The following is a 115343-nucleotide window of genomic DNA, read 5'->3' as shown; positions in this document are numbered from 1 at the left end:
TTCGATTTGGGCGAAGGGAATGTCGGGGCGACTGCGGACTCGATGGCAACTTATCTCCAATTCCTGATTGGCGTCGGGCGAGGCCGGGGCGCTCCCGTCTTCTCCGACGCGGCCGCGAAACGCTTCAGCACGCCGTTGGAAGCCGCCGCAATGTTCGGGAAAGGCGAGGCCTACGCGAGCGGTCTTAACGTAATTGACCTCGATGGCCGCACGGCCTTTCATCACTCCGGAGCAATGCTGGGGTTCAGGTCGGCTATGACGGTGGACCCCGGCTCGGGCGTTGGCTGCTTTGTGAGCGTAAATGCGCGACTTGCGGGGTGGAGCCCTTCCAACATCAGCAAGTACGCGTGTAGACTGCTGCGGCACGTTAGAGAAGCCGAAAGCTTCCCCGAACCTACCAAGCCGACCGCGTTGGACCCTATTGAGAATGCGGAGGACTACGCCGGCACCTACGTCTCAGCCGGTGAAGAAGGCTTTCAGGTCGTCGTTCGCTCAGGTCGCATGTTTATCGCCGCAGACGGTCACGAGGGGCGGGTACGGCGTATCGGAGGATACTTTCAGGCCGATCACCCGCGATTGGGTAGCAACCTTTTCGACTTCGTGCACAGCGGCAATGCCGTCAAGAGTGCCTGGCATGGGGGTACTCTCTTCGGGCGCGGTAGTGTAGTCCCACAGCCACCGGTCCCGCCGGAGTTAGCCGCCTTGCAAGGCGTTTACGTCAGTATGGATCCATTCATGACCCCTGTGTCGGTAGTCGCGGAGGGCGAGCGCCTCGTGTTCGAGCAAATGGGGATTTACCGGCAGAAAGATACCTTGCACCCTCATGGCGAATATTGGCGTCCGGAAAATTCGCCGTGTGAACGCTTTCGTTTCGCAGACATGCTGAACGGGGTGCCGCAACGCCTGAACTTCTCCGGGTCTGATTTGTGGCGATTCAGTCGTGAGCGCGACGAACAGCCCACCTTTTCTTTGCTGATTGAGACCGCGAGATAAGCTCCTTCATCTGCAGGAGTGGAATGGGATGGTTGGAGATCGCGCTGGTGCCATGCTTGGAGTGCTGGGGCGTCAATCGTGGTTTGCTGAATGTCTGGCGCCGCGAAGCCGGGCTGACCGCTCGACGATCCGAGCAAGCCTGCGCGCAGCAGGCCATGTTCGTGCCGGTGACCGTCGTTGGAGAACGAACGCCTCCCCAGAGCGCGTCGTCAGATATCGCTTCCGTTGCTTCCGGTCGAATTGAGACCGAGATTGTCAGAGCATGACCGTGATCGGCTCGGTGGCGCCCGAGTTGGCGCAGACCATCGTCGCGGCATTGCGAGGACGCCGGTGATCAGACTTTCGCCGAATGGCGTGAAGATCATGGTAGCAACGCAGTCTGAAGGGCCAAGACAGGAGCGGCGATCGCCGCCGCGCAACATCGGCCGTTTGCCCAAGCACTGTGAGCGTCCGGCGAAGGCATTTTTGCTTGGTCGAGAGGCCGATATTATGGGCCGCGTTTCATCTCGTCTGCCATAACGCGTTCGACCACATCCGGATCGCATTGTTCATCGACGAGAAACTGGCGGATTCCACCATCCCATGTCCGTATGTCGGCGAGGAGATTTTGGAGCTCGTCCACGCCGTTCTCAGTCAGGCCCTTTGTGCCGTATTCGCTGCCGTCGCGGACATAAAGCAATTCGCCCTCGCTGATATTATCCGAGTTGGCGGTCACCTCTTCGATCAACTCGAGGTTCTCGCCGATCATCTCAGCGACCTCTTTGAGGGTATAGATGATCCTTGAGCGTGCCATCACGCAGCCTCGTACCGGTTAGCAACCTCATGCAGATAGTTGCCGTACAGCTCCGCAGCTTTCCAGTCGGTGACGATGCCTTTGCGCCGCAAGGTGACAACCAGGTCGGCCACCGGATCGGGCGGAACCTCGGCGTCCGAAAGCCGCGCCACCTGATCGGCCCAATCATCGAGCGGAAGCCGCTCGGCAACAATGCTATGTTGCGCGGCCAGTGCGTAAATGCGCCGCTCGGCTGATCCTGCCCCGGTCTTTGCTTCTTCTCGGCGCCGGCACGCTGACGTGCATTTCTGTGCAATACCGGCGGCGGGGAGATTTCGGATGCCTGGAGAAGGCGCGGCAATCTGGATCCTTGCAGAAATGCGAGCAGAGATAAACATGTGTGCACACGTACGAGTTTGCTCCGGATACCCGTTATATCGAAACCAAACGAATCAACCCAGTCTTATCCCCCCTCAAAGCGTAATGCCGCCCAGATTCAACCGGCATAGCTTCTTGCAAAGGGTGGAAAGCCGCTAACCAATGACTCCTCCGACCCCTAGAAGTTACAAGGAACTTCCCAAAATGAGCATTAAAGTATGACGTCATTCCGTGGCAGAGGCCCGAACTATGGGCTATGATATGATGCTTTACTGGATTCAAAGAGCTTGGATTCAGGTAGTCATAATTCCTGAAAACAAAAGTTGGCGAGAGATATACCGGATCGTGCTGCGCCTGACTTACCGGGAAATATGACTGTTCGGCAAACAAATTGAAACCAGAAAGATCAAACCCACATTGGTTAAACACGGAATTCTTCTCAAAAGCCTGTACGTCAGTGCAGAGAAAGCCGAATTGCTGAACCCGATCCGGCATAACAACCGTAGTTGGACCAGCGATTTGACGGATGTCCTCCGCAATCGTTTCATATCCCTCACCAACGACTCCAGCGTCCAACGTTTCCGTGAAAATGATGTCGGGTGTTGAAGGAAGGTCACCATCCCGAATTGCCTGCCTGGAGGATTTTGAAATCACAGTGATGCGGTCCTGCAATTCGTTGGCCCGGATAATGTCCCGCGCTGCGTCAGCAATTCGCTCGTCCATCTCGCATGAAAATACCCTTCGAGCCCCGTATCTGGCGAAGAGCATCGCCGCAAGGCCAGCCCCAGTTCCGATTTCAACAACGATCTTCCCTTTGACATTACAAGAAGCAATCGCCCCCTCTATTGCTGCATTTCGTGCGGAGTCGCGCATCATTGTGAAATGCCACCTGGGAACTTTAGAATCCGCATGAGCGGGCAAATGGATTTCTTTCATTTTGATACTCCCAAAACGTCGTGCGTCAACGATTTCAGCGATCGAAGGGCCCACAAGAAATTCAAGCTTCAGTGCGGCCGCGGTTGCTCAACCACTGTGAATGCTTTGTGCAGCTCCCTCCGCAGCAGCAAAAAGCGCGCCAACCGCTCCGACGCCCATATTCAAGCGCACATATGAGAGTGCACTGCATACAAAATACTGCTGCCAAGTTTGGGAATGGCCGGAAGGTGGGAGGTGTCAAACACCGTTATCTCCGATCCGTCATGCTGCACCGCTCGCCTCTCTCCGCGAGCACGACGGACACATCCAATGCTCGTACGATGTCCTTGCAGAGCGCCTCTGGACGAAGAATGAAGCCCCTGGAATTTGCCCGAAGAGGCGGGCAAATCCCTGCCTTAACACTCCAGTATCACACTGGCATTGCTTTTGCTGCTTCACCTCGCCGGCCGCGCTGGCGTCATTCATCGGAACGAGCGCGAGGAGATCGTACGGAAACCCGCGATCTTCAATGGCCTCACCTAGTCCGTTTGATGTTCGTTGAGCAAACTAAGGAAGACAAGATGACCGAGAAGATAACCTCCACCACCATGGCACCGATTGTGAGCGCGGAGGTGCTCGAGATAGAGAGCAAGCTTTGCACCCCTTACAAGCTGACCGAGGGTATCTTGGTCGCCGCTCAGGCAGTTCTCGTGAAGCTCACCGATGCTGACGGTGTCATGGGGTGGGGCGAAGCCAATCCTGCCGAGACAGTGGATGGGGAGACGCCAGCCGGCGTCATGCGTGTCCTGCAGGACAAGCTTCTACCAGCAGTACTCGCTGAACCGGAACCCGCGCCTGGGAAAATCGACGCGTTAGTCGACTCCTTGGTCGCCGCCAAGCTCTGCGCCAAGGGCGCCGTAACGATGGCGTTGCTGGACATTCTTGGCAAACGGTTGAATGTCTCGGTCGCAACACTGCTCGGCGGGGCAATCCGTCGCTCATTGCCGGTATTGTGGCCTTTGAGCAATGGCACCGCCGAAGACGATATCCCCATCATCGAAGAGCGGGCCGCGCAAGGCTTCACCAGTTTCATGCTAAAAATGGGCACTTCGCCCATCACGAGCGAGATCAAGCGCGTCGCTGCATTGGAAGCACGCTATGGCGAGCGCATCAGCCTCATCGGAGATGCAAATCAGGGGTGGAGCCTCGATCAGGCGCGTGAGTTCTTGGCTGGAATCGCCAGCTCGAAAGTCGCTTTCGTTGAAGAGCCTTTGGCAACTGACGTAATTGAAGGCATGGCGGAACTATCGGATGCGGGCCAGCTTCCACTGTCGGCAGATGAATCGATCATTGAACTCGCCGACGCTGCTCACCTCGCTGCCGCCGGTGCAGCAAAGGTTTTCAGCATCAAGAGCAGCAAGAATGGTGGCCCATTACGAGCTCAGCGCATTGCCGCAGCTGCGGAGGCGTTCGGCATCAGTTGCTACATGAATTCGATGATCGAGTTTGGCATTACGCAGGCCGCCTCGCTCCAACATGCCGTCACCGTCAGAAACCTTCTCGACGTCGGCCACGCTTTCATGTCGACCATGAGGTTGGTCGAAGACCCGACGGATTTCTCGTCTCTCCTGCGCAACGGCATCGTGTATTTGCCGGAACGCGCAGGATTGGGCGTTGCGATCGATGAGGACCATGTCCGGCGACTGACTACCTCCAGCTTCGTGCTCGGGGCACAATGATGCCCCACGTACTTTTGAGACCAGGTTCGGCCGCGGAGCAAAAACCGGCTTTAGCCCCAGCCGCGTTGGTTGCAGTGTTCTCGTCACCGACTTATGACGCAGGCTCTTCATCCCAGCGGACACTATTCACCATCCAGCGCCCTGGGCATGTTCGGCACGTAAGCACGCCTTTTCGCGCTTCGGGGTTCGCAGACGCAGCAAGGCGCCGCGATAAGCCCCTCTCCATCAGTTCGTCTCGGGTTGAGCCGGAACCGGCGTGCAAGTTGATGCGCACTTATTGCCGATACCTGCGGCCTGCAGAGTATTGTGATCGGCTTCATTGACTGGATGTCGCAGCTCGCAAGAAAGCGACACTACTGTCGGTTTTGTCGAGTTCGCGACAGGATGATTTCATCGACCCCTCTGCTGTAACGCTATTTATCTCCTTGCGGAAATTGATCACGACCCTTCTCTGCGCAGCTGGCACGATTTTTGTATCTCTTTAGGTTGTTTGTCACCGCACAGGAATATTTCCGCCACTCCGGCGCGATCACCACGGAAGAGAGAGTGACAGTGTCTTCTGAAATGCGAGTTTCAATCATCGGTGCCGGAAACTGTGGATGCGCTTTTGCGGCTGACTTGGCCAACAGGGGGTTTAGCGTCCTTCTTTACGGTCATCCGAATCACCGCCGTAACATTGATGCGATCCGGCGAGAGGGTCACCTGTCGGCTCGCATGGAGATTGAGGGTAAGTTCGATCCCATTTTGACCATTAAGATGGCCACGGCCGTAGAATTCTCGCGTTTTCTTGTAGTCACTATTCCATCGTACGGGCACGACGGGATCATTGGCGAACTGGAAGATTTCGACCTCAGTAATCACATCATCGTGGCCATCAACGCCAATTTCTTCGCCTTAGCCTGTTCAAAAAAGCTGAACGCATTTGCCATCTTGGAAACCAACGCGTCCCCGTATGCGTCTTGGATCCAGAACGGCGAAGTTTTGATCGCGGGTGTCAAGACCAGTCTACCGATCGCCGCCTTCCCAAACTCTCTAGACGAGAAGCGGCGATCGCAAATCGCGGAAATATTTCCCAAGCCCCTCCAGTGGTGCGATAGCGTTTTCGAGATCGGGATGCAGTCCAACAATGGGGTGATCCATCCGGCTGCCACGCTCCTCAACACCGGCCGGATCGAAAGCACAAAAGGAGACTTCTTCTTCTATCGCGACGGGGTTTCACCCGCAGTCGGGAACGTCATCGAAGCGGTAGATAAAGAACGCCTGAAGATTGCCAGTGCTTTGGGTTTCCGGCTCCCGACGGTCTTGCAAGAGATGGTCGGCTTTTACGGTGGGGACTTCGACAAATTCTCAGATTTCGCTTTTCACACGAGCGTTCACAATACGACTAAGGCAACGCCCGCACACATGCAACATAGATATTTAGCCGAGGACGTACCCTACATTTTGGTCCCTTGGTACGAGCTCGGCGCGAAGCTCGGTATAGAGGCTCGAACGATGCAGGCTCTGGTGGAGATCGCATCAGCCGTGAATGGCGTTAAATACTTCGAGAGCGGCCGTAATCTGAGGCGCCTCGGATTGGACCACCTGTCGAGAGCCGAACTCTTGCAGTTTGTCCACGACGCGGCACGCAATAAACTAAGGTCTTCGGCCCCCAAAAATGCATCGAGTCGGTAGGATGCAAAGTACAACATCAAGACCTCGTTGTAATACGTCACTAGGAAATGATGCTGAAAACACGGTGTTTGCTTTATCGAATCGGATTGTGTTCTCAATCGCCGTGTGCTGATGACGCTGGCCTAACTAACGACGCCGCTCCTTGGCTTTGTGGATACTGCAGTTGTCGGCCAACTCGGCGACGTGGTGCTTGTGGGCGGACTTGCCGCAGGATCAAATTGCCAGGGTTGAAGAGGTCCACGTTTGCGAACGTCGGGAACAGTGGGAACTGAGATCATGAGGGAAGAGGCGACCATGGAGAACACCAAGCGTGGACAAGAGAATGTTAGCACTTGCCTCGAGCTACTTCGAGGAGTTTCGATCTCGGAACTCGTCTACGAGCAAGTCCGTCAAAGGATCCTGTCAGGAGAACTGCAGGTCGGTCAACATATAAACGAGAAACGGTTGGCTGCCTCGCTCGGAGTTAGCAGAGCGTCGGTTCGCGAGGCACTCCGGCAGCTCGAAAAGGATGGACTGATCGAAATCACCAAGAACAAGGGGCCATTTGTCCGCGACATGCCGCCTGAAGAGGCGTGGGAGCTCTATGACGTACGGGCCTCTTTGGAGGCGCTCGCCGCAGAACTGGCCGCGAAAAACCGGAGCGATAGTGATCTAAGACTCTTGGCACAATGCCTACAGGGTTCAGAGCACTCGATAAGTGTCACCGACGAGGCATTGGTGTTCGAATCCCCGTTAAATTTTCACCGGCTTATTGCGGTTATGTCCGGTAGCCAGAACGTTCTTGAGATGCTGAAAGGAGTCTGGGGGCAGATTGCCCTGTTCCGCAGAAAGTTCCCGCGACTTGGTCCGGGGGTGTCGGGCGACAGCGTAGAAAAACGGATCGTCTCAGCAATTCAGAATCGAAACGCGGAACAAGCGTCAGCTCTGATGAGGTCATTCGTCTTGGACGGCAAGGATGAGATGATCAAGATCGCCCAGAATTATCCAGAAAAATACCGCACCAAAAATCATTAATGTAGTAGGAGCAAGGAGCCTAAAGGCGTCAGCCCAGTTTCCGCGCGGCAGGCTGCAGGTTATGCGAGGCGCGTCGAGGGACGGAGTATTTGAGGATGAGGTGGAAATGAGTGGTCGTAGGCCGACTAATCTCATGTTCGTTATTGCACTACACAGGTCTTGGCCGCGACTAATCCCTGACAACGATACGCTCACGACAAATCTGAGATAAGCACGTACGGAGGTCCCACGCCAATGACAAGAAGAGCGCTCATCATGGTTGAAGGCCATAGGGATTATGGTCAGCTATGCGTCCAAGCGGCCCAGCGCCTTGGTCTGCATCTAATTACCCTGTCGGCCGATCCAACTTGCTACGACTATCTTGCGGCGGAAGGGATTGAGGCAATCCGTGTCGATACAGGCAATTTCGATGCGCTGATTCACGAATGTTCTCGGCTGCGCGCGACCTATGACATTGCTGGCATTACGGGTGTTAAGGATGCGGTCTATGGGACAGTTGGCAAGCTCTGCCGCTACTTCGATTTACCGGGGCCGAGTCCCATAGCGATTGAACGATGCTGCGACAAATTCACTCAACGTCAGCTCCTCGCGGACGCCGGCGCTCCAATACCTGCTTATCGCGTGGCAGCGGATGCGACGGAGGTAGAAAGCTGTGCGACGGAGATCTGCCTGCCGGTGATTCTGAAGCCCGCCCTAGGCAGCGGTAGCATTGGTGTCCGATTGTGCCGCAATCTCGACGAGGTAGCCGAACATACGACCTATCTGTTGGGCGAGAAGCACATATGGCGGTCTTCGCCGAGAATCCTGGTCGAAGAATTCGCGCAAGGCCCGCACTATATCGCTTATACAATGGGAACTGAGGTCGTTGGGATTGCCGCCTCTGAGTTCGGCCCCCCACCACATTTCGTCTATCGTGAATCCACCTTTCCGGCCCCGCTGACTGATGACGAGCAAGAGCGTATCGCCGATATTTCGCTGAGCTGTTTGCGAGCTCTCGGGCTTGGCTGGGGGCCAGCGTGCATTGAATTCCGGTGGACGAAACGGGGCCCAATCGTCATTGAAGTCAATCCGCGTCTTCCCGGCGGGTGTCAAATGGTTCAGCTTGCTTACGGTGTCGATCTCATCACCGAGCACATTAAGCTTGTCATCGGCGACAGATGCGACTTGCGCAGAAGCCATTCGGATTTTGTGGCCTGGCGGTCTCTACTTCCTGATCGCGATGGCATTCTAAATTGGATCGATGGCGATAATCGCGCGGCTTCCGAATCAGGTGTCGCCATGGTCAAATTGCACGTTAAGCCCAAGACGCGGATCGTCAGGAAAGGCGATTTTCAAGACTCTATGGGAGAGGTCATCGCGGTTTCACCCAGCCGTGCTCGGACCGAGGCAATCCTTCAGCGTGCCGTCGACCTAATCGCTTGGTCAATCACGCCATTTTCGACACTTGGCGAACAGGAACAATCTACGGACAGTTACCTCTCGGACCGATGAAGAAAAGCGGGTTACGGAAGAGCAGATCATCGGAATGCCTCCGGTGAGGGCCGCACTTAACAAAGTGCCTCTGATTTACGAGCGCCGGCCACCTGACTGCTTCCGTCGTGCAGATCCGCGCCAAGGCTGCATTGAGACTATGAATGCAGCCGATCATTCCGGCCGCATCAAAATGGGAAAGCGCCTGTCGCCGCCGGCCAATGACCGTGGCATCGTTGATGAAATCCGTGCGCTTGCCCGCTTGCGGCCGCGCGGCGTGTAGCCATTCTTCTCGCTGTTGGTCCTGACCTTCGGCGACGGCAGGTTGATCCTGCCATACCCCGACGCGCATGTGTCGCTTGGCACTTAATTGTAAGAATGCGCCGGTATGGTTCAGGCTTGGCAGTTAATTGTGAGAATCTTGGGCGTCAGATTCTCAAATTAACTGCATTTGAGAAGAGGCTCTCGATCTGCGCGCTCGGGCTATCATGTTCTCGGCGGCGTCAGTGAATCTCACCCTGTTGTCACCCATCATGTGACCACGCAGCATTCGGAGCATCTCTGGTCCGACACGCTCGACGATGGCTACCCCTGCCAGCAGAGCCGGCCGCAGGTGAAGCGGTAGGATCGGCTTTGCAGGTGTGGGCAGGTTCTCCTGTTGCTCGGCAATGACATGGTCGAGATCGGGGATGATTGCGCCGAGCACCCGGAAGCGCCAGAGATCCTGCTCGCGGGGTATAGGTATTGGAATGCGTCGCATCAGGAGAAGCCGAGCAATGTCTGCTGGCGATGCCCAGGTCCCGATACCACGTTCGGCTTCATCGTCGAGCAGCTTTTCGCCACGCAGAGCTGCAGCGCAATACTGCCGGAAAGGGGAGGGGAGTTCGCGCCCGCCGGGATCCCGGAGTTGACTTCCACACAGAGGGCACGTCATGCGCCATCCCAGCAGCTGGCTTCGCAGGATTGGCGCCGGTTCCGTATGTCCCGGGCTGCAGTTCGTGCAGACCTGCGTCGGCTGGGCGGAGATGAGCCGAAGCGATGATTGCGCGACATTTGCGAAGGTCATTCGACGCATCACGGTCGGCTCGGTGGCAAACATGACAGCCAGGCGGATTTCCTGATCACTGCTCAGTTGAAGATCGGCCGCTCGCAATGAGGAGGCCTCCGGCAGGCAATGCCGAAGCATGACGAGTGGTGGAACCGCGTAAAAGGCGGCATGCCGGCTGATCCAGGAGGACAGGAGTTCATCACAATGGGGCGGCAACCGCACCGGCAATTGCCGTGGCGGCGTGTTCTCCATCATGCGAATGCCGCCTCGGCATCGAATTCCGATTCCCAGTTCTCGACCACTTCGTCGGTGATGTGTTCGCGTCCGCTCTCGATGGCGTCGACCGCGAGGCTGTTGATCATGTGGAAAATGCTGGCGGTGATACCCTCGGTGATCTGCAGCGTACGCCGCAGCGATTTCGGGGTGAGCACCGAAGGCCGACGCAGCGGCGTATTGCGCAGGATTGACGCTACCAGGGTCTCGAACTGTTCGTTCGCTGCCCACCGGCTCAATGTGAACTGTTCGAACCGGCGCGCAAGCTGAACGTCGCCGCTGATCGCCTCCCGCGCCTCGTTGACGCCGAAGCAGACCAGCGATATCTGCAGACGATTGCTGAGAAAGCGAAGAGTGTTCAGAACGATGCGCTGCTCGCGATAGGTTCCGGCGAGGATGTTGTGCACTTCGTCGATCACCAGCACCTGCACGCCGATCGCTTCCATGATCCGCAATGCTGCCTGCTCCATCTGGGCGATGTCGGCGCGTGGACGCTGTGGCGCGCCGAGAAGGGTGAGGAGTTCGGCGTAGAAGCGCCGCTCGCCGGGCCGGCTGGTCATTTCCATGGCCAGGACCGGCGTCGTCAACGTCCCCGTCAGCGGATTGAAGCTCGGCGGGTGCTGGTCCCGGAACCGCCTCATGATCATGGTCTTGCCCATGCCGCTGTCGCCGTAGATCGCGACCGAGGGCATGCGCGTGCCTCGCGGATGGTCGAGGAGCGCGCCCAGCCGGTCGAGCGCCTGCTTGGCGCGTGGATAAAGGACCCAGCGGCGTGATCGTATCGCGCGAATGCGTCGCTCGTCCGTTTCGGCAAGCAGCGCCGCGGCGCCGGCGGTCAGGTGGGAGATTTCATCGTTCATATTCACTCCAGCTCAATCTGTATCCTCAACAAAGGGTACAGGTTTGCTGGAATCGACACCGCGGAGCGAGCCCCATCCCCGATCATCCACCTTCGATTTCGAAGAAGCCTTCCCGCGTCGTGCCGCTGCCGTCTTCTTGGTTGCCGTCTCGAGCAATTCCCGCTGTGTGATGGCGGTGCGGACGATCGCGCGGGTGTCGACTTCACGGCGGCCTTTCGCCAGCAGTGTGCGTCGCGCGGTCACCGCCTCGTGCAGGGTGATCGAAGGCAACGTCACGTCGGCATAGCGGGCGTCCACGAAGTTTCCTGAAGGCCGTCGAACGAAGATGCGGGCCATGTCGCGTGGATCGTATTTGACAAGCAGGCGCCGGTCAGAACGCCCGACGTCGGCGCTGAGCGCCGCCGACCAATAGCGCAGGCCGAACAGATGAATGCCGGTCGGCCGCAAGGTGCGCTCCTGCTCGGGAAGGAACGTCAGCCAGAAGCGCATTCGATCTTGTGGCAGTCGAAGTGGAATCTCACCTTCATGGTCTCGCCAGACAGCAATCGGCGGGCGTCCCAGTCCACCGTGGATCGATTGGTGATAGGAGCCGACGATGTCGAGTGCGATATACCGCTCAAGCTCACGCAGTGTCAGTGCCGCGTGCCGCTTCGAGTCGTAGTCTCCCAGATCCTGTTCGTTGCTGAATGTGGTGCCGGGGAGCAGGTGCAGCCTTCCCATCTGTGTGCCGATCAGGCGCTCGATGTGACCGCCGAAGCGGGGCTCACCCGGTGGCCGCCACTCAATGGCGATGCCGGCGTCTTGGCATCCGCGCTTGAACGCCCGGCTGCGGAAGTCGGCACCGTTGTCGACATGCACCGTCTCCGGCAGCCCGGCAACGGGCCAAGGCTCCGTGATCTCGCGTTCTCGCAGCCAGGCCGACTTGTCGAACACGGAGTGCAACAGACACAGGCTGGTCGACAGCCGGGACGGCGCGTCCATGGTGAGATAGAAACCGGTGACCATCCGGCTGCACACGTCCATCGCCAGGGTCAGCCACGGTCGACCGACCGGCTGCCGGGTCTCCTCGTCAACAACGAAGACGTCGGCCTTCGTATGGTCGATCTGGACCACCTCCAGGGGGCGGGAGGCACCGAACGTCCCGGGAACGGGCGTCGTCGCCTTGACGATCTTCTGTTCGCCGCGTCGCTTGGCACGCTTCTGGAGGTCAATCTCCTTAAGGCGAGCCACTATCGTCCGGCGATGCGGTGGCTTGAGCCCCGCCGATATGCAGTTCGTCTGCACGTCGCGGACCAGCTGCGAAACCGTCGGCCGGGTCCGCTTCAGGTAGTATGCGTTGATCGTGGCGCGGATGATCTCTTCTCGCTTATCGTCCAGTACGCGGTGCCCCTGCGGTCGCCCACGTTTACGATCGACCAGCGACAGGATGGTCCCGCCGGCGCGGAACAGCTTTATCAGCCGGTATGCTGTCGCTTGGCTCAGGCCGAGCCTGACCGCGAGTTCCGCAACGTCTGCGGCCGTCGCGCTGGCAGGATTGCGATTCAGGAAGCTGCGGATCGCATCTGCCCGTCTGCAGGCTTCGTCCCAAAGCGCCTCATCAATCTCGTCGGGGAAGAGGTCGGTCATGGCAGGCTCGCGAGAAAAAACATCGCGAGCGTCATTCTCACATAAAGTGACAAAAGCCAATGTGCATTATCAAATTAACTGCTCATTCTCAAATTAAGTGCCCCGGCAACATACTGAAATCGTTGAGGTCGGATTCGCAGAATTAAATGGAAAACGACAACATTGATAGCGCGCCTGGAATTGGTGATGTGGCGAATGCCGTTGTCCCACCAATCGAGGGTCACGATGCCGACGGCGTCGAACTTGGCCGACAGTTCCTCGCCGACGGGTCCGTTGAGCACCTTGAGCGCCGCTTTCGGATCATCGAACAGGAAGGGCAGGCCGAGTGCAGCGAGCTCCGGCACGAGGCCGGAAGCCGCACCCTGGCTGATGAAATCCAGACTTCCGGTACGCAAGCTGGTGAGCATCGCGACGTCGTTGCCGAGCTGCTCGGCGCCGGCGATGTGGATCGACACGGCGCCGTCCGTTTTGTCGGCGACGAGTTGGGCGAACTTCTCGGCCGCGACCGAGCGCGGATTTCCGGGTGCGGCGCCGTGGCCGAGGGTCAGCACCGTTTGCCCAAATGCAAGGCGTGGCAGTGCGCCGGAGCCGGCGAGTGCCAGAGCGCCGACGAAATGTCTGCGTGTGAATCTGACCATTGATTCCTCCCTGCTTGATTGTAGAATTTCAGCGACCCCGCTCAGCCGAGCCATTGGCGCACCGAAGCCACCACCGCTTGTGACGAGATCCCGTAGCGGTCGTGCAGCGTGGGCAGCGCGCCGGCGTCCAGGAATTCGTCGGGCAGCGCGATCTGGCGGAATGGCGGCGCGACGCCTTCACGCAGCAGCAACGCCGCCACGCCTTCGCCCAGGCCGCCGATGATCGTATGGTTCTCCGCCACCACGACGAGACGGCCCGGCACGCGCGCCGCCGTCAGGATCGCCTGCGTGTCGAGCGGCTTGATCGTGGGCACGTGCAGGACCGCACAGCCGATCCGGTCGGCCTCCAGCGCCTTCGCCGCCTCCAGCGCGCGCATGGTCATCAGGCCGCTGGAGATAAAGAGCACGTCGGCGCCTTCGCGCAGCATGCGGGCCTTGCCAATCTCGAAACGGTAATGGTAGTCGTCGAGCAGGGCCGGAACCTTGCCGCGCAGGAGCCGCATGTAGACGGGGCCCTTGTGCTCGGCGATCGCGGCGGTGGCGAGCTCGGTGTCGAGCGCGTCGCACGGATCGATGATCGTGAGGTTGGGCATGCCCCGGAAGATCGCGATGTCCTCGGTCGCCTGGTGGCTCGGCCCATAGCCGGTCGTCAGCCCCGGCAAAGCGCAGACGATCTTGACGTTGAGGTTCTCCTCGGCGATCGCCATGCAGATGAAGTCGTAGGCGCGGCGCGAGGCGAAGACGGCATAGGTGGTGGCGAACGGCGTGAAGCCTTCGCGCGCGAGGCCGGCCGCCGCACTCATCAAAAGCTGCTCGGCCATGCCCATCTGGTAGAAGCGGTCTGGATGTTGCTGCGCGAAGACGTGCAGGTCGGTGTACTTCGCGAGGTCGGCGGTCAGGCCGACAATGTCCGTGCGGTTCCGTGCGATGTTGGCCAGCGTATTCCCGAAGGGCGCGCTGCGCGTCGCCATGCCCTCGGGCGCGAGCGAGGCGATCATCGCCGAGGTCGTCTTGCGCTCCTCGGCGGTGACGGCGCGGCGCGCCTCGTACTTCGATTTCCTCATTGCGGGCGCCCCTCTTCCAGAGCCTCGAGGGCAAGCGCCCATTCGTGCGGCTCGACGCGAATGAAGTGGGTGATCTCGCGCTCTTCGAGGAAGGGCACGCCCTTGGCCATGCGCGTGTCGCAGACGATCACGCGCGGCCGCGTGTCCTCCAGATGACGCGCGCGGTCGAAGGCATCCCTGACCGCGTCGATGTCGTTCCCGTCGATGCGCTGGGCATGCCAGCCGAAGGCCTCGAACTTGTCGGTGACTGGCTCGGAGGAGAGCGTCCTGGTCGAGGGGCCGTCCGCCTGCTGGTCATTGAAGTCGACCACGGCTATCAGATTGTCGAGCTTGTGATGAGCAGCCGACATCGCCGCTTCCCAGGTCGAACCTTCGCCAAGCTCGCCGTCGGAAAGGAGATTATAGACGACGCTGTCGCTCTTCTTGCGCTTGAGTCCCAGGCACATGCCCACGGCGATGCCAAGGCCATGCCCGAGTGAGCCGCCAGTGATCTCCATGCCGGGCGTATAGGCCGCCATGCCGGACATCGGCATGCGGCTGTCGTCGGTGCCGTAGGTCTCGAATTCCTCCTCGGGCAGCACGCCGGCCTCGATGAGGGCTGCATAAAGCGCGATCGCGTAATGGCCGATGGAGAGCAGGAAGCGGTCGCGCCCATCCCACAGCGTGTCCTCCGGCCGGTAGCGCATCGCGTGGAAATAGGCGACGGCCAGCACGTCAGCGACGCCGAGCGCCTGCCCGACGTAGCCCTGCCCCTGCACCTTGCCCATGCGCACCGCATGGCGGCGAATGCGCCAGGCGCGCTCGGCGAGGCTGACATTGCTGCCGAAGCGAGGCATTTCTCTTGCGACCTCAGCCATGGATCAGCATCCCGCCATTGACGTCGATGACCGCGCCGGTGATGTAGGCCGACAGGTCAGAAGCAAGGAACAGATAGGCCCCTGCGACGTCCCTCGCCTCGCCCAGCCTGCCGAGCGGGATTCCCCCGGTGATCTCGGCGCGCATCTCGTCGGTCAGCTTGCCGCCGGTGATGTCGGTCTGGATGAGGCCGGGCGTTACGCAGTTGACGCGGATGCCGTCGGGACCGAACTCGCGCGCCATCGCCTTAGCAAGGCCGAGCACGCCCGCCTTCGCCGCGGAATAATGCGGGCCGCCGAAGATGCCGCCGCCGCGCTGGGCGGAGACGGAGGACATGCATATGATCGAGCCGCCGCGCTCGCGCATGTGCGGGATAAAGGCCTGGCTGAGATAGAGGACACCGCGCAGATTGACGTCGAGTATGCGGTCCCAGTCCGTCGGGCCGATCTCCAGAGTCTTCACGGGCTGCGTGATGCCGGCGTTGTTGCAGAGGATATCTACCTTCCCGAACGCCTCGACCACTTGGGCGGCAGCGCTGCGGCAGGCATCGATATCCGTGACGTCGCATGCGATGCCGACGTGGTCCGGCCCGAGCGACGCGGCCGCTTCCGCCGCCTGACCGGCATCGAGATCCACGATGGCGACGCGCGCGCCGTGCCGGGCCATCAGTGCGGCCGTCGAGCGGCCGATACCGCGCGGGCTGGCGCCTCCAGAGATGACCGCCGTCCTTCCTTCAAGCAACATAACGTTTCCTCGTATCTTCGTTCTCTGTGTTGGATTTCCTACAGTCGGTAGAAGCGCGCGGCGTTGTCGTGGAACAGCGCCAGCCTCTCGCTGTGCGGATAGTTCCTGGTTATTTCCTTGAATGCGTTCAGGACCGCTTCGAAGCTGGAAAAGAGCTTGTCGACCGGGAAATTGGTCGCGAACATGCAGCGATCGACGCCGAAGGCAACGATTGCCTTCTCGACATAGGGGCGGATGGATTCGGTCGTCCATGTCCAGTTGCCCATACCGAGGCCCGAGATCTTGCAGGCGACGTTCGGCGCCTGCGCGAGCAGGTGCATGTTGCGCTTCCAGGCCTCGAAATGCTCAGGTCTGTCGACCTGCATGCCGGTGTCGTTGAGGATGATCTGGACGTCAGGAAAGTCGCGGGCGAGGTCGAGGAATTCCGGCATCTGCGGGTAATAGAGCTGCAGGTCGAAGCTGAGGTCGCGCTTCGCCAGTTCCTCGAACCCCCGCCTCCATTCGGGCGTGCGGCTCACCTCCGGCCGCGGCAGATAGGTCTTCGCCGGATCGGCGTGGAAATTCATCGACTGGCGGATGCCGCGAAAATTCGGGTACTGCATATGGCGGTCGAGAATCTCCCCGACATCGGGTCTCGAAAGGTCGGCATAGCCGACGATGCCGTGCGGAAAGCCGCGCTTATCCGCGATGCTCTGCAGCCATTTTGTCTCGCCAACCGGGTCCTTGGGATCGAACCCGACGTCGAGATGCACCGATTTCACGAGGTTCTGATTTTTGGCGTCCTCAAGATAGTCCTCGAACAGATAGCTCTTGCGGATGGCGCTGTAGTCGCCGAACGCCGCGGGCTTCACGCCGTCCGTCAGCCACGGATAGTAGTTGGTCTCCAGGTCCCAGAGATGGTGGTGCGGGTCGATGAAAGGCAGCTCGGCCACGGTAGGCTCCTCGTTGCTTGCCGCGCCCGCCGGACTGGCTCGGCGGGCGCATCTTGCGAGCGGTCAGTTGCTCGGGGGGAAGACTCGGGCGATGACTTCTGCGCCTCGGGGCTGTCGACCTTATCGGCAGTGACGAGCGGCATTACGAGGGCGAGATTCTGGGTTACGGGAGCGCCGGTAAGCGCATTGTAGACCTGCTGTGTGCCGTCGATCCCCTGGCCCACCGCCTCCTGGAAGAAGATGCCCTGGATCGCACCCTGCTTGAGCAGCGCGATAGTTGTCGGGGAGCCGTCGGCGACGGTGATGCCGACCTTGCCGGTGAAGCCGCGGGTTTCGAGCACCTTGGCCGCGCCGGTGCCGGCCTCGTCATACATGCCGTAGATGGCCTTGATGTCAGGATTGGCGGTCAGAAGGTCGTTAGCCTGCGTGACGGCTTCGTTGATGGTGAGGCCGCGCGTCTCCAGCATCTGGACGAGCTCGCAGCCTTCCGCCGCGAACGCCTCCTTGGCGCCTGTCAGATATTTCTGCGCATTCTCCCGATCTTGCGGCAAGGACAGCATGCCGACCTTGTTGCCACCGCGCTCCTTGGCCAGCTCGCAGGTGAACTTGCCCTGTGCCTTGCCGGTCTCGTAATTGTTGGCGGTTACCGATGAGGTATAGTTCGTGAGGCCCGGCTGCGGACCGATGCCGGCAAACGCGATCGGCACCTTCTGCTTCTCTAGATGGTCGAGCAGCGGCGGTGTCGACGTCGAGCTGACGGGGCCGATCACAATGGCCGAGACACCTTTGGTGACGGCTGTCCTGGCATTGTCCATCTGCTTGGCCGGCGAATTCTCCGACGTATACTCGACATAGTCCATGCCCAGTTCCTTGGCCTTTTCCTTCACGCCGTAGCCCACCCATTGCCAGTAGGAGATGTCCAGCGATGGGGCGATGTAGGCGACGGTCTTCTTGTCCTCAGCGTATGAGGCGCTGGACAGGATGGCGGCTGCCAATGTTGCAAGCAGGATTGTCTTCACTTTCATCTTGGTTCCTCCCGTTGATGATCTAGATGCGGTTCTTATTGCTGAAGCGGTCGATCAGAACCGCGAGCAGGATTGCGGCGCCTGTGACGGAGCCTTGCCAGAAGCTGTTCACGCCTATGAGGTTCACGCCGTTCTGAATGCAGGTGATCATCAGTGCGCCCAGCACGGCGCCGATCGGGCTGCCGGTCCCGCCGAACAGGCTGGCTCCGCCGATGACGACAGCGGCAATCGCTTGCAGCATCAGGCTGGAACCTGCCGTGGCTTCGGCGTTGAGAATGTAGCTGACGGTCAGGAGCCCGGCGAAGGAGGCGAGCAGGCTGGAGGCCACATGGGCGGCGAACTTGATGCGCTGGACCGGGATGCCGAGGAGCCGCGCGGCCGTGGCGGACGAGCCTACCGCATAGAACCAGCGCCCGACGACCACCTTGCGCAGCACATATTCCAGCATGACCATCAGCACGACGCAGAAGAGCAGATGGTTCGGCACCCCGGGGACGATCTCGCCCGAATTCAGCAGCCAGAAGTTCGGCGCGCCGATGGGCATCGAGCGGCCGTTGGTGACGATAAAGGCCAAGCTGCCGGCCACGGCATAGATGATCAGCGTGACGACGAAGGGAGCGAGACCCACTACCGTCACCAGAAACCCGTTGACGGCGCCTAAGACGAGGCCGACCGAAAGCCCGGCGAGGCTCGCCGTGAAGGCATCCGCGCCGCTTGCCATGGCGAGCGCCGTCACCATGCCGGTCAGCGAGAACACGGAGCCGACCGAAAGGTCGATGCCGCCTGTGACGACGACAAGAAAGACGCCGAGCGACATGATGATGAGCGGTGCCGCGGCCTGGAGGATGTTGCGCATATTGCCGGTGCTGAGGGCGGCGGGCACGAACATGCCGACCGCCAGCATCAGCACAATGATCGCACATGCGATCGCCAGTTCCGTCCGGTAGGATTTGAGGATGCCCGGCGCGCGCATCCCGGTGCCGCCCCCCTCCTGAGTGGTCGCAATGTGATTGGTCGCGTCCGTCATGCTGCCATCCCCGTCAGTTCGGCGAGGCCTTCCTCGGTGAAACGGTCATCGGGCAGGAATCCCCGGGGCTGCCCTTCGGTGTCGAAAGCGAAGATCGCGTCGCAGAGCTCGATGAGTTCGACGTTCTCTGTCGACCACCAGACGATGATCGTGCCGGCGTCAGCCATCTGGCGAATGAGAGCGTAGATGTCGCGCTTGGTGCCAACGTCCACACCGCGCGTCGGCTCCTCGAGCACTACCATGCGCAGCGGAAGCCCCAGCCACCGTGCGACGAGTACCTTCTGCTGATTGCCCCCTGAGAGCGAGGACGGCATGTCCCAGATCGACCCGGCCTTCAGCTTGAGCGCCGACACCAGGTCCAGGCACTGCTGACGTTCGGCCGCGCACACCAGTTGGGTCCGGTCGCGGACGCGGCGCGCGGCGACGACATTGTCGACGATCGGCAGCTGTGAGAGGACGCCCTTGGCGGCGCGATCGCCGGACACGAAGCCCACCCCGGCCCTGACCGCCTCGGCTGGGGAAGCAAAGCAACCCCCAAAACCCTCGCCGGAGATGCGCCAGCCGGCGCCGCTTCCCGCCCCAACGAGCGGCGCGATCAGACCGGTTGGCCCCGCGGGCGCGCCCGCAAGCCCCAGGACGATGCCTGGCCTGACCTCGATGCGGGTGTCTTCCGGCCCCTCCAGCGTCATGGCGCCGCCCATGGCTTCTGCCGCGGACCGCCTGCGGTCGTTTGCTGCGCGATGCGCCGGCTGTCCCATGTGCTGCACGATCTCGGCATCGCTCAGGCCGGCAAGCGGTGCGGCGTCCACCACGCTGAGCCCGTCCCTCAGGATGGTGCAGACGTCGCAGAGCTCACGGATCTCCCTCATCCGGTGGGAGACGAAGACAATGCCGATGCCTTCCTCATGCGCCAGCCGTTTCAAGACGGCGAACAGCTTGGCAGTATCCGCCGCCGTAAGGTTGGCGGTCGGCTCGTCGAGCAGCAGCACTTCGGCGCCGGTCGAGAGCGCGCGCGCAATTTCCACGACCTGCCCCTCGTGCAGCGACAGCCGGCCGGCCGGCTCATCGACGATCTTTTCTGCCAGGGCGGGATCGATGAGGCGCAGCGCCTTCAGCGCGAGCTGCCGCATAGCGTGCATGCTGCTGCGCGAAAAGCCCGACTTTGCATGCACGATCCCGATATTTTCCGCGACCGAGAGCTCGGGGAGCAACGCCAATTCCTGGTGAACCACGGCTATGATCGGGTCAATGCGATCGGTCTTTGCCGATGCAAATCGGATATCTCCGGCGTCGCGAGACGTAAGACCGGTGATTATGCGAATGAGAGTGCTCTTGCCCGCGCCGTTACCGCCCAGCAGCGCGTGGATTTCGCCGACGCGGACCTGAAAGCTGACACCACGCAGAACGCGGGTCGCACCGTAGCTCTTCTCGACATTGGAAGCCTCGATCAAAGACTTCCTGGTGAATGCCACTCCGGTCGCTGGCACATTGCCGGCACCGCCCAGGCTCCGGGCCAATTCCATCCTGCATCTCCTCCCGAGACAGCAAGATGATGAGGCCGATTGACATCCGGCTCAATTCTCGTTTCTTAACATTCTGTGTAGCTGAACTTAACTGTCGGGAGCAATGTCAGACCTCAATTTCAAGTCCATGGCGCATTTCGAGGCCGTTGCGCGCCTCGGCGGCGTGGCGAAAGCCGCACAAGAATTGCAGGTGACACCTTCGGCTGTCAGCCAGCAACTGCGCTTGCTTGAGCATCAGTTCGGCGTGCGCCTCTTCCAGCGTGAAAAGCGTCATCTGTCACTGACCATCGACGGCGAGCGGCTCTATCAGACTGCCAGCCAGGCCTTCGAGTCGCTGCGCGAGGTGCGCAACGCGATCGTCAGGCAGCGGGAGAGCTTCCAGCTCAGCATCCGCGTCAGCCCCTCATTCGGCGAGAAGTGGCTGGCGCCGCGGCTGGCGGAATTCAGCAGCGAGTATCCAACATGGGAACTCCGAGTCGACGCCACGCCGAATTTTTCCGACTTCGAGACCGAGGTCATCGACCTCGATCTCCGCTACGGCGACGGCGGGTGGGCCGGTCTCTATTCTGCCTGCGTGGTGAACGACCTCATCCTTCCGATGTGCTCGCCATCCTACTTGGCCGAACTGCAGGCGATCTCCTCGGATCCCCGCGAGCAGCTTCGCCACGCGCGGCTGATCGACAGCGTGAAGGCATATTTCCGGTGGGATTACTGGCTGCCACGCAACGGCATCCAGGGCGCGAACATGACCTATCCCTACCGCCTCGACCGATCATCAATGTCGATCCAGCTGGCCAAAGACGGAGCGGGCGTTGCGCTGGATAGCACGTCGATCGCATTCGTTGATCTGGCGAGCGGAGCATTGGTTCCGCTTTCGACCAAGTTCGACGTCATCGAGTTCCCGGGTTATTGGCTGGTATGCCCCTCCAGGCACATGAATAGAAGGGCGGTGCGGCTGTTTTCCGAGTGGGTCTCCAAGATCGGAAATCGGGACACCACGCGTGCGCGGGAGTTCCTGACAGCCAAAGGATTTCAGATCACCTTCGAACACCGGCCCCATTTCCTGACGCGGGACTGATTGGGTGCAGCAGCCTGGATGTTTCACGCCAATGGTGATGACGCTCTCCGCGTCTCGTACACGAGGAGCATCTCGACGAAAGCGGGGACCTCGGCCGGCCTGTGGCGGGCCGCGGGATAGACGGTGCAGATGCCACCTGAATCCAGCACCAATACGCTCGGGAAGGTCCGGAATGGGTCGAGATCGGCCGAAGAAGCTGCGAATCTGTTTGCCCTGAATGCTTCAGGTTTCGCGCTTGCGACGGGCGAGCAGTTTTTCACCATCGGCCCTCAATTCGCCTTTCGGCCCGACGAACCGGTAAAGCGTCTGCCGGGTAAAGCCAGAGGTGAAGCCTCGTTGTCTTCGACCATAGCGGCAGGCTCGGGCTTCATCCGAAGCAGCCGAGGCCAGCCAACTTCACGATCGAGCGCCTCGATCGCATCGTCGCCATTGGCTTGCGAGAACAGCCGCCCATCAGCTTGATGAACATCGTTATGGCATCGTCGGTGAGTTTCTGACCGAGTTTGATGTTGCGCTACAATCGTCGCGCGCCGGCGATTTGCGCCGAAATCTGTGGCGAGCCACGCAGGAGTGGCGTCACCTTCCCTAATGATCTGATCCCAGCGCCCAGATGAAATACGGGCTTGCAATTGAGGATCGATTTCGAGCGTGTGCAAGAAGACAATCCGTTCGGTCAGCCCAATCAAGTTCGAAGCGCTGGGCGCGCCTGGCGCCGATCGCAGCCAATGGAGCCGCGTTTGACCAATAGACGGATCGACGTGGAGCAGATTGTCGAGCGCCTCAAGCTTTTCGTCGGCGATATCTTCGAGGAGTGTGATTTCTGCGCGGCGGCGCGCAATGGCGCGACCGGCCAATCCGATCGTCTCGATCGCCGCCTGTGAGGGCAGTAACGCGCTGCATTGCCGAAATGCAGATATGACCGCCGTCACGATCGGATGCCCCTTGTCACCAGGAGCCGCTGCGTCGATTGCAGCCAGGAGTGCGACACGCCGGTCGTTCCTGTAGGCTATGTGGAAGCCGAGATGTTCGGTCAGGAAACGGCTGTGCTCGAACCGTGTCTGCACCCGACGCGCGTAGATGGCGTAATCACGCGGATCTGCGCCGAGTTGGTCTGCCAAGTAGCGGATGATGGTCGCTGGCGGCTGCTCGCCTTCCGCCAAGAGACGCCCGGTATGCCGCATGACGCAAAGTTGGATGGCAAAGCCCAACTTGTTATGCGGGCGGCGGCGCACCTCGCATTCCAACCTGTCGGTTGGATCAAGAGTGTAGTGTAGGAGCAGACTATCCTCGTCAGCTTGGAGGCCAAAAAGAACATTTGCCTCTGCCGCATTGACCAACCTTCTTCGGCCCATTCGTTCGCTCCTCGTTATGAAAGGGCCGAGCCTATGGTCGTCGCGAGATCGATCGCAATCAAGCGGTAGCCTTATCCAGGGGACAATCAGATGTTCATGCTTCGTTCGACCTTAGCGTGCCTTGGAAAGCAAATCTTGTCCGGCCCCTACAGCCGCCTTCGCTGCAGCAGCAATGCCGTTATCGCTGGGCGCGGCGACGATCTACGGAACTCAGAGCTCGATGAGTTTGCGGCTTCGGATTCCTTAGAGAGCACCGAGATGCAAAGGTGACGACGGCCTTGCACTCACCCTCTTGACGGTCGAGCGATTAGACGACCCGCTGCGCGGGAGGGCGCCTGTGGTTGAGTTAGGGGTTATGGGTCGATCGTCGCGCTCGCGTTGAGCGTCGTTCGGCTGGAGCAGACCATTGCTGGCTTCTTCAACAAGGAGCCTGACCATGCCCCATCCTGTTCTCGATGCACCAATCAGCCCGCTGCGCCAGCGACTGATCGATGACATGTCCCTGCGCCGGTTCAGCCAAGAGACGCAGCGCAACTACCTCCGCGATGTCGGACGATTCGCGACCTTCCTCGGCCGAGGACCGGATACGGCGACCGCCGATGACCTGCGTCGGTTCCAGGTGTGGCAGCAGGAGGATGGCGTTCCGGTGCCGACGATGAACAGCATCGGGTCGGCGCTGCGCTTCTTCTTCACCCACACGCTCGACCGCCCGGACCTGGCACGGAGACTTGTCCGCTTGGCCCATGCGCGCAAGCTGCCCGTCGTGCTGAGCCGCGACGAGGTCGCCCGGCTGCTCAACGCCACCGCCTGCCTCAAGCACCAGGCCGAGCTGTCGTCGCCTATGGTGCGGGCCTGCGCGTCGCGGAAGTGTCGATGCTGAAGGTCGCCGACGTCGACAGCGAGCGCATGCTGCTGCGCGTCGAGCGCGGCAAAGGCGGGCGGTACCGCAACGCCATGCTCTCGGAGGACCTGCTCACCCTGCTGCGTCAGTGGTGGAAGGTCGGGCGGCAGCAGGGTGTGATGCACCGCGACGGCTGGCTGTTCCCCGGACAGCACGCGATGAAGCCGATCAGCACGCGGCAGCTCTATCGCATCGTCGTCGAGGCAGCGCAGGCCGCCGACATCGCCAAGCGGATCGGGCCGCACACACTGCGCCACAGCTTCGCCACCCACCTGCTGGAGGACGGCACCGACATCCGGATCATCCAGGTCCTGCTCGGGCACGCCAAGCTCAACAACACGGCTCTCTATGCGAAGGTCGCGACCAGGACGGTGAGAACGGTCACGAGCCCGCTCGACAAGCTCGGGCTGTTCAATCCGGGGGAGAGTTCGCCCGACGGCTGAACCGTGCGCGCCTCGGTCGAGGTCGCCGACATCTTCCGCGCAGCAGGGCCCGCCTACCGGGCCGCCTATGCAGGGCACCTGAGCCTGACCGAGCTCAAGGTCATGTCGGCGGTCGAGCACTGCCGGACCGCGGCGCTCGGCGGTCATGTCGAAGCCTGCGAGGACTGCGGCCAGTGGCGCATCGCCTACAACTCCTGCCGCAACCGGCACTGCCCGAAGTGTCAGGGCGCGGCCGCGCGGACATGGCTCGCCGAGCGCGAGGCCGACCTGCTGCCGGTCGGCTACTTCCATGTCGTGTTCACGCCGCCAGCCGAGGTCGCCGACGTCGCCTTCCACAACAAGACCTTGGTCTACGACCTGCTGTTCAAGGCGGCATCGGAGACGATGCTGACGATCGCGGCGGATCCGAAGCACCTCGGCGCGCGCATGATATACTGGTTCAGGATCAAAATTGCGGGTGGCGGAAATGCCGCCCGTTTTCGTTTCGGTGCGCCCAATTTCGTGGCGACCGACCCCGCGCGAGCGATTAGCGCGGGGAAACAAAACGCCCGTCGGCGCTGGCATCGTCCAGCGACGCTGGCGTTTCTGCTTAGACGTAAAGAAGCGGCACTTATGCCAAAACGTCCGGCGCGGTGCAAGGCCGCGAACAAATGTAAATCCGGGCAATCAGTGGTCGGGTGGCGCTATCCACGGATACAAGGATGCGAAGCGCCAACTGCCTACTCCGACAGCAATTCTTGCAATATAAACTGCGTCCGATCCTTCTCAAGATTCTCGAGGTCCGCCGGCGAGACTCTTCTGGAGATTCTCGGCGGAGCCTTGGCACGGCTCGGCCTCTTGGCAGCGCTCGGCTTTTGGACCGGTGGACTCATAGTGATTGTGATTTCATGACTTTTCGACCACTCCTCCGATGCTTTGGCGGAGCCGCTAGCAATGCTATCCCCTATTGGTACGAGAGAGAATGTCGGCCCGGCATTTCCGGCATACTGAATCAAAAATTTGGTCGTAGTGCTTAGCGATTTTGGTGGTGCAAAGTCGGTTGCTATCTCGGCTCCGTCCTGCTGCGTCGCCGAGAATGACGTGATCACATCCCTCAGCCACAATCCAGCGCCAACCGTGCCTTTTAATTCTCTACCACTGATGTCGCATTTGGTATTAGGAAGAGATCTAAATGGCAGCGCATAGTCCACAAATCGTTTGCTCGTGGCTTTCTGCAGCGCGGACGCGTTGGCGCCAAGGCTCAATAGGCCTGTCCCAGTCGGCGGTACGACGGCTAACACTAGTTCTCCCTTATCCTGCACGTCAGCTTGCAAGGTGAATGAGATGATAGCATTCCATTGATTGATCTGGTCGTACCCGTCCGCGCGGACGTGGTTTACTCCGCTTGTTAAGTCGCACTCGACGTTACTTATTAGGTCAGTAAGCGTAGGAGAGACGGAGGTACGGTATTCTCGAAAATTGGCGCACCCAGTGGCAACTGAAATAGTGCCAGCCGTTGTGATTGCAAAAATCCCCCTGCGCATGGTGTTTTCGCCCCCTCAGTCCTAACGCGAGGCCTATCGTATGCCCTTTTTTTGGGAATGCAATTAGTGGAGCGCCAAGTAAATACTATCTCGTGGAACGACGGGCGCAGCCCGAGGCCAGTAATACCGCAAGCTCTATCAAGACCACCGCTGGCGTGGCCCGCATGGGATCAGGCAGCAAGCGCTGCTCCGTGACCTCTACATGTGCCAGCGATGCGATGATGGTTGTCAGGGGACGACGCAGCCATCCGCGCGTGGCCAATGTGAACCACAAGATTCCGCACAAGGGCGACAAACGGTTGTTCTTCGATCTGAACAACACTGAGAGCGTTTGCCAAACGTGCCACTCAAACCTTGTCCAAAAGGAAGAGGCCAGAGGCTATACGATCGGCAGCGATATCAATGGGCGGCCGATCGACACCAGCCGCCCATGGAACTCGAAATGACTGCCAACTCTCTTTAAACTTTCAAAGGTTATTATGGCCAAAACCGCCAGTTAGGTAATATTCGGTTGCGCTCTTATAATCGACAGCTAGCCGATCGTTTATGACAGTGAACTCCAGAATACCAAGGTCTTTGAACTCAATAGTGATCTTCCCTGTTGCAGAGCCCGAGATAGAAGCTTCCATAGCAAGAGGCGGTCCGACGAACAGAGCGGCGGCGATTTGCTGCGCATCCGCGCCAGAAAAGGCGCTTTATCAGCAGAAGCTTGCCCATCAATCGGCTTGGCGCTGATTTTGACAGACTTGATTGCCGACGCATCTACCACTTGGCCCTGCACTAGCTAACCAGCCCGCCACAGATCCTGTCCTGCCTTTGCAGCGAAAGGCCTAAGACGGAGAGGTTTATGATACGCCTGTTTGCTGGGGTGATCGTTTGTTGGCCATTGCCGCGACAGACGAATTCTGGACTGCTGCGAGGGCGCTTTGAACCAGCCCCTCAGCTCCATTGGCTGGATTAGCGGTGTTTACCTCATTCATTGTAAGCCCTTTAAACGTCGTTATTGCTTTCAAGTGGATTCGGCTAACTGAAAGGCTTGCTTAACAAGTCCCCTATCCCTTAACGACTTCCAAGCTCTCAAGCGGCAGTCGCGCAGTAAAGCGCGGTCCACTCTCGGTGAAGTAGTCGTCGCTGCGCGTTTCGTAGCGCGGTTCGTCGGCATAGGATGCCGGGCGCAAACGATCGACCTCTTCGACATATACCGTCCAGCGCTGCTCCTGCCGACCGTAGTCCGTGAGCGGAACGGCGAAAGTCGCACTCCAGGCCATGCACCCGCGGGCGCAGGTGGGTTCCGGGGCTTGCATTTCCCCATATTTTCCCTCCGATCCGAGCAACTCACCGTCTAGAGGGGCTTCACGGCGCAACAGTGTAAACCGCATCTGCGGTGCCCGCTCCGTCGATTGGGTGATATTCGGGCCCTTCGGATCCGGCTGCGAGAAAGCGCCCTCGACAGTCGCCGTGATGAACACGTTTTCCGGCTGGTACGGCGCGTGGGATCAGCAATCCTATAAATGGCAAGCTGAAACAGGCTGCGCTGGCACCGGGCAAACCGGCTGACACGTGGGAAAACACATCCTGCGATGGCCTGTCAAAACCAGCTATCAGACTTCGCCCGATGCCACGACATGGGCTCGCCAAGGTCAACAGGGGTGGCAGGAACATTATGGATGTTCCTGCGCGCCTCGTCAGTTTAATTCGAACTAGCGACGCCTCCCAACTCAATTGCGAATTCAACCGACAACTTGGCGAAGCGGGCCTGGTGCTCCCCTTCCGAGTCGAGGTTCACTATCAAGTCTTCTGGGGTGTGAATTTTGGGATTGAGGACGGAGAACTCGGCTTCAAAAGGAAAAGCGGCCGGATACCCTTTCCTGGTCCACGAGGCATGATCGGAGCAGGCATATCCACAGGCCGTCTCACCGAAGGTAATCGTGTGACTCCCGGTTGTGTTGTACTCCGATATCAGTGCCTTGAGAAAAGCGGTCGCGTGCGGATTGACGTAGTCCGTCACAAGATACATGTCGCGTTCGGAACCCCGGAAACCGGTCATGTCCAGTTGCAGCACACCGACGACCTTCTTTCCCGACCCGGCATATTCGCCCGCTATGGCGCCAGAGCCCAATAGACCCTCTTCTTCGCCGGCGTACGCCATGAATTGAAGAGTCCGCTCCGGCCGTACGCCGAGCTGCATCAGAACCCTGAGTGTTTCGGACACAACCCCGATTCCCGACGCATTGTCGTCGGCACCGGGCGCATTGCTGTTGTCCGGACTGTGGATGGAGTCGAGGTGACCTCCGACGATCACGATCTCATTCGGGAGCGTCTCACCGCGGATCGTTGCAACTACGGAGTCCTGCGGCCAATCGTGATCGATCCGCTCGACAGTTACGTCGTCGCGCCCGAGGGCGTAGCCTCCCCAGAGTTCCGCGACGAGTTCGGCCGCCCGCTCGCCCCCGACGGACTGAAAATGCCGAGACCCTAGCGCTTCCAAATCGCTGATCGTTTGGATGATTTGAGAGGGCTTGATCTCCTCAAGAGCGAGACCAACCGTTAACTGCTCATCGATAGGGGTGGAGGCAAAGACACCCTCCGAATGGACGAACCCTGGCTGGTAGATGGGATTGTTAAGTTCCATTAGCGCGGATTCGCGCGTCGGATGGACAGTGTAGCCGCCGCAGCGGTGGAAGTTGGAATGGACTACACCCTGAACGAGGCCTGTAGCCTCAGGCCCGATTCGTGCAATGCTGAGGCCATTTCGGGATTCCATCACCCTGAACTCAGGCGAGCTCGACTGTCCTGCGAAGCGCGCTAAAACTCCCGCTGCGATGCCTCTGCGACATCCGACCCGAAGACAATCCAGTGTTCTGGCTCCTGCGCTATAGCCGTCGCGCCCGTCGCGAAGACCGCGCAAGCGCCGATGAAGGCGCGGCCCACAGGCTTTAAGCTTATCCATCGATGGTGTTGCCCGCGAAAGCCGGGGCTCTTGCTGCTCGCAGACTGCGAAAAAGCTGTGCGGTTCAGCATGCTTCTCTCTCTCTCTCTCTCTCTCTCTCTCTCTCTCTCCTCTCTCCTCTCTCCTCTCTCCTCTCTCCTCTCTCCTCTCTCCTCTCTCCTCTCTCTCTCTCCTCTCTCTCTCTCCTCTCCTCTCTCTCTCCTCTCTCTCCCGCGTGAGGTCGAGGAGGATGAGGCTGTCCTATGGACCATCGCCGGAGTGCGATTTTAGCCACTCTCGAATGCGGGTGAACCGAACCCCTCGATTCTCGTCCCATTCTTCGATGTGTCCCTCGGCGAAGCCATAGTGATGGAGCCCGATCAAGCGGCCTTGCGCATTGAAGACGGGCGATCCGGACGATCCGCCCGCCGTGTCACAGGTGTGGGTGAAATCGGTCTCTGGCCCGCGCCCGTCGACCTGACTTGCCATGACCGAGCATTCGATGAATGAGACCTGCTTGGGCTCGCCACCTGGATGCTGGATAATCGTGAGTGGCCCTGTGATGCTGGCGTCTGGATCGGGTACCTCCACCCGGCCATAAGTGGCGCTTGGCGTTCCACTTAGCTGAAGGATGGTCGCATCTAGCTCGAAACTCGACTGTTGAGGGTCGAAGGCCGCGCATTTGAATTGTTGCCCAATTCGGACTTGACCGCTGGCGTCGCGCTCGTAGCCGAATACTACGGTCAGCGACTTACAGGTGTCGGCACTGTTGATGCAGTGCTCGTTAGTCAGCAGCGTATTCTCCCCAATCAAGAAGCCGGTGCATGTCCTCGGCAGCCCATCGCGCTGGAAGAAGAGGCTCGCCACGGGTGATATCAGCGTCCGCACGAAGTCCGGCACATCCGGATCATGCACGTGCATGAGCTGAAGTTCGCCCCACGTGGAGAACGGTGTGCCCGTCGGTGCCTCGAAAGTCATTTCGTCGATCTCGATGACTAGGTCTTCAGGGCGGGTGTCGGCCACTAGTGAAATGACGGCTTGCCCGCCTGGGACCAACCCCGTCCACAGGCCGTCATTCCCAATGTCCTCCACCGGGTACGAAAGCTCTTGCCCGTCACCCTCCACCAAGATGACTGCGTCGTCGTTTCCGTCCGCACCGAACGCCCGAATATGGAAGCGCAGATAGTTCGTGCTGCTCCTGCTGAACGTCTCAAGCCACCATACGGGTCCGGCAGGGTTGAAGTCTTCCTCTGCAAGTCGAACGTTCATGGTCAGCGTGCGGCCATCGGGTTGGGGTTCGATGGAATATTCCGGCACTTGAGCCAATGCTTGCCCAGTCAGGATGAAAATCAGAACAGCGAAGCGCATCCCTGTCACTCCAGTAGCGGAGACGTGTAGTCACGAATCTCGCTCAACAAGAATTCGAACTCTACGTTATCGTCTTTCACAAGTTTTCCGACATGACTTCGAGAAGTAAGATTGCATCCGTCAATTCGCTCGAGTGTACTAAATCGATCGTTGACATTTTCATGCTTAAAGATGACGTAGCGCTTCCTGACCGGCTCGTAATACAAACGGCGGATCGAATCCCAGTTGTGGGCTACGTCTTCAGGAGATCCAAGTCTGTTGCAAAGAATAACGTCGTTGGGGATTTGCACAACTCGCCCTTTGACCGTGATGACGACCCCATCTCGTTCCAATTCAAGCTGGGTGTCCACAATTTCTATAGCTCGATCGATGTTAAGCCGCCCCGACTGGACCTTATTCCCAAGGCCCAAGAAGAGATCAGCGGTGTAGATCAGGCGATCCTTCACATATCTCGGGGCGAGCCGTTCACCGTTCTCCGCGATAGCGTCGGCGTATATCAGCTCCGCAGCCGAATAGATCATTGAAGCGGCGGCGGTCACCTGCGGCGCTGCCTGCGATGTGCCGGACAGATGGCCGAGCTTGCCGGCTCGGATCGTGCTCAGCACGTTATCCGCAATTGCGGCGATATGGAAAGAGGGGCTCCAATTGGAGCCTTGGGCGTCATTCCGACGCCAAAGGGCCGGCTCGGCTTCGTTGCGGTCCAAACCGATTACGGTGATGACGTTGTCGAACTCGTGCATGCATGCGGGAAATATTCCGCAGTTGTTGTCTCCGAGGCTCCTGTTGTGGTTGCCCGCCGCAGCGACAATCAACATGGACTCATCCAATCCGAGTATACTCTGCTCAAGATAGTCAGCCCCGCCGAGGGAGCGGTCGAAACCCCAGCTTAGATTGGCGATCCGCACCTTCCTCACAGCCGCGCTTACCAGGTGATTGCTCGCTTCAATGAGATCTTGTTCAGCTTCGATCTGTGTGTTCACTGCCCCGAAGGTGACCTGCGCCGAAGGGTTGAGTCCGACTATGCCGCGGCCGTTCATCGGCGCGGCGAGCATGCCGTAGATGTGAGCGGAATGATCGTGCAATGGATGAGCCGCATTGACCTCCGTGCACGACGCGCCGTCCGGGGCGGCGGTTCCGTTGGTTTCGCCCGGCGGAAAGTCGCAATGGGAAGGATCGAGTTCTTCGTCAAGCACAAGCACTTTGACCGGATGCTTGTAGATATCGTGGACATCGCCGCCCCTACGGAACGGATGCACGATCAACTTGAACAAGTCGACCTGCTCGCCAAACAGAGGTTCGTCCTCAACACTGAACGTGCTGCCGCTGCCGATAGCGAGGATGTTGTCTTCGATCGCGTTTAGCATGACGTCGGTCGCGGATTTCTTCGAGAGAGTCTGCGACCAGGTGGCGCTGAAATCAATGACGTCGGGCGCAGTGACTGAGGTGCCTTGGTTCTCCTGCTGCGAGCCTAGCCTCTCCATTGTTTCCGAGTACTTCGTCAGCGCATCGGGCTTCAGTTGGATGCGCGTCTCAAGTCCAGAAACCGGCAGCACGGCGGTTGCTTCGCCTTTCTCCGGCGCCTTGAGAAGCTGAGTGTTAAGGCTGCGCACGAGTTCGGCGCATTCTATCTCCCAAGTCGTACAGCTCACGTCAGCATCGGGCCGGTAGTCGTCCGGCGACCAGCCGCTTGGTACGGCCATCCTCTTGATGGTCGTAAACCTTTCAAATTTGTAGTCCGGCAAGGTGAACTTCGAGCCGGGCATAAAGGCCCAGCGGGGCTCGGAGAAACTATAGCCGCCGACGTGCGTGGCAACGTCTGAAAGTCCTTCCACCACCGGCGTGCGGTCGCGGGAGCATACATGCGGGTTGAGATCGCATAGAAGATTGTCCAGGGACCGCGGAAAGTGCGCGCCGCTAAACACACCTTCCTTGCGCATCAGCTGCTCGACGAATATCCCGTCAGGATTCTCTACGCTGCGGACGGCAAGATTATCCGTGTTGTAGAGAGCTAGAAAGAGCTCGGCAATGTCGCTCGCGAGTGCTTCTTCGCTGCCGGCAGTAGACCGCCAACCAAGTTGGACAGCTACGTCTTCGCGTCGGCTCTGAGCCGTCGCTTGGTTAAGGCCGACCGCCCAGACCAACGTGAGAAGTGCAGCTCTTAACATTGGCATGATCCTCAACCTGATCAAATTGGTGATCGTCCTTTGCTTGCGCACGATCGGAGTCTATTTGCCTATTGAAGGCCCACAGAAGCGGCGTCCCAACAGAGTTATCGGCCGGAGCGCCACGTCATTTAAGTGGAACCGCAGGTTCACGCCTCCTCGGGCTCAGTTCGCGGCAGTGTAGGTCACGTTCAGGTTGAACGTTCCCGGCTTATAGCCATGCACCATGATGAAAGCCTGACCCTTATCTGCCGGAACATCGACCGAACAGACCTCGTCCGCACCGTCAGAGTAGGGCCGGCAATCGTAGTTGCTTTGGAGGGCCGGTGCGTCGAACTTCAGATAAAGGTCGGGGTCTCCCACCGGATCGCCAGTTCCTTTGATCTCCGCCACAAACGGATTCTCCGATGCGACATTGAACGGGCCGAACTGGAGCTCCTCGCCCTCGGCCACTTTCTGATTCTCGAACGTTTCGTACTTACCCGACCCTCCTTCGGGCTTGCATATCGTAGTGTCGATGGTGAAGCCCTGCGCAGCTGCGTAAACGCACGCTGCGCCGTTCATGTCGAAATCGGTCAGGCGCAGCGACCAGTCACCCATCCCGTTACATTGCGGGTAGTGCATGGTCGAGAAAGCGTCGTAATGTGTAACTCCGCGCCAGTCAGTGTCTTCGAAGCAGGTGCCCGACTCAGGCCGCGTATGCTCGTGACGAAATCCGAGCACGTGGCCGAGTTCGTGACGCAATATCCCCGTCAGCGTCAGCGGCTCGTTCGGGTCGAGCTCGAAGCTCGACTCATCGATCAGCACGTTGCGGTCGGGCCGCACGTCGGGCGGGAAGAACGCGCGCGCTAGATATTGTCCGAAGTTGACGGGCCGAACATCGAATACCACTGCGGCATTGGAGGCGTCGCACCTAGCATCCTCGCCCGTCAGATGCCTCAAGTCGACGTTGGCAACCGCCTCCCAAGCCCCGGCGGCATCCGCCATGGCGGCGACTACAGCCGTATGGCGTTGACCGAAGCTGTCGCTGACGCAATAGGTCAAGTTCTTCTTCTCACTCTCGGTCCACAACGCGTCTAGGCCTCCGACTGTAATGACGCTGAGCTCCTGGTCCGGGGATTCTGGCGGTTTTTTCTTGACGTTCTGCTCGAAGAACTCGCGAAGTTGCTTCTCGTTGGCGATTGGGATGTCGCCACTGACGATAAACTTCCCATCTGGACCAGGCTCGCGATAGACCGTCGCCATGAATTCCTCGAACGTCATGGTGGCGAATTTCTGGCGTGCTTCCTCTGCAAGCTTGTCGAGTTGCAGTTCCGCCTCTTCCGGCGTTTGTAATTGCTCCTGAGCCCCCGCCGGGGTGAACCCGTAGATTGAAGCCGCAAGGATTGCGGCGTACTTGGAACGTGAGATCATGACGTTTCCTCCTCTTAGAAGTTGGATGCAAAATACGTCAGCGTTGGCAGGGCTCCGCTTTCAAGTTGGCCAGATCCACGCCGGCAACAATATTCGTTGCCTGAAGCCAAGCTTCATGGGCTGTCTGCTGATCCTTGAATTCCGCACAGAGCCGCCGTTCGCCTTCGAGGCCGATGCGGGTCTCGGTCAGCTCCACCGCCACGCCCTTTTCTTTGTAGGCCTTGAGCATGGCACGAAAATCGTCCAGCACCTTAAGGCTGGTCGCCGGAACGCCACCGCCTCTGGAAAGCACGTAAAGGGCAAAGCTCAGGTGAGGCTCAGGAGGCGGAGCACGCACTTTACCATGATCGGCTTGCGACAATGATGCCATCCCCGGACAGAGCACTTGAAAAAAGGCAAGGCTCGCAATTGCCGCGAATTTCCGCAACTCTCGCCGCTTCAGTGCGTTGCAAGCTAGGCGGGAATCGCGGCACGTGCAAAGATGCGAATGCCCCCGCATGAAGCCCCCGCTCACCAATTTCCAGATGACTTTCGGGCCTGGATCATGAAGCACGTTTCCTGGGCACCGCCCACGGCACCGAGGGCCTTCATCGAGGACGTTAGTCCATGATCGCGCAGCACACCTCTGTGAGCGTGCCTCGGCGCCTAATTGTGCGTTTGTCGGTATAACGAAGGTGCGTGTCCATTCGGCCCAGTCCGGCCGCCTCGGGACACCCGATTTTTCGCACATAGGTGGAAATATCTCTGAAACCATGTGCGGCTCTCTGGTGGGAATCAGCCTGGCCGAGGTTATTGCCAGCTCCTCCTCGATTCCCAGCAGGCAGGTCGCCGCGTCCGTGTCGAACTGGCCTAGTTCGCGACCATCCGGGCTTGCCGGTCGCCAACGTTTCTGGTGCACCAAAAAGTCGCGGTGCTCGCACGAAAATTCGTCGAAGTCTTTTTCATAGAGATTTTTGTTCAATGCATTGACGACGTGCGCTTCTATCATAGCGCGATCCCCAACCCCTTTCAGAGGAGATAGTCGCAGTCGCGCTAATATACGTCACCTGTCCGATCGAACAGTTGACGCGGTAATACCGCATTGCCGCGGTGACTGCGGCTTTATCTTGGCAGGCTGAAGGCTGTCAGTCCTAGTAGTCGTCCTGTGACGAAGCGTCAGATTGGGTGATCGCGTCAGTCGAGCGGCGTCGGCGCTGGTCTCAGGACGAGAATGAGTGGCTGGTCGGGGCGACATTTGAACAGGGGCCAGTGTGCACGATCGGCCGGCATTCATGTTGAGCCAGCTTTTCCGGTGCCGCAAGGAGCCTTGCTATATCTCCGCTCCGTCAGTGGCACGCCCGTTGCGGTGGAAGTCCGAGGCGCAGCCATCGCCGATCTCCCGATTGGGCAGGAAGACCAGCAAACGGTGACGATCGAGCTTGGCGGCGGCGCCCGTCGCCTGCAGGTCGAGAGGCATATCGATAGCAAGGCGATCGGCCGAATCCTGGATGTGCTGGAGCGGCCCGTCCTAGTGTAGCAGTCGGTAACCGCACGGGCAACGAACTCACCTCATCCTCGTCCGGCGATGGACAGCTTTCCACCGGGCAGGGTGGAACTGGCGCTGTCTCAGCCGATTGGCGACCATATCCTCGTCCCGATTTCGGTTCGCGCCGTGCGCAGTGGAAAGTCAAAGGTGGGACCTGAGGGCCATCGCCCAGCGACTTGGGATAGTGTCCTGAAGGTTCTGCAAAAAGCTCTGGAGAGAGAACAGGCCTTGCCTTGAGGCAAGGGCGGCCATGGCACGCTGGTGACGTTGCGATCACCGATTCCCGTGGAAGGGTAAGTGCCATGACCAATCGAGAAGTTAGACTGAGCAGAGGCGAGTTGAAAGCGTTGCTGTTGTCGGATGAGGACGGCTTTCGCAAGGTATTGCAGACTGTGGTGCAGGAGGCTTTGGAAGCCGAGATGACGGAGGCGATCGGGGCCGAGAAAGGCGAGCGGACGACGGAGCGGGTTGGTTACCGGTCCGGCTATTACGAACGCAAGCTTGTGACGCGGGTTGGCGTGCTGGAGCTTCGGGTTCCGCAAGATCGGGCCGGCCGGTTCTCGACGGAGTTGTTTGAGCGTTATCAGCGCTCGGAGAAGGCATTGGTGTCGGCGCTGGTCGAGATGTACGTGCAAGGTGTGTCGACCCGCAAGGTCAAGGCGATCACCGAGGAGCTGTGCGGCCATTCCTTCTCGGCCTCGACGGTGAGCCAGGCAACGGCGCGGCTGGATGAGGCGCTGAAGGCATTCTATGAGCGGCGGCTTGCCGAACCTTATCCCTATCTCATTTTGGACGCGCGCTACGAGCGGGCGCGCGAGGCCGGCGTGATCGCCAGCAGGCGGTCTTGGTGGCGATCGGGGTCGACTGGGAGGGCCGGCGCCAGGTGCTCGGTGTCGAACTGGCCAACCGTGAAAGCCATTCGAGCTGGCGCGCGTTCGTGGCAGGGCTCAAGCAGCGCGGGCTCGCCGGTGTGGAGTTCGTCGTCTCCGACGACCATCCGGGCTCAGGGCAGCGATCCGGGAAGTCCTGCCCGAGGCAGTTTGGCAGCGCTGTTACGTGCACTTCCTCAGAAACGCGCTCGATTATGTGCCGCGCAAGGTCGATGACGACTGCCTGATGGAGCTCAGATGGTTCTATGACCGGCGCGACCTAGCCGAGGTCAAGCGCGATCTGGCGCAGTGGATCGCCAAATGGCAGGCCAAATACCCGAAATTAGTGAACTGGGTAGAGGACAACATCGAGGAGACGCTGAGTTTCTATCGGCTGCCGCTTGCCCATCACAAGCACATGAAGTCGACGAACATGCTGGAGCGGCTGAACCAGGAGATCAAGCGGCGTACCCTGGTCGTCCGCATCTTCCCCAGCCAGCAGAGCTGTCTGCGGCTGGTTCGGGCACTGGCGGTGGAGATCCACGAGAACTGGCTCGAGGCGACCCGCTACCTCAATATGGATCACTTGCGCGAGCACAAGAAGGAGAACCTGAGGGCACTGGCCGCCTGAGACGCGGCCGCCATGTCCGCCGCTCCGCTAAACACGGGGGCTGCGCGGCGGACACGCCAACGTCACCGCTGAATGCCACGCCATTTTTTGCAGAACTTGACGCACACAACTCGACTTGCCCTTGACGGACACGAGCACGGCGGCATGCTGACAATAGTCGGATGCGGTCAACTGGGGACCGGCATAATTTCCTTCCTGGTCCAGCGGAACTCTGTGTTGTCGCTCCAGATCCGGTGCATGATGACCACCAGCCGACAGGCGAGCGCGACAACCGACCCGCTGCTGGCCGCACCTTCTGGCGACGCTAGGCCTTCAGCCAGGACCATTTCGTCACCCGCTCAGCAGAGCCTGCGCGGACTCGTAGAGCAGCGTTGCATCATGCGATCGTTGCATAACGAGATTCCGCCGACCCGGCGGGTTTCACCCGATTGATGGAGCGCCGGCGCCCAAGGTCGGCCCGCACGCCTTCGAGCTGCGGAGCGGCTGGGATAATCCAGCGCCCCGACGATGCAGGGCTAAGACGAGACCCTGCGCTGGGGAAGATCGAAGCCTCCTTCAATATTCAGAGTGCAAGTCGCAACAATTGCACGCTTTCGACGCGAGCCGGCGATCCCGTGAAAGATGCGGACGGAATGAACGTCAAGCGCGGTACGCCATCCCAATCTCCACGTGCCGCTAACGCTTTTACTACTTGAGTAATGTCGAAAACGAATGGCATTCCGCGCCGCTTCCGACCTCGTATGTGGACAAGTCTCCCAAGTCGCTTCGGCCAGCCTTCGCGCTTCTACCGGCTTCTCCTCGTAGAAATAATCTATGGCGGTCTGCTTCGGCTGTCGCGTGATAAATGCCATGGCTCATCGTCTGAAAAGTCCAGCCAAGAGGATCAGTTTGATCTAGACCAGACCTCGCGCGCATTTCCTTGACTGCTGCTCTGTACAGCAACAGATTTTTGTTTCCTTCCGCCGAACCGATCCGGCCTCGCGTCGGTGCCGCAGCTGAGGCAAGGCCGACGTCCGCAATGACCGGCAAAGCGCTGGGGTGGCGACTACAACCCCGGCTTTGACTAAATCGCGAGGTGTAAGGGTGCGCAGCATGGCTTTCTCCTTGCAACCAAAGAACTACAAGTTCATTTTACAGCCTTCGCGAACCCAGAGATTTTCGTTCGTGCCTTCGGCGTTAGGGGGCCACCTCGATTGTTCCAGTCATGCTCGGGTGTATCTCGCAACGATAAGATATCGTCCCGGCGGCGTTGATTGCGTCTGAATACTGATCCGCGTTGCTATCAGCCGCTTCCTTCTCGAGAGAGTCCGTTCCTTCCAGCTTCTTTGTCCGAACCCGAAACTTCGCTGACCGTATGGGTCGCGCCAGTGAGTCCAAGCTGGCGCCGGCTCTCGTCATAACACAGCCCGGTTCAACACCGGCTTTTGCGCCATCCGGAGGCTGTGACCTGCTAGGCCTGAGCACCGAATGCAGGCCCAACAAGGATAGTTGCAGTGATGATCGCCTTTTTCATATTTTCCTCCTAATTCCATTGTTGTTATACAGATACGCGCTGCAGGTTCTTGCTGCTTTCGACGAAGGGCCGTTGAATGCCGCGCCGAACAATCAAGGAATAATCAATCCCAAGTATCCTCCGAACACTCGCCAGCGCTGCGTTATTCACCTCGATATACGCGACGATGTACCACTCGCCGTTTTCTTCCCTGGCCATGCCCATCGGCTCGGCCCGCCATTTGAGCGCGCCGTGGTGGGGCATGAAGTAGGTTTCCTGCACGCCGCCGACTGCACTGAGGCCCTCGTCGAGAGCGTATTCCATCACCGCGCAGCACAGTTGCGTCAGCGTACCGCGCAATCCGGTCGAGCGTTTGTCGGGAACGACGAAGGTGCGGGTCCATTCGGCCCAATCGGGACGTCTCGGGACGCCCGATTTTTCGCACATGTGAGAAAAGACCTCCGAGACCATGTGCGGCTCGCTCGTTGGGATCAATCGAGCCGAGGTCACTACGCGACCATCTTCGATACCAAGCAGGTAAGTCGCCGCGTCGGTATCGAATTGGTCCAGCTCGCGACCGTCCGGGCTCGGAGGGCGCCAATGTTTCTGGTGCACGAAGAAATCGTGCCGGCGGCGCAGAAACTCGTCGAATTCGTTTTCGTAGAGATGCTTGTTATGCACATTGACTACGTGGGCCGTTATCATGGCGCGATCCCCCGATCGTTCTCGCGGGGATATTTGCAGCCTTGCTAATGTACGTCACCTGTCCGATGGGACAGTTGACGCGTTTAGGGATGGATCAGGCGCCGGCGCACCGCTTCGACGACCGCCTGCGTGGTCGTGGCGACGCCAAAAGCTTCCCTGGCTCGGGTGGAGTGCCATTTGACCGTTCGCTCGGTCAGGCCGAGGATTTGGGAGGTTTCCGATGAGGTCTTGCCGGCCGCGGCCCAGAGCAGCACCTCTTTCTCGCGGTCGGTCAGCACGCCCTCGTCGTCATCATTGTCATCCCCCAACGCCTGGATCGACATGCCGGCATAGACCGCCATGGTCACCAGCTGCACTTGATGGCGCGGCGAAAGATTGCAGGACTTCGCGGATGAGGCGAACGACAGCACGGATTGCCAATGGTGAATGCTGAGCATCGGCACGGCGAAGCCGCTCCAGATGCCGAATTCCGTCGCCTCGCCGGCGACACGTCGTGAACCTTCAGTATCCGACCACTTTGCCGGAACTTCGGACCAAAGGAACGGCTTCAGGGTCTTTGCCGAGTAGATGCAAACACCATCAACCGCGGCATGCTCGGCTTCGACATAGCGTTCGAACCAGCCGGCCGGCCAGCCATTCAGTTCAACCAACGGCGCAAGTTTCTGACCACTGAGCGGAACCCCGCTCAGGATAAGATGCTCGAAGCCGAGATTTCTCACGGTTTCGAGCAGGTCGCTCAGAAGCGGCCCTGTTGCTGTGTGCTTCCTGCAGCGTTCGACAAAGTCGAACACGTCTGAATCGATCATGCCAGCCACCTCGCCCACCGGCTATGGCGCATATATCGGAAATTAGGACTTTGGAATGTATCCCATAAATTGGCGCTGAGCGACCACAATTTCCCGGTCGAGTGTGCAGGATCTCGACCGAAAATGTACGCGCCGGAGCAGTTCATCGAGCATCCTGAGATCGTGTTTGCCGCTATGAGTTCTCGTCACCAGCGGTAGAAACGCAGCTCCTGTCTGTGACAGCTACAACCGCTGCAATGTCGGTATTCCTGTGGGCAGGGACCTCCGAAGTCAGGCGCCAAAGTGCAGTTGCTCTTCTCGGGCGCTCGAGGACGCTGGATTGCTCAGCAAGGAGAAGCTGCTGACCGGCGACACAGCGTTATTCGGCGGCGACAAGCTCCCTGTCGCGAGCCGCTTCCAGTTCGCACACAGTGGGATGACGCGCTTGCCGAATAACTCGACCTCTTCCTGGAAATGCAGAAAGCCGGGCAGGATCAGGTCGGCGCCGGCATCCTTCAACGTGAGGACGCGTTCCGCGATCTGTTCCGGCGTGCCGATGAGATTGCTGCGATTGCTCAAACTCGCGGCAAGCAGCCTGCCCCGGCCGTGCCCCTTTCAGCTTCAGCAGCGTTGCCTCGTACGCGTGCCCATTTGGATTTAGCCTGCTCAAGTCCATTTCGGTCTCCTAAACTCACGGACATTACATATGCCCGAGCGTACGCACGCCGCTCGCTCTGTGTTCGCAACTGGCACGCGCGCCGTCGCAAATTGTGTCGAAATCCGTACAATCGATAGTTTTCTGACCGAGATAGCGAGCATCTATCACCGCGCGCTGGATCTTCCTCCCGACGTTGCTGCGTGGGCTCGCGAAAACTGATCGGTATGATGTGGTCGTCGCGCGATGCCGTCAGCTCCTTGAAAGCTCCGCAATCGTCGCGGGCGCTGCTTCATAACGTTATCCAATTATCATCTGCGACGAGCATCAGGACGCGAGTGCTGACCAGCACCATGCGGTCGTCGCGGTACATTCGGCGGGATCAAACCTTCGTTTGTTCGGTGAACCGATCCGCGGTCTGCGCGAGATCGATGAGGATCAAGCCAAGGTCGTGCGTCGGATTTTTCGGGAGTTCGCGGCTGGTCAATCGGCACGTACGATAGCTGCAGGCCTCAACAAGGAAGGTATCCCATCACCCTTTGGGGGTGCGTGGGGCGCCTCGACCATCAATGGCAATCTCAAGCGGAGAAGCGGCTTTCTCTACAACGAAGCCTATATCGGGCTGCTCGTCTTCAATCGTCTCCAAATGCGCAAGGATTGAGACTGGGAAGCGCATCTCGCGGCCGAATCTGCCGGAAACCTGGCAGGTCGTTGAAGTGCCGCATCTGCGTATCATCGATGATGAGCTGTGGGATGCGGTGCAAGTCCGCAAGAAGCTTTATGGAGGCATGAAACTCCATCACCGCCGACGACCGAAGCACATGTTCTCGGGGCTTGTGCGGTGCGGCTGCTGTGGCGCTTCCTATACGGTGAAGAACAGAGACCAGCTTGCTTGTGCCGCGCACCGTGAGAAAGGCACTTGTACCAATAATAGGACGATCCGTGTTGGCGTGCTTGAGAAGCGTGTGCTTGAAGGCATCCAGCGGCGCTTGCTGGCGCCAGATGCCATTGCGGGCTTCCTTGCTGAACATCATGCTGAGCATAAGCGACTGAACGCTATGAACCGCGAACGGCAAAGGGAAGTCGAAAGGCGGCATGCCGGCATCGACAGGCAGATCGCTAACATCGTAGATGCTATCGCTGACGGTGTTGCGACGACCGGCATGAAATCGAAGCTAATGGACATCGAGCGCGAAAAGGAGAATCTAGCCCGAGAGCTACAGGCGATGGCGGCCGCAGAAAGCATTGTGGAGTTTCATCCGGCAGCGGTGACGATTTACCGTCGGCACGTATCCGAGTTCCAGGACGCGTTGCAATCCGATGAGTGTGAGCGGCACGAGGCGGCGAGGATCATCCGCTCACTGGTCACGGGGATCGAGGTCATTCCGACGGAGGGCAGGGGACAGGTTGAGCTGAAAGTCCGCGGTGCGCTGGCGGAGCTTCTCAACCTGCCAAATCGCAGGCCGGGAGAGGCGCCTAACGCTGCAGTGATGGTAGCGGGAGAACGCTACCGCCTTTCCCCACGCTTATCGACCTGTCGACATCTCGGGATCTGGTCGACATGTTGAGTGAATCGACGGCATCGACATATGATTTCCGAAGCAACGCTTGCCTTAGCAACGGCCCGAGACGGCGGTCTGTCGTTTCAATGCGTCGAATTTACCTCTGGACGGGCTGCGGCGGCGACAGTTATTTCGTGATGTCGCGGGTCTGCCGTGAACCGCCGATCACTCGTCGCTGTGGCTGGAGGACAGCAGAAATTCCCAATGACAACCAATGACATGGTCCCCAAAGCCCCAAGCCCACAAGCATTCGAGATTGCCCCGTCCGCCGGTAGGATATTGGCAGAAAAAGGCGGTTGGGAAGGCTAAACCCCGTCCAGAACTGCCGGCTGCGCTTCCTGGCGATCAACTGAATTGGTCGAAGGACAAGCCCATCGCGGTACCTGTCAAAATCCGCATCAGACGAAACCCAGATGGCGCGACAATGACCAAGACCATGAGGTCAGGTCGTCACCCGATGCTGGTCGGAGTGGAGGTGCACTTCGGGAAATCGCGCAAGGTTGAAGAGGGCGAGTTCCTGAGGCCATACAAATACCTTCTGCCCGACCTTGTTGCCTCGGAACCATGCTTGGTTCGAGCGCTCGATCTTGCAAATGAGGTCTACACCGCCTTTGACAGAAATGGACATCGCGTTCTGTTCGCGCCACCCGATCAGAAGATGGGTCGTGTCGCGCCTGGGAAAGACCGTAAGTATGGGCGCCACTCTATGGGGAGTATCTGGTCGCCACATCGGCCGACCATCACCTACATTGGATCGTGCCCGTGGGCCTTGCGCTTACCGAAATGACCGAACGAACCACCATGCGCTATTTCCGTGGAAAGTACTTCCGCGAGGATAGCAAGGTTATAAAATCGGCCAGATCGTGGCAGCTCGCTAACTCATGGACGACCGAGAAGGACCTTCCTTGCGGGCGGTTTCGCTTGGTCGCCTATTCTCCCCTTAACGGTGTCGATTGGGCTGAGAGCTGGCAGGAGACTGCGAAGAGTTCGATCAGCGCGATGATCCCGGCGATTGTCCGGAAGCTGGAAAGCTCGAAGGACGAGCTTCAGGCTTTGATGACAGCGGCTGAGAAGGCGGTAGCGCAGGGACAAAGGGAATGGGAAGAAGTGCACGAACGCTACCTTCGTGAGGAAGATCAACGGCGAGTGGAACAGGCGATGTCAGAGAGCCAGGAGCAACTTTCAGACATAATGGACAGGTGGGCGGCTGCGATGTCCATTGAACGCTTCTTCCAGGATGCGGAGCGGCGCGTGGAGGACGTGGTGAGCGAACGACGTGCCCAATTAAGGGAGCGTCTCGCCCTGGCGAGAGCTATGCTCTGCACGATGGATTCCCTGGATTATCTTGAAGGCTGGCTGGCCTACCGTATAAGTCGAAATACAGTTCGAACTGAGGGGCCATGAGTACCTCAAGGCGATTGAAAGCCAGTAGGTCCTGAGGTTTTGTTGGTGCGTTCGCGGCAAATTTCCTGAAATCGGCTCAAGATACATCAGAAACTAAGCCCAGCACGCGCGCAGCTGCGACGGGGTCGAGGATACCGTGGCCAAGATGTTCGAACGCATCGCCGGTGGGGCGGGCCGTTTCGCGAAGGACGGAATACAGCTCAAGTGGTGATAGCGCACTTGAAGGCATGGCAGTGCGCAACGAGGCGATACACCCAGCGGCTACCGGGCAAGATGTAGACGTTCCCTTGTCTGGCATCCCGGCGCCAAGGGCTTCCGATCCCTTGAAATGTGTGTAGCAGGCAAAATCCGGCTTATCTTGAGCCATACCCGCAATGCCGGGCCCCGTCGACGAGTAGCCGACCCGTTTCCCTAATGTGTCGCATCCGGCGATGGTCAGTACGGACGCGCTGGCATTAGCTCCGGTGATCGACTGCGCGACCGCGCCCTCGCAGTTCGGGAGCGGACAATCAGGCCCGCAGTTCCCGGCTGCGAACACAATGTCCATCTGCGCATCCGTGCTCGCCGCGGACAGTGTAGTCGTAAAGAAATGATGTGGATTGTCGGCATATCGTCCAGGGTGTCCCTGCGGGAAATCCATCCCCGGATTAAACATCGCCCAGCTGTTGCTCAAGACAAGTGCCTTGTACGGACGCTCGCCGGAAGGCATGAATGCGATTGCCCAGGCGCTTATCAGGGGTGCGAGCGCGGTATAGATCTCGCTCACTCTGCGGCCGATCGAGGCACCGCCGGCAGGCGTTCCAACCAGGGCGGGAATATCGATGAGCGTAGCCTGTGGCGCCGCAAGCAGGGCCGCATAAGCACACATCGTGCCGTGCCCCTTTGGGTAGTGCCCCGGAATCACGCTTCCCCCTTCGGGTGTCCAGGACAGGCCCTCATCCAGCCGGGGGCGAAAACCCAATTTTTCCTCGAGAAAGTCGAGGTTGATCCCCGTATCCACGATTGCAATCGCAACACCCTCTCCGTCGAGCCCATGCGCATGCAGTGTCGAGACATCGAGACTGGTTTCCACATCTGCCCGCGTCCCGACCGGAGGACCGTCGAAACAGACAACGCAAACGTCGACGACCGCGTCCGAAAACACGCGGCTGTTGTCAATTTCGTGGGGGACGTCTTCGACGCCCTCAGCATCCACCGTACCGCGCACGAGAAAAGCCTCGGGATTGAGCGGATCGGCAAACCCGGCTTCCAGGGCTCGCTGCGGCACGGGCACAGGCGCGTAGGCCGGATCGATCTGGAAGCGCTCGGGCATGACTGCCTGTGACAAGACGTCTTTCAACGCGTCCGCCGAAGCGCCCTCATTCTGGAGCTTCAGCGTGTCGCGAAATGCCTCGAGCGGCGGCGCCATGAGAACCACGGGAATCTGCATGGTGGCTTACCTGACCCGCGTCGCACGCCGCCTAGTGAGGCGGCCACTGAAGCCCTATCTTCTCTCTATGCTCCTGGATGATGGGATGGAACTCGAAATCAAAGCTCCAGGCAAATTCGGCAGGGAAATTTTCGCGCACCTTCGCGCGTCCGAATTGCGGCACATCTCCCAGGATCGCATGCTCGAACTGCATGTCCACATCGCGTTCCTCGTTCCGCGTCATTGGGAACTGGTGGCAGCCTATGCAACTCGTGCGCCCATTGCCGACATGCGCTTCGATGTTGGGGTTGCTGCACCATTCGGTCTGCAGGTTGTTCGGCGTTGGCCATGGACCGAGAGCGCCAGGAAGCTCAAGCGGCACAGGAGGAGTATCGAACAGAGTGGCCAGCGCCGACGGGTCCGACTCCGCTCCGGTGTCAATCTCCTTCTGAATGGCGTCGTAGACAGCCTTGATGGATGCGGCCAACGTGTCGTTGCTGCCGGTATAACTGGCCCATGGCTGCGGATCCTTTTCGGCGAATGCCGAGACGACGCACATCTTGTAATTCTTCCACACGCCGTTGTTGAACGCCGCTAGGCTGGCGGGCTGGTCACTGCCGAAGTCTTCGGTCTTGGCATTCGGATCCCACCAAAGTGAAACCCAGACCCATTCGCGCACATCCTTCGTCACGAAGTGAATGCTCCGCAGGGCCCATTCGGTGTTGTCGGATGTGACGTTCGTATAGATTTCAGAGCGCGTGGGTTGGCGAAGCGGTGCGGCGCTGCCGGATTGCGGCCAGATACCAAGTTTGAACATTTCGGCAAGTCCGGCTGGACTTGTGTCATGTTTGGGCACGCCGTTGGCAAGCCGCCTCCAACTTGTCTTAACCATCACGGCCGAGCGCGGGAATTCCTTCACGCAATGCGAAAACTGGTCGTCGCTCGGGGGCGGGTCCGCCGCATTTTTGTTGCGCTGGCATTCATCAATGCCTCGGGCCTCGGTCAGGACATGCTCTACGAATGACGGGCTGAAAACCGTAAAGCCGCGACCGAGAAGGTCGCCAACCTCGCCCTTGAGATTCCGGAGTTGAAGCAGCACTGTCGACAGGTTCTCGTCTGTAAGTGTATCTGACAGGTTCTTCTCGGAGAACTCAAGCACCGTTTCCTTGGCGATGGCCGCCATGTCAACCTGCGGGTTCGCCTCGATCAGGGGCTTCAGCTTGTCGAGAAATCTCTCGGCCAATTTCTTGGTTTCGCTGTTGAGTCCGCCCCCGCCTTCGTACCAAGTCTGCCACAAAGGCACGTCCACCGTTGTGGCCCCGTCAAGCAGGGTAAGGTGCTGCGGCGCAAGCATCTTTTCAACGATCGACCAGCCGAATTCGCGGCGCTTGCGCATCGAGCTTTCAAGTTCGGGTGCAAGCACAGCCGCATCGGTGGTGCTCGGCACATAGTCCTGGCCGCGCTTGATGATCAGTCTGCCCTCCGGGGTGGCCAGAACCTCCGGCGGAGCAGCCGAAAGCACATTTTGGCCATGGGCGGGACCTGTTGCGAAAATCGCCGCCATGCTGGCGGCCATCAGACATGCGCGTCCCAAAGGTAGGCTCATCCGTTCCTCCCCCTGCCGGCCTTCCGCAACCGGCCAAGCGTTAAGCTAGCATTCCGCCTGCGACCCAGGCGTCGAACTTCGCGATGTCTTCCGGTGGCCACAAGCCGTCGCACGGCATGTTGATCCTCAGCTTCTTGGCAATTCCTGTGGCGTTCGCCTTGACGTCTTCGTAGACATGTAGGTCGAATCCCGACTGGATACGCATTGCGTTGGCGTCACGGTTGCGGAACAGCGGGCGGATATCTTCCTGGTAGCCCGGAGGATCCTTGGCCGGTCCGGTTGGTTCCGCGACCACGGCCACCGCACGCGGAGACATCTTCCGGTTGAGTTCCGACGACTCTTCCTTTGACAGCACTTCGACCGTTTTTGAGTTGCGAGCCGCCAGCACGCGAATGCCGCGCAGCGGCAAGTCGGTGCCCCAGAAATTCGAGATTTCGACGTTCTCCATCGCTGAGTTTGCGCTTATCGGAGTAAGGACCTCGAGGAGGATAGCCGTCTCCGACGGGGCATTGGCGAGAAATTCAAACTCTACAATACCGTCAGACGGAGGCACGACGTTGACAATCCGCACCAATCGTCCATCGGACCAGCCGGTCGTGGAAACCCTGCCTAGTGCAATAATGGAAATGTGGCAAGCAGCAGCAGCCTCTGCGATTTGAGCCGTGACTTCGTCCAGGACATGTATCTGAGGCATAGTTAACCCGACAGGCAACGAAGTCGTGCCCGACCTTTTGTCTTTATTTTAAATCAAAGACCTGCGGAAGCGGTAACTTTCAATATTCATACTTGCTGCCGATCAGGCTAATTTGTCAAGCACGACAATTGCCGCCGTCAGACAATAACGCCGCTTGTAGGGTTTCGGCTGTTCTGCTTTTTTACGTCAATTCGGATAAGGTCGTGATACTCGATCACCCCCTTTTTTGAGGCGTCGTTGGTCCGCTGCGGCCTGATCAGAGGCAGCGCCGAGGGCTTTGAGGCCGCAGTGCTTCGTTTGGGCTGTGGCTTGCCACACAGCGAAGCGCTGGACTCAGACCGGGCATTCTCGAGATGGAAGACCACTGTTCGCCTGAGCCAGGCTACTGACGCGGAGGAGGATCGGCCTGCATCTGCTCACGAAGGACATTGCCCGCGGCATCAAGCGGCATGATCCCGGGCGAACATTGCGGCGGCGCATAGAAGCTTGCCGCGATGCAAACGGGCGGGGTGTCTCCCGGGAGGTCGCCGAGGCGACAGGCACGGCACATCCGGTAAATGGCCGCCTCCACCTGCAGAGAATAGTCGAGCGCCGAAACGGCAGGCTCGTCCGGCCGAAACAACGAGCCGCTTTTGACGTTGTCGAACCATACATCGACGTGCTGTTTGACCTTCGCCGGATCGCCGATGTTGGCCATGTTGAAGGCAAAGCCGACAATGCCCAACGAGGACCGCGGCGTGCGGGCGGCGGCATGGCATGACAGGCACGATGACCTGATGTTATCGGCAGGACCATTGGCACGGCCATTGAAACCGAGGGTCGGGCGCTGGTTCCATCCGTACATCTTCATATGCAGATCGGGATTAATCCAACTCTGTGTGATGGCCTGGTCATAGATCTCCGGGTCATTGCCCCACTGCAACGACACGGGCATGAGATTGTCGAAGAGACCATCGCCGGTGGTGGGGCCAACCCAGCCGAAGGTACCGAAAATCCATCCCGTCGCGGCCGCGTCTGCGTCCTTTACCGAAATGTCGACCTGCAGAAGGTGCACCGTGCGCTTCTGGCGGCTCTCCACCGGCGGGGGCGGGTTCATGCCGCCGGTGCCGGCGGCATCGATGATCGCCTCGTAGGAAGGCGCTCCGTCGAGATAGGCCACCTCTGCCGGAACGGCGTCGGTGAAGAGGAACTTCACCGACACGGTCCCTTCGGGAAAATTGAGGCTCTGCGTGAGCGACGGCACGCAAGGGTCCGCAAAGACCTGGCCGAGCACAGTCGCGCCAGGAGCGTTGTAGAAGCCGACCGCCCAGACTTGAAAGCCGCCGCTGCTCGTCGGTGAAAGATCACCTGGATCGGGCCCCTCGCTCCTTGGTCAGGCCCATCAGCGGCTCGCGACCATTGGTGGTGTAGTCGAGCCACAGAGAAGCCCACCATTCCTCGGTGCCGGTCCCGACGAGCGCCGTGCCCGACCGCCTGAAAGAGGAGCGCGCCGTCGACAGGACAGCCTCCATGTAGCGGGCGGGCTCGGTGCGGAAATCGATACCTTTCCAAGGCATCGTGGGCGTCCCGGCCGCCGCGGGGTAGTCGGTGCGCCACTGCGCCTTGGGAAAACCGCCGACATCCATGGTGCTGCCGGTGAAGGTGGCGCAGGACGCTGCGAAGACATCTGTGCTGCTGCCCAGAACGAGGAGCAGAAGGCACGCGAGAAAGCGAAGCATGACCCCTCCGATCAAAACCCAGCCTAATCGCCGAACGATGCGGTTCTTTCGGCTCATTGTAAAGCTAGTATTGTCCGCAAGAATTCTGCGCGTGTAACGCGGTTATTTGAATTTGTGTTATCGGGCGCGGCGGAGCCCTTCTCCGATCATGGACAGAAAGGCGCCGCAGAAGGCAACGAGGGGCGGCACCGATGTGGCTGCTCATCGTCCACGTTCGTGCGGGGGCAGGTGGCGAGGTGAGCCGAAGATCTTCCATGTTCTGCGCCGCTCAACCGTTCTGCAGGTCGCAATGCCCGGGAGTGGGATCCAGACTACTTGAATGCCCTTTGGCCTTCGGCACGGCGCGCTGTCTACATGACGAGCGGGCAGGTCTGGTGGGTGAGGCGGGATGAGGAAAACGGACCTCGTGGAACTCGGGCGGTCGTGCCAAGCGCTTATCGTTTACGTTGGAATGCTCCTGTCGATCCTCGCATTCGTCTTTATCGTGCCGGTCGGAACGCCCACCGCTGCGTCAGGCTGTTTTTGCCATCATCCTGGGACTGGCGGTCCAGAATACGCTGGGTGATGTGTTTTCGAGGATCGCGCTAAATCTCGGCCGCCCTCTTGTGCTTGGAGACTGGATCCCTTCTGAATGCGGCACCGAAGGCCGCGTTGTCGAGACCAATTGGCAATCCACCCAGCTACGGACCTTCGACCACAACCTCGTAGCCATCCCAAACAATCTTCTCGCCAAGCTTCGATGGGGGCTTCGGAGCAACCCCGGCCGACAGAGTCGCGTTGCCGCTGACTATCATTGCTGCAGCATCTCCGACTTCGGAGGCTAGCAGTTCGAGCGATGGTGAACTCGGCGACGGCCCAGGGAGGCCGTCAACATGACACCGGTACCCTGACGTGCGACTGCGAGGTGAACGTCCGGTCATGGCGCGGATCGCCGAGCCGAATTTAACATCCTCAATCTGGGGTCCGCCAGTGACGCAACATTCGTCACCGAATTGACGCCTGATAGCGGACATTGTCCGCCTCCAGCCTTATTTCTCGGAGTTTTCGCGAATGGCACGCCGAAACCAACAGAACCTCAGGGCAGGCATCTCGCGTCCCTGTAAGCGAAAGGTCCGCACTAGTACTAATACAGCAAGAAGCAGTGGTGCGTCTGAGAGAAGATTGCGGCGAGAAGCCCTTTGTACTATCGAGGCTAGGTACCCGCTTTCGAGCGCGGTAGTGTGCGACCAATTAAGGGTACTGTCGCTTGAAGATCGCTGAGCTCGTCAATTCCCTATTCCCTCAAGGGGGGTACCTGGATTTCGAGGGGTACACGAAGTCGTCCCCAGATGCCGGTAGGTTACCTAGGAACTTAGGAACACTCCCATACCTCTGCACCGACTTGTTTGCCATCGCGGCCGTCGTACTCCAACGAAGTGGGGCGTATCACCATGTTGCGCCAGACAACCTGTCGACTCGACCGATCAGGCTCCTTAGAGTCACGGAGGAGATGCGTGCGAATTGGAGAAAGCTGGGGGCCGAATGGCGCGGAGACAACGCGCCGGAGGGCCCTCCGCCGCCCCAGGAACTCGTCGACCTTTGGCATCAATTGTGGGAGCATCGAGAAGCCGATATCTTCGAAGAGTCGAGTTCTCTTAGCGCTCCACCATCATGGTGGCTACCAACTTTGGAACTGCTATGTATCGCTGACGAAGCCGCCAGCGGCCTCGGTTTTGAACCGCCATCGGGCCGGAGAGGGACTGCACAATCGCTACTGATCAGCCCGGATTTGCAGAGGAACATTCTCGCAGGCGGCGCTAGGTTCAGCTTTTCGACCGCAGACCCAGACCTTGTTTGCGTTTTGCCAAAAAGCAGGACCCCCTGGCTGGGATGCACGCTCCGCTCGCTATCGCACAACCTCGCTCTCCTGCCACCGCGCGGTCTGGCGCGTGCATATTGGCTCCCATACGAAGGCTCTACGGCCGAGACCAGATACGAGGAAGGTAAGCCTGAGCAGAAGTCGTCGAGCTCGCTGAACTGCCTTCTGGTACCAATGCCTTACCGGATTTCAGCTGTGGCGTTCGAGCCCATCCGCAGCACGGACGAGCAATGGGGGTGGTTTCGAATCAATCCAGACTGGTGCCCGTCGTCGAAAGGTGAGAAGCTCGATGATGCCAATTCTGGGTTCGCGCAATTCCTCACGTTCGTAACGACCTTGATCCGCGTGGCCGAGCGAGATGTGGGAAAGGTGCATGTCCTCGTATTTCCGGAAGCTTCTTTGAGCTCAGCGGTTTTTAGAAAGCTCAAAAGCTGTCTTGAAGGGACAAATGTTGAACTCCTAATTGCGGGACTTTTTGACAAGACGGATGCCGACGGTGCGGGATACGAGCATGGTAATTATGCTGCTCTGGCAGTGGTCGGGAAGAACGGGCTAATTTCCTATCGACAAAAACATCATCGTTGGAGGCTGGGCCGATCTCAAATTCAAACTTACGCGCTCGGCGCGTCGCTGGACCCGAACTACGGCTGGTGGGAAGACATAGATATTCTTAGCCGCAGTTTGGATGTCTACGTTCTTCGTGGCACCACCACTGTCACAACGCTTATCTGCGAAGACCTAGCTCGGCATGATCCCTGCCAAGAGCTTGTAAGGGGGATCGGCCCGAATCTTGTATTCGCCCTCCTGATGGACGGCCCGCAGCTGAAAGCTCGTTGGCCCAGTAGGTACGCTACCGTGCTCGCCGACGATCCGGGGTCCTCCGTACTAAGCCTAACATCTCTGGGACTCGTGGAAAGGTCTAACGCCACTGGACTGCTTCCTCAGAGCCGCAGCATCGGACTTTGGCGTGATGATCGAGGCGAGACTTATGAATTGGTCCTCCCCGCTAGCGCCCAAGCACTATGTCTTAGTTTACAGGCGACAGGATTTGTCGAGCACACGCTCGACGGGCGCAGTGACTCCGGGGCCTCGGAGTCGTGGCGTCTCAGTGGGATTCAGCCAGTATCTGTGCCGAAGGATACGGTCGGACTCAAGGCCGTTCTCGACGGTAGGTGGCCGGATCAGCAATCTACCTGATTGACCTGGGGCTTTGGACCTTCAGGCTCCTGTTTGGACCAGGACTTCGAAAAATGATCAGAAAGTCCTCGAGCCACGGAACGCGCTTGCTCGGTCATGAGACTCTCGAGTTTCTCGAGCTTCTCCTGAGCTTGGGCCTTGTATCCGGCACTGTATTCGACCATTGGACTTCTCTCTGGCAACCTGTTTGCCCGCGGATGCTGCCACTCAATTTAGATACTCGCTCAAGGTCCCGCAAGGCCCTAGCGTTGCGGGCGAACTAACGGGACGCCTTCATCCATCCTGGACCGGCAGTCCTGAAGCTAGAGTAAACGCAGCTTCCCGTAGTTTCACCCGCGCGCTGGGAACTGCGCCAATCCCAACCTACCTAGCCACAACCTATCTGCGCTTAGTTCCCCTGCTTCAGGCCACTGCGGCCTCGATCAAATCGACAATCACATTCGCCTCAGCGCGCAGTTCCACCCGGGCGCCGAACGGCAGCAGGAACATCGGGTCGACGTGCCCGAAATCAAGCTCGGCAACAATGGGAATGTCCCTCCGAATACCCGCCCGCGTTAGCATCGCGTGCAGGTCGTCCGGCTTCAGTCTAACTTCGGGAGGAAACCGCCCGAAGGCCAAGCCGCCTGTCGTCTCGAACACCCGATCTGCGCGAGATGCGCGATCATGCGCTCGATAGTGCCGGCGCTTTCAGCCTCGTCCTCCTCCAAGAAAATAAAATAATGTGTCCGCTCAAATCCGGCCACCATGGCGTACCGGGCAAGGGGCGCGCGGCACTGCGCGCCATCGATCTTTCCGCCGAGCTCGGGCGCCGCGCAGACAAACTCCTCGCCGTCGCCCCAAACTCAGGGCTAAGGCGGCCGACACCGTCGTCGAGCGGCTTCTGTCCGACGACGCGATCGTCGCATCGGAAAGATCGCGGGCATGAGTGACCGCGGCTTGCGCCGCCTTTTTGACGGGCTGGTCGAGCTCGGCGCGGTCCGAGAGCTCTCCGGCCGCCCGACCTTCCGCGTCTACGGGCTGTGACGACCATGGCGGAGGCGACGCGCAAACGACGGGACCGGGCGGACGAAGACGCACTGTTCGATCGTGAGTTGGACCAGCTGCCGCCGGAGGTGCGCTGGCGCGAATGGATGAACCGCGTCGAAGCGACGATTTTTGCCGCAAGCGAACCGGTCGGCGGCGAGACGCTGGCCCGCATCGTGGGAAAGACCTGCAGCATCGATCTTCTCATCCACGACATCCGCAGGAGTTGCGCGGCCGGCCCTACGATCTCGTCGCCGTTGCCGGCGGCTGGAAACACCTGACCCGGCCGGCGTATACGGCCGTAGGCGGCAATGAGAAGGCGGTGGATCTTACCCAGTCGGAGGTGTTGGTGCTGATGTGCATCGCCTATTTCCAGCCAATCACCCGTGCTGAGCTGTCGTCGTTCTTCGGCAAGGAGATCAGCCGCGACCTGATCGGTCATCTGCGCGGCGCCGGACTGATCGCGTCCGGGCCGCGCAGCCCGACGCCGGGCGCGCCCTACACCTATGTCACGACGAAAGAATTCCTGCTCGAGTTCGGCCTCGATGCGCTGCGCAACCTGGCGGATTTTGAGGCCTTCGAGGATGCTGGGCTGCTGTCGAAAGAAAAGCTGTTGGCCGGGGAAATTCCGGCCGGGTTGGTCAGCGGGGAGGGCGATGATGAAGAGGCCGAACCAGTGGAAGATGTCGCTGGAGACAAACTGTCTTGAGCGGGGCACTACCGTTGCGACCCTAGGCCACAGTCGCCAAAGTCATGGCCACGAAGACTGATCGTGCGGCAGCTGGTGATCAGGATCATGCACCGCGACGCTGGCACCGTCGACAAGGTTGGCCGGGAAGATGACCAGGTTGGTGCCGCCGGCGTGACGCAGCGACGGAAACAAGATGCCGCGCATCCCGGCTGTGATGACTAGACTAGGTCCGCGAGCCTCCAGGAGGGCGGAACTTTCTTCTCGATGCGAGCGATCTGGCGCCAGGCACATCCCATTCTCGCCAGGCGTTGTCCCAGACATTCAGATCAAACCCCTGCGACAGGTCGGCGACTTCGGCAAGCTTGATCTTGTAGGCGGCAAGCGTTGCCGGTGGGACGATGCTGGCGCCCTGCCTATATTCCTCGAGCGCCGTCTGGGCCGAACGGGATAGATAGAGCGCTTCGACACCCGGTCGATTGAAACGGCCACCATCGATTGCTGCGCCCGCGCCACTCACAGGCAGGAAAGCCCATTTGGGTGTCAGATAGCGATAGAAGATCTCGTCCGGACCGATGCGGGTGATCTTCACCCACGCGCCCCGTTCTCAAGATCACGGATGAAAGCCAGGACCGCCTCGACTTGGCCGTCGGCAACGAGTTCGGCCGCGGTGCGATGGCCGTAGTCGGCGATCGGCTCGTTGCGGTACCAGTAAATCGCCTTGTCGACGTCACCGGTGAGTTCCGTCGCGGCCGAAATCACCTTGACCATCTCGCGCATCCTGCCCTGCAGGCGCTCCGAGGCTGGGTTGCGCAGCGTATTGCGGTGCACGCCGGTCAGTTGTGCCAGATTGGCGACTTTCACGCCCAGCGCCTGTGAGAGGCGCTTCGGCGAGATATAGGGCGTCCGCGGCTCCTGAAGGCTGTCAACAAAGCCGGAGACCATCGTGTTGTGTGCGAACTGGGCCTGAGTCATGGTCAAACTTTTTTCCAATGTCGCACAATATATGCACACTGCGCTGCATATCAAGTGCACATCGAAATCGGCAACAGTTTGAGGGTTAGCGAAGGACACTTAACTCTTATTTCTTGGGTTTCATCTGCGGGCGATCCGCTTCTGCAGCTTCGCTCTCAGCCTTGAGATCGACAATTAGGGACTCAATCTCAGAAATATGGGCGGCAAATTCATGAGGAAGGGGAACGCCCACAGTGTCGGCCGCCGGATTGTCGTGGCTGTGCGTGTTTGCACGGGTCATGCCCTCGTGAAATCGAATTGCCAGCGGATCGGAAAGGCGAACGTAGCGAAGGTCCAGGGTCTTGATAACATCTGTTCCGCGTTGGACGATATTCCGAAAGATCACCTCTTCCACCACGCGCTCGTAGGTGTCGCGCAATCGGCCATAGAGGTTTTTCACACGGTACTCGTACTCGGCCGGGCTGGTCGCAAGCAGCTTGGTCAGTTGTGCTGAGTCGTTCTTCAACAGCCCGATGCGCTTGCCGACGTTTTGCCCCTTCCACGGCATCCCTGCCGTATCCACTCTGCCAGCGGCAGCCTTGTCGCTAAAAAGTGCGACCGTGACGGGCTCGATGCCCACTTCATCAGCTGCGCGACTGAGCTCATTGAAAAACACAATATCGTGCGTAAACACGATGACCTGTCGCTTGGTTGCCTCCTCAGCGATCCGCTGGGCGACCCTTGCACTTCGATCGCGATCGAGCGACGAAACGGGATCGTCAATCACGATCGGACCTGAACCGTCGGTCAAAGCAACTTCGGTCAGGAATCCGGCAAGAGCCAAGGCACGCTGCTCACCCTCGCTCAGGATATCCGAGGTGACCTTGGCCAGTTTTGTCTTGGGATCGACCTCGAATTCCGCCTTTGTCTGATTGCTCTTGCGTGCGAGGCCCACCTTGAGGTGCATGATGTCGAAGCGGGCGCGCTCGGCATCAAAACGCGTGACGACGGCTGTTGTCAGGTGGGCATCGACAAGCTCATTCGCGCGCTGCGTAATGCCACGAGTTTGAACGTCGGCGAGAGCCTTGGAGTAGGCGGCATCAACGATGAGCAAATTCCGTCGCACGGTGAGCTTCGTTTTGTTGATGGAAAGCAGCTTGCGGTCCTCAAGCTCCGTCTTTTCCACCAGGAGTTTGATCCGCTCTTCGTTGTCTCCCGCCTGCGCTAGTCCATCCTTCTCGCCTTTCAATTTGAGCGCGAAAGTTTCCAGCTGCTCGATCGGCACGACGAGAGGAGGAATTGTCTGACTGCTCTCGCCCCGCAATCGCCCGAGGGCCTCCGCTCGCCGTGCCACCGCCGATGCCTGGAGGGTTGCGAGGGCGCCAGCGAGCATCTCGTCCCGCCTTTTTACCTGCTCGAGACGGTCGGCAAAATCGGAGGCGCCAAGGAGAGCCAAGGCATGCATGCTTCCCAGGGCGTCTTCGACGGCTTTCTCAGCTTCCCGGGCGGCGGCATCGAGTGTGTCGTCCATGTATTTTTGGAAACGCTGCATGCGGGCAGCACCGTCGGGCAAAAGGGGCTGCTGGCATAGCACGCATGCAGCAGCGCCGCCGTCTGCCACCAGAACCGGGAACTCCTTGTCCTTATACGCTTCTGTCAGCGAGTAATTGCGAGCCGCCGTCCAAAGTGTCCGCCATGCACCGCTTTCGACACCCGGCAGAGGTTCATCGGTGAACAACTCGCTAGCGGCTACCGTCGCTGCCTGGCGTGCTGCAACTGCTGAAGCGCGGAGCTTTCGAAGCTCGTCCAGTGTTGCATCTGCGAATGCCGATCCGACAGCCCCGACCTCCAGCAGCAGCGCATCTGTCCACTTCAAAAGCGCGGTGACGTCGGCAGCGGCGGCAGCGCCTGCGGAAAGGGCGGAGGTGAGTTCAGCGAGACGCTGCTGGTCCGTCTCGGTAAACGTCGTTGCCGACTCAATCTGCGCATCGGTTGTGGACTTGTTCAGCTGCTTGTTGAAGAGCTGAGCCGCAGTGCCGTGCTGGGCAGGAAACGCGAGCGCAGTCAGTTCGACCTTGTTGCCGACTTCCTTCGCCCGTTCTGCCTCCAGCTTCTCCTTCAAGGTAATGCAGACTGCGTTGAGCCGATGCGGCAGGGCCAGTCCGAAAGGAAGAAAACGGATTTGATTTCCGCCGTCGACGTAAAGCTCGGCGGAGGCCGTATCAAACACCGCAACTTGCATGAGCTGCGGCGACGCTGCGTTGCCTGGCGACCAAGGAACTATTGCCTCGCCTTCGCCGGCATCGATCACGATGTCGGCTGTCTGAGGGCCGGGCGTGCTTCCGTAAACGTCAGCAAGAACCTTCAGTCTAGCTGGGTTCTCAACGCGCGTCCGACAAGCGGTGCGAAAGATCCGAACAAACCCGCTTTTGCCGCTCCCGTTGCGACCGTAGATGATCGTCAAAGCCTTGGGACAGAACGTGAGAGATGCCTTGGGCACCAGCCGGTTCACATTCTCGACATTGGCGATGCGCTTGAGGACGATCGGTTGATATTCTCCGTTCCCAAAGTGCGCTTTCGTAAACGGTATCGGGGCGGGCGGCGCCGAAGTGAGCGCAAAGCCGGCCGCGTATTTGACCATCGCCAGCAGAGCCACAATGTCAGCATCTGTGAGCTCATTGCTGATCGCCAGCCGCCGCAGAGCGTCCTGTTTCCAGGTCGAGAGCTTTGTCGACCAGTCGACAACATCATCAATCGGCGTCCCCGCCATTATGCTTCCCCCATAAAAACCCTAGCGAATTCCTGCAGGACTCTGGCTAGGAGGATCCAGCAATACGCTGTCTCGCCCTGGCGATCGCCTCGTCCAGCCGCGCGCGCGATACTGCGGCAAGGCGCTCAACTCCAAGAAGATGGGCCATGTCGCGTGCGGGATCGGGCATGTCGAGAAGTCCGGGATTGTCGATCACGACCGAGGCAAGCTCGGCCAACGGTATGTCGGCAATTGAACGTCGCGCTTCCTCGTTGACCGGGTGGCGATAGGGAAGGAGATCCGAGAGCCCGCCCTTTTTCCAAATGAATTCGCCGCTGGATTCCTGCGTGCGATCCAGATCTCGCAGGTTCAGGTCGATCCTCTCGCGGATGCGGCCGCCCGTGCGCAGCCAACCGTGAACTCGTGCAATGCGCTGAGCGAGAACGTCGGAGCGCAATGGGCTCTCCACGTCAACGACGGCTTCGATCATCCCGCGCAGCGTGGTGCCGTAGCTAAACTCGAAGAATTGCTCGGGGTCCGGCCGAAAGTCGGTTAGATCCGTCACACGATAACGTCCTTGCTCGCCCTGGTTTTGGGTTGGCTCGCCGACCATTGTTGAAAATGCTCCAAATCCCGAGGGCTCGGGAGCTGTGGGACCATTTGCCGAAACCAGCTCAACCTCGGACGTGGCCGGGAGGAGCAGGGGCTCCTCGATCGGGGCCGGTGTCTGATCGCTGGGCTCGTTTGTCGGCTCGATCTGCTGACCCATTTCCCAGCGCGTCGTCACCTCCTCCGTCTGCTCGTTCGAAGGACGGGCCCGGCTCTCCTCAAGCAGGGTCTCTAGACTGGTGTGAAGGCGTTCGGCACATCCCTTTGCGTCGAACCACCAGTCCGTCGACCAAACGCGCAGGATGGTCCAGCCGAGCCCTGTCAGGACCTGCTCGCGAACCTTGTCACGGTCCCTTGCCGTCGCCGACCGGTGGTAGGTCGCCCCATCGCATTCGACGCCTGCCAGATACGCCCCAACCATATCTGGATGGCGGATTCCCAAGTCGATGCGGAAGTCTGAAATCCCGACTTGCGGAACGACCGTCCATCCCCGCCGCTCCAATTGCTCTGCGACTGCCTCCTCGAATGGCGAATCGAAACCACCGACCGATCCAAGATCCTGGGCGGGCAGCGCAATTGGGCCCCGATCGGCGTAGTCGAGGAATGTCTTCAGATGCTGCACCGCAATCGCCTTGCTTCGCGAAGGATCGATCTGGTCTGCGGTGAAGCCGGAGAAAACGATGAGCTCCTGGCGAGCGCGTGTTACGGCGACGTTGAGGCGGCGCTCGCCGCCGTCTCGGTTCAACGCCCCGAAGTCCATCGCGGGTGGCTTTCCGGAGGCATCTCGATAGAACGTGATCGAGAACAGGATCACGTCCCTCTCATCACCCTGGACGTTCTCGAGGTTCTTCACGATCGTCGGCTCGACCCGGTCTTCGGCGAAGAACCATTCGAGTTCCGGATGGTCCCGGCGCGCGGCATCCAGCAGGTCCAGGATCAACGATTGTTGTTGCGCATTAAACGTGATCACGCCAAGCGTCGGTCGTCCGTTTTCCGGCAGCGCCAGCCAGTCCCTCATGCGGTTGACTGCCTCGCCCACGACGGCCATGGCCTCGATCTTGTTCGTGCGGCTCTTGCCGCGATCGTAGACGCCGTCCGGCACCCGGTGCAGGCGAACCGCGCGATCGTCCACCGCCGGCGAGGGAAACGTGACCAGGCGGTTGCTGTAATAGTGATAGTTGGAGAACGCGATCAGCGACTCGCTTCGGCTGCGGTAGTGCCATCTGAGATCACGCACCGCGATCCCGGACGCTCGTGCCTCGTCGAGGATGCTTTCCAGATCCTTTTCATGGTCAGCAACCTCCCCTTCATCCTCGTTGCGGCCGAAGAAATTGGTTGGCGGCAACTGCTTAGGATCGCCCACGATGATCGTCTGCCGCGCCCTGGCTATGGCCCCAACGGCGTCCCAGGTGGTGATCTGCGATGCCTCGTCGAAGATCACCACGTCGAACAGCGCTTGGTTGGGAGGAAGGTACTGCGCAATCGAAAGCGGCGACATCAACATGCAAGGGGCAAGCTTGGCGAAGCTCTGCGGCATCTTGCCGATCATGTCGCGGATGGACTGGCTCGGCCGCTGAAGCTCCATTTGATGTCGCAGCAAGCCCAGTTCTGAGTTGCGTGAAACGCTCTGGACCGGCGCAAGTCCGTGCGCGAGCGCGCTGACGACGCGCTGGGTGGCTTGCGTGCGCACCAGATCGTCGATCTCACGAAATTCCGTGATGGCATTCTCGTGCTGGAACCTGCGGAAGTTTCGCAATACCGCGTCGCCGTCGACAACCGTCGGCAACCACCATCTTGCGTAGCCCAGACGAAAGGCCGACCGCGCCTGGTCAGGAGGGATCGTGCCCGTCTCGATCTGCTCAACGAGAGGCGCAAGATGGTGCTGGACCGCCTGCCTCCTGATCCGGCACCAGGCCGACCAATCGCGAAGCAGGTTTCGGGCGCCTGCTAGCGCGATCAGCTTGGCTCTGATCGCTTCAAGGCCCGGACCATCCGCAGGATCCGGAAGCTCGCGTGCCGCACTCTCGCCGAACGCCACTCTCGCAGCTCGGAATCCCTCGACAGCTGCCAGCAGCCTGTCGCCCGCTTCGCGAAGCCGGTCGTTCTCAAAGGTGCCACGCAAACTTGGCGCGACGGAACGGATGACGGCCCGGAACTCGTCTGGGCTCTGTCCAGGAATGCGAAGTGACACGCGAAGTCGTCGGGCGAGATCGAGGATGCCGGCGACGGCCTTCACGTCCGTTGCCAGACCTTCGATAGGCAGTGGCTTGCCTGCCAGTGGACTTTGGTCGACCGCCGCCAGAAACTCCCTCAACCGGCGAAGCAGGGGAAGCTGCTTGCCGGGGTCGGCGGTGCCGCGTTGTGCCCGGCTTTGAAGCAGTTTCTGGATCTTGCTTTTGCCGAGCGCCGATTTAGGCCAGAACGATGCTTCCGCATCACGCCATTGGCGGTCCAGGGCGTCCAGGTCGAGGTCACGAACAGTCGCGACGTCATAGCTGGCGGAAAGGCTGCGCTCGGTCTCTCGATATGCCTCTATCGAGCGTTCCAGTTTGGCAACCGCTTCCCCAAAACTGGAGAAATCCCGGTCGAACGCAATCGAGATATCGCGATTGCGGGTCTCAGCCAGAATCTGCGCCAGGCCCGTGAGCGACTGGAGTTCCGCATGCGAGAACGTCTCACTAGGCGCAAGACCGAGACCGGACTGGAAGTCTCGCATCGATGCCATCATTTGGCCGATGGCGGAGTGCAGAGACGTCGCCGCAGCCAGCAACCTCAATTGCCAATCGCTGCTCCACTCTGCAACATCGATCAGCTCCAACGCCGGCTGACGTTCGACCGACACAAAGACCAGGCCGACCTGTGCGGCCAGTTCCTCCAGTGCGAGAAGAGTTTGTGCGTCATGCCCTTCGGGCGTCTGCCATGTGAACGCCGGTGCCGGATGATCATTCGATTTGAGTGCAATGCCCAATGCCAGATAGGGCGTCCAACCGTTCTGATAGGGCTTGTGAAGTGCCGCCACATAAGCATTCAACTCGTCGCGGCGCAGGCGAAGCCGCTCATTGATGGCGATCCATTGCGACGCGTCTGCGCGGCCTCCATGCTCCCAAGACGCTTTCAGTTGGGCGAGGAAATGCCTGCGATCGGCCTTGTTCGAGTGCAGTTCGATGCAGTGATTTCTAAGTCCGTGCTCGCGCAGCCGGCGATAAACGACATCCAAGGCCGCGGTCTTTTCGGCCACGAACAGGACCGTCTTGCCCACCCCCAGGCAGTTGGCGATCATGTTGGCGATCGTCTGGCTCTTTCCCGTCCCGGGCGGCCCGACGATGACGAAGTCGCGTCCCTCGGCTGCCGCCATGCTTGCGGATGTTTGCGACGAGTCCAGCGGAAGGAGGCTTATGATGTTTGAGGGCTCATAGGCACGATCCAGCTCTGCCTCATCGCGAAAGGTCGACTGACCGTCTGAGCTCTCGAAGGCCTGCTCGGGCGTGTCTATGAGGTGGCGAACGACCCTGTTTTGACGCAACGCGTCGGTGCGTTCGACAAGGTCCTTCCACATCAGGAACTTTGCGAAGGAGAACGTCGACAGCGCGGTCTCGTCGATCACCTCCATGCCAGGGACATCGCGGACCGCCTGTCGCATCGAGGACAGGATGCGCGGCACGTCGATTCCGCTGTCGTCGAGCGGCAAATCGCCAGCGAACTGGGGAAGACGAAGTTCGAAATCCCGCTCCAGGAACTGAAGAAGCGTGGCATTGAAGCGTGGCTCGTCCTCATGGAAGCGGATCGTGAAGCGCGAACTCGCGCTCCGCCTTTCAAGCCGAACCGGCACCAGCAGCAGCGGCGCCCGGTAGCTGCGTTCATCCTCCGGTTTCTTCTTCCAGCGAAGGAAACCGACAGCGAGGAACAGCGTATTTGCTCCACCCTCGGCGAAGTCGTTGCGAACCTGCCGGTAGAGGTCGATTAGCCTCGCTTCCAACTGGCGGGCATCCAACGTGGAGGCGAGTTCATCCCTGAGCAGCGCTTCAGCCGCGAACCCACGTTGCAGATCGCGACCGTGAACATCGCGATAGAGCTCTGCGTCTCGTTCTCCTAAAGGGTTTTGCTCGGGCAGGGAAATGAGCCGAACCGCAGCGCCATTCGCCAGCCTGTCCTCCAGATAGGCCACGTCCGTGCACAGGAACGGTATCGTCTTCTTCGAGTCTGGGAAATTAATCAGACGGTTCCTGAGCGTCAGGTCGAGCAGCTTCTTTTGCCAGCGATCGATGCGCCCCGCCGCTGTGGTGGGCTTGATTTCAACGGCCTCGGCCGGCAACTCGCCCATTGCTGGCGCGGCAGGAAGCGGCAGAGCCGTAACGGCGGCAGTCTCTTCATCGGCGGTGTTGCGCCGGACGGGCTCGTGCGAGGCGAGCGGCGTGATGCCGCCGCTGCGCGATCGTCGCACGTCGATGGCTGCGACGAAGGCATGCGCCTGCTCTTCGGCAAGGCGGACACTGAGCGCATTCTGCGCAGCCTCGAGCGTCAGCGCGGGCCGGTGCGTGACGCCTGTGGTTTCGAACGCGATGAATTCGCGCGACGCCAGTGCCTTGCGGACCTCCATCTGATCCGTTTCAACCGCATTTGCATAGGTGCGCTTGGCTAGCCAGACCCCAACAGCCGCGTGCCCGTCGAACATCAGCACAGCAGGATGCAATCCTGCTGCTTCCAAAGCAGCTGCGAAGAGAAGCGATGTGTCCAGGCAAGTCGCGAGGCGCTCCTCGGCGATGGTCGTGGGGCGCCTGATTTTCTGGCCGCGGCTCTCGAAGCTGGCGGGAGGCTCGGCATAGTGCAATCCCATGCCGGAGATCGCCGAATAGATGGCGGCGGCCAGCATGTATGCCCGTTGTGGGTTTTGCGATTGATAGCCGTCGAGGCCGCTCGGATGGCCGTGCGCGGCAAGCCGTTCTGCTGCCGCCCTCAGAATCGCCGCCACGCCAGGATCATTTGGCATCACGAAGGCTGGAAGCAATTGCGCCATATCGGCAACGCCACCCCACTCGTCGCGCGCGAGCAGCCTGACAGTCAAATGTCGCTCGTCAAAGACCTCACCCGCCGCGGTCAGGCGCAACGTGATCTCACCCCGCTCGGCCTCATTCAGACCGGCAAGGTAGCCAGCGTCGAGCTCGACCTTGCGGTCGCTCAACTGAAGCCTGTCGCCAGGAACGAGACGGTCGACCGTCCAGGTTTTCGGCCGCAGGAATGATGGCGACGACGTCAGTTCGAGCCGGCAGTTCTCTAGACTGCGGGCAGAATCGTTATCGAGCCGGACGGACCGGATAACCGGGATCGCATTCTGATATGATGCATAAGTGAAGCTGGACGCAACGTCAGCGAGGATGCTCGGGGTAGGCGAGCTATCCGCTATCGCACCATCATTTTTTACTAACTCTGAACTATCAGCAGATTGCATTGACCCCACCCCCCGAATTCAGAGTAGCGTTTTTTGCGAGATATAAAAGGCGCCTGCCGGATGATTGTGACCTGCACCATTGCAAATGCTTCGCTTATCCACGCAATGGTTGACGCCCGAGAACCGAAAACCTGATCAGGCCAAGTACGTCGTGCAAAGATCGTCGCTCGGGCCGAGCTTGATGTCGCGAGACTCACCAGGACTGTTGCCCAACGCTGTCGGACTTTGCTACCGAAGTCCTGAGAGCCGTGGCCGTTCGCCATACGGTTTGGCCGACTTGGACTTAGTATCGGCATTTGCCTGAACGTCTGTTCGGGCCTGGAGAGCGCCCCGGATGGCATTTCGTTTTGTTCATACGGCCGACATCCATCTCGATTCGCCGCTGCGCTCGCTCGCGCTGCGGAATTCCGAACTCGCCGAACTCGTCGGCGATGCCAGCCGCCAGGCATTCGCCGCAATAGTGGATCTTTGCCTTGCGGAGTGTGTCGACGCTCTGGTCATTGCCGGCGATCTTTACGATGGCGACCAGACCTCTATGAAGACAGCGCGCTTTCTGGCCGCCCAGATGACGCGCCTGCACCAGGCCGGCATCAGGGTCTACATGATCCGCGGCAACCACGACGCCATGTCGCGGATTACGAAGCAACTCGTGCTGCCGGATACTGTGACGACTTTTGGCGGCCGCTCCCAATCCGTGATCCAGTCTGGCGCGGGGGTGGATGTCGTTTTTCATGGGCTGAGCTTCGCCAGCCCAAAGGCACCTGAAAGCCTGTTGCCCAAATATGCAGGCCCGCAAGACGGAGCGGCGAATGTCGGCCTCATGCACACCAGCCTGGCCGGCTCGCCAGGCCACGACCCCTATGCACCCTGCAGCGTCGCCGACCTGCACGGCCACGGCTTTGATTACTGGGCGCTTGGCCACATTCACGTCCGCCAAGTGTATTCCGGCGCGAACACGCTCGTCATGCCGGGAATCCCTCAGGGGAGGGATATCAACGAGGCCGGCGAGAAGTCGGTCACGCTGGTGACCATTCGCGACGATCGCTCTGTCGAGATCGAGGAGAGGCTCACCAGCGTGGCGCAGTTCGAGCGAGTGAACGTCGATCTGACTGGGGCGTTGGAATGGAGCGAGGCCATCGCCCGCATCCGATCAGGGCTCGAGCAATCCCGGGAGACTACCAGAACCCGCTACCTTGTTGCCCGGCTTGGCCTGATTGGCACTTCTGCGCTTTCATGGGCGATGATCCGCGACCGGGACTTGGCTGTCGCAGAAGCCGAACAAGCCGCGGAGCAGGTGGGCGATACCTGGGTGGAGAAGGTGGAGCTTGCTCTTTCGGCTCCTGGTGTCGGGGATTTGACAAGCGTTGGGGATCCCACTTTGGAGCTCGCGCAGTCCATGCGCGCCAATGCGGGCTCAGAAGCATTTCGGTCCGACGCGCGAGAATTCGTGCTGAAGACGATCGCGGACCTGCCGCCCGATGCGCGCGCCTTCGCGGGCAAGGACGAGGCGGGGCTCGAACAGTTTCTCGATGACGTGCTTGCACGCGGCATCGACCTGGTCGCAGCCAGCCTCAAGGCAGGTGGAACGCGATGAGATTGCGGCGCCTCGATCTCACGCGCTACGGCAAGTTCACCGATAAGGCGATCGACTTCGGAGAGAAGCCGCTATCTGGCCCTGATCTGCATATCGTGTTCGGTTTGAACGAGGCTGGCAAATCGACGGCGCTTTCCGCGTATCTTGATCTGCTCTTCGGCATTGAAGAGCGCAGCCGCTACAATTTCCTGCACGAATACAGCTCGATGCGCATCGGCGGACTGCTCGAATTCGAGGGGCGGGCGCTTGCCGTTTCCCGCACCAAAAGCCGCAGCAACTCGCTGCACGACGCCGAAGGCCAGCCGCTGAGCGAGATTGCCATTTCGGCTCACCTCGCCGGATTGTCCCGTGATGCCTACAGCAGCATGTTCTCACTGGATGACGAGACGCTGGAAGCAGGTGGCAAGGCGATCCTTGAATCCCGTGGTGATCTCGGCAAGCTCCTCTTCACCGCCAGCGCCGGGCTCGGTCATGCTAGTGACGTTTTGGCCGCATTAGAGACGGAGGCAGATGGGCTTCACCGAAAACAGGCCCAAACTACAGAAATCGCGCTGCTGAAGAAGCGGTTCGCGGAGCTCAAGTCACGCAAGGAGACGATCGACACCCTGGCCTCGACATTCGAGGCGCTCGAGGCTGAACGGGTCGAGGCCCAGGATAAGTATGATCGCAGCCTGGCTGAGCGCTCGGCGTTGTCGGCGCGTCTCGCCACAATCGACCGATATGCGCGCGCCTCTCCGATCCTCGCGGAGATCAAGCGCAAAGCAACCAGGTTGGCTGAGCTGCCTGACATTCCGTCCCCACCACGGACCTGGAGCGGCAGCGTCGCCGATTTGATCGATCAGGACGCGCGGTTGAGGACCCGCCTCCAGGCCAATGCCGACGAGATCGACCGGGCGAAGGCAAAGATCGCAGCAATCGCTGTCGACGATGCCGTGCTGGCGATCTCCGAACAGGTGCGCGGACTTGCCGATCGCAAGGCACGCTATGTGTCCGCAGGCATGGATCTGCCGACCCGCAAGATGGAAGTCCAGATGCTTGACCAGGTGGTGGCGAACTGTCTCGCCGCGCTTGGCAAGTCGGCCGAACAGGATCCGTCCCGGCTCATACTGCCGGCGTTTGTGGTCGGCACGCTTCGGAACATGGTTGAGCAACGCTCCGGCATCACGACGAGCTTGCGGATGGCCCGCGACGAAGCCGCTGCCGCGCTTGACGGGCTAGACGCTGCCCGCGCTCGGGTCAGCGAGGAGAGGGCGGTGCCCGAGCCCGCAAGGGCCAGGCTGATGGCAGCCGCGTCAGAGGCGAAAGCCAGCTATCACGCACGCGAGATAAGAGAAGCGCGTGTGTTCGAGGACGAGCGGCAAACAAAGCTGGCCGATGCGATGCGGCGCCTTCGGCCGTGGTCGGGAGATGCGGACGCACTTTCGAAGATGTCGGTGCCGACAGCGACGCACATTGCTTCGTGGAAAACACTGTCTGCAGATCTTGAAAAGGAAAAGGCAGTCTTCTCCGAGCGCCTGGCTGAGCATGAGCAAAGCCGGGTATCTACTTCGTCACGCATGGCTGCTGTCCGCGCCTCGGTCGATCTCGCCGACGATGACACAGCGGCAGCCATACGAGATGAGAGAGACGAGGCCTGGCGAAGCCACCGAGCCGACCTCACGGCCGAAACCGCAGATGTCTTTGCCGCAGCATTGGCTAAGGACGATCACGTCGGCGCGGCTCGTTTAGCCCATGCAGGCGAGCTGGCGGATCTTCGGGCAATCAAGCAAAAGGCGGCCGAGACGGAAGCCGCCATAGAGCGCGTGAGCTGCCAACTCGCCGGGGTGGCCCAGCGCGCAGAAACGGCGTCAGCTGAAATCAAGCAAGTTGCGAGCGCCTTGCTTGAGGATTGCCAGGCCCAGTCGCTCGACCTGCTGATAGCAATGCTGGAAGAGCGCATTTCCGCCCGCGCCGACGGGCTTGCCGCCTGGGACGAAATCCTGCTCGCACGCGCAAGGATTGAACGCGCAACAGCCGAAGGAGAGCGAATTCATTTCGGAATGGCTGCGACTCTTCAAAGTGTTGGAATTCAGTCGGAAGCTGGTGAGGCCATCGAGGCAATGGCGGTAGCCGCTGAACGCTTTCTGGACAGGCAGGCGAAGGTCGATGCGGAACGAGCGGAGGCGCTGAGGAGTGTGGCTGCGAAGGAAGAGGAATTGGCTGCTAGGCGGCTCGCTGTTGAAATTGCCGAGCGGCGAGAGGGCGCATGGCAGGCGGAAGTCAAGGAAACGCTCAAGGGCACCTGGCTGGAGGAGGGCGTGGCCGGAACCGGGCTTGGCAGCGTGCTTGATCAGTTATCTGAGCTCTCTAAGGCCCTGCAGGATCGTGAGGCCATGCGTATCCGCATCCGCAAGATGGAGGCCGACAAGGTTGCTTTTTCCGAAGAGGTTGCCCGCCTTGTTGCTCAGGCCGGCGAGAGTGCGAGCGACGACGCGCCAGAACAGGTGACCGCCAGGCTGACAGAGCGCCTCGAACAAGCCGAGCGCGCTCGCGAGGCGAGGACGAATCTCCTGGTTGATGTCCAAAAGCTTCAGGATGGCCGCGATGCACTGGAAATCGAGAGCGCGGCACATGAGGCGACAAAACAGGATGTGTTGAACGCCTTTGGGGTCTCCAGTTTGCCCGAGGTCGTCGCGCGCGATGAACAGCTTCGCGAGCGAGACCGCCTGCGCACTGCCCTTGTCGAACTTGAAGAACAACTGTCGAGCGAGCTCGCCGTCGACGACATCATCCAGGCGCGCTCGTTGCTCCAAGGCCTCGATCTCGACGGGCTCGCAATCGAAAAGGCGGAAGGCGAGCGACGCCTCGCCGACCTCGATGACTCACTGCAACAGCAACTCGTCCGGCGCACCCGGGCCGTCGACAAACTCGATGCGATTGGCGGCGACAGCGCAGTTGCCCAAATTGATGCCGAGCGCCGCACTGTCCTTCTCGAAATCGAGGAAAAGGCCGTCCGCTATATCGAATTGAAGCTTGGGGTGATGTCGGCGGCGAGCGCGCTCCGGGTCTATCGAGAACGTCACCGCTCTGGAATGATGAGCGAGGCCTCCGACGCCTTCGCACTGATCACGCGGGGCCAGTACACAGGCTTGACGACCCAGCCGGTAAAGGGCGGCGAGGTCCTCATCGCAACGCAGCAGGATGGCCAATCGAAAGTCGCAGACGCTCTGTCGAAAGGCGCGCGTTTCCAGCTCTACCTGGCTCTACGCCTCGCCGGATATTATGAGTTTGCCAAGCTCAGGCCCGCTGTTCCGTTCATCGCCGACGACATCATGGAAACCTTCGACCATCTCAGGTCGGAGGAAGTTTTCCGCCTGTTCGGCGAGATGGCCAGTGTAGGCCAGGTGATCTATCTCACCCATCATCAGCACTTATGCGAGATTGCGAAGTCGGTCATTCCCGACGTCGCCATCCACGAACTCGGGTAATTCAAACGGCATTGTTGTTGGCGCGTTCTCGAGGTAAGGCGCATCGCCAACGAACCGCTTCGCGCCTTATTTCGGCGTACAGGTCACTTTTGCAAAGGCCTGACAGCAGACCTTTTCCGCTCATTCAGACAGCTACTGGGATATCGATCACCGGTTGCAACGTTTCCAGCTGAAGGGCATATTTTCTCACAATACGTTCATACAGATCTTGGATTTGCTTGGCTTGGACACTGACAACAAGCGCGTAAGGCAATTCAACATCAGGCGTAAAATTTCGCCCGCCCATGCGGGCATTGTAGTGGATGTCCAGCACAGGATTCTGCAGCGTTTGGCCAAGAAATGAAACAGATGTGTGGAGGCAGTTCTCCCATTTCCACGCATCGCGCCTCAGTTCGTCCTCCATAAGACCTTTCTGCGTCTTGCCGAAGAAGCTCTTGCTATCGGCATGGACCTGTTTCGGGTCCTTCCGTTTTTCATCATGCGGCCGAAATGTTGGTTCGAGACCGGCACGCGTGTAGTTGCCAGGGTGGTGAGGATCGACGCCGGTTGGATAGCAGAGAGTCGCTGTGATCCTCACTTTGCCAGGAATTGAACCGGGTGGGACAGGAATCGGCGCCCGAATGTAGCGCGTCGGCGCAATGCTGCCCTGATAGATGACGCGAACCGTATCGTCGTCGCAGAGGAGGATGTCCTGCACCGACCGCGCCACGCGGCCGCGTCCTACTTCGGCGCACGCCAGATCGGTGGTCTCCGTGCAATGCACCAACAGCGCGCGCACCGCGAGCATACTGATGGTCGGTCCAAGGTGTGCCCGAATCCCGGCGGCGAGCCGAAGCGAGGAGGGTGCCGCAAAGGACGTTCCTTCCGTCGCCTCAAGCTCCACGGCGTTATTGTCGCCGAGCACGATGAACGGCCGTTGGAGACATCCGCCAAACTCAACGAAATCGGGCTTTACCAATCCCGGGCTCCGGCCAGGGCCGATAGAGCTGTAGCCACATCGTTTCCAAACCGCATCAGGCGCGTCGCATGCTCCGACCGCGATTGCGTTCACGCAGTCAGCCGGGACCTGAATCCTGTTCAACCCGTCTACAACCGATCCGTCCCCGTTGTTGCCGACCGCGACGGTGGCAAGAACCGTGCCTCGGGACAGCCGATCGTCGATCACCGCGGTCCAAGCGTGGACTTCGTCGTCCTCGATCGGCAGTTCCGGCCCAAGGCTGAAATTGGCCAAATCATACTCATGATCGACAAGCGCTTTGTCGATGCGTCCCAGAACATCATAGAGTTCATAGCGGTTTTCGGTCAGCGTCCCGACGTCGAGAACGCGGTAGTGATCGACTGTGGCATAGGGCTTGGGGATGGGCTTCGTCGGATCGATGTGACCGAACAAAAATGCCGACGTGACGCTGAGGCCGTGCTTCTGAAAAAAACCGAGAGGCTTGCCAATACCCGGTGGATCGATCGCATTCACCCACTTGCGGATCGGGTGCCTGTCGGGAATCCCCCCATCGAAGATGGCCGCCCGAATAGTCGTATCGAGTGCCGCTTCTCTGGGTAACTGAACCCCTTCGATCGGGATGCGGGACGACCGGAACGCCGGGCGAAGCATTCGCAGTGCCGGCATCTGCCGGAGCGCTCTTACGGGCGCGAACATAGCAATGCGCTCGATAAGCGTGGCTGGTGCCTCCAGTTCGACGAAGCAAAGCCCTCCTGCGAAGAACCGCCGGTTCAGGGGCTGATCGATGCCGATCTGCTTAAGATACTCCCTGAACTGCGAGAGCACGCGCTTCAGGCCCAACGGTCCGTCGGCATGAAGCACCGCTTCAAGAACGGCCTTGCCCGCTTTCGGCAGACTGCCCTTCAGTTTTTCACGGGTTCGTACCACGCCGACCTGCTCAATCGTCGCAAGTTCTTCCGCAGCAGGTGCCCCCTCGTTCCATCCCGGCATCGATGATTGCCAGGCCCGGAATGCGGCGCGGGTTCCCATCACGAAAAGCTCGGTTGTGATCGTTTCCTCGGGCTCGCGGCCTCTCGAACGCTTCTCGGGTGTGATGCGGCGAGGCCGGCTGCCGACCGTATCAAGCCCCAACCGTTCGAGGAGCCGGTCGGGGAAGTAGGACTTCGCAATGTATTCCGGATTCAAGGTGATCGTCGCGACGGCGCGATCGTCCGGGCACGCTTCCGCCGGCAAGGAGTCGATGCTGCGCACGGTCCTTGACAGCATCGGGGTCAGTCGCTGCCGCGCAGCCGCGAACGTGTAGGGATGGTCTTTTGGACCGCCGCCGCGGACACCCACGACGTCCTCAATAAGCCGTTCGCCTTTGCCGAGGAGAAAGTTCTGCTTCTTCATGGCGTGTCTCGGTCGGTTCGACGGCGCAGCTTGCGCTTCGGCGCGGCCCGGTTTCGAATTGTATCGCGAGCGACGCCTGTCAGCACACGCGCCTTGCGCTGCGAGACGAGGCCGTGATCCACCAGCGCTGTGGCGACCGCGATGCGACTGGCCTTGTCGGTAACTTGACGTCCCGCGAGGATGGCCAGGCGATCATCGAGCGGCACATCGTTGATCGCGGCATAGCGTCTGGCCGATACAAGCTCGCGCTCGATGTCGCTAAAGGATTTGCCTGCGAACGCGACGGCGAGCGGAGCGGTCCATGCCGGCGTGTGCGGAAAGACCGGCGCTAAGGTTTCGGTCAGGAACTGCGCGATGGCGGCCTGGTTGGGGAGCGGGAACGAAATATGGGTTTCAAAACGGCGCCAGATTGCAGGATCCAGCAGTGAAGGATGGTTCGTGGCGCCCAAGAGAATGCCGGAAGCCGGCCAATCATCGATCTGCTGGATCAGAACCGTGACAAGTCGCTTCAATTCGCCGATTTCGCCCTGATCGTCGCGCCGTTTCGCGATGGCATCGAGTTCATCAAGCAAAAGGACGCAGTTTATGCCTTTTGCGTAATCAAGAACGTGGCGCAGATTTCCGCCCGTTCGACCGAGCAAACTGCTCATGACAGCGGCGAGGTCAAGGATCAGTAGTGGGCGCTTGAGTTCGCGCGCAAGCCACCGCGCTGCCATCGTCTTTCCAACGCCCGGGGGACCGACGAACAACGCCGACCGGGTCGGCTGGAGGCCGGCCCGATTGAGTGAGGCCGCGTTGCGCCGCTCCGCAACGATCTGGTCTAGGGCCGCCGCCAACTCGGGCGCGAATACAGGTTCGTGGTCAATTGTCGGTTCTGTTTCAACGCGCAACAGATGCAGGCGTGAATCGAGATCAACTGGCAGCGGGATTTCCGCCTGCTTTCGCAGCGGCGAGGAGAGCGTCGGCGACTCCTGAAGAAGGGTGGTGAGCGAATCCGCAAGCGGACCTTCGCTGGTGCGGTACCGCTTGGCCGCACGGTGCAGCATGAGCTGTACATCCTGAATGCGGCCGGAAAGGGCGATGCGCGCGAGCTTCAGATAGTCGGTGGCGAGATCGGATTTTTTGCCTTCGGTCATGGTTCCTGCGGTAGTCAGAGGTGAATGGGCGCAAGCGTACTGAAATGTGGACGATTCTGGAAGGCTACCCTCCAGAATCGTCCACTCTTACATTTTTCCCAATGTTTACCGTGATATGCCTGCGTAACGCGTGGTAGCCGCCACGGTCAGCATCCATCCGCGGTGGCGAGGTGTCCTTAGCCCGAGAGCCAATCCCAGACCCGCTGCCACCACGATCTCGCGATCGTCGGATGAATTACTTCGCGTGCCGCCGGCCGGGGGCGAACCTGCTGGGTGCGAACGTCAAAGAGCGGGTCGCCGGCTTCATCCATCGGATGATGTGCACAGGCGCACCCTTTGAGCATCGCCATGCGCTTGTTCGGCGTGATCGACCCCTTGTTGCCGTCATAGTCGAGAAACACGAACGCAGGCGGACCCTTGAACCAGGGTGTCAGGATCTGCGTCACGATCGAGACGGCGGTTGAAGCAAGCACACCGTTCGACCACACCACTTGGGGCCGCGAACCCGCAGCGCCATAACGCTGAGCCTCCTGCGTCAACCTCTCATCAGTGATCAGACCGCAGCATCGCAGGCAGGGCTCGCCCGGCATCGAGAGGATAACTTGCCCGGTGACGAGATGGCCGGCACCCCCGATGGCGTGCACGTCCATCCCAATGTCGACGTAAGGAATAAGGTGCTTGCGCGCAAAGCGTTCAAGCTCGTCGCGGTCCTTGAAACTATCGACCGCCCCGACGATAACATCGCACTGCTTGAAATCGTCGACGGCATCCTGCCATTTTCCCGGCACGAGGACGATCCGCGCGTCTGGCTGGAGCCCGCGGATCATGCGCGCCGCGATATCGACTTTCGGCCGCGCGACCGCCACGTCATCGAGGGTGCCGCCGATCAGGCGGTTGGTGTTCGTATCTTCAATAAAGTCCGGATCGGCAATGACGTAGCCGCCAACTCCGATATGCGCGAACTGCTGCACAATATGGGAGCCGCCGCCGCCGGCGCCGACAATTCCTACCGTTGCGGAGCGCAAGATGTTCTCGCTATTCGCCCCAAGGAAACTCTGTCGCTCAAGCCGGGTCATGCTGCGCTCCACATGCTGGTCGGCACGCCGACTGCGTTGAATGTCGTGATGAAGGGATGCGGTTCGTTCCGACCCAGCCAGACTTGCCCGAAGGCGGCCGTGTCGCTGAGGACGATGGCGCCGTGCACCGCAAACGGCGCGACGGATACGAAATTGGGAATGAATTTCGCGTTCTCGCGGTTGTCAACGCTGCTGAAGCCGGGAACGCCGCGTCCGCCGTGGTTGTGGACGTGAAAGATCGCCGCGCGGCCGTTGATAGCCCATTGACGAGCGCGGCGGATCGCAGACGCATCGATCATGGCGCCGACGCTCCGATCATCAAGGTACTCCGCGTCGTCGACCGGGCGGTAATCGCGCGCCAGGATAAGCAGCTCGTCATGGGCAGCGGCCAATCCCGCCGCAATGAAACCAACGCGTTCGTGCGCGATCGCATGCGGCCTTCGCAGGTCACTCCGTATCGTGTCGAGCAGCTTTTGCGTGATCTTGAATCGGATCTTCATGCCACGGCCCTCAGGTGAGCAGAGAGCATCTGCGTCCACTTCAATGTGGCGGGCACATGATTCCAGGACGGAGCCCACCAGTTGCGCTCGACCACACGGTGCTGGTTCCAGTTGGCGCCGCGCCCCGCGATCTGCTGCGCGAAGAACAGACGGGTGATGTAGCCGGAGTGTGCGAAGGGAACGAGAAGGAGGTCCATCCGCTGCGACTGGCCACACGCCAAGAAGCCGAAGGCAGGCAACAGCGCGACATGCCGGCCGCCCTCCTTGAGGAGGACGGCGCTGTCATGCATCGCCTGCAAGCCGGCGAACTCCTTCAAAGGGTCGCTCACGACGACCCTCCACACGGCACCTGTTCGAAGAACTTCATCCCGTCCTTGACGCGGAGCTCGCCGTCCGGTCCCAGGGGCATCAGCTGACCTTCGTTGTTGAGATATTCCAAGATGTAGCCCGCCTGGACGCCGAACAGGCTGACCAGCTGTTCGGTCGAGTACTTGCCACGCGGGATCTCACGCGGATCGTTTTCGAAGTAGACCGTGATGAGGCGTTTCTCGGTGTGGAGGTTCTCGGTGCCACCCGGCGCGAGATTGATCACGCCGTCATGCGGCAGCTCGATCTCGTCGCCGTCGCGCTCGAGAACCACGATCTCGTCGCGGCCCACATGCCCGGAATCGCGCAACTCCTGCACCAAGACCTTAGCAACACCCCATTCGAAGCCGTAGCCGTTGAGCGTGAAGCGGAAGATGCGATCGCTCTTGAAGGCGCGAAACACCTCGGTACCCGCCAAGGCCAGGTTGACGGTCTCGTCAAGGCCGATCGAACGCGACCCGCGACGGGTGAACAGGATCAACACGTGGTCGTTGAAGGGATCGAAACCTGCCTTCTCGAGAACGCGCCCGCCGGTCGGCTCCGGCTTGGCAAACTTCACGACGACACCGTTGACGGTCGTGGCGAACGAGCCATCGGCGTCGGGGGCACGGGCAGCCGGTCCAATGAGGCTGCTGGGACCGGATTGCTCCGGGAGGTCCATATTTTCCATTTTTCAGCTCTTTGCTTGATGCACCCGACCCAATGCCGAGGGCTTCCGCTAATATGATGCGGCATGCAAAGAATGTCAAGCATCTTGCAAGCATGCTTGACATTTCAAGCAAAACGCCTTAATTTCGCATTCCAAATCAAGGGCTTCAGGAGGATTTTATGCCGAACAGCGGCGCAGGGCCGGGGAGCAGGCTCACGCTGGGGAAATATCTTGCTTCAATACGCACCGACCGCAATCTCTCACAGCGTGACGTTGAAAAAGCCACAGATAAGGTCGTTTCAAACGCCTATCTCAGCCAAATCGAGAATGACCAGATCAAGAAACCCAACCCGAACATCCTGCATGCGCTCGCCGAACTCTATGCGGTGAGCTACGAAAATCTGATGGAGCGCGCAGGTTTTGTTGTTCCGACGCGCAGCCGGAGCGGGGACGACCAGCGCCACGGACGGCTGCCAACCTTCGCAGATCACAACCTCACCGCCGAGGAAGAGGCGGAGCTAATCAAATATCTCGGTTACCTACGCAGCACCAGGAAGAAGCCGGGTGGTCAAGACTGACGACAGCTCCATTGATCCAGACCAGGAGCGCGCCGTGCATGATGCAGCACGGCGCGCTCTCGACCGCGCATCGGCATGGGGCGTCTTTCCCACGCCTATCGCTGATATCCTGGCGGCCGCGAGGCTGCGCGTCGCGCCGAACAGCGCCTTCGATCCGCGTCGCATCGTCGCTTATGTTGCCGACAAGGCCGAACGGTCAGCATCGGTCTTGAAATCCGCAATTTCTAAGGTACTGGGCATTTATGATGCCGGTGACAGCATCATTCACATCGACGACACTGTTCACCCATCAAAGCAGAATTTCCTGAAGCTCCATGAGGCGGGGCATCATGAGATGCCGACGCACCGGAAGATTTTTCGCTTCTTCCAGGATTGCGAAAAGCACCTCGATCCCGACATTGCTGACTCGTTTGAACGCGAAGCCAACAACTTTGCGCGGTTCGTTCTCTTCCAAGGAAACACGTTCCGTGACGTCGCGGCCGACCACGCGCTTGAGATTAAGACGGTTCTGAAGATCGCGCCCGACTTCGGGGCGTCGATCTATGCGTCGTGCCGCGAATACGCCCGTACCCATCGGCGGGCCTGCGCGGTCTACATCCTGGAGAGGATTACCTTTTGCGAACGCACCGGGGCGCGGGCCGAGATTCGCCGGATCGAAGTCTCTGCGGAATATGCGCGGCAATTCGGACGGCCGACGGAGACCGCCATAACGCTCAACCATTCCCTCGGCAAAGTGCTTCCCATCGGACGCAAGATGACACGCGCGACCCCCGTTTCGGTCACCGATCGAAACGGCCACGCCCATGAGTGCCTTGCAGAAGCCTTTGACACCACCTTTAATATCTTGATCTTGGTTTACCCGGTCCGGGAACTTGGTTCGAGGTTGAAGGCCCGCTGAACGGGTCATCTTTCGTTGTGTCGTCTGTGGGGGTGTCGATGGTGTGGGCAGATCGCCGCGAGGCATGGCAGCAACGATCATTCGATGCGCGCACGCCAGGCGATGTTGATTATGCGCGCGTCATCCACTCAGCCTCATTTCGGCGCCTCCAAGGCAAAACTCAGATCTTGAACCTGGGCGACAGCGACTTCTACAGAACACGTCTCACGCACTCGCTCGAGGTTGCGCAGATAGCTGTCGGGCTGACGATCCAACTCCGGCACAATCTGCCCAGCCACGATGCAATCCAGTACCTGCCCGAGCGAAGCATGATGCAGGCGATCGCCTGCACTCACGATCTCGGCCACCCGCCGTTCGGCCATGGCGGCGAAGTCGCGCTGAACTACTGCATGCGAGATGCCGGCGGCTTTGAGGGTAATGGGCAAACGCTTCGTATCCTTTCGAAGCTTGAGAAGATGTCCCAAGCGGCTGGCTCCAACCTCACGCGCGAAACGATGCTCGGCGTGCTCAAATACCCTGTGCCGTACAGAGAAGCCGCAAGCCCAAGCAAGAGACCGAAGCTCCTGGAAGATACCAGTGGTACGCCGATCCTAGATCGAAAGGCGTCGAAACCACCGAAATGCTACCTCGATTGCGAACAAGATGTCGTCGACTGGCTTCTCGAGCCGCTCGCGCCGGCCGATCGAGAGGAGTTCCAAGCGTTCAACGAGGTGCCGGGAAAGCATCAAGAACCCCGCCATAAATCGTTCGCATGCACCCTGATGGATCTGGCAGACGACATCAGCTTCGGTATTCACGATCTCGAAGACGTGCTCGCGATGCGGCTTATTTCGCGGGCCGATTTCGAGAAGCACGTAACGCCTCAACAGTGCACCGCGCTATTGGACTACCTCAACTCGGAATACCCGGGCCAATACGGTAATGACGTCTATGCAGGGTTTGCTGACCGGCTCTTTGGCGACGGGAACGAGCGGAAACATCAGATCAATCGCGTTCTGAATATGGTGATTCCTTCCGTCGATATTCACGAGAAGTCGCAGTTCGCGGAACCGCGTATAAAATATCAGGCCGTGCTCCCCGCGCCAGTGATGGCATTTGTGGTGGCGATCAAGGATCTCGTACGGGAGGAAGTCGTCTACAGCCCAAGCGTTCAGCACCTCGAGTTCAAGGGCCAGATGATGGTCATCGCTGTCTTTGAGGTGATGCGTTCAGACGCGGAGAAATTTCTGCCGGCCGACGTTTTTGAACGATATAAGGGGGCCTCCGATCCCTTGCGCCACATCTGCGACTACGTCGCGGGCATGACGGATGGATATCTTCTGAGGACCTATGACCGGCTGTTCAGCCCTAGGATGGGCTCTGTCTTCGATAAACTTTAGTGGACGTGCCGCCATACCCCAAGGGGTAACAGGCTGTCCTTCCTCGGTCTTGGCGGATACAGTTCCAGTAGCAGCGGAAGGAATCGCGGTGCCTTTGTTCGATTACAGCGCATAATTCTAGCTGTACGGTGACCAAGAGGAAACGTGCCAATGACGTACGTCAGCTCTCGAGTTCCAAGACAAGATTGGCGGTCGCATTCCAACCGGCGCGCTGACTGAGTCGTGGCGGCGGTCATCATTCGCTGGGCGCACGCGGCATCGACCGATGCGGCATTCTAACTCTCCAGTTCCGTCAGCAGCTCTCCGAAACGGCGCTGGAGAAGTCGGTGCCACGGCAGCGAGCGAACCATTTGATGTTCATGATTTGTGCGCCGAAAGTCGCATAAAAGGCAGACTGGAATTCAAACATTCCGGCTCATTGTTTTCGCGGGTTCCGCTCGTGGAAAAGCTGGGTGGCGCAGAACCGTCGGCCTTCCATGAATGCGGATTTCCGCATCGCCTAGCCATCGTCGATGCGGAATCTTATCAAACCCGAGAGCACATTCGCGTGCATGATTTCGAGTAACGCGGCGATCTTTTGATCCGCAACCTTGCACTTGACGGATGCAGTGGTGCTACGCTTGCGGAGCCCGGAGCTCCACACGGCGATCCTTCGTCGTGAGCCGATGCTATCGTGAAAGTTTCGCAGCACTCCGAGTGGCTAGATCGCCTAAGACAGCATGAAGAAGCGTTCCAACTTCTTGTTCGGCGAGCCCGGGTGCAATTCCTGATTCGGACAGTTGAACGAGAATTGCCTTGGCGGTGCTGCGCCAGAAGGCATTCGCGTCCTCCCCGTGCTTGGATTCCAAGACCCGGGCGATACCTTCGACCAATTTCCGCCGCCGATGCAGCGGAAACGCGCTTATGTTCGAATCACACATCAAACACCTCACGCCTTCAGTCTCGCGAATAAGCATTGGCGGGTTAGAAAATTTGGTTAACAGCGCTTTTTGACAGCGGCCAGGCTCGGTGGACGGTGCCGCATACAGCCACTGGTCGCGGCGCATGGTCGAGTTCGAGTTCCTGTTCAAGAAGTCATTGGCGATGATGAGCCGCGAGGGATTGCGCAGGGAGCGATTTGGGCAGGCAGGCTCTTGGTCTTGAGTCTAGGGCGTGTTCGCCGCCCCCGTCCGCAGCCACGCTGCATCGCGAGGGACTTACTTTCGGCGCCACCGCGGGATTGAGATCGGCTTCCACGGAGTTGCCAACGGGCGGACTGATGGATAAAGGCCGGTGCAAACAAGAAGCGCGGGTACGCTTTATTCTGACCGGGCCGTGACCTCTTCAGCAAACAACTTTCTCTCAAAGGAAGAAACCATGAGGCGCCAGACGCGACCATTTATCGTTGAAATCAAACAGAAGCGTGGGCGTCAAAGACGGGTCGGGCCTATTTGGGGTGATTTCGATTTCTCAGCGGCGATCGCCGAGACGACAAATGAGCTTGAAGAGACAGAGCTGCCAAATTGTCAGATTATTGACTCCAATGTGATATCCGCCGATCGTGAACGTGTGTTCAAACTGCACGCGGAGCCTTTTATGCCAGATGTCAAAGACGCTGAACCTATAGAAGCCACCTCTGAGCCGGCTGTCAAAGCGGGGTCGCCAAAGAGGAGAGCCCCGCAATCGCGGAAGACGAAGGCGCAGCCAATGTCATCTGCGCGCACCACTGGAGCCACGCCGGCATCCTCAGCGGCTGAATCATCGGCAGCTGTTCGGAGCGGCCGGAAAATCTACTCCGAAGAGGAGCGGGCCCAGAAGCTCTCTGAGATCGAAAAGTCGATGAACGGTGGCGCTACTTTGAAGATGGCGGTAAGCCAAGCCGGCATAGCGGAGCAGACCTACTATCACTGGAGGAAGGCCGCGACACCTGTATCGGGCAGCGATGATCTGAAGGACCTTGTCGCGCTCGAGGACGAAAACAAGCGACTGAAGAGCCTGCTCGCCGAACGCCTTCGCAAGGAGAATGCGGAACTGAAGAAGAAGCTTGGATTGGCGTAGCAGGCCGGTGTCGACCGCGCGCCCGGGCTAGAAATGGCTGTGTCAGAAGGGCGTCACGACACGAAAGTGGTGAATCTGTCCGACTTTCTAGAACATACGGTGATCACGCTGCGAGAATGGATGTTTCTCGCCGCCTTGACCTGAGGTCGGCGGTCCGTCGGAGTCCAGATGTAATCGCCAGTGAGACTGATAGGCTGACACCCGAGCGGGGTGATCGGTTTGATCACATCGGGCGGCGTGGCGATGCCTTCCCGGTTGAGCTCGGCGAAGGCCGGCTCGAGATAGAGAGTGTTCCAGTAGGCGATGGCATTGATCAGTAGCTTCAGCCCGGACGGCCGATAGGACGGACTCTCGAAGGTCCTGTCCCGCAATTCTCCGAGACGGTTGAAGAACAATGCGCGGACCAAGGCGTTCTGGGATTCGCTCTTGTTAAGGCCCCCAGTTGCGTTCCTGCGCATTTCGGGTTCTGCCACCATTGAGGCAGGAAGGTGTGGACCGATTGATGGCCGAGATCGCGTATCGCCAGCGCCAGTCCGTTCTGACGCGGGAATGCGGACAGCTTCGCCTGCAGGGGTCGGGGCTGCAATAACGCTCCAGAAGTCCGCCGAACCCCAGATCGGAGCGGCGGCATCCTCTTCCGATGCGCACCCCACAAGAGGTTCACATGACGAAGCTTCTCGACAATCACGCCGGAATCGTCGAGCCCCGAAGAAGCCGCTCACTGATGTCGGGGCAGCCTGACGCGCATCTTCTTTTCCCTGGCGTTTTCTTGCATCCCCTTAGCCAGGCGGCATCCCGCACTTTGCTCCCTCACGCAATAATATTCTCCCGTGCGGCGACTTTCCGAATTGGCTTGACTTCCAAATCTGTAGCTTCGGCCGCATTGCAGACCGCGGAAGTTCCGACCACTCGCTCCAGGGCTTGCCATGGCCTTTCGCCTCTTTGTTCCGATCCTTGCCGGTGCGACGCTACGAGAGCGGCTACTTGCCTGCATCGGCGCCATGATCGGCATCGCATTGACCGGCGCGATCAGTGCGCTGGCGATCGGGCCCGGCGCGCATGTCGCACTGCTGGTGGCGCCTATGGGAGCATCGGCCGTGCTGCTTTTTGCCGTGCCTTCAAGCCCGCTGGCGCAACCTTGGTCGATTATCGGCGGCAATACTATTTCGGCGCTGGTCGGCGTCACTATTGCGCAGTTCGTGCATGATCAAGTGATCGCATCGGGCCTGGCGGTGGCACTGGCAATCGCGGCCATGTCATTCACGCGTTGCCTGCATCCGCCGGGCGGCGCGGCGGCGCTGACGGCCGTGCTCGGGGGACCGGCCGTGATCGGCGCCGGCTTCCTTTTCCCCTTCGTGCCGGTGGCGCTGAATTCGGCAGTACTGGTGGCGCTCGGCTTTATTTTTCACGTTCTGTCACGGCGCAACTATCCGCATTTCCACGTGGCCGCCGCAAACAGTCACGGCACCGCGGACCGGCCGCCGGTAGAGCCCGTCGGATTCTGGCCCGAAGATGTCGATGCTGCGCTTTCCGCGTTGGACGAGACTTTCGATATCGGCCGCGACGACCTCGAAAGACTACTGCGCCAGGTCGAGCTGCAGGCGGCGGCGCGCTCGCAGCGAACGCTGCTTTGCCAGGACATCATGTCCCGCGACGTAGTTTCGGCCTCCGAAAATGCCTCGGCCGATGAGGCCAGAAAGCAGCTGCTCGACCACAACATCCGCACCTTGCCGGTGACCGACGCCGAAGGCCGGCTGGTGGGTGCGGTTGGCCTGCGCGAGCTGACGAAGGCAACCGATACGGTGAAGGGCGTGATGTCGAAGGCTGACACCGCCTCTCCCGACAAGCCGGCGATGCGCCTGCTTCCCGTGCTCACCGACGGCCGCAGCCATGCCGTAGTCATCGTCGATGCCGAGCGACGCATCCTTGGCCTGATCACCCAAGCCGACCTGCTGGCGGCGGCAGCGCGCGTGCACATGGCAGACACAACGCTCTCACCGGCGTAAAATAGTGATCCGGTTTGCTCAATCCGGGAGCCTTTTGCCGACAGTCGCATCCAATCCATGAAAGACCGTGTGGTCGCAGGGCCGCGGTGACGAAGCCAGCAACGTTAGTTGGAGGCTGTGGCACCGAGCGGTGCTAGCTGCTGAATGGCTTCCGGCAGCGGATGCCGCGACGGGCGGTCTCGGTGGGATAGCCGGACCGCAGGCCGTGGGCACTGAAGGCGTTTGGGTCGAGCTCGGCCGCGGCGACGCGGCGTTTCAGGATCAGATTGACCGCCTGTAATCCAGCCCGCAATTTTGACCTAACGGTTTCAGGCCGGCGGCAGGGGAGGGGCCTTTAAAGCCCCGAGCTGCTTTTGCACATAGCGTTCCTCGACGTCGGCCAAGGAGGCGAGGCCTGACCGGAGCGAATGCCCGGAAAACAGCAGCTCACGTTCTCCTTCCGGAAGATCGGAGCGGACGCCGGCGGCGAGTGCGGTCTGCTTGACCAGGCGAGCGAACATGCTTATCGGAAAGCCGCCCGACATCGACGGTTTGTTGTCCCGAAAAATGCGCCGGAAGAGGGGCCTCGCGCGATGCGGCCGGGGCGGATCCAGGTCTCGAGCGCGAGGGCGGGGCAGGAGAGGTCGCTGGAGCCGCGGCCGACCTCAACCTCACGCAAGCCCGTGTTGCCGCGCAGGACCAGGATTCCTTTGTGAGGAAAGATCTCGACCCAGCCGCTGCCGTCGTTGTGGCCCCCCACGATATGGTCGTCGCGGACGACGTCGAGGCCGACGATCTCCGAGCGCCGCAGGCCGCCGGCGAGCACGCTGGCGATATGGCGGTCGGCGCGGTCGAGGACAAAACCGCGCTCGGTAACGTTCCAGGCCAGGCGGACAGACGGCGCTCGATCCTCGCGACCGAGAGGGCAGGGGCTTTGCGCTTCGCAGGCGATTGCCGCCGCGGACTCCCCATAGTCCGGCGCTCCGCGCGTCCGGCGCCAATCATTGCGCCCGTCGAACGATGCGGATGATACGTGACAGGTGGCGCTCCCCGTCGCCTTGCCACGCGACGGCTCTTCCAGGGCGGCAAAGGCGGGTCCTGCCGCATGCTTTCCGGTAGCGCCAGCCGCCCACTCCGAGCTGCTTGCGCCATCATAGACCTGCCAGCGCGTCACCCCGTATTTGCGCACCATCTCCGAAACGCGCACGCCCGCATAAGGCTCTCGGCCACGATCCGCGCCTTCTCTGCCTGCGAGCGCTGCCGCCGCCCTGTCCCGACCTTCAATCACTTCAAGGCGGCCGGCAAACCCACTGTTTGAGCCGTCCAAATGCCATGTGATCTCGCGCACCTTCGATGCGGCTTGCTCCAGCCGGTACTGCTTCGCCTTGCCTGCTTGGACGGATGACAGGTCCATGCGCTCTCGACCAGCATATGGCGAACCCTTTCGACACGCGCACCGCTTCGACCATTTCCTGGAGTGCGATCTGACGCGCGGGATATCGAACGGCTGCTCCTGCAGCCAGCGCAGATAGCGCAGCGTCCAGCCCTTCTTGCGCGGATGGATACGACAGTGGTTGAGCATGAAGGCGCTCACATGCTGCCGGTGAACGAGCAGCGTCTCGACTGCAGCTGCCGGGCGCGGACAAGATCCCGCATGGCCTCGTGACTTTCATCGGGAACCCACAGTTGGCCGGCGCGCAGCAGTCTGGCCAGGGAAAGAGCATCCCGGCGGTTCGTCTCACCCGGTCGCCGGGCTTCCTTGGGATCAGCGATGGGGCGACCACCATGCATTCATGGCCGAGCGATCGGATCAGCCGATAGAGACCATAGCCGGTCGGGCCGGCCTCGTAACAGAAATACACCCGATCAAACTTGGCGGCGATCCGCTGGACAACACGGCGCATACTCACGTCCGACGCATCAATCTGCCACGGGGATCGGCTCGCCCCCCCCGAGATGAGGTATTCGGCTTGAGCCTGATCTTCGGGCGACAATGCATGGTGGACAGGTTGAAGGTGCTGCGCTTCGAGCTGATGGTTAAACGTGGTCTGCATGCCCGCAGCCACAAGCATCACAGGGAGAACCGCAGCATGAAACATTATGCCGGATTGGACGTCGCGGTGAAAGAGACCGCGATTTGCATCGTCGACGAAACCGGCAAGATCTGCCGGGAGATGAAGGTGGAGAGCCATCCCGAGGATCTTGTGCGGGTGCTCTCGGATCCTGCCTGGACTTGAGCGGATCGGGCTTGAAGCCGGGCCATTGTCGCAATGGCTGTTCAGCGGCCGGGCCGAAGCCGGCCTGCCGGTGGTCTGCATCGAAACCCGCCACGCCAAGGCCTTCCTGGAGGCGCAGCCGAACTCCAGCTGCGAGCAAGCCCATAAGGCGTAGGCGGTGCACGCGCAGCTACCGTCGCTGCCGCGCCGGCTTTTCCATGCGGCGCACCCTCTCCAAACCGCTGATGATGTTTTCGAAACACGTCGGTGATGTCACGGTACCAGTCTATTACGCGGCCGGACGGGCCCGCTATGGTCTCCGCAATACAAACACTCCTCAGACAGGCTGGGTCAAGCGCAAGGGCATCCGGGCGGAGACGTTCTTGGGTTACTGACGGCTGGCCCAAAATACGCATTGAATCTAGGAGCTCTTGGGGCCTGCAACAGCCTCTCGGTGAGAAGCCATGCGGGACGCCTCCTGGAACAATATCTCGCGCATCCAGATGCTCGCCGAATCGCTATTATGAAGAGCGGGCCATTGTACGGCCTCGGTGAATACGGGAAGCGGCCGCGGAAGGTCGACGATCCGCAGGGGTATTGCTTCTGCAAAGTGGGTAACCAGCCGTAACGGTACCGTCGCTATACGGTCGGTGCCTGATAGCACGGGCGGGATCATGCTAAAATTCTGCACGACGACTTCGATACGTCTCTCGACACCGTGCTCGAGTAAAAACCATTCTTCGATGGAGGGTCGCAGCGCACCCCGGAAATGGGGCGCAACGTGCCCCATCGACATGTATTGCTCGAATGTAAGCTGGCGTGATAGCTGCTTGTTTGTGGGGCAGCCTACGCACACGAGTGTCTCGTCGAACAGTGCCGCTCTAGGATGCGCGCTCGAAATGAACACTTCCGGAAGGATTAGAAAATCGACCTCACCGCGCCGGAGAAGCTCATTGGGGTCGTCGGCGAGAGGCAGCAACTCGAAGCTGACGGCGGGAGCTTCCCGCGCAACACGCTCCACGACCTTTTGAAAAAATACGAGTGTCATGAAATCAGAAAGGCTGATCCTGAAGCGGCGCTCCGATTGAGCTGGGTCGAACATGTCCCAGGAAATGATGGAGAGCTGGACGTGGAGCAGCGCCTCGCGGACGGCGGGAGCAAGCCCCTCCGCACGGGGTGTTGGGACAAGTTCGCGGCCCCTCATCGTAAATAGCTCATCACGGAAAAAGTCGCGCAACCGGCCGACGGCCGCGCTCATGGCGGGCTGGCTCAGATTGATGCTGCGCGCGGCAGCGGTGAGGTTCCGCTCATTCATCAACGCGTCAAGCGCGACGAGGAGGTTTAGATCAAGGCCTTTGAAGCGCACGTGTCCATTTATCCATAGCGTGGATGGGATCCATCGAAACAATCAATTTTACGGCTTTTATGGAGTGCTGTATAGAAAAATGTCAGTTCAGAAAATAGCATTCAGACATGTAAGAACCTGTCTAGAAAGGTTTTGGCGGCCAGAGCATCCGGAGACCCCCTTGGTTTTTTGGACGGACGGGTGGTTGCCGGTAGGTGTGATTCTGTCGCCGATCACCCGGTTATCTTCCCCTGATCATAATTATAGTTCAATAGGTTAGTGGATGCGTGGATCTACCTCCACACAAAGCCCCCCGTGCTCCAATAGTGATCTCGTCGAAGGGGTTGAGCAGCTGGCGCGGTCGTGATTCCAACGGGTTGTCGAAACCTGATTGGAGGGACCTGATGTGGACGCCAGCTACTCGTTGCAGCATGGCCGCCAAAGCCTGCGTTACCAAACCGGTGCACACCGGCTGAGACGGGCCGTGCGCAGAGACCAATGACACGCCGACATAGAGGAAGTTCCAACCCACTCCGAGAAGATGAGGGCCCTCGCGACTGAAGCCCGTTCCGGTCAGCGACGTGGTTACATTACCGGCGAGGGGACCACGCCCGTCACCATGATGCAGAAGACTTCGAAGCGGGCAATCAGAGATCCGGCGAAAAGGACGGCAGGAACATGCTGAGAAAGTCGAGTTGTCGACGGATTGCGCTGCGTAGTCTTCGAGTTTGTCTTCTCCGCGGCACTCCGCAACAGCTCTGCTTTGATGACCAGCACCGGCACCACACCGGCGGAGATTTCCTCTGCCGCCACACCGGCGATGCCGGCCAGCGCCTCGCGCAGCTCTTCAAGGATCACCCGCTCGGCGGCGCGGTCGGCCTCGGTCACGGGAGAGGCGTCGGCTTTCGTCTCAAACACCATTCCGGCATCGAACATCGCCATGATGGCGCGGCTGGCCGCAAGCGCCAGACCTTCGAAAAGGGCCAGAATTGCCGCCTTGTCAGATGGATCCACTTTCGTCGTCAACAGGTCGTTGGACGATATTGCGTTCATGGAGCGATCTTTCGAGCGCATCTACCATCTCTTCCGGCGTTTTGCCGGTCGTTTGTAGCCGTATTTCGGCGTTTTCCGGCTGTTCGTAAGGCGAATCCAGGCCGGTGAAGTTCTTTATCTCGCCGCCGAGTGCTTTCGCATAGAGCCCTTTCGGATCGCGTGCGGCGCATTCATCGAACGGCGTATCGACGAACACCTCGATGAACTCGCCCTCGCCCATCATTTCGCGCGCCATGCGGCGCTCGGCGAGAAACGGCGAGATGAAGGAGACGATCACCATCAGGCCGGCGTCGACCATCAGGCGCGCCACTTCGGCGACGCGGCGGATGTTTTCGACACGGTCCTCGTCGGTGAAGCCGAGATCGCGATTAAGGCCGTGGCGGACATTATCGCCGTCGAGAATGTAGGTGTGGCGACCGCTTGCATGCAGCTTCTTCTCGAGCAGATTGGCGATGGTCGACTTGCCCGAGCCAGAAAGCCCCGTGAGCCAGAGAACCGCCGGCTTCTGGTGCTTGGCCGCAGCGCGGGCGCTCTTCGTCACTTCCAGCGACTGCCAGTGGATGTTGTCGGCGCGGCGCAGCCGATGCAGGATCATGCCGGCCCCGACGGTCGCATTGGTGATGCGATCGATCAGGATGAACGCACCGGTGGTGCGGTTTTCGGCGAAGCTGTCGAAGGCGATAGGCGACTGCGCCGAGATGTTGACGACGCCGACCTCATTCATCGCCAGCGATTTCGCCGCTTCCTGCGCGAAGTCATTGACATTGACGCGGTATTTCAATTCCGAAATGGTCGCGCTCGCCTGGTCGGTTTCGGTGCGCAATATGTATGAGCGGCCGGGCAGAAGCGCCTGCTCGTCGAACCAGACGAGGTTGGCGGCGAACTGGTCGGCGACCTGCGGCCGTGCTTCGGGCGCAACCAGGAGATTGCCGCGCGAAACCTCGATCTCGTCTTCCAGGACTATGGTGACCGCCTGCCCTTCCACCGCCCATTCGAGATCGCCGGCTTGAGCGACGATGCGCTTGACCCGCGACTGCTTGCCGGATTTCGCGACAACGACTACGTCGCCCTCCGCAACCGAGCCCGACGCGACCGTTCCCGCGAAGCCGCGGAAATCGAGATTCGGCCGGTTTACATACTGCACGGGAAACCGGAACGGCTGTTCGCTCGCTTCGCCGATTGCCACCATTTCCAGGTGATCGATCAGGGTCGGGCCCGCATACCAGCCGGTCAGCGTGGAGCGCCGGGAGACGTTGTCGCCGAAGCGAGCTGACATCGGGATCGGCACGATCGACGAGAAGCCGAGATCCTTCGCGAATTCCGTGTAGTCGGCGACGATCTCAGCAAATACGTCGCGGTCGAAGCCAACCAGATCGATTTTGTTGACCGCGAGCACTACGTGGCGGATGCCGAGCAGCGAAGCGATGATCGAATGGCGGCGCGTCTGGCGCAATACGCCCTGACGGGCATCGATCAGCACTATGGCGAGGTCGGCCGTCGAAGCGCCCGTCGCCATGTTGCGCGTATATTGTTCGTGGCCGGGCGTGTCGGCGACGATGAACTTGCGCTTCGGCGTCGCGAAGAAGCGATAGGCGACGTCGATAGTAATGCCCTGCTCGCGCTCGGCCTCGAGGCCGTCGACCAGCAGCGCGAAGTCGACGTCGTCGCCGGTGGTGCCGTGCTTGCGCGAATCGCGCTCGAGCGCAGCAAGCTGGTCCTCGAAAATCTGCTTGGTGTCGGAAAGCAGGCGCCCGATCAGCGTCGACTTGCCGTCGTCGACCGAACCGCAGGTCAGGAAGCGCAGCAGCGACTTCTCTGCCTGGTCGGCAATGAACTCGCGGGCGGTATCGGCCTCGACGAGATTTTCTGCCAGTAGGGGGCGCATTCTCAGAAATAGCCTTCGCGCTTCTTCTTTTCCATCGAGCCGGCCTCGTCCCGGTCGATCAGCCGGCCCTGGCGTTCCGAGGTTCGGGCAATCAGCATCTCATTGACGATGCTTTCGAGATCGTCGGCGTCGGAATCGATAGCCCCCGTCAGCGGATAGCAGCCGAGCGTCCTAAAGCGGACCAGGCGGTTCTTTATGACCTCGCCGGCCCGGAGCTTCATGCGGTCGTCGTCGCGCATGATCAGCATGCCGTCGCGCTCGACCACCGGCCGCTTCTCGGCGAAATACAGCGGCACGATCGGGATTTCCTCGCGCAAGATGTATTGCCAGATGTCGAGCTCGGTCCAGTTGGACAGCGGGAAGACGCGGATCGATTCACCGGGCGAGATCCGTGTGTTGTAGATCTTCCACATTTCCGGACGCTGGTTCTTGGGATCCCAGACGTGGTGCGCATTGCGGAACGAGAAGATGCGCTCCTTGGCGCGCGACTTCTCCTCGTCGCGGCGGGCGCCGCCAAAGGCCGCGTCGAAGCCGTATTTGTCGAGCGCCTGGCGCAGGCCCACCGTTTTCATGACATGGGTGTGGGTGTTCGAGCCGTGATCGAACGGGTTGATGCCGTCGCGCACGCCGTCTTGATTGACGTGCACAAGAAGGTCGAAGCCCAGTTTCTCGGCCATCGAGTCGCGAAACTCGATCATCTCGCCGAATTTCCAGGTCGTGTCGACGTGTAGGAATGGAAATGGCGGCTTAGCCGGATAGAAGGCTTTCATCGCCAAGTGCAGAAGCACCGACGAATCCTTACCCACCGAATAAAGCATCACCGGCTTGGCAAACGTCGCCGCGACCTCACGGAAAATATGGATGGCCTCGGCCTCGAGGCGTTGCAGATGCGTCAAAGGTACATTCATGGCGGCGGGCTATACGCAAAATCTCGCGATCGAGGGAACTGATTCCCCCTCAAGTAACCTTATCGATGCAGTATTCCGCGAGATGGGTAAAATTGATTGTTTGGATGAAAGCCATCCAGGAAGCGAATAGTGGCAAACGTGTAGTGGCTCTCACCGAGAACAAAACAACCGCTGTTTGCGCTCGTGACAGTTTTGCGATGACCATTGGAAGATATGCGGCATCGCCAGCACAAGGTTTATTTGTCTTGCTTGTTTACCTTCAGGCTGACGGGCCTCGTCTGGCCGTTCGAGTGGCTGTAGTCCAGTTACACTCTTCGAAGGTGGGGGTTCGACGCGTTGTTATATACACCGGGCGGGCGGCCGATAAATTCGGTAAAGAACGTCGGTGCCACGCCTTGCGAGATCGCCTGTGGCGAGTTCAATCAGCTCGCCCCCCTTGGTCAGATCTGCGGTGGATTCGGCATAGCCCATGATCACATTCGGACCGCGATAGATCAGCTCACCCTCAATATCTGCTTCAGCAATCTCGCCCACCTGAGCCGTCGCGCAGCAGAAGCGTCCCCGTCGACGATGATGATGTTCTCCTTGGAGATCGACATCCTCTTGGCGCGGCCGAGCATGTTGATGCCGACATTCTCGAGCTTGTGCCGAGGTCTTCCTAGATGACCCGGCCAACGGTCGGGACGGCGATGTCTTCCAGCATGGCCTTGCGGCGATCACCGGAGCCGGGCGCTTTGACGGCGGCGATCTTCAGGCCGCCCCGCAGCTTGTTGACGACCAACGTCGCCAGGGGCTCGCCTTCGACGTTTTCCGAGATGATGAGCAGCGGCTTCGGGGTCTGCACGACGGCCTCGAGGACCGGCAGTATGGCCTGCAGGTCTTCCAGATCGGTGACCATCGGAGGATATTTCAGATCGCAACGCGGCGGCCGTCACAGCCGACATGGAGTCACAACGTCGTCACGTTTCCGGCCTGATGATTATTCGACAGTGACCGATTTTGCCAGATTGCGCGGCTGGTCAACGTCCGTCCCCATGAAGACGGCCGTGTGATAGGCAAGGAGTTGAACCGGCAAGGAGAAGATCATCGGTGCAATGATCTCGTCGACGTTGGGAAGCATGATCGTGTGCATCGTGTCGAGTTTGGATGCGGCCGCACCTCTTTCGTCCGTAATCAGGATGGTGCGGCCGCCGCGTGCCGCCACTTCCTGCATGTTGGAGACGGTCTTTTCGAAGAAGCGATCGTGGGGCGCGATGACGATGACGCGCATGTTTTCGTCGATGAGCGCGATCGGGCCGTGCTTCAGCTCGCCCGCGGCATAGCCCTCCGCGTGGATATAGGAAATCTCCTTGAGCTTCAGGGCGCCTTCCATAGCCAGCGGGAAGCTGGTGCCGCGGCCGAGATAGAGCACGTCGCGGCATTTCGACAGCTCCCGGGACAGGAGTTCGATCATCGGCTGGAGGCTGTTCAGCACCTGGCCCATAATGCGGGGCATCTCGGCCAAGCTCTTGACGAGCGCCTGCTCCTCATCGTCGCTGACGGTGCCTCGCGCCTTGCCGGCACTGATCGCAAGCGCGGCGAGAACGGCAAGCTGGCAGGTGAAAACCTTCGTGGAAGCGACACCGATCTCCGGGCCGGCCAGGATCGGATAGACTACGTCGGATTCCCGGGCAATCGTCGACTCGCGAGTATTGACCACGGCGCCGATCTTCAGGCCATGCTCCTTGCAATAGCGGAGCGATGCCAGCGTGTCGGCGGTCTCGCCCGATTGCGAGATGAAGAGTGCTGCCGACTGCGGCGACAGTGGGATCTCGCGGTAGCGGAACTCCGACGCGACGTCGATTTCTACCGGCAGGCGCGCATAGCGTTCGAACCAGTATTTGCCGATCAGGCCCGCCAGATAGGCCGTGCCGCAGGCGGAGATGGCAAGGCTCGGCACCTTGGCGAAATCGATCGCGCTGGAAACGGGCGCGACGCGGTTGTCGATGAGGTTGACGTAGTGGCCGAGAGCCTGGGCTACGACAGCCGGCTGCTCGTAGATCTCCTTCTCCATGAAATGGCGATGATTGCCCTTGTCGACCAGATAGGCCGTCGCCATCGAGACCTGGCGCGGGCGGGTGACGACGTTGCCATCCATGTCGAAGATATGGACGCCCGACTTGCCGATCACCGCCCAATCGCCGTCGATCAGATAGGTGATTTCATTGGTGAAAGGGGCCAGGGCGATGGCATCAGAGCCGAGGAACATTTCGCCATTGCCATGGCCGATCGCCAGAGGCGGACCGTTGCGGGCCGCCATGATAGTCGACGGATCATCTTCGAAGAGAATAGCGACAGCATAGGAACCCCTCAGCCGCTTCAGCATCGCGTACATCGCCTCGCGCGGTCCCATCCCATCCCGGCGAAGTATTGCCAGGAGATGCGCGACGACCTCGGTGTCGGTCTCGGTCTGGAACTCGACGCCGGCAGCGGCCAGTTCGTCCTTCAACTCAGCAAAATTTTCGATGATGCCATTGTGCACCACTGCGATGCCGTCGGTGAAATGTGGGTGGGCATTGCGTTCCGTTGGCGCGCCATGCGTCGCCCAGCGCGTATGGCCGATCCCGATAGTGCCGGTAAGAGGCTGTTCTTTCAGCCTTGCCTCGAGATTGACGAGCTTGCCCTCGGCGCGCCGCCGATGAAGCGCTCCACCGTCGATGGTCGCGACACCCGCCGAATCATAGCCCCGATATTCCAGACGTTTCAACGCATCGACCAGCCGTTCCGCGACCGGCTGCTGCCCGACGATGCCCACAATCCCGCACATACTCTCTTCGCGCTCCTTCCACGCCGATCGCGGCGTTCGCAAATTCCACACCTGAGCTCGCCACATCAGAAGCGCGCAGATCACATCAAACAGGCGATGATTTCTTCGGTGCGCATCAGCTGCTATCGTCGATCGACCGCGATACCCCTGATTTCATTAGATCAGCGACGTCTAATGCTACTCAACAGATTGGTGAAGTTGATTCTTTGGATCACACCCATTCGCGCCATGAATGCATGGACAACGCCGCTGGTATTGCAACGCTTGGCGATCTCCTGGCCAACGGCGATCTCGTCCGCTATGGCCGCCGCATACTCCGGGACTACAATATTCTGCATGCTAGATAACTTGCGCCGGCCCATTTGCGCCTCTAAGGTGTTCTGGGGTTTGAAAGCCGGGGGCGGGCATGGCGTTCGTCGTTTGTGCGTTATCGCTCTTGGCGCAACGTCACTTGGTTGGCTCATGCCCAGGGCGCCTGCGATCCAAACTACACAGGCAATTGCGTCCCCATAGCCAGTGATGTCGATTGCTCATCCGGGACCGGCAATGGACCAGCGTATGTAAGCGGACCAGTCATTGTCGTAGGTTCAGACCGCGATCACGACGGGATAGGCTGCGAAAACGGCTAGAGCCGCGCTATCCACCCGTAGGAATGACGCGAACTACCTCGCCAATCGCTTCGGCCGGTCTTTCCGATATTCCTCGATAGTTGCGCGCACACGGTTTGAACTACGGCGGGTCGCGTCCTCGCAGGCGCGATTTCCTAGCGGGTTTTCTTCTTCAATCCGCTGCCTCCAAAGTATCTCCGCAAACATGACTGAGACAAGTTCATCGGTGTCCATCGTGTCGCGGAGATTGGCACTTGCGGGCAGGCTGCGGGCGGCCGACGGGATAGGGGCGGCTGTCCAACAAGGATGCGGCCAATCGGGCTACGTCAGATTTTTCGAGGGATCGTACTTGCCTGTCCTGTTCCTCTCAACAAGTGAACAGAAACACTCCTTGGCATGCCGGCTGAAAGAGAGTCGCAGGTCAGTAGTGCTCAACTGCACTCGAGGCCCGACGCACATCAACCGAAGATGTCAATTTAGAGGGCCGGAACGGCACGCGGTGGCTCGGCGGCAATATGATTGTCAGGGGTAGCGACTGCTCCCGCAGTCAGCGGCTAGCGCCGACTTCAGATTTCTGCTGGCTAAGGCGGACCGATTTGACATAGCGCAAAGACGCCACAGAGCGCAGCGGTCAGGATAATGCCGATCTGAGGAAGGAACAGGGACCATTGCAGAGCTCAATCCTGACAAAATATGGCAACGCTGGTCCGCCTTGGTATACCATCTATCCGGCTGCTCCGCAGTTCTCTGCAGCGGTCGGCGCCGAGGCTTGTGAGGAATGGCTAAGAGGCCTGCCGGCCGACGAGCCCGTGTCGCTCTATCTCCATATTCCGTTCTGCCGCTCAATGTGCTGGTATTGCGGATTCCCCATCACCGTCGCTTCCCGGGATTCACCGATCCTCGCCTATCTGGCGGTTCTGCGTGAGGAGCTCCGTTTGGTCGCGGAGCAAGCGCCACAGGAGCTCCCCGTGAGCGACGTGCACTTCGGCGGAGGAACGCCGACCCTCATCGGACCTGCGGAATTCCTGGCGCTAATGGAACTCTTGCGCCACCGTTTTGCGTTTAGGAAAACGGCTACGATCGCCGTCGAGATCGACCCGCGCGCATTCACTGCCGAGATGGCCGAAGCCTTAGGGGCAGCCGGCGTGACCCGCGCGAGCCTCGGCGTGCAGAGCTTCGATCCCCTTGTTCAAAAAGCAATCAATCGGGTCCAGAGTGAGGCGCAGACGACAGCCGCTGTCGAAAACCTACGCCGGCACGGAGTGAACCGCATCAATTTCGACCTTCTCTACGGTCTTCCCAAGCAGACAGTGCAGTCCTGCGTCCAGACCGCGGCCGCGGCGGCCGCCATGCGCCCCGACCGACTTGCGGTGTTCGGCTACGCGCATGTTCCGTCTTTTAAGAAAAACCAGCGCCTGATCGAGGAGGCCGCGCTGCCGGACATCGCTGCCCGCGCCGGACAGGCCGCGGCCGTGGCAGAGACGTTGGTTGCAGCAGGCTACCGCCAGATCGGACTTGACCATTTCGCCTTGCCGGACGACCAACTCACGCTGGTGCAGCAAGCCGGTCGCTTGCGGCGTAACTCCCTGGGTTACTCGGCCGACACCCCCAAAACCGTGATCGGCTTCGGTGCGTCGGCCATTGGCCGTCTCGGAGATGGTTATGTCCAGAACGAAGTTGCAACCCGTACCTACAGCCGCCACATCAGAGCTGGCAGTCTGGCGACAGCAAAAGGCTGCCGACTCACCGACGAAGACCGCGTCCGAGCCGCAATCATCGAGCGGCTAATGTGCGATTTGGAGGCCGATGTGCCGGCAATCTGTGCGGCCCACGGGTTTGACCCGATCCCTCTTCTCAATTCAGCTGAACGCCTGGCCATGCTCGCCAAGGACGGGATAGTGGACATCGAAAAGGGGTGCATCCGCGTGAGGCAGGAACACCGCTTTGTGACTCGGGCTGTTGCTGCTGCATTCGACGCTTATCTCGATCGCTCACTCTGTTAAGAGAGCGGATCCAAAAGCACATACTCGTCGCCGGCCGATGGAGAAATCGCTGTGAGGTCGCTGGGCTTGTGTGAGCCATCGAGCGGTTTCGGGCGAAAGAGATTGACGCCCTTATTTCTTATCGAAGAGTGCTACCAGATGCGTGGCGGGTGCCACATAGCTCAACAGTCACAGATCCACCAGCACGCGGCCGAGCCGGATGGCAGTTCTGAGGTCTGGCAGGTGACCCAGCAGCGTACACGTCGGCTTTGAGGACATCTCATTCCCGCCGTCGGGCGGTTGACCACAGGCGAGCCAGAGGGTCCAGCCGATATCATCGGCTCCTTCATGGCCGTAGGCCGCTGCGGGGCCGAGTGGGCGTCCATTTCGGCCGCAAACAATTGCGCTGTCACAAACATGCCCAGCAAGCCAATCGCGGCCGATGTCAGCAGAGGGGATTTTTTCATTGTTTTGTCTTCGTTGCTCAATTTGGGGTGGGCTAATTGTGTAATGCCGGAGCCCAGCCGGCTTGGAAGGATTAGGACTCCACGTTGAGCGCGGTGCGGCCGATTGCTTGCCGGAAAAGGTGAGCCGCAGTGTTCGGTCGTCAACGGCAACGGCGTCGACCAGATGCGTTAGCGACAGCGACAAGTCGGGGTGGCCCTTGTCGTTGCAGAGCTTGAAGGTGAATGCGGCGTTCAATTTCGACCGACTACCCGTCCGGCGGCGCTTCATTCACTTCAAGGACATAGCCGATACCCCGCGCCGTCTTGATTGTTAGCGTCGCACCGGCTTGGCCCAAAAGCGCACGTAAGCGGGAGATTCCGACTTCAAGCGCATTGCTCGAGACTTCGTTGTCGAACGAATACAGGCTATCCACCAGGATGGTGCGCGGCAACATGCGGCCTGCGCGGTTGAGCAGATGCTCAAGGATGCACAGTTCGCGGCGCGGGATTTTTAGCGACTGACCACCAACGGAAACCTGGCGGCCGATCGGATCGAATGTGAGATTGCCAAATGTAACGACGGGGTCGGTCACCTGCGTTGATCGCCGCAGAACGGCTCGTATTCGGGCAATGAGTTCATCAATCGAGACAGGCTTAGGCAAGAAATCGTCCGCACCGCCGTTGAAAATCGCGATTCGCGTATCGAGATCATCGAGGCTGCTCATCATGATAGCAGGGATCGAATGCCTGTCGCGCCTCAACTGCCTCAGCCAGTCTAACCCATCGCCGTCCGGCAGGGCTAACTCGAGCAGGAGAATGTCATAGCGCGCACAACCAAATGCAAGCGACGCCTCTTCGAGAGTAGGCATCACGTCAACGGCGAAACCGCAGTCCAAGAGCGCTCGTTGCATCACCCGGGTAAGCTTTGCATGGTGATCCACGAGTAGCGTTCGCATTTCGTGGCCGATCAAGAGGGCTTGGCAGGGGAGGCGTTTTTGAGCGCTGTTGATGTCTGGAGCACTTCTTGAACGGCAGATGCGTGCTGTCGGCGCACCCTTGGTGGGCATTGGCTGGCGTTGCGGGGCCTCAGGCCACCCGTTTGGTGGCTTTCGGGCATACGCCGCCTCATGCCGACTTCGCCTGCGCCTAGAGGATGGGGGTCACCCGCTGTGGATTGTAGCCGCAGGCCGCGAGCACGCACTTTGTTCCGGCGATGGCCAAGTTGACGAAGCGCAGGCGCGTGCGGGATCGTCCCTTGGACATGGCAAGGGGCCGCTCGATCGCCGATGGTGGTCGGGCTAAAGGTGAGCGGGTGGCGTTCGAAGTTTTCCAGCATGTTCTCTCCATCGGTGTGTGGTTGAGCTAAAACTGCTATGCACGAGTCCTTCCAAAGGTCGTGTTCCAAAGAGAACCCGTCATCGATTCAGCATCTGCTTCGCCGTCGAAACGACGCAACCCGCACGCCAATGCTGCGAAGTCCGAAGGTTCATTCCTCTTCCTCACAACAGGTTAGCGGTAGCCGCCGACCTTCCTAGCAGCCATCGAAATGCTTGGCCTTTGTGCAGCGCTCCCAGGACGGCCAGACCGCCAGATCAGAAAGAGCACGCCTGCGAAATAGCCTGCCTGGAGAAGCAGCCACAACTCAGCGTCTTGACGATTACCGCTCGTATGGAATGCGAGACGAGATAGGCGGCTAGAGCGTTGATGGACAGGACCAACACCATGACGTGGCAAAACATTCTGAGGGGCACCGACGTTCTCCTGTTTGTCCGTCAGATCATGCTGCGGTGTTGTCGGCCGCAACATGGGTCTGGCAGTTCTTCGGACAGACGCGGGCGCAGGCTCCGCAGCCGATGCAGCGGCCGGCATGGTCGACGACCATGATCATGCGATTGAGCTCGCCATCGAAGTCGTCCTCGTCATCGCACACGCCATCGATACTCAGATATACGGGCATCCATCTGGAGCCCTCGCGGCTAACGAACGGGTTGGTCATCGTCCAATTCTCCAACGCAGCGCAGCGCCCCGACGCGGCAAAAACGTCGAACGTTTTTCCGCGACGGGTCTTTATCCTGCGCCGGCAGACCGGGAGGTCCTCGGCAAGGCGGTGCAAGTCATCATCAAGGGACGCCGAAAACCCACCTCGTCTGCGATCTCTCTTCGCGTCGGCTCTCTACGTTCAGATCCATTGCATTCAATAGGCCAGGGCCCGTCTTAAGTCGTCATGCTCTAGGAGGACTAGCTTTCGAGAAGCTGGCGAATCTAAAAGGAATCGCGGGCAACGGGAGCGCTCGAGAAAGGAGCTGGGTGAATGGGATCAATCCATTTTGTGAAATGCTCTAACGAGCAGCGCTGTCGGAGACCGACCGTTCATCCGGCAAAACGATGACAGTGGACTATCATCGCGCGCGGCGGCTGGTTCAAACGCGCGTGTGCCAGAGTGAACCGCGTGATCGACTCTTCGTGGCATTGGGCTCCAAATATATGGTTCTCTAACCAACTCCCATGGCTCCTGCGCCGCTCGACTGGCTACAGTTTCGGTCAAGAGGCCCTTGTAGTGAAACGGCGGTCAATTCGTAAAATCGATTATTTCGATGAAAAGCATCCGTGACGTGGATAGTTTGGAAACATCTGGTTCTAAGCTGGCGCGCGCGCGCCACGGCCCCTGAAACCCGGCATTCAGGCCCTACGCCACCCGGCCCTACGGCCCTACGCCGGCGGAGACGATCGGCGCTGTCGTGTCGAGTTTGGAAGATTCAGCACATAAGGTCCTGATCAAACGCCCGCCACAGCCAGTGCTTCTGGCCGGCAATGGCGATCACGCCCTCGTCCAAATGCCAGATGTCTGTGCGTGACTCAGTAAGTCCCGAGCATCTTAAAGTGTCCGGGACTTACTGAATCACGCAAGCTGAACCTTTCGCGCTCGCCGCTCGGAGGGGAGCACCCCAGCTTCGCGGGAGGGAAGGCACCACAACAACGTCGCGCTCAAGATCCGCTCGCCTACGGAGGGCTGCTTCATGTGCCTAATAAGGCGACCGCTGCGCCCTTTTGGCGGTGAGCTGATCGCGCTGGAGCAACCACGAACAGTAGCCAGCTCACAGCACCGCGGGACGATCCTGAGGGTTATCTAGGTCGGAACGAGAACCGAGCAGGGCCTGACCTCCATCAGAGCGTGGTCGCAATCGAATTGCCTGCCCTTCTACATCTTTGCTGCGCCTTTCACACTGACCGGCTCCTGGAAAGGAAGAGTTGCGACGTCACAGCTTAGTCGCTAGCTGGCGAGTAGGTTTCGCGCTCATCGGCAGAGATTTCTCGGATCACGCGACAGGGGTTACCAGCTGCAAACACTCCAGCTGGAATGTCGCGTGTTACGACACTGCCTGCACCGATCACAGTGCCTGATCCGATGGTCACGCCAGGCAGGATAATTGCCCCCGCCCCCACCCAAACGTCTGATCCAATCTCAACCGGCTTTCCGTACAGCTGCTTGCGGCGAAGGGCAGCATCGAGTGGATGCATCGGCGTCAGGATTTGGACGCCTGGACCAAAAAGCGCATAGTCACCTATACGAACACGGCAAGCATCCAGAACTATGCAGTTAAAATTGAAAAATACTTGTGCACCCAACTCTATGTTGGAACCGTAGTCGCAGAAAAAGGGTGGCTGTATAGACACAGTGTCTCCACCTTTCCCGAAAATCTGTTTGTAAAGGTTCCGTCGTAGATCTGCATCCGCATCGCTTGATGAGTTTATCTTCTGGCACAAGTCTCTTATCCTGTATCTCTCTGCAACGAGATAAGGATCTAGAACATTGTAAGGCTCTCCGGCCAACATTTTCTCGGTTTCTGTGCGTAGGCCCATCTATAAAATCCCAACTTCTAAACAGTTTCGTCTATTTGGTTTCTAATCCAAGGTTCTGCCTACTGGTTGGATAAGGTAACTTGAAGTAGGTTCTCTGTCACCAGGGATAGAAAAGGAATTTCCGGCGTGCAAAATTCCATCGGGGGCGCAACTACGTATGTCAAACGCTGCAATCAAAACGCATCGTGCCATTCACGACCGCCCGCGAGTTCAGGGCTGGCCTTCGCGAAGGCAGCTGTCCGTTGCCGCGAAGCTGTTTGCGGCCGTTGGATATGCGGTTGCTGAGCCTCATTCACCTGATGGACGGGGACAAAACGGTGACGGACCTGATCTCTCTGGTGGGTGGTATCCCGACTACCCTTTCATCTGAGCGATATGGCCGAACTCGGGATCGTCCAATGCCGCACTGAAGGCAGATATTCGTGTACGTCGGAAGACGCAGAAATGGTCCTTCGCGTCCTCGTGGATCGTCCGCGGCCATGTCGGCGAATTCGAGATGGTCGGCCAGGTTCCCTTTCACTTCCAAGCCCAGCCTGTTTTCAAGGGGCGACGGAACTTTACAAAATGTGATCGTCCAGCGCCATCAGAACACAGATCGGTCCGGGCTAAAAGCCAACCACCAATGCCCCACCGGCAAGGCCGGCACCGGCCGCCGCCAGCAGCAATTTCTTGCCCCGCTGAATCGGATTGGCGCTGTGCGCGATTGACAGCGACAGCGGAATGGTTGCGGCTGACGAGTTGCCATAATTGCTGATGGTTTTGACAATGCGGCAATCCTCAATGCCGAGCGACCTGCCGGCCGCTTCGAAGATGCGGGCGTTTGCCTGGTGGGGCACAAAGCGGTGGACATCTGACGCCGCGAGGCCGGCTCCCACCAGCGCCTGCCTGGAACAGCGGCTCATCATCTCGACAGCTTTGACGAAGATTTCGCGGCCGTTCGCGACGGTCATTCGCGTTTCTGCAACGTCGATCTCCTCAGAGAACGGACGGTTGCTGCCGCCCGCCGGAATCTGGATCAGGCCATAAGCGGAGCCGTCCGAGGCAAGCGAGGAGCCGAGTATGCCATGGCCGGGATTCCCGGAAGGGGCGAGCACCACCGCACCTGCGGCATCGGCGAACAGCACCGCGCTTGCGCGCTCGCCCGGATTGATCCTACGGCTCAATATGTTGGCTGCGATGACGATGGCTGTCTTGTTGTGCAGGCGGACAAAGCCATCGGCAAAGGTCATGGCATAGATGAACCCCGCGCAGGCGCCGGCAAGGTCAACCGCGCCGGCATTCTCGAGGCCGAGTCTGTGCGCGACCAGCGGCGCGCTGGGCGGCAGGAGGTGATCCGGCGTCGAAGTGGCGAGCAAAAGCAGACCGATGTCCTTGCGATCGATACCGGCCGCCTCCAGCGCCATGTCGCCGGCTTTTACCGCCAGACCGGAGAGGGTGTCCTCGGGTTCTGCCCAGAAGCGCGATCGGATGCCGGTGCGCACCTCGATCCAGCCGGTTTCCAGACCGAGGCTCGCCTCGATCTCGGCATTGCCTACCTTCCGCGCCGGCACATGATGGCCAAGCCCTATGATGCGCGCCGTGCGGTTCATATACTCTCGCTCGCAAGCTCGGCTGCCTCGTCTACTGCCACGTAGAGCTGGTCGAGTTCGCCCGATGTCACGCAATAAGGCGGCAGCACGTAGATGACGTTGCCGAGCGGCCTCACCAACAATCCGCGCTCGAGGAAGAAGGCGCGCAGCCTTGGGCCGACTTCGGCCAGATAGCCTGCAGTGCCGACGCTAAGGTCGAGCGCGGCGATGGTGCCGGTCGTGCGCACATTCTCGAAACGCGGATCCCCGCTGAACCGCACGATCTTTTCCGCTTGCATCCGCGACAGCGCGGCCACCCGCTCCGCCACGGGCTCGTCGTTCCAGATACCGACATTCGCCAGTGCCGCCGCGCAGGCGATCGGGTTCGCTGTGTAAGAGCTTGAATGGAAGAAGGTCTTGGTCCGGTCGCTGGAAAAATGCGCACGGAAGATCGCATCAGTGGCAAGCGTCGCTGCAAGCGGCAATGAGCCGCCGGTCAGCCCCTTGGAAGTGCACAATATGTCGGGCGCGACCGCTGCCTGCTCGCAAGCAAAGATCGTGCCGGTGCGGCCCCAGCCGGTCATGACTTCGTCGGCGACAAAAAGCGTCCCGGAGCGCTCGGCAATGCGTTTGAGTTCAGCGATAACCCAGGCGGGGTACATGAGCATGCCGCCGGCGCCGAGCACCAGCGGCTCGACGATCAGCGCACCAGCGCGGCGGTCGCGGGTGACAGCCTCGAAACGATCGAGCGTCTCCTGTTCGCGGCCTGCGGCGGGGAAGGGGATGGTATCGACCTCGAACAGCAAGGGCTCATAGGCTGCATTGAAGACGCCACGCGCGCCGACGCTCATCGTGCCGATCGTGTCGCCATGATAGCTATGCTCCATAACGACGATGCGCGAGCGCGGCGCGCCGTTGTTGCGGTGAAAGCCGAGCGCCATTTTTAGCGCCACCTCGACACTGGTCGAGCCGCTGTCGGAATAAAAGACCCAGTCGAGACCCGCCGGCGCCATGTCGACCAGCGCCGAGGCCAATTGCTCGGCCGGCTCATGGCTGAGGCCGGCGAAGATCACCTGGTCGAGTGTCTCGGTCGCGTGTCGGATCGCCGCCATGACCTTCGGGTGACGGTGGCCGTGGGTGATGACCCACCAGGAGGAGATCGCATCGAGTATGCGCTTGCCGTCCCGGGCCTCGACATAGGCGCCCTCGGTGCGCACGATCGTCGGCGGCACCGGCTCGGTGGCATGTTGGGTAAAGGGATGCCAGACAGCGGAGCTCATGGCCGGATCTTCTCGAAGTCGTCGGCATTGAATGAGGCGCGCATGGCCGCGGAGAGCGTACTGGGCGTCAGGGATTCCAGGAGCGGCAGACGCCCAAGCACGCGAACCTTGCCCATTTCGGCGATCGTTTTTTGCGTGTCGACCATCCTGTCGCCGACGAATGCGATGCCGAGCAGGGGTATCGAGCGGGAGCGAAGAGCCTCGACGGAAAGCAGCGTATGATTGATGGTGCCGAGGGTGGTGCGGGCGCAGAGCACCACAGGCGCGTTCCATCGCGCGAAGACGTCGATGTAGAGCACGCGCCTGTTGAGCGGCACCATCAGCCCGCCGGCGCCTTCCACAATCAGTGGTCTGTCCGTCGCGGGCAGTGACAGTGCCTGTGCATCGATTTCCACGCCGTCCAACTTGGCGGCAAGATGTGGCGATAGCGGCTGGCGGAGGCGCCAGGCTTCCGGCAGCACACGAGCTGCAGGCAGATCGGCGAGCAGGGAGACGACCTCGCTGTCGGTTTCTTCGCAGGTGCCCGATTGCACGGGCTTCCAGTAAATGCCGTCAAGCAGGCCGGTCAGCCCCGCCGCGAACACCGTCTTGCCGACGCCGGTGTCGGTGCCGGTGACAACGATCTGGACCGTCATGGCGTGCGCTCCCATTCCGCGGCAAGCGCATCGAACAGCGCCGAAACGTCGGCCTCGCCGACATTCAGCGTCAGCGAGATGCGGAGCCTCGCGGTGCCTTCTGGCACGGTTGGCGGACGGATGCCGCGCACGTCGAACCCGCGCGCCTGCAACGCCTCAGCCAGCGCCATGGCGCGGGCATTGTCGCCGACGATGACGGGCAGGATCTGCGAGCCGCTCGCAAGCAGGCCCAGCGCCTCGGCCCTCTTGCCTGCAAGCGCGACCAGGCTGGCCAGCCGCTCACGTCGGTCGGGCTCGTCCACGAGGATGTCGAGCGCCGTGGCAGCCGCTACCGCCATCAGTGGCGAGGGCGCGGTGGCATAGATGAAGGGACGGCAGCGGTTGACGAGATAATCGCAAAGCACAGCCGGCGCGGTGACCAGCGCCCCCGATCCCCCCAACGCCTTGCCGCAGGTGTGCAGAACCAGGACATTATCGCGGCCCTCGAGATGGTGGGCGAGACCGCGCCCGCCGGGGCCATAGACGCCGGTGGCGTGCGCCTCATCGGCGAACAGGAATGCATCGTGACGGTCGGCGACCTCGATCAGTTCGCGCAGCGGAGCCCGGTCGCCATCCATGCTGTAGAGGCTCTCGACCACGATCCAGACACGGCCGCTGCCGCCCTTTGCACGCCAGGCACGGATTGCGTCGTTTACCGCATTGGCATCGTTGTGCGTGGCTTCCATCACTTCGGCACGGCCCGCTTGTGCCCCCTCGTGCGCGCTGGCATGGTTGAGTTCGTCCAGCACGATCAGGTCGCCCTTCTGGGGCAAGGTCGTCAGCACCGCGAAATTGGCGACATAGCCGCTGCCGAACAACAAAGCGCGCTCGGCCCCGAAGAAGTCAGCCGCCTTGGCTTCGAGCGCCTCGTGCTCAGGCGTGTTGCCGCGCAACAGCCGCGAGCCGGTCGCGCCGACAGGCGTGCCAGCGGCGAGCGCTGCCGCAAGCGCCTGCGCCATGCGCCGCGAGCGCGCCAGGCCGAGATAGTCGTTGGAGGCGAAGTCGAGCCCCGAGCGGGTGATCAAGGTCCGCAATCGGTTCTTGCGGGCGAGCCCGCGCAGGCTGGCCTCGTAGCGGTCGAGCAACACCCGCCCGTTCACAGGGCTTCGCGCGCAATCGGCTTGATGCCGAGCCGGCGCAACAGGGCACTGTCCTTGCATTCTTCGGGATTTCCGGCGGTCAGCAAGGTGTCGCCGACGAAGATGGAGTTTGCCCCGGCAAAGAAGCACAACGCCTGCATCTCATCGCTCATAGCCGTACGACCGGCGGATAGGCGCACATCGGACTTCGGCATCAGGACGCGGGCGAGTGCGATGATGCGAACGAATTCGATCGGATCGATCGGTGCCGCCTCGGCCAGCGGCGTGCCGGGCATAGGAATCAGCATGTTGATCGGCACGCTCTCGGGCGGCTCCGGCAGGTTGGCAAGCATCACCAGCATGTCGATACGGTCGGCCTTCTCCTCGCCCATGCCGACAATGCCGCCGCAGCAGACATTGATGCCGGCCTCGCGGACATTGGCGAGCGTTTCCAGCCGGTCGGCAAAGGTCCGGGTCGAGATGATCTCCTTATAATATCGCTCGGAGGTGTCGACGTTGTGGTTGTAATAGTCGAGGCCGGCCTCCTTGAGCCGGTGCGCTTGGTCGAGGTCGAGCATGCCCAGCGTCATGCATGTCTCCATGCCGAGAGCCTTCACACCCTCGACCATGGCGACGACGGCGTCCATGTCACGGGCCTTTGGGCTGCGCCAGGCGGCTCCCATGCAGTAGCGCGTGGCACCTGCGTTCCGCGCCTTTCTGGCCTCGGCGATGACGCGTTGAACATCCAGCAACTTGGAGGCCTCGAGGCCGGATTGGTGCTGCGCGGATTGGCTGCAATAGCCGCAATCTTCCGGGCAGCCGCCGGTCTTGATCGAGAGGAGGCGCGACAGCTGCACCTGGTTTCGGTCGAAATTCTGACGATGGATCGTCTGCGCCAGGAAGAGCAGGTCGTTGAAGGGCAAGTCGTGGATAGCCTCAGCCGCCTCGCGGGTCCATTGCTGGGACACTCCGTCGGATGAGCTTGCCGCAGCGTTCGGGTACAACTCGCTGTTCATTCCGCCTCCATTGTTAAAAGCGTTCGCTGTGGGTCCCGTTCAGCGGAGAAGTCCTGGGCCTCGGCCGGCCTGATCCGTCATGATCTGCCAACCAGCGCTGGTACGGGCAGGGCATTGCTGGCCTCGTCGAGGATGGAAAAGTTGTAGCCTCCGTCGCCGTTGCGTCTGACCGAATAGGTCAGTCGATCAACGATGCGATTGTCCTTGTCAAAGGTCAGCACGCGCGGGTTAATCGCGGTCAACTCTGTCTCCTGGATATAAACTGAGTTGCAGATGATGACTTGATCGCCGGCCTGGCAGGTGCGCGCAGCAGCCCCGTTGAGGATGCAGCAGCGCGATCCGCGCTCGCCGAGGATCACATAGGTCGAGATCCGTGCGCCCGAATTCTTGTTCCAGATCTCGACGAATTCCATCGGCAGGATGCCTGCTTCCTCGCAATGGTCGGGGTCGAGTGTGATTGAGCCATGGTAGTCCAAGTTGGCTTCGGAGACGTATATGCCGTGGAGCTTGCCGGCGACGATCTTACGCATTCCATTCCTCCAACAAAAACTTGCCGTTGCTATACCTGCGTTGCACACACGGCCCCTTCAATTCAGATGTCTGTTGCAATTGCCATCGATCGACGCATCAAGTCCGATGTCGAGAATCGGAGCGCTGTGTGTGAGCCAGCCGACCGATATGAGGTCGACGCCCGTCGCGGCAATCGCCGGAGCCGTCCTCGGCGTAACTCGACCGGAGGCCTCGGTGATGGCCCGGCCACCGACCATCGCCACCGCGTGGGCAAGATCTTCAAGCGACATATTGTCGAGTAGAACCGCGTCGATGCCCAGCGCGAGCGCGGTTTCGAGCTGTTCAAGCGTGTCGATCTCGACCTCGATCTTCACCATATGGCCTGCGGCAGCGCGCGCCCGCTCTATCGCCGTGCCAATGTCGCCGGCGATGGCGATATGGTTGTCCTTGATGAGCACGGCGTCGTCGAGCCCGAAGCGGTGATTGGCGCCGCCGCCGACGCGCACGGCGTATTTCTCCAGCGCGCGCAGCCCGGGCGTCGTTTTGCGCGTGCACGCGATCCTGGCCTTGTGGCCGCGCACGGCCTCGACCATCGCCGCCGTGGCGGTCGCAATGCCGCTCAAGCGGCACAGGAAATTAAGCGCAGTGCGTTCGGCCGCGAGCAGACCGCGCGCCGGCCCGCACACCTGCGCGATAGTCTCGCCGGCCGCGACATCGCTGCCGTCAGGGCGCCAGATGTGCATATCGATCGACGGGTCGATGAGCATGAAGGCGAGCGCTGCCAGGTCGAGCCCGGCAACGACGCCGACCTGCCGCGCCTTGAGCGCAAGCGAGGCTTTGCAGTCAAAAGGGATCACTGCATCACTCGTGATGTCGCCAGCTCTACCCAAATCCTCCAGGAGCGCGTTGCGCACGATTGGTTCAATGACGATTGAGGCAAGAGGCGAGAACGACACCATATCACGAGCTCCGTTCCGAGGCCTGCCAGCTAACCGCGACCGCACTCTCCAATGCCGTGCAGAGGGTCAGCCGCGAGGAGACGGCGGCTGCTTCCCGCCCGGTGAAATCGGACCGGTAGTGCGAACCGCGGCTTTCTTCACGAGCAAGCGCGGCGATGGCGATCAACATCGCAACCAATGCTGGATCGGCTGCGGCCTGGCCGCCAACCGCGATCGACAGCAATGTCGTGACGGTTTCGCGTAGCGCTTTGCCGTTGCGGACAATGCCGAGCGCATCGGAGGCTAACCGTCGAATGGGTGAAGGGTCAGGTCGCATGGGCACGATTGTGGGAAGCCTGGGCCACTGCCAGCCCGCAGAAGTGCCCGCGACGCTTTCAGCCACCCAAACCGCTGTTGCGATCGCTTCGGCCAGCGAGTTGCTGGCCAGCCGATTGGCGCCATGCAGCCCGGTACACGCGACTTCGCCGCAGGCCCACAACCCGGCAACGGAGCTGCGGCCTTCAGCATTTACGGCCACGCCTCCCATGTGGTAATGCGCCGCCGGGCGCACTGGGATCGGCTCGACCGCGGGATCGATGCCGGCCTGGCGGCAGGCCGCCTCGATTGCCGGGAAGCGTTTTGCGAATTTCGGCCCGAGGCATTGCCGGGCATCGAGGAACACACGATTCCCGGCCTCAAGTTGAGCGCACACCGCGCGCGCGACCACATCACGGGCTGCCAGCTCGCCCCCAGGCACGCCGGAAAGGAAACGCCGGCCGTGCTCGTCAACGAGCACAGCGCCTTCGCCACGCACCGCTTCGCTCACCAGCGGCATTGGCCGGCGCGCAGTATCGAGCGCGGTCGGATGGAATTGCACGAATTCAAGATCGGCGAGTTCTGCTCCGGCACAGGCGGCCAGCGCCAGGCCGTGCCCAAACGAGGCAAGGGGGTTCGTTGTATCGCGAAACAGACCGCCGATACCGCCGGTCGCGAGCACGATGCGGCGCGTGGGGAACGCGACGACACCATGGTGTCGGGCCGCCACCACGCCCACGATTCCACCGGCCGCTACGATCAGGCGCAGTGCGTCCATGCCTTCCAGGACCGTGATCGACCGTGTTCGCCGCACCGCGGCGACCAGCACACGGAGCAACTCGCGCCCGGTAGCGTCGCCGGCGGCGTGCACGATTCGGCGGCGCGAATGCGCCGCCTCAAGCCCGAGCCGCAAGGCTCCATCCAACGCACGGTCGAACGGAGCGCCTAGTCGGACGAGGCTGTCGATCGCGCGAGGTATGGCCTCGACAACCCGCCTGACCATCGCTTCATCACAAAGCCCATCGCCGGCGGCAAGCGTGTCGGCCAAATGCAACTCGGCGCTGTCGTCGGCGCCGAGGCTCGCCGCAACCCCGCCCTGGGCGAGTGCACTGGAGGCTTCGGTTCCGAGCGGCGTTCTGGACAGAAGCACGACCGGTTGTGGCGCCAGGTGAAGCGCCGTCATAAGGCCGGCAACGCCAGCGCCGATAATCACCGGCGCGCCGCCGATGTCATGTCTGTCCGCGGTCATATGGCGAGCATGCGCTCCACCGCATGGCGAGCCCGATCCGCAATCTGCGGGTCGATCGTCACGACATGGCGGTTCTGCTCGATCGCGGTACGGATGTTGGCCAGTGTGATGCGTTTCATGTGGGCGCAGAGGTTGCACGGGCGGATGAATTCGACCTCGGGATGCTCAACCGCAACATTGTCGCTCATCGAGCATTCGGTCATCAGCACAACCCGGGCGGGCTTGTTGTGCCCAACATAATCGGACATCGCCGCCGTCGAACCGGCGAAGTCCGCCTCGGCGACCACTTCCGGTGGGCATTCGGGATGGGCAAGCACGGTGAGGCCTGGATGGGCCTCGCGCAGATCGCGGATGTCGGCCGGGGTGAAGCGCTCATGCACCTCGCAATGGCCTTTCCAGGCGATGACTTCGATCTTCGTTTGAGCGGCGATGTTCTTCGCCAGATATTCGTCAGGCAGCATGATCACGCGCGGCACGCCAAGCGACTGGACCACCGCAAGCGCATTGCCCGACGTGCAACAAATGTCGGACTCCGCCTTCACCGCAGCGGAGGTGTTAACATAGGTCACGACTGGAACGCCCGGGTAACGCACCCGCAGCAGCCGCACATCTGCGGGCGTGATCGAATCGGCCAGCGAGCAGCCGGCGTCGAGGTCCGGGATGAGCACGGTCTTCTCCGGATTGAGAAGCTTCGCCGTCTCGGCCATGAAATGCACCCCGGCGAGCACGATGATATCGGCGTCGACCGTCATTGCCTTGCGGGCAAGCGCCAGGCTGTCGCCGACGATGTCGGCTACGCAGTGGAAGATCTCGGGCGTCTGATAGTTGTGGGCGAGGATGACAGCGTTGCGCTCCCGCTTCAACGCGAGAATGGCATCGATATCGCCGGAAAATGCCGACCACTCGATCAGCGGAATCACGCGCTGGACGCGGTCGTACAAGGATGCGCTCGATGGCAACGCGGTGGTCATCGACACCTCCGATTATACTCGACCTGAATATAAGAAGCATATTCTTGCGGTGAGTATAAGGGGATTGTCAAGCCCGCGTTAGCGGCAATTTTGTCCCGGCGACGGCCCTCTCGTCGACAACCGCATGGCGGAAGCGATAAAGCTTAGCCGGTCGACCGCCCGTATCGGCGGTGGTCTCGCCGGTTTGCTCGACCAACTCCTGCTGCTCGATCAGCCGACGGAAGTTCGGCTTGTGGAGGAGCCTGCCCGCCAGGGCTTCCACGGTTCGCTGCAACTGTAGAAGACTGAAGACCGGCGGCATCAGTTCGAAGACCACGGGCCGGTACTTGATTTTGGAGCGCAGCCGCGCAATTCCCGTAGCCAGGATCCGGCGATGATCGGCGATCATCGATTCACCTGCAACCGACGACAGAGCAGCTGAAGATTGCCCGCCGGTCGCCTCTCCCACCATGGCGGCTTCGTAGAGCAGCTCATAACGCTGGAGCGTCAGTTCCTCATTCCATGGCCGCTCGTCGAAGCCGAAGGCAACCGCCGCCCGCTGCCGGCGTTCTCGGCGCGTCCCATTGTCGCCTGCGCTCTCCGCCCACTTGAGCAGGCGCGGTCGCAAAACCTTCGCCAGCATCGATGGAGTTCCGGAGCGGTGGTCCTCCCAGGGGAAATAGTCGTACCATTTCTGCCAACGGCGCCTGGCCGACTGCGTTGCCGCTTCTACTTGAGTGAGCGCGAGATAGCTGATCGAGATCACACGCTGCCCCGTGCCGACCCGGTCGCGATCTGCGAAGGTGTAGAGTTGCTCGATATAGCCCAGGGGCTGCCCGGTCTGTTCTTCCACCCATGACCTGAGTCCCGACTGAAGGGAACGATGGCTGAGTTCGAACGGACCGGAGGGCAGCGCGTTCGCCCGGCCGATTGTGAGAACGCGAGGCTCATGGTCGTTCACAGCGACAACGACGGCGATCAGGTCCGCTTTGATGTCGTTGGCGTTGCCCACCGGTCTGCGTTTCCTGATTCCCTTTGTGTGGTCGTCCATGTTCCCTGTTTGTTAGATATGGCTGCACTAAATGAAGCGGTCTATAATCGATTTAATAGAGCCTGTACCACCCAGGTCGGCGCGTCAACAGCGCAGCCATGCGCCACCAGTGGTTCTCCCAATCAGCTTGGCCTCCGGCAAGACATTCCCGAGAGAACACGGACGGCCAGCGCTCTCGCGCCCGCTTGCTTCCTGCGCTGCTGAGTGCTCGCGAGCGGCTCGCTCAGCTGCCCAGAAGAAACGTGTCGGCGGCTTGCCTGCTGGCCATCCGAGATTTGCGAGGCCAATCGTCGTTCAGGTTGGCCGGCATGGCGCAGAGCGGATCGTCTTCGATGTTAATGACGTAGCCACAATCTTGCTGCGGGATTTCAGCCGCAAGACCGAGAAAGGAAAATAGCAATGGACGCCTGTCTGCAACAGTTGCGGGGTGGGGCTCATCCAGCTGTCGCTCGGCGTGCTTTTGTGGCCGCCGCGCTCGAAGCGCGCATCCTGCGTTGCGACTGGGGAATATCAGGGCTTGCTCACTCCGCTGCCTCCACTGCAAGTCGAATCTTAAGCCGGGTTCAGCCAATGCCTGCGGCGCGACAACCAAGGCACCACAAGTTCCACGCAGCTGCCGATCACACCCCAAATGGAAGAGGAAGTTGGCCAAGCTGGGCTTAATTACCTGGTGAACCGTCATGTCCCGGACAGAATAGTCTGCCATGGTCGGCGGGCGTCGAGGCGGTGGCCTCTTCACAACAATCGTGCAGCAGGTTGAGAGAAAAGAATGACCGCTGAAGCATTCAGCACCTCCATCTTCGTAAAGCGTGCCACATACATCGTGCAAGAGATTGCCAGCCTTGCGGATGCAATCGAATTTCTTGACGAATGGCCGGAAGACCGCAGAGACCTGATTCACGAGACCGCCCTTCGGGTGTGCTATGATGCACACGATGGGCGCAAACCTGTAAGCGCTGCGCGCAATGCCTTCCTCGGTTTTTCGGAACGGGCAGGCATATTCGTAGACCCAACCTCCGCGATGAAGTGGATCGCTGCCTGCACATCGGGCGGCGGAAAGATCCAAGTCTAGGCTCCTTCGGCGGCGTTGGCGAGCGCCATACCAAGGTGCTCGCCAGCGATCGCGCCAGCCTGCTCAACATCCGGATGCTCTGCAAAGTGCTGTGCTGGAGCACGGTGCATGGCTCGCGCCGCCGTACGAACTCTCGCCCACAGCGCTGTGGCACCTACCCTGCATCCCAGTGCTTGACCTGGCCGTACAGGCGGCGCGGCGTCGATGCTTCGTTCTTGGCAATTATCGTGGTCGCGACGGGGAGATCATTCGCCTCACAACTGCTGCCGTCTCCGCTATGTGGCTGATACCAACGCGCCGCGCCCGCCGCTGGTTTGTCGCCAATTGCGCGTGACCTACGATCGCTTCTCTTCGCAGAACCCTTGTCGTCTCACATATGTGAAGCGCTCAAGGGCGGGAGAAAAAAGGCGTCGGTTGATGGCGTTTGCGAGCCGGGCCGGTCGGTCGTTCGATTGAAAGCTTCGTTTGAGGGGCAAACTCTGTGGCATTCAATTCGAGCAGCCGCCCGTCCACTTCCCTATCCGCGGCGGTAAGTCGATGATTCAGACGTAGGTAGTCCGTCCAGGTCGGTGTGCGAAAAGTCTCCGTCCAACGGCAAGGTTCTTGAAGGTCGCGCTGCAGGGTCCAATGCCGAGCACCGACGCGACTTTGCACCCGTCGCCGTTCACGCATCTGCTCAAGGAAAGCCTCGACATTTTTCTCCGGTATCACGTAGTCGATCTTAACTACGATTGGGCCGCTTCTTGGCTTCAAATCGAGGGCGACTTCCGGCGCATCGAATCCCCGGGGATCTTGGTCTGATTCTTTCCATTCGCGGATGGGCAACAGGAACCCGGTTGCAGCGGCCAGCAACAGAGCTCCAGCGGAGCTTTCAAGTGCCCAGCTGAGGGAATAATTCTGAGCAACCATGCCCCACAGCCAACTGCCGGCTGCGATGCCGCCCGACGAAAAGGCATAATAGACCGACAAGGTGCGACCTACGACCCACCGCGGGCTCGCCAATTGCACGCTGACGTCAAGTCCAGTCCAAGTGACAACCCAACCCGCGCCGCCGAGCGCGAGTGCAATAGCTGCCACTGCAATGGAAGGGGTCAGGGCAAGAGAGAGCGAACACGCCGCGCAGGCGATGCAAGCGAGCGTGATCAGCCGCTCCTGAGACAGCGTTCGCCGCAGGACGTTGTTGGAGATACCAGCGGCGAAGGCGCCGGTGCCGAAGCCGGCCATCAGGATGCCATAGCCGACTGGCCCTGCGCTCAACTGATCGCGAGCAACCAGAGGGAGCAACGCCAGTATGGCGATGCTGGCCAGCCCAAAAAGGGATCCGCGTGCGATTGCTGCCTTGATCTCTGAAGACATCGCCGTAAAGCGCACCCCGTCATGGATGGCCGTGGACATTGACTCGCGCGGGAGAGGCGAGGAGGGGACCTTCCACTTGCACCGCTGTATGGTCCACAGCAGGCCCAGATAGCTCAGCGTCGCCAGGGCGAAGGCGGTCAGAGGTCCACAAGAGGCAACGACGAAGCCGCCAAGCGCCGGGCCGATACTGCGAACAGCGTTATATCCGACCGATATTAGCGTAACGGCAGCTGGAACATCGCTCTTGCGCAGAACATCGCCAACCGAGGCATGCCACGCGGGGTCGGTGAACGCCACGCCGCATCCCGCTAAAAAGCTTAATCCGAGGACAATCCAGGGGTCGACAAGTCCCAGCGCAACGAGGCAAGCCAGCATCGCTGATGCCAGCGCGATCACGCACCAGCCAGCGAACATGACTTTGCGGCGGCTGAAATTGTCGGCGATGGCGCCGGCAAAGACAGACAGGAAAAACGCGGGCAGCGTCGTTGACGCTTGCACCAGCGCCACGCTCAGATCGGACTTTGAGATCGTTGCCATCAGCCAACTGATCGCAACAGTCTGCATCAGCCAGCCGAGGCTGGAAACCTGCGTCGCCAGCCAAATCGATCTAAACGTCTGATTCTTGAGCGGCGCAAACGTTGTTGGTGCTACCACATCCGCATCTGCGCACGCCGGCTTGCTCATCTTCCTCGAACCTTGAACCGTTTGCTGGACCTGTTGACTCGCGTTCCGGCACGCAATTGCCATCACCCAGGAGCCGGATGAGGTGCATTTCCTCCCACACGGCGCAAGATGTTTTCGCCCGAACCGCCCTCGTGGTCGAAACGAATGTTTCTTGTGGAGGAATGATCCGATCAAGATCTGCATAAGTGGGCGCCCATCTGCCGGCCTTCTAGCGCCCGGCGTTGATGGTCTTGCTGAAGCCGATCTCGTTCGGCTGCGCGCGGTTATAGATAATTCGGTCCTATCCTGCAGGACATGGCTCGGAGCTTCGCTGGCCGCAACGCGCGCTGTGGTCGCGGCCAGCGAGAACGCTATGTTGGTCACACGCGGGCTGTCAAAGAAGCGGTAGGCCGCCTTGGCCGTCGCCCAGTCGCCGTAGACCGCCGGGATTGGCTGCCCGGCGCAGCTGACATCTGGTCCAGCAACCATCGCGGTCGACGGGCCAGACGCTTATCGGGCAGGGCTGTCGCGGCTGCTGACGGTCATGTCTCAACTCCGTGATTTGGTCACGGGATCACGGCAGATTCATACCACAGGCCGCCGACGATGTGGGTAGTCGGAAGCGTCACCCAGCGGGGTGAAAGGAGCCGCCTCAAAGGCATCGGGCTGGGCTCGGCCCCTGCCACAGATCAGATCTGCGCCCCTGGCGACTGCTTGCCGCGCAACAGGGCTGTTCAATCTTTTAAACTTATGCCTCGCCTTGCTGCCGGGGCCGGGTGATCACATGACAGTTTTATTAAGAAATGTGCCACTTCAATTAATTTCACCCCACCATTGATCTAGATCAACCGAGCGTCTTGTCACGGCTGACATTGCTACCGCGCACCCGAATTTCGGATTTCAAGGAGAGCATGATGAGAGACTGGATAAGGCCGGGACGCGGAATCACACTCGGCATTGCGCTTGTGGTGACAGGATTGCAGCAGGCGGCGGCCGCGGATGCACAATTCGTGGGTGTGACGCAGAAGGACACGGTCCACGTGGTCGAACCTAGCCCCTGGCAAGTTCGCCTGCGTGGGCTGGGGGTGATCACGGACGATAAGGGTAACGTCAACGGAATTCCCGGCTCCGGCCTCTCTTATTCGGATACGGTGATTCCGGAATTTGACGTTACTTACTACTTCACCGACAATCTCGCAGCTGAACTCATACTCGGCACTACCTACGCCAATATCTACGGCGAGGGAATGATCGGTGGGCTGGCCAAGATCGGCAAGACTTGGGTGCTGCCGCCGACCCTCACGCTGCAATACCACTTCACCAATTTCGGTGCTTTCAAGCCCTACGTCGGCGCAGGCGTAAACTACACGGTCTTTTATAACCAGGAGACTGGCAGCGCCGACGCTCTCGACGTCAAGAACACATTCGGCGGCGCTGTGCAGGTCGGATTCGACTACACCCTGGATCAGCATTGGGGCATCAATTTCGACGTCAAGAAGCTCTTTCTCGAGCCGAAATTTGACGCAGTGGTCGCCGGCACGAACGTCACGGGAAAAGCCGAGCTCAATCCTTGGCTAATCGGCACAGGCGTCACATACCGCTTCTGACAATTCAAATCCAAGGCGGCACCACATCCAAATGGTGCCGCCAAGCTCGTGGTCGCCTGATGCGCACGGCCACTGCGCCGGCGTTCGCGATGACCCGACGGCGCCGCCTCGTGCGCGGCTACGCGCAGCTCATAGACGTCTCTCACTCACGATCCTCATCGCAATGCTCGCAAATTTCATCCGCAGAAACGCTCATCCTGAAATTTTAAAACGGGCTCTCGGCGCAGCCGCCCGATTGCGGAAGATGTAGGTTCCCGGACGGCGGCATCAATGTAAGCGCGAGAGGATTTTATTAACCTTCATCATCGACGTATTCTCCTCCTGAGAATGCCTGCTGAATCGGATTCATGGCCAAGCGACCAACGATTGCCGATCTTGCCCGCGAAGCCAACGTCAGCGTGGCAACCGTTGACCGGGTTCTGAACGCCCGCTATCCAGTCCGCAAGCAGACTGCGCTGCGGGTCTACGAGGCGGCCAATGCTATTGGCTATCACGCGGCCGGCCTTGTCGAGCGGCGCGCGCAGCCGGATCCGCCGCGCTATCAGCTTGGCTTTATCCTCAGAAAACCGGCGCAGCATTTTTACCAAGACTTCGCGCGCGAAATCGAAGCGGCAGTCAACGCGTCACAGGCTTTCCACGGCACTTCGCTTATCGAATTCGCGCCGTCGGATGTGCCGGGCGATCTGATCGCACTTCTCCAGGAGCTCGGGGGCCACTGCCACGCGATCGCCATGGTGGCGCCGGACCATCCGACGGTCACGGCAGCCGTCGAAGAACTCAAAGCGAAAGGAATCCCGGTTTTTTCGCTGCTTTCCGATTTCGCCGCCGGCGTACGCGAGGGCTATGTCGGCCTAAACAACCGCAAAGTCGGGCGCACAGCGGCCTGGATGTTCTCCAAAGCCGCAAAACGGCCGGGTAAGGTGGCGGTCTTTGCCGTCAGTGAGCGTTACCAGGCTCACGAGCTTCGCGAAATCGGCTTTCGCTCCTATTTTCGTGAGAGCGCGCCGACGTTCGAGGTGCTTGACATCCCCATCAACGTCGGGACGCGACGGATCACGTACGAGGCAACACTGGATCTGATTCACCGGGAACCCGAACTTGTCGGCTTTTACGTGGCCGGCGGCCGCATGGAGGGCGCAATCTCGGCGCTCAGGAAACAGGGCGAAGAGCGGGATATTGTCGCCATCGTCAACGAGATCACACCGGAGTCACGGGCCGCGCTCGCGGATGGCATCATCACGATGGCGGTCGCCACACCACTGCGCCGGCTTTGCCAGGAGCTGATGACGCTGATGGCCCGGGCCATCGAAACTGGCTGCGCGAAGACGCCGGGACAGACATTTCTGCCTTTCGACATCTATCTCCCCGAAAATATATGAAGATGAAAAAATTTAGCAGACGTGGCCAGGTCGTGTATCGAAACGGAGCCGTCACCAGCCAAATCTTGAGGCCGAGTTCGGCGCACTGAGCCACCGTGGTTCCTGAGCCCACTTTGGACGCACGGCTCTGAAGCACGGGCCGATCGCGCTGATCGACGAGAACATGCCTGTCATCGTCATTGCCCCGCATGACC

90 protein-coding genes and 17 pseudogenes (1 of these 107 running past the window's edge) are annotated in these 115343 nt (G+C 60.1%); 33 read left to right on the top strand and 74 right to left on the bottom strand.

All coding sequences use genetic code 11. The annotated features are described in order from the left end of the window. Both ACWUKX_RS16935 and ACWUKX_RS16930 read left to right on the top strand, forming a co-directional pair. Positions 1 to 993 carry the 3' portion of a serine hydrolase domain-containing protein gene (locus ACWUKX_RS16935; RefSeq protein WP_456008015.1) on the top strand. 777 nt of this gene lie to the left of the window's left edge, so the window shows 993 of its 1770 coding nt (coding positions 778-1770); its start codon lies beyond the left edge, outside the window; the stop codon is at positions 991 to 993. A gap of 32 nt (positions 994 to 1025) precedes the next feature. Beyond that, positions 1026 to 1259: a hypothetical protein gene (locus tag ACWUKX_RS16930; RefSeq protein ID WP_456008014.1), complete on the top strand. Its 234-nt coding sequence runs from the start codon at positions 1026 to 1028 to the stop codon at positions 1257 to 1259. A gap of 221 nt (positions 1260 to 1480) precedes the next feature. On the opposite strand, the gene ACWUKX_RS16925 is transcribed toward ACWUKX_RS16930, so the two are convergent. Genes ACWUKX_RS16925 through ACWUKX_RS16915 form a run of 3 tightly spaced genes read right to left on the bottom strand, consistent with a single transcriptional unit; the run spans position 1481 to position 3079 of the window. Continuing rightward, positions 1481 to 1786: a hypothetical protein gene (locus tag ACWUKX_RS16925; protein WP_456008013.1), complete on the bottom strand. Its 306-nt coding sequence runs from the start codon at positions 1784 to 1786 to the stop codon at positions 1481 to 1483. Further along, positions 1786 to 2163 carry a hypothetical protein gene (locus ACWUKX_RS16920; protein ID WP_456008012.1) on the bottom strand — a complete coding sequence of 126 codons (378 nt, stop codon included), beginning with the start codon at positions 2161 to 2163 and terminating at the stop codon, positions 1786 to 1788. The genes ACWUKX_RS16925 and ACWUKX_RS16920 overlap by 1 nt, the downstream gene beginning before the upstream one ends. Before the next feature lie 34 nt (positions 2164 to 2197). Beyond that, the gene (locus ACWUKX_RS16915) at positions 2198 to 3079 is read right to left on the bottom strand and encodes a 50S ribosomal protein L11 methyltransferase (RefSeq protein WP_456008011.1); all 882 of its coding nucleotides are present in this window, start codon (positions 3077 to 3079) and stop codon (positions 2198 to 2200) included. Between the two features lie 560 nt (positions 3080 to 3639). Between ACWUKX_RS16915 and ACWUKX_RS16910 the strand changes: the two genes are divergently transcribed. The 5 genes and pseudogenes from ACWUKX_RS16910 to ACWUKX_RS16890 all read left to right on the top strand — a co-directional run bounded on the left by ACWUKX_RS16910 (position 3640) and on the right by ACWUKX_RS16890 (position 8976). Next, on the top strand, positions 3640 to 4797 hold the full coding sequence (locus tag ACWUKX_RS16910) for an enolase C-terminal domain-like protein (protein ID WP_456008010.1): 1158 nt from the start codon (positions 3640 to 3642) through the stop codon (positions 4795 to 4797). A 471-nt stretch (positions 4798 to 5268) separates the two neighbouring features. Continuing rightward, positions 5269 to 6471: an NAD/NADP octopine/nopaline dehydrogenase family protein gene (locus ACWUKX_RS16905; protein ID WP_456008009.1), complete on the top strand. Its 1203-nt coding sequence runs from the start codon at positions 5269 to 5271 to the stop codon at positions 6469 to 6471. A 64-nt stretch (positions 6472 to 6535) separates the two neighbouring features. Continuing rightward, a pseudogene (locus tag ACWUKX_RS16900) lies at positions 6536 to 6687 on the top strand (MATE family efflux transporter); the annotation flags it as partial. Between the two features lie 78 nt (positions 6688 to 6765). Then, positions 6766 to 7485 (top strand): GntR family transcriptional regulator, encoded by a 720-nt coding sequence (locus tag ACWUKX_RS16895; protein WP_456008008.1) that lies wholly within the window; start codon positions 6766 to 6768, stop codon positions 7483 to 7485. Between the two features lie 234 nt (positions 7486 to 7719). Next, a complete protein-coding gene (locus ACWUKX_RS16890) occupies positions 7720 to 8976 on the top strand; it encodes an ATP-grasp domain-containing protein (RefSeq protein WP_456008007.1) in 1257 nt (418 codons plus the stop codon). A 415-nt stretch (positions 8977 to 9391) separates the two neighbouring features. On the opposite strand, the gene ACWUKX_RS16885 is transcribed toward ACWUKX_RS16890, so the two are convergent. From ACWUKX_RS16885 to ACWUKX_RS16835, 11 genes and pseudogenes are all read right to left on the bottom strand, one after another. Next, complete coding sequence (locus ACWUKX_RS16885; protein ID WP_456008006.1) at positions 9392 to 10258, bottom strand: TniQ family protein; 867 nt, start codon at positions 10256 to 10258, stop codon at positions 9392 to 9394. Further along, positions 10255 to 11136: a TniB family NTP-binding protein gene (locus tag ACWUKX_RS16880; protein WP_456008005.1), complete on the bottom strand. Its 882-nt coding sequence runs from the start codon at positions 11134 to 11136 to the stop codon at positions 10255 to 10257. The genes ACWUKX_RS16885 and ACWUKX_RS16880 overlap by 4 nt, the downstream gene beginning before the upstream one ends. Before the next feature lie 12 nt (positions 11137 to 11148). Beyond that, entirely contained in the window at positions 11149 to 12762 is a 1614-nt protein-coding gene (locus tag ACWUKX_RS16875) for a Mu transposase C-terminal domain-containing protein (RefSeq protein WP_456008004.1), read from the bottom strand. 74 nt (positions 12763 to 12836) lie between these two features. Then, entirely contained in the window at positions 12837 to 13313 is a 477-nt protein-coding gene (dctP, locus tag ACWUKX_RS16870) for a TRAP transporter substrate-binding protein DctP (protein ID WP_456008003.1), read from the bottom strand. A 128-nt stretch (positions 13314 to 13441) separates the two neighbouring features. Continuing rightward, positions 13442 to 14464 (bottom strand): transketolase family protein, encoded by a 1023-nt coding sequence (locus tag ACWUKX_RS16865; RefSeq protein WP_456008002.1) that lies wholly within the window; start codon positions 14462 to 14464, stop codon positions 13442 to 13444. Next, on the bottom strand, positions 14461 to 15300 hold the full coding sequence (locus tag ACWUKX_RS16860; protein WP_456008058.1) for a transketolase: 840 nt from the start codon (positions 15298 to 15300) through the stop codon (positions 14461 to 14463). Before ACWUKX_RS16860 ends, ACWUKX_RS16865 begins: the two co-directional genes overlap by 4 nt. Positions 15301 to 15313: 13 nt before the next feature. Continuing rightward, on the bottom strand, positions 15314 to 16063 hold the full coding sequence (locus ACWUKX_RS16855) for an SDR family NAD(P)-dependent oxidoreductase (protein ID WP_456008001.1): 750 nt from the start codon (positions 16061 to 16063) through the stop codon (positions 15314 to 15316). Between the two features lie 38 nt (positions 16064 to 16101). Beyond that, positions 16102 to 16995, bottom strand: a complete 894-nt coding sequence (locus tag ACWUKX_RS16850; protein WP_456008000.1) for an amidohydrolase family protein — start codon at positions 16993 to 16995, stop codon at positions 16102 to 16104. 63 nt (positions 16996 to 17058) lie between these two features. Beyond that, positions 17059 to 18020: pseudogene (locus ACWUKX_RS16845) on the bottom strand (substrate-binding domain-containing protein). 22 nt (positions 18021 to 18042) lie between these two features. Continuing rightward, positions 18043 to 19047, bottom strand: coding sequence for an ABC transporter permease (locus tag ACWUKX_RS16840; RefSeq protein WP_456007999.1), 1005 nt, complete (start codon positions 19045 to 19047; stop codon positions 18043 to 18045). Beyond that, entirely contained in the window at positions 19044 to 20570 is a 1527-nt protein-coding gene (locus ACWUKX_RS16835; RefSeq protein ID WP_456007998.1) for a sugar ABC transporter ATP-binding protein, read from the bottom strand. The genes ACWUKX_RS16840 and ACWUKX_RS16835 overlap by 4 nt, the downstream gene beginning before the upstream one ends. A gap of 103 nt (positions 20571 to 20673) precedes the next feature. On the opposite strand from ACWUKX_RS16835, the gene ACWUKX_RS16830 reads away from it, so the two are divergent. Continuing rightward, positions 20674 to 21648 carry a LysR substrate-binding domain-containing protein gene (locus tag ACWUKX_RS16830; protein WP_456007997.1) on the top strand — a complete coding sequence of 325 codons (975 nt, stop codon included), beginning with the start codon at positions 20674 to 20676 and terminating at the stop codon, positions 21646 to 21648. A 299-nt stretch (positions 21649 to 21947) separates the two neighbouring features. Here the strand turns inward: ACWUKX_RS16830 and ACWUKX_RS16825 are convergent. Next, a pseudogene (locus ACWUKX_RS16825) lies at positions 21948 to 23000 on the bottom strand (DUF4158 domain-containing protein); the annotation flags it as partial. A gap of 436 nt (positions 23001 to 23436) precedes the next feature. Here ACWUKX_RS16825 and ACWUKX_RS16820 point away from each other — a divergent pair. The 3 genes and pseudogenes from ACWUKX_RS16820 to ACWUKX_RS16810 all read left to right on the top strand — a co-directional run bounded on the left by ACWUKX_RS16820 (position 23437) and on the right by ACWUKX_RS16810 (position 26313). Continuing rightward, positions 23437 to 24344: pseudogene (locus ACWUKX_RS16820) on the top strand (tyrosine-type recombinase/integrase). A gap of 3 nt (positions 24345 to 24347) precedes the next feature. Beyond that, positions 24348 to 24773: pseudogene (locus tag ACWUKX_RS16815) on the top strand (IS91 family transposase); the annotation flags it as partial. 1258 nt (positions 24774 to 26031) lie between these two features. Beyond that, positions 26032 to 26313, top strand: coding sequence for a hypothetical protein (locus tag ACWUKX_RS16810; RefSeq protein ID WP_456007996.1), 282 nt, complete (start codon positions 26032 to 26034; stop codon positions 26311 to 26313). Positions 26314 to 26919: 606 nt separating this feature from the next. Here ACWUKX_RS16810 and ACWUKX_RS16805 read toward each other — a convergent pair. The 8 genes from ACWUKX_RS16805 to ACWUKX_RS16770 all read right to left on the bottom strand — a co-directional run bounded on the left by ACWUKX_RS16805 (position 26920) and on the right by ACWUKX_RS16770 (position 35195). Then, complete coding sequence (locus tag ACWUKX_RS16805) at positions 26920 to 27336, bottom strand: hypothetical protein (protein WP_456007995.1); 417 nt, start codon at positions 27334 to 27336, stop codon at positions 26920 to 26922. A gap of 221 nt (positions 27337 to 27557) precedes the next feature. Then, positions 27558 to 28499 (bottom strand): M28 family peptidase, encoded by a 942-nt coding sequence (locus ACWUKX_RS16800; RefSeq protein WP_456007994.1) that lies wholly within the window; start codon positions 28497 to 28499, stop codon positions 27558 to 27560. A 173-nt stretch (positions 28500 to 28672) separates the two neighbouring features. Next, positions 28673 to 29068, bottom strand: coding sequence for a hypothetical protein (locus tag ACWUKX_RS16795; RefSeq protein WP_456007993.1), 396 nt, complete (start codon positions 29066 to 29068; stop codon positions 28673 to 28675). Then, a complete protein-coding gene (locus ACWUKX_RS16790) occupies positions 29058 to 30164 on the bottom strand; it encodes a trypsin-like serine peptidase (RefSeq protein ID WP_456007992.1) in 1107 nt (368 codons plus the stop codon). The genes ACWUKX_RS16795 and ACWUKX_RS16790 overlap by 11 nt, the downstream gene beginning before the upstream one ends. Positions 30165 to 30169: 5 nt before the next feature. Continuing rightward, positions 30170 to 32380, bottom strand: a complete 2211-nt coding sequence (locus tag ACWUKX_RS16785) for a S8 family peptidase (RefSeq protein ID WP_456007991.1) — start codon at positions 32378 to 32380, stop codon at positions 30170 to 30172. 111 nt (positions 32381 to 32491) lie between these two features. Then, a complete protein-coding gene (locus ACWUKX_RS16780; protein ID WP_456007990.1) occupies positions 32492 to 33739 on the bottom strand; it encodes a matrixin family metalloprotease in 1248 nt (415 codons plus the stop codon). Positions 33740 to 33776: 37 nt separating this feature from the next. Further along, complete coding sequence (locus ACWUKX_RS16775) at positions 33777 to 34727, bottom strand: acyl-homoserine-lactone synthase (protein WP_456007989.1); 951 nt, start codon at positions 34725 to 34727, stop codon at positions 33777 to 33779. Between the two features lie 321 nt (positions 34728 to 35048). After that, positions 35049 to 35195: a hypothetical protein gene (locus tag ACWUKX_RS16770; protein WP_456007988.1), complete on the bottom strand. Its 147-nt coding sequence runs from the start codon at positions 35193 to 35195 to the stop codon at positions 35049 to 35051. A 371-nt stretch (positions 35196 to 35566) separates the two neighbouring features. Between ACWUKX_RS16770 and ACWUKX_RS16765 the strand changes: the two are divergent. Beyond that, positions 35567 to 36764: pseudogene (locus ACWUKX_RS16765) on the top strand (IS256 family transposase). 1537 nt (positions 36765 to 38301) lie between these two features. Here the strand turns inward: ACWUKX_RS16765 and ACWUKX_RS16760 are convergent. The 3 genes and pseudogenes from ACWUKX_RS16760 to ACWUKX_RS16750 form a co-directional block, all read right to left on the bottom strand. Next, a complete protein-coding gene (locus tag ACWUKX_RS16760; protein WP_456007987.1) occupies positions 38302 to 38961 on the bottom strand; it encodes an acyl-homoserine-lactone synthase in 660 nt (219 codons plus the stop codon). Positions 38962 to 39044: 83 nt separating this feature from the next. Beyond that, entirely contained in the window at positions 39045 to 39767 is a 723-nt protein-coding gene (locus ACWUKX_RS16755; protein ID WP_456007986.1) for a LuxR family transcriptional regulator, read from the bottom strand. A gap of 358 nt (positions 39768 to 40125) precedes the next feature. After that, positions 40126 to 40316, bottom strand: a pseudogene (locus ACWUKX_RS16750) (dimethylsulfone monooxygenase SfnG); the annotation flags it as partial. A gap of 479 nt (positions 40317 to 40795) precedes the next feature. Here ACWUKX_RS16750 and ACWUKX_RS16745 point away from each other — a divergent pair. The 3 genes from ACWUKX_RS16745 to ACWUKX_RS16735 all read left to right on the top strand — a co-directional run bounded on the left by ACWUKX_RS16745 (position 40796) and on the right by ACWUKX_RS16735 (position 43367). Continuing rightward, entirely contained in the window at positions 40796 to 41062 is a 267-nt protein-coding gene (locus ACWUKX_RS16745) for a recombinase family protein (protein ID WP_456007985.1), read from the top strand. Between the two features lie 55 nt (positions 41063 to 41117). After that, positions 41118 to 41969 (top strand): zinc ribbon domain-containing protein, encoded by an 852-nt coding sequence (locus tag ACWUKX_RS16740; protein WP_456007984.1) that lies wholly within the window; start codon positions 41118 to 41120, stop codon positions 41967 to 41969. Between the two features lie 756 nt (positions 41970 to 42725). Beyond that, entirely contained in the window at positions 42726 to 43367 is a 642-nt protein-coding gene (locus ACWUKX_RS16735; RefSeq protein ID WP_456007983.1) for a hypothetical protein, read from the top strand. A 76-nt stretch (positions 43368 to 43443) separates the two neighbouring features. On the opposite strand, the gene ACWUKX_RS16730 is transcribed toward ACWUKX_RS16735, so the two are convergent. From ACWUKX_RS16730 to ACWUKX_RS16710, 5 genes are all read right to left on the bottom strand, one after another. Further along, entirely contained in the window at positions 43444 to 44796 is a 1353-nt protein-coding gene (locus ACWUKX_RS16730; RefSeq protein WP_456007982.1) for a S8 family serine peptidase, read from the bottom strand. A gap of 31 nt (positions 44797 to 44827) precedes the next feature. Next, positions 44828 to 46381, bottom strand: coding sequence for a hypothetical protein (locus ACWUKX_RS16725; protein ID WP_456007981.1), 1554 nt, complete (start codon positions 46379 to 46381; stop codon positions 44828 to 44830). Positions 46382 to 46421: 40 nt separating this feature from the next. Beyond that, positions 46422 to 47075, bottom strand: coding sequence for a hypothetical protein (locus tag ACWUKX_RS16720; protein ID WP_456007980.1), 654 nt, complete (start codon positions 47073 to 47075; stop codon positions 46422 to 46424). A gap of 382 nt (positions 47076 to 47457) precedes the next feature. Beyond that, positions 47458 to 48318: a hypothetical protein gene (locus tag ACWUKX_RS16715; protein ID WP_456007979.1), complete on the bottom strand. Its 861-nt coding sequence runs from the start codon at positions 48316 to 48318 to the stop codon at positions 47458 to 47460. A gap of 100 nt (positions 48319 to 48418) precedes the next feature. Then, positions 48419 to 48793: a hypothetical protein gene (locus tag ACWUKX_RS16710; protein WP_456007978.1), complete on the bottom strand. Its 375-nt coding sequence runs from the start codon at positions 48791 to 48793 to the stop codon at positions 48419 to 48421. Positions 48794 to 49229: 436 nt separating this feature from the next. On the opposite strand from ACWUKX_RS16710, the pseudogene ACWUKX_RS16705 reads away from it, so the two are divergent. Both ACWUKX_RS16705 and ACWUKX_RS16700 read left to right on the top strand, forming a co-directional pair. Beyond that, positions 49230 to 49530 (top strand): annotated as a pseudogene (locus tag ACWUKX_RS16705) (mechanosensitive ion channel domain-containing protein); the annotation flags it as partial. Between the two features lie 1316 nt (positions 49531 to 50846). Next, a complete protein-coding gene (locus tag ACWUKX_RS16700; RefSeq protein ID WP_456007977.1) occupies positions 50847 to 51848 on the top strand; it encodes a hypothetical protein in 1002 nt (333 codons plus the stop codon). Positions 51849 to 52250: 402 nt separating this feature from the next. Here ACWUKX_RS16700 and ACWUKX_RS16695 read toward each other — a convergent pair whose 3' ends face one another. Beyond that, complete coding sequence (locus ACWUKX_RS16695; protein ID WP_456007976.1) at positions 52251 to 52487, bottom strand: hypothetical protein; 237 nt, start codon at positions 52485 to 52487, stop codon at positions 52251 to 52253. A 119-nt stretch (positions 52488 to 52606) separates the two neighbouring features. Here ACWUKX_RS16695 and ACWUKX_RS16690 point away from each other — a divergent pair. Continuing rightward, positions 52607 to 52871, top strand: a pseudogene (locus ACWUKX_RS16690) (DUF1403 family protein); the annotation flags it as partial. Positions 52872 to 52876: 5 nt separating this feature from the next. Then, a pseudogene (scpB, locus tag ACWUKX_RS16685) lies at positions 52877 to 53580 on the top strand (SMC-Scp complex subunit ScpB). 42 nt (positions 53581 to 53622) lie between these two features. Here the strand turns inward: scpB and ACWUKX_RS16680 are convergent. From ACWUKX_RS16680 to ACWUKX_RS16660, 5 genes are all read right to left on the bottom strand, one after another. After that, positions 53623 to 53766, bottom strand: a complete 144-nt coding sequence (locus ACWUKX_RS16680; RefSeq protein ID WP_456007975.1) for a hypothetical protein — start codon at positions 53764 to 53766, stop codon at positions 53623 to 53625. Positions 53767 to 53785: 19 nt separating this feature from the next. Further along, on the bottom strand, positions 53786 to 54151 hold the full coding sequence (locus tag ACWUKX_RS16675) for an RES family NAD+ phosphorylase (protein WP_456007974.1): 366 nt from the start codon (positions 54149 to 54151) through the stop codon (positions 53786 to 53788). Then, the gene (locus ACWUKX_RS16670) at positions 54148 to 54534 is read right to left on the bottom strand and encodes a hypothetical protein (RefSeq protein ID WP_456008057.1); all 387 of its coding nucleotides are present in this window, start codon (positions 54532 to 54534) and stop codon (positions 54148 to 54150) included. The genes ACWUKX_RS16675 and ACWUKX_RS16670 overlap by 4 nt, the downstream gene beginning before the upstream one ends. A 106-nt stretch (positions 54535 to 54640) precedes the next feature. Continuing rightward, positions 54641 to 57283, bottom strand: a complete 2643-nt coding sequence (locus tag ACWUKX_RS16665) for an AAA family ATPase (RefSeq protein ID WP_456007973.1) — start codon at positions 57281 to 57283, stop codon at positions 54641 to 54643. A gap of 46 nt (positions 57284 to 57329) precedes the next feature. Beyond that, on the bottom strand, positions 57330 to 63317 hold the full coding sequence (locus ACWUKX_RS16660) for a DUF3320 domain-containing protein (protein ID WP_456007972.1): 5988 nt from the start codon (positions 63315 to 63317) through the stop codon (positions 57330 to 57332). A 334-nt stretch (positions 63318 to 63651) separates the two neighbouring features. Here ACWUKX_RS16660 and ACWUKX_RS16655 point away from each other — a divergent pair, with 334 nt between their 5' ends. Beyond that, on the top strand, positions 63652 to 64911 hold the full coding sequence (locus tag ACWUKX_RS16655) for a metallophosphoesterase family protein (protein WP_456007971.1): 1260 nt from the start codon (positions 63652 to 63654) through the stop codon (positions 64909 to 64911). Beyond that, positions 64908 to 65450 (top strand): annotated as a pseudogene (locus ACWUKX_RS16650) (ATP-binding protein); the annotation flags it as partial. The gene ACWUKX_RS16655 and the pseudogene ACWUKX_RS16650, both read left to right, overlap by 4 nt. Before the next feature lie 42 nt (positions 65451 to 65492). On the opposite strand, the gene ACWUKX_RS16645 reads toward ACWUKX_RS16650, so the two are convergent. Then, complete coding sequence (locus tag ACWUKX_RS16645) at positions 65493 to 66062, bottom strand: hypothetical protein (protein ID WP_456008063.1); 570 nt, start codon at positions 66060 to 66062, stop codon at positions 65493 to 65495. Here ACWUKX_RS16645 and ACWUKX_RS16640 point away from each other — a divergent pair. Continuing rightward, on the top strand, positions 66030 to 68378 hold the full coding sequence (locus ACWUKX_RS16640) for an ATP-binding protein (RefSeq protein ID WP_456008062.1): 2349 nt from the start codon (positions 66030 to 66032) through the stop codon (positions 68376 to 68378). The genes ACWUKX_RS16645 and ACWUKX_RS16640 overlap by 33 nt on opposite strands. 124 nt (positions 68379 to 68502) lie before the next feature. Here the strand turns inward: ACWUKX_RS16640 and ACWUKX_RS16635 are convergent, their stop codons facing one another. From ACWUKX_RS16635 to ACWUKX_RS16610, 6 genes are all read right to left on the bottom strand, one after another. Further along, entirely contained in the window at positions 68503 to 70728 is a 2226-nt protein-coding gene (locus tag ACWUKX_RS16635) for a S8 family peptidase (RefSeq protein ID WP_456007970.1), read from the bottom strand. Then, positions 70725 to 71864, bottom strand: coding sequence for an AAA family ATPase (locus tag ACWUKX_RS16630; protein WP_456007969.1), 1140 nt, complete (start codon positions 71862 to 71864; stop codon positions 70725 to 70727). The genes ACWUKX_RS16635 and ACWUKX_RS16630 overlap by 4 nt, the downstream gene beginning before the upstream one ends. Before the next feature lie 176 nt (positions 71865 to 72040). Further along, positions 72041 to 72940, bottom strand: coding sequence for a HesA/MoeB/ThiF family protein (locus ACWUKX_RS16625; protein WP_456007968.1), 900 nt, complete (start codon positions 72938 to 72940; stop codon positions 72041 to 72043). Then, entirely contained in the window at positions 72937 to 73518 is a 582-nt protein-coding gene (locus tag ACWUKX_RS16620; protein ID WP_456007967.1) for a hypothetical protein, read from the bottom strand. The genes ACWUKX_RS16625 and ACWUKX_RS16620 overlap by 4 nt, the downstream gene beginning before the upstream one ends. Then, positions 73437 to 73769, bottom strand: a complete 333-nt coding sequence (locus ACWUKX_RS16615; RefSeq protein ID WP_456007966.1) for a hypothetical protein — start codon at positions 73767 to 73769, stop codon at positions 73437 to 73439. The genes ACWUKX_RS16620 and ACWUKX_RS16615 overlap by 82 nt, the downstream gene beginning before the upstream one ends. Continuing rightward, entirely contained in the window at positions 73766 to 74476 is a 711-nt protein-coding gene (locus ACWUKX_RS16610; protein ID WP_456007965.1) for a multiubiquitin domain-containing protein, read from the bottom strand. Before ACWUKX_RS16610 ends, ACWUKX_RS16615 begins: the two co-directional genes overlap by 4 nt. A 158-nt stretch (positions 74477 to 74634) precedes the next feature. On the opposite strand from ACWUKX_RS16610, the gene ACWUKX_RS16605 reads away from it, so the two are divergent. Genes ACWUKX_RS16605 through ACWUKX_RS16595 form a run of 3 tightly spaced genes read left to right on the top strand, consistent with a single transcriptional unit; the run spans position 74635 to position 77310 of the window. Next, entirely contained in the window at positions 74635 to 75033 is a 399-nt protein-coding gene (locus ACWUKX_RS16605; RefSeq protein WP_456007964.1) for a helix-turn-helix domain-containing protein, read from the top strand. Beyond that, positions 75020 to 75931 (top strand): ImmA/IrrE family metallo-endopeptidase, encoded by a 912-nt coding sequence (locus ACWUKX_RS16600; RefSeq protein ID WP_456007963.1) that lies wholly within the window; start codon positions 75020 to 75022, stop codon positions 75929 to 75931. Before ACWUKX_RS16605 ends, ACWUKX_RS16600 begins: the two co-directional genes overlap by 14 nt. 38 nt (positions 75932 to 75969) lie before the next feature. Further along, on the top strand, positions 75970 to 77310 hold the full coding sequence (locus ACWUKX_RS16595) for an anti-phage deoxyguanosine triphosphatase (RefSeq protein WP_456007962.1): 1341 nt from the start codon (positions 75970 to 75972) through the stop codon (positions 77308 to 77310). A 668-nt stretch (positions 77311 to 77978) separates the two neighbouring features. Here ACWUKX_RS16595 and ACWUKX_RS16590 read toward each other — a convergent pair. Then, a complete protein-coding gene (locus ACWUKX_RS16590; protein WP_456007961.1) occupies positions 77979 to 78356 on the bottom strand; it encodes a DUF6074 family protein in 378 nt (125 codons plus the stop codon). Positions 78357 to 78666: 310 nt separating this feature from the next. On the opposite strand from ACWUKX_RS16590, the gene ACWUKX_RS16585 reads away from it, so the two are divergent. Then, a complete protein-coding gene (locus tag ACWUKX_RS16585) occupies positions 78667 to 79347 on the top strand; it encodes a transposase (protein WP_456007960.1) in 681 nt (226 codons plus the stop codon). A 53-nt stretch (positions 79348 to 79400) separates the two neighbouring features. On the opposite strand, the gene ACWUKX_RS16580 is transcribed toward ACWUKX_RS16585, so the two are convergent. Then, positions 79401 to 79805, bottom strand: a complete 405-nt coding sequence (locus tag ACWUKX_RS16580) for a Tn3 family transposase (protein WP_456007959.1) — start codon at positions 79803 to 79805, stop codon at positions 79401 to 79403. A 468-nt stretch (positions 79806 to 80273) separates the two neighbouring features. On the opposite strand from ACWUKX_RS16580, the gene ACWUKX_RS16575 reads away from it, so the two are divergent. Further along, a complete protein-coding gene (locus ACWUKX_RS16575) occupies positions 80274 to 81353 on the top strand; it encodes an HPP family protein (protein WP_456007958.1) in 1080 nt (359 codons plus the stop codon). 137 nt (positions 81354 to 81490) lie between these two features. Here the strand turns inward: ACWUKX_RS16575 and ACWUKX_RS16570 are convergent. The 4 genes and pseudogenes from ACWUKX_RS16570 to ACWUKX_RS16555 all read right to left on the bottom strand — a co-directional run. After that, positions 81491 to 81630: pseudogene (locus ACWUKX_RS16570) on the bottom strand (integrase); the annotation flags it as partial. 31 nt (positions 81631 to 81661) lie between these two features. Continuing rightward, complete coding sequence (locus ACWUKX_RS16565) at positions 81662 to 81853, bottom strand: hypothetical protein (RefSeq protein WP_456007957.1); 192 nt, start codon at positions 81851 to 81853, stop codon at positions 81662 to 81664. A gap of 2 nt (positions 81854 to 81855) precedes the next feature. Next, on the bottom strand, positions 81856 to 82746 hold the full coding sequence (locus ACWUKX_RS16560) for a hypothetical protein (protein WP_456007956.1): 891 nt from the start codon (positions 82744 to 82746) through the stop codon (positions 81856 to 81858). Beyond that, positions 82730 to 83284: pseudogene (locus ACWUKX_RS16555) on the bottom strand (IS110 family transposase); the annotation flags it as partial. The pseudogene ACWUKX_RS16555 and the gene ACWUKX_RS16560, both read right to left, overlap by 17 nt. Positions 83285 to 83422: 138 nt before the next feature. On the opposite strand from ACWUKX_RS16555, the pseudogene ACWUKX_RS16550 reads away from it, so the two are divergent. Further along, positions 83423 to 83699 (top strand): annotated as a pseudogene (locus tag ACWUKX_RS16550) (IS110 family transposase); the annotation flags it as partial. Between the two features lie 270 nt (positions 83700 to 83969). On the opposite strand, the gene ACWUKX_RS16545 reads toward ACWUKX_RS16550, so the two are convergent. The 7 genes and pseudogenes from ACWUKX_RS16545 to glmS all read right to left on the bottom strand — a co-directional run bounded on the left by ACWUKX_RS16545 (position 83970) and on the right by glmS (position 91545). Then, complete coding sequence (locus tag ACWUKX_RS16545; RefSeq protein WP_456007955.1) at positions 83970 to 84914, bottom strand: LysR family transcriptional regulator; 945 nt, start codon at positions 84912 to 84914, stop codon at positions 83970 to 83972. 564 nt (positions 84915 to 85478) lie between these two features. Then, positions 85479 to 85967: a hypothetical protein gene (locus ACWUKX_RS16540; RefSeq protein ID WP_456007954.1), complete on the bottom strand. Its 489-nt coding sequence runs from the start codon at positions 85965 to 85967 to the stop codon at positions 85479 to 85481. After that, positions 85894 to 87831, bottom strand: coding sequence for a sulfate adenylyltransferase subunit CysN (cysN, locus tag ACWUKX_RS16535; RefSeq protein ID WP_456007953.1), 1938 nt, complete (start codon positions 87829 to 87831; stop codon positions 85894 to 85896). Before cysN ends, ACWUKX_RS16540 begins: the two co-directional genes overlap by 74 nt. A gap of 2 nt (positions 87832 to 87833) precedes the next feature. After that, complete coding sequence (cysD, locus tag ACWUKX_RS16530) at positions 87834 to 88739, bottom strand: sulfate adenylyltransferase subunit CysD (RefSeq protein WP_456007952.1); 906 nt, start codon at positions 88737 to 88739, stop codon at positions 87834 to 87836. 339 nt (positions 88740 to 89078) lie between these two features. Then, on the bottom strand, positions 89079 to 89273 hold the full coding sequence (locus tag ACWUKX_RS16525; protein ID WP_456008061.1) for a hypothetical protein: 195 nt from the start codon (positions 89271 to 89273) through the stop codon (positions 89079 to 89081). Positions 89274 to 89284: 11 nt separating this feature from the next. After that, positions 89285 to 89637: pseudogene (groEL, locus tag ACWUKX_RS16520) on the bottom strand (chaperonin GroEL); the annotation flags it as partial. An 81-nt stretch (positions 89638 to 89718) separates the two neighbouring features. Beyond that, entirely contained in the window at positions 89719 to 91545 is a 1827-nt protein-coding gene (glmS, locus tag ACWUKX_RS16515) for a glutamine--fructose-6-phosphate transaminase (isomerizing) (RefSeq protein ID WP_456007951.1), read from the bottom strand. A 1276-nt stretch (positions 91546 to 92821) separates the two neighbouring features. Here glmS and hemN point away from each other — a divergent pair. Continuing rightward, positions 92822 to 94156 (top strand): oxygen-independent coproporphyrinogen III oxidase, encoded by a 1335-nt coding sequence (gene hemN, locus ACWUKX_RS16510; protein ID WP_456007950.1) that lies wholly within the window; start codon positions 92822 to 92824, stop codon positions 94154 to 94156. A gap of 168 nt (positions 94157 to 94324) precedes the next feature. On the opposite strand, the gene ACWUKX_RS16505 is transcribed toward hemN, so the two are convergent. The 15 genes from ACWUKX_RS16505 to ACWUKX_RS16435 all read right to left on the bottom strand — a co-directional run bounded on the left by ACWUKX_RS16505 (position 94325) and on the right by ACWUKX_RS16435 (position 109778). Further along, entirely contained in the window at positions 94325 to 94837 is a 513-nt protein-coding gene (locus ACWUKX_RS16505; RefSeq protein WP_456007949.1) for a hypothetical protein, read from the bottom strand. 10 nt (positions 94838 to 94847) lie between these two features. After that, positions 94848 to 95537 (bottom strand): response regulator, encoded by a 690-nt coding sequence (locus tag ACWUKX_RS16500; protein ID WP_456008056.1) that lies wholly within the window; start codon positions 95535 to 95537, stop codon positions 94848 to 94850. Between the two features lie 821 nt (positions 95538 to 96358). After that, complete coding sequence (locus ACWUKX_RS16495) at positions 96359 to 96577, bottom strand: 4Fe-4S binding protein (RefSeq protein WP_455850797.1); 219 nt, start codon at positions 96575 to 96577, stop codon at positions 96359 to 96361. 1268 nt (positions 96578 to 97845) lie between these two features. Next, a complete protein-coding gene (locus ACWUKX_RS16490) occupies positions 97846 to 98442 on the bottom strand; it encodes a sugar O-acetyltransferase (RefSeq protein WP_456007948.1) in 597 nt (198 codons plus the stop codon). 605 nt (positions 98443 to 99047) lie between these two features. After that, entirely contained in the window at positions 99048 to 100031 is a 984-nt protein-coding gene (locus ACWUKX_RS16485) for a beta-ketoacyl-ACP synthase III (RefSeq protein WP_456007947.1), read from the bottom strand. Continuing rightward, positions 100028 to 101290, bottom strand: coding sequence for an adenosylmethionine--8-amino-7-oxononanoate transaminase (locus ACWUKX_RS16480; RefSeq protein ID WP_456007946.1), 1263 nt, complete (start codon positions 101288 to 101290; stop codon positions 100028 to 100030). Before ACWUKX_RS16480 ends, ACWUKX_RS16485 begins: the two co-directional genes overlap by 4 nt. Beyond that, complete coding sequence (bioD, locus tag ACWUKX_RS16475; RefSeq protein ID WP_456007945.1) at positions 101287 to 101925, bottom strand: dethiobiotin synthase; 639 nt, start codon at positions 101923 to 101925, stop codon at positions 101287 to 101289. Before bioD ends, ACWUKX_RS16480 begins: the two co-directional genes overlap by 4 nt. After that, positions 101922 to 103064 (bottom strand): 8-amino-7-oxononanoate synthase, encoded by a 1143-nt coding sequence (locus ACWUKX_RS16470; RefSeq protein WP_456007944.1) that lies wholly within the window; start codon positions 103062 to 103064, stop codon positions 101922 to 101924. The genes bioD and ACWUKX_RS16470 overlap by 4 nt, the downstream gene beginning before the upstream one ends. Next, positions 103061 to 104059 carry a biotin synthase BioB gene (gene bioB, locus ACWUKX_RS16465; protein WP_456007943.1) on the bottom strand — a complete coding sequence of 333 codons (999 nt, stop codon included), beginning with the start codon at positions 104057 to 104059 and terminating at the stop codon, positions 103061 to 103063. Before bioB ends, ACWUKX_RS16470 begins: the two co-directional genes overlap by 4 nt. Positions 104060 to 104136: 77 nt before the next feature. After that, positions 104137 to 104589, bottom strand: a complete 453-nt coding sequence (panD, locus tag ACWUKX_RS16460) for an aspartate 1-decarboxylase (protein WP_456007942.1) — start codon at positions 104587 to 104589, stop codon at positions 104137 to 104139. Between the two features lie 57 nt (positions 104590 to 104646). Then, the gene (gene nadC, locus ACWUKX_RS16455) at positions 104647 to 105528 is read right to left on the bottom strand and encodes a carboxylating nicotinate-nucleotide diphosphorylase (RefSeq protein ID WP_455850790.1); all 882 of its coding nucleotides are present in this window, start codon (positions 105526 to 105528) and stop codon (positions 104647 to 104649) included. A gap of 1 nt (position 105529) precedes the next feature. Beyond that, complete coding sequence (locus ACWUKX_RS16450) at positions 105530 to 107071, bottom strand: L-aspartate oxidase (RefSeq protein WP_456007941.1); 1542 nt, start codon at positions 107069 to 107071, stop codon at positions 105530 to 105532. After that, on the bottom strand, positions 107068 to 108042 hold the full coding sequence (gene nadA / locus ACWUKX_RS16445; RefSeq protein ID WP_456007940.1) for a quinolinate synthase NadA: 975 nt from the start codon (positions 108040 to 108042) through the stop codon (positions 107068 to 107070). The genes ACWUKX_RS16450 and nadA overlap by 4 nt, the downstream gene beginning before the upstream one ends. 67 nt (positions 108043 to 108109) lie before the next feature. After that, positions 108110 to 109072: an NUDIX hydrolase gene (locus tag ACWUKX_RS16440; RefSeq protein ID WP_456007939.1), complete on the bottom strand. Its 963-nt coding sequence runs from the start codon at positions 109070 to 109072 to the stop codon at positions 108110 to 108112. A gap of 223 nt (positions 109073 to 109295) precedes the next feature. Then, on the bottom strand, positions 109296 to 109778 hold the full coding sequence (locus tag ACWUKX_RS16435) for a hypothetical protein (protein ID WP_456007938.1): 483 nt from the start codon (positions 109776 to 109778) through the stop codon (positions 109296 to 109298). A gap of 63 nt (positions 109779 to 109841) precedes the next feature. On the opposite strand from ACWUKX_RS16435, the gene ACWUKX_RS16430 reads away from it, so the two are divergent. Further along, positions 109842 to 110144, top strand: coding sequence for a DUF982 domain-containing protein (locus ACWUKX_RS16430; RefSeq protein ID WP_456007937.1), 303 nt, complete (start codon positions 109842 to 109844; stop codon positions 110142 to 110144). A 387-nt stretch (positions 110145 to 110531) separates the two neighbouring features. Here the strand turns inward: ACWUKX_RS16430 and ACWUKX_RS16425 are convergent, their stop codons facing one another. Both ACWUKX_RS16425 and ACWUKX_RS16420 read right to left on the bottom strand, forming a co-directional pair. After that, positions 110532 to 112184: an MFS transporter gene (locus ACWUKX_RS16425; RefSeq protein ID WP_456008055.1), complete on the bottom strand. Its 1653-nt coding sequence runs from the start codon at positions 112182 to 112184 to the stop codon at positions 110532 to 110534. A 396-nt stretch (positions 112185 to 112580) separates the two neighbouring features. After that, positions 112581 to 112652: pseudogene (locus tag ACWUKX_RS16420) on the bottom strand (hypothetical protein); the annotation flags it as partial. A 422-nt stretch (positions 112653 to 113074) separates the two neighbouring features. Between ACWUKX_RS16420 and ACWUKX_RS16415 the strand changes: the two are divergent. From ACWUKX_RS16415 to ACWUKX_RS16405, 3 genes and pseudogenes are all read left to right on the top strand, one after another. Next, positions 113075 to 113770 carry an OmpW/AlkL family protein gene (locus ACWUKX_RS16415; protein ID WP_456007936.1) on the top strand — a complete coding sequence of 232 codons (696 nt, stop codon included), beginning with the start codon at positions 113075 to 113077 and terminating at the stop codon, positions 113768 to 113770. A 347-nt stretch (positions 113771 to 114117) separates the two neighbouring features. Beyond that, entirely contained in the window at positions 114118 to 115149 is a 1032-nt protein-coding gene (locus ACWUKX_RS16410) for a LacI family DNA-binding transcriptional regulator (RefSeq protein WP_456007935.1), read from the top strand. A 127-nt stretch (positions 115150 to 115276) separates the two neighbouring features. Next, a pseudogene (locus tag ACWUKX_RS16405) lies at positions 115277 to 115343 on the top strand (SIS domain-containing protein); the annotation flags it as partial.

Source organism: Mesorhizobium sp. f-mel, assembly GCF_053850215.1.
Note: the sequence above shows the minus strand (reverse complement) of the source record. Positions and strands in the feature narration are given on the sequence as shown.

Bases quoted from the DNA above. Each gene is read 5' to 3' on its own strand.
- ACWUKX_RS16925 (WP_456008013.1), bottom strand. From the start codon at position 1,786: ATGGCACGCTCAAGGATCATCTATACCCTCAAAGAGGTCGCTGAGATG.
- ACWUKX_RS16920 (WP_456008012.1), bottom strand. From the start codon at position 2,163: ATGTTTATCTCTGCTCGCATTTCTGCAAGGATCCAGATTGCCGCGCCT.
- ACWUKX_RS16915 (WP_456008011.1), bottom strand. From the start codon at position 3,079: ATGAAAGAAATCCATTTGCCCGCTCATGCGGATTCTAAAGTTCCCAGG.
- ACWUKX_RS16910 (WP_456008010.1), top strand. From the start codon at position 3,640: ATGACCGAGAAGATAACCTCCACCACCATGGCACCGATTGTGAGCGCG.
- ACWUKX_RS16895 (WP_456008008.1), top strand. From the start codon at position 6,766: ATGGAGAACACCAAGCGTGGACAAGAGAATGTTAGCACTTGCCTCGAG.
- ACWUKX_RS16890 (WP_456008007.1), top strand. From the start codon at position 7,720: ATGACAAGAAGAGCGCTCATCATGGTTGAAGGCCATAGGGATTATGGT.
- ACWUKX_RS16885 (WP_456008006.1), bottom strand. From the start codon at position 10,258: ATGATGGAGAACACGCCGCCACGGCAATTGCCGGTGCGGTTGCCGCCC.
- ACWUKX_RS16880 (WP_456008005.1), bottom strand. From the start codon at position 11,136: ATGAACGATGAAATCTCCCACCTGACCGCCGGCGCCGCGGCGCTGCTT.
- ACWUKX_RS16875 (WP_456008004.1), bottom strand. From the start codon at position 12,762: ATGACCGACCTCTTCCCCGACGAGATTGATGAGGCGCTTTGGGACGAA.
- ACWUKX_RS16865 (WP_456008002.1), bottom strand. From the start codon at position 14,464: ATGAGGAAATCGAAGTACGAGGCGCGCCGCGCCGTCACCGCCGAGGAG.
- ACWUKX_RS16860 (WP_456008058.1), bottom strand. From the start codon at position 15,300: ATGCCTCGCTTCGGCAGCAATGTCAGCCTCGCCGAGCGCGCCTGGCGC.
- ACWUKX_RS16855 (WP_456008001.1), bottom strand. From the start codon at position 16,063: ATGTTGCTTGAAGGAAGGACGGCGGTCATCTCTGGAGGCGCCAGCCCG.
- ACWUKX_RS16840 (WP_456007999.1), bottom strand. From the start codon at position 19,047: ATGACGGACGCGACCAATCACATTGCGACCACTCAGGAGGGGGGCGGC.
- ACWUKX_RS16835 (WP_456007998.1), bottom strand. From the start codon at position 20,570: ATGGAATTGGCCCGGAGCCTGGGCGGTGCCGGCAATGTGCCAGCGACC.
- ACWUKX_RS16830 (WP_456007997.1), top strand. From the start codon at position 20,674: ATGTCAGACCTCAATTTCAAGTCCATGGCGCATTTCGAGGCCGTTGCG.
- ACWUKX_RS16810 (WP_456007996.1), top strand. From the start codon at position 26,032: ATGGGATCAGGCAGCAAGCGCTGCTCCGTGACCTCTACATGTGCCAGC.
- ACWUKX_RS16800 (WP_456007994.1), bottom strand. From the start codon at position 28,499: ATGGAACTTAACAATCCCATCTACCAGCCAGGGTTCGTCCATTCGGAG.
- ACWUKX_RS16795 (WP_456007993.1), bottom strand. From the start codon at position 29,068: ATGGTCCATAGGACAGCCTCATCCTCCTCGACCTCACGCGGGAGAGAG.
- ACWUKX_RS16790 (WP_456007992.1), bottom strand. From the start codon at position 30,164: ATGCGCTTCGCTGTTCTGATTTTCATCCTGACTGGGCAAGCATTGGCT.
- ACWUKX_RS16780 (WP_456007990.1), bottom strand. From the start codon at position 33,739: ATGATCTCACGTTCCAAGTACGCCGCAATCCTTGCGGCTTCAATCTAC.
- ACWUKX_RS16775 (WP_456007989.1), bottom strand. From the start codon at position 34,727: ATGATAGAAGCGCACGTCGTCAATGCATTGAACAAAAATCTCTATGAA.
- ACWUKX_RS16770 (WP_456007988.1), bottom strand. From the start codon at position 35,195: ATGCCTCTCGACCTGCAGGCGACGGGCGCCGCCGCCAAGCTCGATCGT.
- ACWUKX_RS16760 (WP_456007987.1), bottom strand. From the start codon at position 38,961: ATGATAACGGCCCACGTAGTCAATGTGCATAACAAGCATCTCTACGAA.
- ACWUKX_RS16755 (WP_456007986.1), bottom strand. From the start codon at position 39,767: ATGATCGATTCAGACGTGTTCGACTTTGTCGAACGCTGCAGGAAGCAC.
- ACWUKX_RS16730 (WP_456007982.1), bottom strand. From the start codon at position 44,796: ATGCAGATTCCCGTGGTTCTCATGGCGCCGCCGCTCGAGGCATTTCGC.
- ACWUKX_RS16725 (WP_456007981.1), bottom strand. From the start codon at position 46,381: ATGAGCCTACCTTTGGGACGCGCATGTCTGATGGCCGCCAGCATGGCG.
- ACWUKX_RS16720 (WP_456007980.1), bottom strand. From the start codon at position 47,075: ATGCCTCAGATACATGTCCTGGACGAAGTCACGGCTCAAATCGCAGAG.
- ACWUKX_RS16710 (WP_456007978.1), bottom strand. From the start codon at position 48,793: ATGCTTCGCTTTCTCGCGTGCCTTCTGCTCCTCGTTCTGGGCAGCAGC.
- ACWUKX_RS16680 (WP_456007975.1), bottom strand. From the start codon at position 53,766: ATGCGCGGCATCTTGTTTCCGTCGCTGCGTCACGCCGGCGGCACCAAC.
- ACWUKX_RS16670 (WP_456008057.1), bottom strand. From the start codon at position 54,534: ATGACTCAGGCCCAGTTCGCACACAACACGATGGTCTCCGGCTTTGTT.
- ACWUKX_RS16665 (WP_456007973.1), bottom strand. From the start codon at position 57,283: ATGGCGGGGACGCCGATTGATGATGTTGTCGACTGGTCGACAAAGCTC.
- ACWUKX_RS16660 (WP_456007972.1), bottom strand. From the start codon at position 63,317: ATGCAATCTGCTGATAGTTCAGAGTTAGTAAAAAATGATGGTGCGATA.
- ACWUKX_RS16655 (WP_456007971.1), top strand. From the start codon at position 63,652: ATGGCATTTCGTTTTGTTCATACGGCCGACATCCATCTCGATTCGCCG.
- ACWUKX_RS16635 (WP_456007970.1), bottom strand. From the start codon at position 70,728: ATGAAGAAGCAGAACTTTCTCCTCGGCAAAGGCGAACGGCTTATTGAG.
- ACWUKX_RS16630 (WP_456007969.1), bottom strand. From the start codon at position 71,864: ATGACCGAAGGCAAAAAATCCGATCTCGCCACCGACTATCTGAAGCTC.
- ACWUKX_RS16625 (WP_456007968.1), bottom strand. From the start codon at position 72,940: ATGACCCGGCTTGAGCGACAGAGTTTCCTTGGGGCGAATAGCGAGAAC.
- ACWUKX_RS16610 (WP_456007965.1), bottom strand. From the start codon at position 74,476: ATGGAAAATATGGACCTCCCGGAGCAATCCGGTCCCAGCAGCCTCATT.
- ACWUKX_RS16605 (WP_456007964.1), top strand. From the start codon at position 74,635: ATGCCGAACAGCGGCGCAGGGCCGGGGAGCAGGCTCACGCTGGGGAAA.
- ACWUKX_RS16595 (WP_456007962.1), top strand. From the start codon at position 75,970: ATGGTGTGGGCAGATCGCCGCGAGGCATGGCAGCAACGATCATTCGAT.
- ACWUKX_RS16590 (WP_456007961.1), bottom strand. From the start codon at position 78,356: ATGCGCCGCGACCAGTGGCTGTATGCGGCACCGTCCACCGAGCCTGGC.
- ACWUKX_RS16585 (WP_456007960.1), top strand. From the start codon at position 78,667: ATGAGGCGCCAGACGCGACCATTTATCGTTGAAATCAAACAGAAGCGT.
- ACWUKX_RS16580 (WP_456007959.1), bottom strand. From the start codon at position 79,805: ATGCGCAGGAACGCAACTGGGGGCCTTAACAAGAGCGAATCCCAGAAC.
- ACWUKX_RS16575 (WP_456007958.1), top strand. From the start codon at position 80,274: ATGGCCTTTCGCCTCTTTGTTCCGATCCTTGCCGGTGCGACGCTACGA.
- ACWUKX_RS16565 (WP_456007957.1), bottom strand. From the start codon at position 81,853: ATGTTCGCTCGCCTGGTCAAGCAGACCGCACTCGCCGCCGGCGTCCGC.
- ACWUKX_RS16560 (WP_456007956.1), bottom strand. From the start codon at position 82,746: ATGGACCTGTCATCCGTCCAAGCAGGCAAGGCGAAGCAGTACCGGCTG.
- ACWUKX_RS16540 (WP_456007954.1), bottom strand. From the start codon at position 85,967: ATGCGCTCGAAAGATCGCTCCATGAACGCAATATCGTCCAACGACCTG.
- cysN (WP_456007953.1), bottom strand. From the start codon at position 87,831: ATGCGCCCCCTACTGGCAGAAAATCTCGTCGAGGCCGATACCGCCCGC.
- cysD (WP_456007952.1), bottom strand. From the start codon at position 88,739: ATGAATGTACCTTTGACGCATCTGCAACGCCTCGAGGCCGAGGCCATC.
- glmS (WP_456007951.1), bottom strand. From the start codon at position 91,545: ATGTGCGGGATTGTGGGCATCGTCGGGCAGCAGCCGGTCGCGGAACGG.
- ACWUKX_RS16500 (WP_456008056.1), bottom strand. From the start codon at position 95,537: ATGCGAACGCTACTCGTGGATCACCATGCAAAGCTTACCCGGGTGATG.
- ACWUKX_RS16495 (WP_455850797.1), bottom strand. From the start codon at position 96,577: ATGACCAACCCGTTCGTTAGCCGCGAGGGCTCCAGATGGATGCCCGTA.
- ACWUKX_RS16490 (WP_456007948.1), bottom strand. From the start codon at position 98,442: ATGGGCCTACGCACAGAAACCGAGAAAATGTTGGCCGGAGAGCCTTAC.
- ACWUKX_RS16485 (WP_456007947.1), bottom strand. From the start codon at position 100,031: ATGAACCGCACGGCGCGCATCATAGGGCTTGGCCATCATGTGCCGGCG.
- ACWUKX_RS16480 (WP_456007946.1), bottom strand. From the start codon at position 101,290: ATGAGCTCCGCTGTCTGGCATCCCTTTACCCAACATGCCACCGAGCCG.
- bioD (WP_456007945.1), bottom strand. From the start codon at position 101,925: ATGACGGTCCAGATCGTTGTCACCGGCACCGACACCGGCGTCGGCAAG.
- bioB (WP_456007943.1), bottom strand. From the start codon at position 104,059: ATGAACAGCGAGTTGTACCCGAACGCTGCGGCAAGCTCATCCGACGGA.
- panD (WP_456007942.1), bottom strand. From the start codon at position 104,589: ATGCGTAAGATCGTCGCCGGCAAGCTCCACGGCATATACGTCTCCGAA.
- nadC (WP_455850790.1), bottom strand. From the start codon at position 105,528: ATGGTGTCGTTCTCGCCTCTTGCCTCAATCGTCATTGAACCAATCGTG.
- ACWUKX_RS16450 (WP_456007941.1), bottom strand. From the start codon at position 107,071: ATGACCGCGGACAGACATGACATCGGCGGCGCGCCGGTGATTATCGGC.
- nadA (WP_456007940.1), bottom strand. From the start codon at position 108,042: ATGACCACCGCGTTGCCATCGAGCGCATCCTTGTACGACCGCGTCCAG.
- ACWUKX_RS16440 (WP_456007939.1), bottom strand. From the start codon at position 109,072: ATGGACGACCACACAAAGGGAATCAGGAAACGCAGACCGGTGGGCAAC.
- ACWUKX_RS16435 (WP_456007938.1), bottom strand. From the start codon at position 109,778: ATGGCAGACTATTCTGTCCGGGACATGACGGTTCACCAGGTAATTAAG.
- ACWUKX_RS16430 (WP_456007937.1), top strand. From the start codon at position 109,842: ATGACCGCTGAAGCATTCAGCACCTCCATCTTCGTAAAGCGTGCCACA.
- ACWUKX_RS16425 (WP_456008055.1), bottom strand. From the start codon at position 112,184: ATGAGCAAGCCGGCGTGCGCAGATGCGGATGTGGTAGCACCAACAACG.
- ACWUKX_RS16415 (WP_456007936.1), top strand. From the start codon at position 113,075: ATGATGAGAGACTGGATAAGGCCGGGACGCGGAATCACACTCGGCATT.
- ACWUKX_RS16410 (WP_456007935.1), top strand. From the start codon at position 114,118: ATGGCCAAGCGACCAACGATTGCCGATCTTGCCCGCGAAGCCAACGTC.